This is a genomic window from Legionella sp. 227, from assembly GCF_043161935.1.
GTDB lineage: Bacteria > Pseudomonadota > Gammaproteobacteria > Legionellales > Legionellaceae > Legionella > Legionella sheltonii.
Genome location: NZ_CP171154.1, coordinates 2619042 through 2734384, shown reverse-complemented (window position 1 = coordinate 2734384; position 115343 = coordinate 2619042). Strand labels below are relative to the sequence as shown.

Here is a 115343-nt window from a genome sequence, read left to right as displayed (position 1 = left end):
GAGTCTCATAAAACGGCGCAGAATTATTCTTTTAACCGCGTTTATTCCGTGTCACGACAAGACCAAATGGATTTTAGCCATATCTTAAAAAACCATGAAGCAACACACCCGTGCCTTGTTTGGGACAGTGAACTCCATATAGGACATAACAGCAAGGATTTGGATGATGCTTTAAGGGTTATCTGTGACTATTACAAGCTACCTCATGCCGCAAATTTGAGCAATCTCCCTGCAAATCGATTCGCACAGCTTGCAGCTTTTTTTAGTAAATTATGGCGAGATGGCCATGATTGGATCAATTATTTGTCAATAAATGCTAAGCCTGAACATAAAACCGAAGTATTAAAGCGCCTGGATGGTCTTACAATAACCCAAATAACCCCCTACTACAGGCTGCAAGGTTTTCCACAAAAAGGTTATCCTGATTTAAAAATCTTAATTAACCAACTAATAGGTAGTTCTAGCGAACCAATATTTGTACATAACACAAAAAAAGCAAAAAAATTACTTAACCAGTTACCCCATGGGAGCTGGGCAATTATTGCTAATGAACAACTCGCCCTGATAAGACAAGAAAACAAATTGGTGCAATTACGTTATTTTATTCATGAGGGGCTTTTCTATCCATTACCCGATGGACAAGATTTATATACTTTAGGACAAGTCAGTAAGCGTCATCTCTATTTACCTGAACGTGTTGGTCTTAAACTTAATGCGTTTATTTCGCGAATACCTCGATTTTTCCATAAATTCTATAAAAGCATGCATCGTTTTATTATTCAAGACTTACATGACGATTTTTTCAATCATGTCCATGAAACACACCTCCCTCCTAAAGATTCCGTTGAACTGAAGAAACAACAAAAAAAACGCGCTAAAGCAAGAAGTTCTTTGATCTTGGCTTTAGAAAATAAAGGGCTTTTAACTACAGGGCAAACCTTAGAAGAGTTCATTAAAGAACGAATTAGCGACAGTCCCTACATCATTGCACGCTCAAATCATCCACCAAGCCCCCATGCTTATGACAATCCTTTTCATCGAGCATTAGAAGTAATACGCCATATCGCCAGTTTTTTTATCGACGTCAGCGAAAAGAATCCCTTGATTGGTACTTTAGCTATGGCTGCGTATGCTTACGGTGGTGGCGCAGTACTTGCTCCCGAACTCCTTAAATCGATTTTAACCAAATTACACTTACACGGTTTAATCTCAGGCATTGAACCAACACAAAAATTAGCTCATTGGATGAGTCATGGCACAATTTCTGAAGCGATTTCAGCATCGATAACCTACTGGCAAAGCGTTGTGGCAGGGGGCAACCTGGATAAATTTTTTGTTGAGGCGGTGAATGTACTCAAAGAAGATCCAGCAGAAATTGCCATTATCGCTTCATTGGCGCTTAGTTTAGGTTATGGTTTAACAAAAGTAATTCCCTCGCTAGGACGTGAAATGGGGGAATTTCCTTATACCAATTATGCTGCATTAGGTGGAAAAGGCGGGGCTGCTATTTATGATACAATTATGCACCCTGGTGATGATTGGTTTTTAGGGACTTGTAAATGGCTATGCAAATTTTTTGTAAACTTAGGGAAACTTGGTATTGCTCCTTTTTTTGAAGGCTACCATTATGGATTTTATGATGGATTTCTCAAAGGTTTGGGAAAAAGTTGGACGCTGTTTAAAAATCTAAGCAAGCAAATTCTTGCAGCCAGCACTGATTTTATTTTAGCGCTACTTACTATTCCGCTGCTTGAGGCAAGCGCCCTATTTATCCATGTACCCTTTCGTGGGATTACGAATCTATTCACTAAAACACTTGCAATTCTGGGTAACATCAGTGATACAGGCGAATTACTACTTTTCTTTTCTACACGACCACCCTCAGAGAATTTTGTAGTCAATTTCAGGTTTTCCCCGCTTTATGGTTTTACCTGGCCATTTGGACATTTTTCTGATAATCAATTCTTCAATCTCTGCATTAATAGTGTTCGTGCCCTATGCATACCGCTGTTACAATTAGTCAAAAATCTCCTTATCTTGCCTATTCTTGATTTCATTTCGCTTGCCACTCGTATAGGACTTACTCTTTTAAATCCTATAACGCGTATTCTTGCTTATGCTTTAGGTAGTATTATATGTACGCTGGGTAAAATATGGGATCAATCCTTGGGTGTCTTGTTTGCAACCAGTGCAAAAGGAACCGCTATAGCTTGCAACTGGATCGATAACCAAGCCTGTGCTGTGAAACAAACATTATTATCTTTTATAGAAAGTCAGCGTGGTCATTTATACCATTGGGCATTTGCACATGAAGATCTAAAATTGCACACGACTTTAAACGATGCAGAATATTACTCAAGTGATCCCCGGCGTTATGAATTAATCCCGCACTCAAGCAGTCATTGTTTGTTACGTACACTTTTGGATAACAGTAGTGACGCACACTTGTTAGAAGACCGCCATAGCCCAATACCTCATCATCCCTCTATATTTCCAGTAAAAAATTCGCAAAGTATCCCGAAAGCTTCTTCCCAAAAAGAGGCAATTAACTATAGTATGTAGCAGACCTATTTTAAAAGCAGCCAAACTTTGGTGTTTTATTGAGCAATATTATATAATTAAAATATGCTGTAAGAGGATACATATATGACGATAGCAAAATCCCTCTCAGAAGAGCTTACACCAGTTGAATATCAAGCCCTAGATCAGAAACTCGCTTCAGCTTATAAAGCGAAGATAGAAGATGATCCTAATTCTTCAATAAATCTAAGTCTCTTCGGCCTACAAGACTCTGATAGTCTAAGACGTTTCTTGTTGACCCCTGCCGGAGAAACAACAACCGAGAGACTTGTTACTGAAAAAGAACTACAGAGAGATATTGAAGAATGGCAGCAACAACAGCTCCAAGAAGAAATCCGGATGGCGGAACAAAGAAGAGCCTTTTTTCATTTTCTTATGGAAGAGGATGAAGCAGAAGCTAAAAAAGCTCAAAATGAGTTGATCGCAATGCAACAAGAAAAAATAATGAAAGATGAGCAAAAAGCGCAACAAAAAGCAGCTCCTCCTGAACCAAACAAAGCAACCCAAGAAGCAATAAAAGGTTATAATGAGACGATAAAGCAACTCGAAGAAGATCGAAAAAAACTTGAGAACCGTTCAAATCAGTTAAAGCAAGACCGCAAATTAATTGAAAGTAAATATGATGCGATGGAGAAAAGTCTAGACGATGCTCCTAAGTTCGAAGAAAAATCAGAAACAGAAATTCGAGCTGAGATTGAAAAACTCCAAAAAGAGGCCAATCAAATCGCAGATGACATGATGGATCCCAAATTAAAGCTAACCGACGAGCAAGTTTATGCAAAAGGACATCAGCTTAATGCCATAGAATCAAAAATTGCCAACTTAAATGATATAATAGCAACTAAAAAAGAAGGCGGAAAACAATTCGTTGATGCTCAGGGAAAACCCTCTAGCATGAAAGATGCTGCTTTTGTTATTCCTAGAAATAAAGAAATTGTCAAAGATAAAGACGGAAATTATTTTCTAATCAAAAAAGGGGAATCCTTTGATCAGATGACCCCAACCCAAAAAGAGGAAGCGAAAAAAGCGTTCCAACGTGAGAAAAAAGACATTCAAGTCGTAAGAGATGTTGTAAAAGACACCAAAAAAGAGGCATTAGAATTCAACGCGAAAAGTATTGCAGAGAATGAGAAAGCATTAGACCTCAATGCAGTGAGTCTTGCACAAAACAAAGTACAAAAAACCATGCTAGAAAACCAGACGAGGTTAATGCAATCCACCCGAGCAAATGTACAGCAAACTTTGCAACAACAACCAAATGACCCATTAGCTTTGAAATCACCGCGCCCCAGCATCACAAGTCCGAGTAACATTTCATTGCCACCAACACCGACAGCTACACAATCGTCTAAAGTCACTTCAACTCCAAAGATTACGCCACAACAAATTTTTAACGCTGCATTTGTCCAAACTCTCAGTAAAGGACAAAAGCCAGGTAGCCAAACAACTTGGGGTAAATTATTTAAATTTGTCGATGAAATTCAAGATCCCCGAGTGAAAGAGGAAGCCGATAAATTCTTAACAGATGAAGCCAAAAAAAACCAATCAAAAGATAAGCCATCTACCCTGGATAATATAAAGGAAATGTTAAAACAAACACCCGTGCCTGAAGTCACAATGAATACGTTCCTGAAGCATATGGCTGAATTTGAGGAAGCCTATAAGGAGAATGTCACTCCAGAAAAAGGGGTCTTGGAGCAACAATTTCAAGAGCCAGATACCATCTCACCCTCCGCCCCTGCTGCCTAATTGTTTTATACTTCGGAAAAATGTAACCTGAAAATATATTCGGGTTACACTTTCATTTCTTCCAACTCACTAATATCCTTAATTTCTTTAACCAAGAATCATTAATCTACTTGCCAATACAATCTAACTCTTCTAACATTAAACTTTATGCTCATCTGAAGCAAAGTTTACTAAAAAATAATATACATCACCGTAGGACTCACTATGATCTTAGATAAGTTACTAGGCAATCAATCTGTAATTATATCACTGGATGTAGACAATTTTTTGTTTGAACGATTACAACAAATTAAAGAAGCTGGTTTTGACTTAGTTGAAATTAATTCAACCGATCAAAAATTATTAGCTCAAGCAATTGCCCTCTACCCATCTCTTAAAATTGCTGCTGGCGGTGTGATTGATACCCAACAACTTGAAAATTGTTATCAGGCAGGTGTGCATTTTGCAACTAGCCCTGGTTATCTACCCGCAATTGCCCAAACCGCCAACATTTATTCATTCAATTACCTACCCGGTGTGGCTACCATTTCAGAAGCCATGGCGGTGATGAGTCTTGGATACACACATGTTCGCCCCTTTCCAGCGGATTTGGCTTTTTGTACCCTTTTAAATAAATGCCTTCCTCATCTAAAATTATTCCCCGCTGAAATTGAATGGGAAGAGGCAGAACATTTCCTGAATTTACCTGCAGTAGCCGCAGTGAGTATCCATGATCCAGATACAAAACAACTCAACGCGCTTACCACAAGCATTTTGGCATAGCCCTAAGCTTTTTACGGGACTCTACTATTTAATATTTTCTTAATATTACATAGCCTATAATAATTGTAACCACAGTAATCTTATAGGCTTGTTTCTATGCTTACTGATCTTATTTTAAATACAGCAGTCACTACTCTTTCTACTCATAATGGGAAATCTAAAGATGATCCCAACATTGGCAAATACAAACAAGGCATAAGAGTACTTACTCAATTTATTACCCAATGCAAAGAAGACAAGAAACTTAACCAACCATTAGCTCACATTGCCAAAGAAATGAAAGAAGGAACAGGGAGTCTGTCCGCAGAAATTGAGAAGCAAAGTAGTGGAAAGCGTACCTGGACTTTAATTTTTGCTTTAGCAGCATTGGCAATAGAGCGAAAACAAGATCTACCTAAGGAGCATGCTGAAGTTGAATCTATAGATAAATTATTATCTGGCCTAAGCAATGGATGGGTTAATAATTTTGGTTCTCTAGGATTAACAGGAGTAACATTTAATAAAGAGGCAATTAATAACCTTCTAGAGGGAATGACAGGTTGGATTAATAAATATGATGTCAAACAAGGTGATCAAACCAAGCATGAAGTTTTATTAGCACTTTATGCTGCGGCCTCTGCACTTGAGGAAAAGATATCCAGTTTAAAGCTGGTAACGGTACCAGACGAATATAAAAAAGCTATGCGAACAGTAAAAGAATTGATCGCTGATAAATTTAAAGAATTAAAAACACAATTGGAACTTGAGCGCAGGCAAGATGCTCAAGTAAATGGTGGCTTGCAAGAACTACTCCCAAAAGAAGAAGTTTTATATCGGCAGTTCAAAGAACAACTAACGCATTTAAAGGCACAACAAGCGCAAAAACAGCAAGAACTGGATACTTCAGAAGAAAAATTTACTCGAATAGATACATTGCAAAAACTATTAAAAAGTCCTTCAGTAAGCGAAGAAGAGAAAATAAAACTATTTTGGAAGGAATATTCGACTCAAAAGCAATTCAATCAACTTCTAGTCGATCTTGATGTACCAGAAAAAGAGAAAACCGGATGGATAGAATACTTTAAATACCAACATGGATCGTATAGAGAGCAAGCAGTCTCTGCATTCCGGACCGGGAGCTGGGGGCTTTTTCGTTTTTTGGGTGGAGTTCCAAGCAACACGATTTCTTTAGAAGTACTTACCAGTAAAAGTGATGCTGCCATAAAACCTCTACAAGCCATTCACGCTCAAGTTGAACAGCAAAAGCTAATTCCGGATGAAGAAAAGCCATCTCAACTCGTTAACAGTATAGAAAAAGATTTAAAAAACCTGGACGGATTAAAAAAGCTAAAAATGGAATCAATAGAAAAAGAATATCTCGATGTTATGGAACACAAAACAACAAATACATTAGAGAAGATAAATGGTGATATTGAAGAATTTAAAAAAAATTTGGATAAACAAAAAGAAATCCTTAACTCTCTGAAAACAATTCATGAAAAAATTGGAAAACTAAAAAATCACCTAGATTGTACTGATGTAGAAAAAGCTTTTGGATTATTTCTGAATGAAGCGGCTAATACCATTAGCTACATGGAACACCCATTACCTTCTGACATACCCGCTGCAGCAAAAATTACTGCCATAGGCAGGTCGATAGATAGAGCACTCGTAAACGTACAAGGACTCCAATTAAGTCTCAATCATATGGTAAAAGAATGTACTAGCCAAAAAGAAAATGTCATTCAATTAGTGACTGAATTTGTCAGCTCCAAAGAAAAGACATGGGGCCATACATTATTATCCATTTTTTCACCTTCTTACAAAATAATGTTTAATGAGTTAAAAAGTGCCTTAGATCTTAATGAAACTGAACAAAGTTTTAATCAAGTGAAAGCCGTGTTGGGCATAACAGATGAGCCTTCAGGAGAGAAAAGAATTACAAGTCAATTTAAAGAATTACAAGAAAAAGCAATGGAGGCTTTGGGTGAAGAACATATAGAAGATATACCAACTTACGGAAAAAGCTTATAAGAAAAATTGACGTAGGCTCTTCAAGAGTAATGAGGTGCGATTACGAATCCTGTTTGTTCACCACTAAATCCAAAAGAAAGAATCCAGCGCCGATACAAATCGCGCTATCCGCTACATTAAAAGTAGCGAAATGATGATGCTTATAATAGACATCTAGAAAATCAATCACATAACCATGAAAGGCTCTATCGAACAAATTACCAACTGCCCCCCCTAAAATCAGGCTGATTCCGGCTAAAAGCAATTTAGCCTGGCTTGCAGTACGATATAACCAGATGACAAGGATCATACTGACGATCAGACTAAAACCGGCAAAAAACCATCTGTGCCAATCTCCAGCACCGCTTAAAAAACTAAATGCGGCGCCAGAATTATAGGCCAGGGTAAGATTAAACATGGGAAAAACAGGCAATGGTTTATACGGAGTTAGAAGTACCCCTACCAAGTATTTGCTTGCTTGATCAAAAACAATTACTGCAAAACTAAGTAAAAACCATGGCCATTTTTTCATATAAATTGCCTCATTTCCTCTTGACCACTAATATTGCCAACACAACGTAAACACAATTCAGGATGCTGATTATCTTGGCCAACATCAGGTCTTCGGTGCCAACAACGAGCGCATTTCTCATGCGAACTCGCAGAAACTGCGATAGAGACACCATATGGTGTAGTGGGTAATCCAGCTGGAACTGAGCTCATCGGATGTACGATTGCCCCAGAGGTGATTAATAAAAAGCGCAATTCTTCGCCCAAACGAGTGAGCTTAGGCAATACTTTATCGTCCGCATATAAGGTTACTTCTGCAGCTAAGGCGGAACCAATTTCTCCTTTTTGGCGCGTTTCCTCTAAAGCCTTATTGACCTCGTCACGAATTAAATGCAGTTCGTCCCAGTCCGCCATATTCACCTCGTCTATTTTTGGCCATGCATCATACCATAGCTCGGTAAACACGGACTCTTGATTGTAACCAGGGATATAGCGCCCTATTTCTTCGGCGGTAAAAGACAATATCGGTGCAAGCCAAAGCGTGAATGCACGAACTATATGATACATCGCAGTTTGGCAGGAACGTCTCGCTTTACTTTCTTTTGCAGTGGTGTATTGTCTGTCCTTAATCAAATCAAGATAAAAACTTCCCATATCTACCGCACAGAAATTATGAATTTTTTGATAAATAATATGAAATTGATAGCTTTCATAGGCTTCTATAATTTCTTCTTGTAACAGTTGGCTGCGTTTTAATGCCCATTTATCTAATTCCAAAAGATTTTTGTCTTGTACACAATCCACTGCTGGATCAAAATCAAATAAATTTGCCAACAAAAAGCGAGCGGTATTGCGGATTCTTCGATAAGCATCTGCATTTCGTTTGATAATTTCATCCGAAATACTCACTTCATGCCGATAATCTGTCGACGCTACCCATAAGCGCAAGATATCAGCACCATGCTGATTGACGAGTTGATCTAAAGCGACATAATTTCCTTTGGATTTAGAAAGCTTTTTACCCTCAGCATCGACAGTATAACCATGGGTCAATACCGTTTTATAAGGAGCAACTCCATACATGGCTACTGAAGTAGTGAGTGACGAGTTAAACCAACCGCGATGCTGATCGGATCCTTCAAAATAAATGTCTGCGGGAAAAGCCAATGCATTATTTTGCTGCAAAACACAGAAGTGGGTTACACCGGAATCGAACCACACATCCATAGTGTCATTAATTTTGTCATAAAACTCAGCATCATCCCCTAGTAATTCTCTTTTATCCAATTCAAACCAGGCATCAATACCGGATTTCTCAATAAGTAAAGCAATCTTTTCAATGAACTCCAGTGTATTAGGATGCAATTCACGTGTCGTGTTATGAACAAATAAAGGCATGGGGGTTCCCCATGCTCTTTGTCTTGAGATACACCAGTCAGGCCTATTCTCAACCATATTGCTAATACGAGCCTTACCCCAATCAGGAACCCAGGTTACTTTATCAATTTCTCTGACAATATGTTCTCTTAACTTACTTTTATCCATGGAGATAAACCATTGAGGCGTAGCTAAGAAAATCATTGGTGATTTATGGCGCCAACAATGAGGATAACTGTGTCTAATATTTTCCTTGGCTAAAAGAACTCCTTTTTCAGCCAAAACTCCTAAAATCGTGTCATTCGCTTTTAATACAGAAAGTCCAGCAAATAAGGCTACATCATCAGCAAAACAACCATTTCCTTTAACTGGATTAATTAAGGGTAAATTATAGGCTTGTCCTACCAGATAATCATCTGGACCATGAGCAGGTGCAGTATGCACACTTCCAGTACCTGATTCAGTAGTAACATGCTCCCCTAATATCACGGGTACAACGCGATTATAAAAAGGATGTTTTAATTTCAAATGTTCAAAAACTTTTCCCTTTGCCGAGCCACGAATAGTATATTGACTGATCTCATAACGAGCCATCGCAGATTCGACTAAATCGGTGGCAAGAATCAAATAAGAATCGCCTGTATCGACTAGAGAATAATCAATTGTTGGATGCAAGCATACCGCTTCGTTAGCAGGTAAGGTCCACGGTGTAGTAGTCCAAATAGGCAGGCTTAGCGGTTTTGTTTCTGCGTTTACACGAAATAGGTCAATAAACTCTTCAGGTTTTTCTGCAAAAAAAGCGACATCTATTGATGGTGAAGTCTTCTCATCATAGTCGACCTCTGCTTCTGCCAAGGCAGAACCACAATCAATACACCAATGTACGGGTTTAAAGCCTTGTTGCAAATGGCCGTTTTTGATCATCAAACCGAGTGCGCGAACGATATTCGCCTCATAGCGAAAATCCATAGTAACATAGGGATTATACCAATCTCCAAAAACCCCCAGTCGTTGAAATTCATCACGTTGAATGTCGATTTGACTGGCAGCATACTCACGACATTTAGCACGAAATTCCTTGGCGGATACCTTATCGCCAACACGACCTATCTTTTTCTCTACATTCAGCTCTATAGGTAATCCATGACAATCCCATCCAGGGACAAATGGTGCATCATATCCGCTAAGTGATTTAGATTTAATGATAATGTCTTTAAGAATTTTATTTAACGCATGTCCGCAATGTAAATGACCATTTGCATAAGGAGGACCATCATGCAAAATAAAACGCTTACTTCCAGCACGTGCCCTACGAATTTGTTCATATACCTTTTTGGTCTGCCAATTGGCCAAAACTTCAGGCTCTCGAGTAGCCAAGCTTGCCTTCATTGGAAATGAAGTATTAGGAAGATTTAATGTATCTTTATATTCTGCCATAAGGTTCACTCTGCGAAATCGTTAAATTTTGGTGATTACTCACCCCAAATCAGGGTACAGCCGCATTGAGTGCTTCTCGAATGAAACGGATGGTGTACAGCACATCATCCATTACAATATTTTTCATTCAGCTTGCATTCAAATCGACACCCAGATTTTGATATTGAGATAGTTCATTATAATCCCTGAGGAATTCTTTTGCCGCCGCAATATCATCATAAATCTGCGCAATTAAAGCATCCACTGAAGTGAATTTAACCTCATCACGCAATTTGTGCAAGAAAAACACCTGCAATAATTCGCCATAAATTGACTGTTCAAAATCAAACAGATGCACTTCTAAAATATTCTTGCTTCCATCCACTGTCGGGCGACGTCCGACATTGGCTACGCCATACACTATTTTGGATGCGATTCGAACTTGAACTACAAATACACCCTGTAAAGGCAACGCAGTACGATGAAGTGCAAGATTTGCCGTAGGAATTCCCCACTGACGCCCCCGACCGTCCCCATGTAATACACGACCACAAATACTATACAGCCTACCTAAATATTTTGCTGCTGTATTCATATCGCCATGCTGTAAGGCCATTCTAATTCGTGTTGAGCTAATGCGGTCTTCATTAATGCAAAAATTTGAATAAATACTCACATCACAGGCTTGTTCTGCACCAAGCTTCATCAATAAACTCACATCCCCTTCCCTGTTTTTACCAAATCGGAAATCTTCACCTATTAGAAGATGTTTCACATTTAATATAGAAAATAAATAAGTGCGGACAAAATCAGTGGCTGTTGTTTGCGCTAATGCATTATCAAATTTAATACAGTACACATAATCGATCTGACATAAACGCAATACATCTAATTTCTCTCTTAAACTCGAGAGCCTTGCAGGCGCTTTCTCCTGTTGAAAGTACTCTCTGGGCTGAGGTTCAAATAATATAAGGACCAAAGGCAACTTTAAGTGATTTGCTTTAATTCTTAAAGTCTTAAGCAGATTTTGATGGCCCAAATGCACCCCATCAAAATTACCAATAGTAGCGACCACGCCTTTATCAAAAGCAGAAAAATGTTGAATGCCGCGCAACAATTTCATATATAGTTCAATCGTGTAACTCGGAATCCGATAGTATACTTGTTTTCTAGTCTATTGAGAAATAATAAGAGAAATTCAAAATTGGATATTAGTGGCTATTTGTTGCATGGATTATCTGTAGCCCGGATTAACGCAGCGTAACCCGGGCCCCAATGCATTCAGGCAACATTCTGTCAGCATTATTATTCTTATGCATGCTTCTCTTTCGTGTGTTGCTCTGGTTGAATAGAGCGGACAATCAAAACATCACATTGAGCACCATGCAAAATGGAATTTGCTGTGGAACCTAACAATAATGAAAGACCATGTTTTCCATGACTACCTGTGACAATCAAGTCGATTTGTCGCTCCTGAGCCACTCTTAAAATTTCGTTTTTAGTGGAACCAAATTCTATAAATCGGTGTTTTGCATCTACCCCCAATTTTTGACCCAACTCATTGAGCTCTTTCTCAGCTTGCTCACGAATGGATAATTCAACCTCAGCAAACCCGGCAAAACCAGGATAAGCATAAGCAGGAATGGGTTCTACGACATGAACTAATATCAAGTCAGCACCATTCTCATCAGCAATTTTTTTTGCCTTATGCGCTGCTATAATACCAACCTCATCAAAGTCAGTAGCAAACAATACCCTCTTATACATCATTTTCTCCTTAAAATTCTGATGCCTATCTATAGACTAGCAGATTTAAAATTAATTGCATTACAAATAGATCCGTTCACCTCATGACACTAACTGTTCTTAAAAAGTTTTATCCAACCTTTCCAAATTTTGATTCTTTTCTGCATTCACAATTAATTATTGATTGATTTTTACCCAGCGCTTAATAAAACCTTAATGTTTTTTTATTAAACTTATCAACCAAACTTCGTGCAGTTTTTTTTTCAACAATCGATTAGGAGTTTTTATGCCTAAAGCCTTCACCCATTTATGCAAAAAAGTTAATCTTAGTTTGTATAATGATACTTTGACTGTATATCCCAAACCCGATTTATCAAAAAGTCTTCCCCTTCCACCTGTAAAAGATGAACTAAGCTTACTTTTTCTTTTATTATTTTCTCAAATGGATTGTGTTAGCGCCGAAGTTGATCACTTCTTTATGGAGCGAAAAAATGAGTTAGGAGTCTATCGCTTTGTACATCGTGATGACCCCGATCATTATTTGTATCATCAAGACAGTTTTAAAATGGATGATAATCATTATCATGCTCAATTTTCTGTATCGATTGATGAAAAAAAATTAGACAGTATTTTAACTACATTTGAGAAATACTCTATTATTTCAAATGAGGAACATACTCGCTTCCTCCAAGCATATCATGATGCGAATACTGTTGCTCAAGTGACTCAACAAACTTTAGAGAGTACTCCAGTTGCCCTTGTTCTGAAACCAGTTGCCGTTGCTCCCAAACCCATTGCAATTGATTTGAAACCAGAGTTAGCTGTTCCGAAAAAAGAATATACCTTTGGAGGGTTTAAAAAAGGATTCTTTAATTCTAATTCAGAGCCAGAACAAAGTACTCCCGTTCATTCGATTACGAGAAACAACAGTCTGTTCCATTAAAAATCTTTGGCCTTTGGGTTGAGCTTTTAAAAATTCAACGTGTCATTTTTTTGGCGCGTTGAATTCATCCTTTATATCAATCTTATTTCCTTATTAATCGATCTTTTCAAGTATTAAGGCGCACTAAAATAAATCCTAATGTGAGACTAGGGTGTGAATGGAAAATAACTCTTGATAGTAGAATTTGTAGCCTTTGAGTAGTCTGACGAGGAGTGCTCCCATCATGACACCCGACACATCAGAGAGAGCCCTAGCTATGCTCGGGATAATATGATCTAGTCTTCCGGATTACACCGTGCGAAACAATAGCGCTGAGGTTAATCCAAATTTTTATCTCTCAACTGAATACGTTCTTCAGCTTTGGCAATTGCCTTGCGAATGGCTTGAGCTTCTTCTGATTGCTCTGGTGCCAATTTTAATAAACGCTGCCAATAACTTATTGCATCTTCATAAGCATGACTTACAAAAGCATCCATCGCAAGCATCGCGAGTGCATCCGCTTGGTTGGGATTATTTTTTAATAATCGTCTAAATATCTCAGTAATCTGCTCAGTAAATTGCTGATTATTCAAAACCCACAAACTGTGTGCATAATTCACTGCATATTGTTCATCATCCGGATTAAACTGATAGGCTTTCGCAAAAGCATTCACTGCATTTTGCTTGTCATTTTGACTACTGTACAAACGCCCTAAAAGATACCAACCCCTTGCACTCTTAGGACTATCATCCAATTTTGCTTTTAATTTATCGATTAACTCTTGAGGACTCTTAACCGATTCCAATATTTTTTTAGCTTGTTCCTGCGACTTCAGGTGGTGGAGATACTCCTGCCAACCGCTAAAACCGCCCCAATAAAAATATCCCGCAAATGCCATCAAAAAAACAGTAGGAAACAATAGCAAACTGGCAATAAAACGGCGTCTGAATGGGTAAACCATGAAAATACAAGCTAATCCAGTTAGAGCGGCTAAGGCTCCTAACAACCACCATTCATTCATAAAAAACTCACCAAATTCAAAAAATAATCTGGACTCAAGACCCAGATACACCATCCAGTGTCTTATCCGTTGGGCGTAGAATCAGCAAAAAGCACCATAAGACTAAATAACAATAAAACACGATATATCCCATTGTCTCATAATCAGTCAAATCGATTATGTGCTTTCATTCCCTCGCATTCTAAAACAAGTCCGCCAAAAAATAATAAACCCCAATACTAAAAATAAAATAGGTCCAAACCACAATAAATAAGTTACTGCCTTAACAGGGGGGTTAAACAAGATAAAATCGCCATAACGAGCAGTCAGATAATCACTGATTTCAGTATCACTCTTGCCCTCTTTAACCATTTGATAAACCTGAGCACGCAAGTCTTTGGCCAATTCTGCATTAGAGTCGGCTAAATCTTGATTTTGACAAACCAAGCAACGTAAATCTTTAAGTAGATGATTAAACTGAGCTTCCTTTTGCGGGGAATCCAAAGGATAAGTACTGTTTGCCCAAGCAGACGAACCTAAAACAATTAAAACCCCCAAAAATATGAAATATACTCGAGCCACTAGGCCTGCTCCAAACGTTTGATTAAGGGTGAAATTTCTTTTAGCCATACCTTTTGTGTCATAATTCCTACATGTCGATATCGGATTATTCCTTGCTTATCAATAACAAACGTTTCTGGCGCGCCATAAACACCTAAATCGATAGCCACTTTTCCATCCCGATCTTCAATGACGAGTTTGTAAGGATTTCCCCACTGTTCTAACCACCGAAGTGCATTAACCGATTGATCTTTATAATTTAGTCCGTAAATTGGTATGCCTTCACGTGCTAATTGCAACATTAAAACCTGTTCATCCACACAGGCCGCACACCAACTTGCCCAAACATTTAACAAAACAACCTGACCACGCAACTGCTTGGAATCAAAAAAAGAATTCGGATCATTCAATTGAGGTAGGCTAAATGGAGGTAATGACTTACCAAGCTGCACTGAAGGCAGCTCATGGGGATTTAAAGATAAACCACGCCAAAGAAAAACACAAAGCAACAAAAAAAGAGTGATTGGAACTAGTTTCCATCCTATTTTTTTCATGCCTTCAACTCCTGAGCGCTGACTACGATCGCTCTTTTTTGATAATATCGTCTATCTGTCAGCGCAAAAAAACCACCTGCCAGTATCATAAATCCACCAGCCCAAATCCAGCGTATCAAAGGTTTATAGTATAATCTGACCGACCAGGAATCATTGGTTAATGGTTCACCCAAAGCAACATAGATATCTCTAAATGGAGTTACATCAATTGCTGATTCAGTCATAGCCATTTGACCTATAGTATACAGTCTTTTTTCAGGATAAATTACTTTCGTTTTTCCTTTATAACTTATTTCAAATTGCGCTCTAGTCCCTTTATAGTTTGGTCCGGATAAAGGCTCTTGATTCATAAACTTTACAGAATAATCAAGCAAAGCAACTTTTTTCCCGGGTTCCATTTGCACATCATCTTGCACACCATAAGCAGTAGAAACTGCAATACCAATTACTGTAGTTGCAACGCCTAAATGCGCCAGAATCATTCCCCAATAAGCTTGTCCAACTTGAGTTAAACCTCGATCAAAAATTCGTCTGTAAGCCGCTTTAACAGTGCTTATAATCACCCAAAACGCGAGAGTTAACCCCATAAAGGCGGAAGCATTAAATTCTTTCGTAGTCGCAATAAGCAAAACCAGAGGAATTAAGAAACTAAGCAAAGCAAGCTTCCAAAGTTTTTTTAATACCCCACGCCAATCATCACTATTCCATTTTAGATGAATACCGATTCCCATCAATAACAACATGGGAACCATCAAAGGAACGAATACTGAATTAAAATATGGGGCGCCTACTGAGAGTTTGCCTAGTCCTAAACCTTCAATAAGTAAAGGGTATACGGTACCCATCAAGACGGTAAGCATGATTACTACTAAAAAAACATTATTTAATAATAAAGCGCTTTCCCTGGATAAAGGACTGGGATTACCATCAGAGTGTAACGTTTGTGCTCTAAAAAGAAATAACAATAAAGAACCACCAATAACCAACACTAAAAATCCTAAAATAAATAATCCTCGCTGCGGATCTACAGCAAAGGCATGAACTGAAGTCAAAACACCAGAGCGGACAAGAAAAGTACCAATGAGACTTAAAGAGAATGCAGCTATTGCAAGCAACATAGTCCACGCCTTAAACTGCTGGCGCTGTTCCGTCACTGCCAAAGAATGCAACAACGCAGTGCCTACCAGCCAAGGCATAAAAGAAGCATTTTCTACTGGATCCCAAAACCACCAGCCACCCCAGCCTAACTCACGATAAGCCCACCAGCTTCCCAAGGTAATTCCAGTCGTTAAACAACACCAAGCAGCTAAAGTCCAAGGTCTAGTCCATTTGGACCAACTGGCTTCAACCCTACCGGCCCAAAGTGCCGCAATGGCAAACGCAAAAGCAACAGAAAAGCCAACATACCCCATATACAACATAGGTGGATGGAATAAAAAGCCAGGATCTTGCAATAAAGGATTCAAATCACGTCCTTGAGTATCCAAAACTTGAAACTGACGCAAAAAAGGATTTGATGTAGTCAGCAAAAACAGGATAAATCCAATGCTTAACCAGCCAAGCACAACTAAAACTCTCGTACGCATTTCCTTATCCAATCTCGAACTGCAAAAAGCCACAAGCAATGTCCAAAAACTAAGGATAGAAACCCATAACAACATGGAGCCTTCATGCCCGCCCCAAACCGCACACAGCTTGTAAAACCAAGGTAAGGAAATACTGGAATTACTCATTACGTAATTTACTGAAAAATCATCTTTTAAAAAGCAAAGGGTCAGAAAAAGATAGGACAAAGCAATAAAGAAAAATTGGCAAACGACATAAGTCTTCGCAGCATCCATCCAATTTGAGCGTTTTAATTGCAATCCAGCCAATGGAATTAATGCAAGCAAAATGGAGGAAAGCAAAGCCAAAACCAAAGAAAAAAGTCCTAATTCTGCAATCATGTATGTACCTTTTTGGATAAAGCAGCTTTCACTTCCGGCGGCATATAATTCGCATCATGTTTCGCCAATACTTGTGAGGCGCGAAAATGTTGACTATCAATCAGTTGCCCTTCAGCAACCACACCTTGTCCATCTCTAAATAAATCGGGAAGAATGCCTGTGTAAGTCACAGTTATGGTTTGATCAAAATCAGTTATCTTAAATGATACATCCAAACCTTTTTGTGAACGGATAATGGACCCCTTCTCTACCATACCCCCTATCCGTATAGGGTGTTTTTGTGGTGCCTCACCCATTACCGCCTGGCTCGGAGTATAAAATAAGCTAATATTTTGTCTAAGTGCATATAAAACCAACGCGGCAGCTATAGATAAAATAGACATGGTAAATACTAAAAGGGTTATCTTACGTCTGCGTGCTGGAGTCATTTTTTATCGCTTAAACCATTGTTGTAATTGTCGGCGTGTCTGTTTCCCTTTCCATTTCATCCCTAACAGGTTAATGATCAAAACTATACCCACCAAACCATAGGCTGGCCAGACATACCTGGAGTATCCCCCCATTGCCAACCACTCTAAAAATTGATTCATTTAAATTCCCCTTCAAATTGAATCTTAACCCAAGATTGTCTTTTTTCCCTAAGCAATAATTCTTGGCGTGCTTTTTCTAAAATAATCCACAAGCAATATAAAAAAAATCCGGTTATGGTTAACAACAAAGGATACAACATACTGCCATCAATTTTGGGCTTAGCGAAGACTGATAAAGTAGAACCTTGATGTAATGTATTCCACCAATACACTGAATAATGAATAATCGGTAAATCAATGACTCCAACTAAGGTTAAGATAGCGATGATTTTATCGCCATCTTCTTTGTTTTTTACCGTATAGTGTGTTGCTAAAATAGCTGCATAAAGTAATAAAAGAATTAACTCAGAAGTCAAACGTGCATCCCAAACCCACCAGGCCCCCCACATGGGTTTACCCCAAATACTTCCGGTTACTAGGGCCAGAAAAGCCATACTCAGGCCAATTTGAGCAACAATGCTAATTAAAAGACCGGCGATTTTAATACGCCAGATCAAAAGCAATACCGCTAAAAACCCCATCCAGGCATAAAGCATCATTGACAAAAATGCACTGGGAACATGTACATAGATAATCCGAAATGCATCACCTTGTTGATAATCAGGCGGAGTAAAAGCCAACCCCCAAATGGTACCAACAACTAATGCCACTAGAGCACCCACAGCCAAACTTGGAGTAAGTCGCCCAGCAGCATTATAAAAAAACTTAGGTGATGCCAGTTGATATAATAATTTCCACATAGGAATAATTGAAATCAAAAAAAGCGGATTTTAACACGCATCCCTTTATTCGCAAAATCCGTTTCAAATAAATGCAGCCTCACCACATAATCCCGAGTGGGGAACTCTCCCAGCTACACCTCGTGCTTCATTCGTGGATATCCCTCGCCATGCCCAGGATGACAGCAAAAAAATCCTGGATTACGCTGCGCTAATTCAGGTTACAAAAAGGTTCGTTCACTTATTCAACATGGCTGATGCGTATGATTCCGGCAATTGCGTAAGGTAAAAATCCCATTGCAACTACCGACATAGCCAATAATAAGGCTAAATAAGCACTAATTGGCAGGTTTTGCATGGCAATATTTACAGTTCCACTTCCAAAAATGAGTACAGGCAAGGTTAACGGCAGCAAAATCAACGCCATCAAAAGACCCTTTTGGTTGATTCCTACTCCAAACGCAGCGGCCAGAGCACAAAGAAATAATAAAGAAGGAGTACCACAAATAATAGTTAGTGCAAGCACTTCAGTTTCCCAAACACTTAATGAAAAAAGTAAGGCGACCAAAGGACATAAAGCGAGTAAAGGAAGTAAATTAAATAACCAATGAGCAATTACTTTTGCAGCAATAAGTAAAGGAAGAGAGTGACCGGAAATAATCCATTGTTCCATTACGCCCTGTTCATAATCTTGTTGAAATAAACGTTCTGCTGAGAGCAGCAAAGATAAAAGTATTCCCATCCAGACTAAGCCGGGAGCAATAGTGCGAAGCAGCACAACCTCCGGCTTAATCGTCAACGGAAACATAAAAAGAAAAATTAAGAAAAACAAGCATGAGTTCACTAAAAAACGTATTTGCCGTATCTGAATAAGTAATTCCCGTTTGCACTGTTTGGCAAATATAGAAAAAGAGGAGCTCACAAACAATACTCCTCATAAGCAGATGCATTCAGTGGTAATTGCTGATGCGATGTTAATAAAACAGCCCCGCCCTGTTTTCGATGACTGGCTATTTTATCCATGACCATTACGATGGCGCGGTCATCTAAAGCAACTAAAGGCTCATCAAGAAGCCATAATTTGGCGCAAGAGAACCATAAACGCAACAATCCAGCTTGCCTTCGCTGTCCGGAAGACAACAAGCCGCACGCCATATCAAGGTGATGTTCGAGATTAAATATCGAAGCGAGTTCCTCAATTGTATTAGATTGATCTTTTTTTAAACTCGCCGTTGATGAGGAGCCGTAATGCAGGTCAAAATAACAATTCTCTCTTAATGTTAAATTAGGGTTAATACCGGCTTTGTGGCCCACAAAACACAACTGGCGTTGATAAGCGGAATAGTCTTTAGCTATATTCTGGCCAAAAAATTGCACTTCACCTTGATGTGGATGAAATAAACCTGCTATTAATTTCAATAAGGTTGTCTTGCCTGCACCATTTCTACCACGCAAATGAAGCAAACCTCCTACAGGCAAATGAAAAGCTACGTTATTTAATAAAGGCTGATCCTGATAATCAAAATCAAGGTTAATCACATCAAGCATAGGTCAATGATATACTGTAGGTTGAGTTTCTGGATATTCATGTAGCTAGGGAGGTGCAGGGAAAAAGTTATAATCCCCATGTTCCGCCGCGCTTCACCCAGGCCACACTGTATGAAGAAATAGTACTCGAACTAGAAAACAAAACAAGTTTTATTTTATATGTTCATTTTCAAAGACTTTCCAAGTTCCAGATCTCTTTTCCCCACAACCATTTCTCTAAACGCTTTCACTGAGGAGGTATCGAGCCTGAAAAACCAAGTGACCAATCCTTGGCATACAGCAAGTATTTCTTCTTATTCAGGTTTTGCTTTTAATTCATCGACTACTCGATCAAAATTTTCTGAAGTCGCTTTCTCAAGTCGCCCCTTCTTTACAACTTATTAAATCTACCTAATAGCCCCTTGCTAACTACCCTATTGATCGCCATAATTTGCTTTTATTTTTTTAAAGGTCAACAATGGAATTTTTAACTCAATACGGTCTATTCCTTTTAAAATCAGTCACTGTAGTTATTGCCTGCCTGATTGTATTTGCCGGTTTTTTTTCTATGAGTCGCAAGCCGAAGCCTAAACTGGAAGTAATCTCATTAAATGAGCATTATGATCATATCATATCCACAATGAATAAAAAAGTTTTGGGAGAAAAGCCTCCTAAGAAGAAAAAAAATAAAGACAAAAAGCCAACCCTTTATGTGATTGATTTTCATGGTGACATAAAAGCCTCCCAGGTAGAACAACTCAGAGAGGAAATCACTGCAGTTCTTTGTACTGCCAAACCTGAAGATGAAGTTTTGGTTCGCCTGGACAGCCCTGGTGGTATAGTCAACACCTATGGTTTAGCAGCGTCACAACTGCAACGCATTCGCGATAAAAAGATTCCTTTAACTGTGAGCATCGATAAAATGGCTGCCAGTGGCGGTTATTTGATGGCCTGTGTTGCCGATAAAATCATTGCAGCCCCTTTTGCAATCATTGGATCTATTGGTGTAGTAGCGCAAATACCTAACTTCCATCGTTGGCTTAAAAAACACGAGATTGATGTGGAGTTGTTAACTGCCGGCGAATACAAACGAACGCTAACCCTGTTTGGTGAGAATACTGAAAAGGGCAGGAAAAAAGCTCAGGATGACCTGGAGAAGATACATGCTGCTTTTAGAAATTATGTAGCAGCTAATCGCGAACAATTAAATATAGATGAAGTTTCTACAGGAGAACATTGGTTAGCCAAAGATGCCTTTGATCTCAAACTTGTAGATAAGTTATGCACCAGCGATGATTATCTCCTAGAAAGGATTAATAATTACAAAGCATTCAAACTCATTGTTCCTCCCAAAGCGTCCCTGGCTAACAAATTACTTAAGCCAGCAATGCGATTGATGCATCCCTGGGGCTAAGGAAACAGCAAATCACAATGAGCAGTTGAATCTCATAATGAGTACAAAGTTCTATAATTTCCTAGATTGAGCCCAAAAGACATGATTTTAGAGCAGCAAACGCAGCATACATAAAGTATGTGAGTATCTGATCGCATAAAATCACGTCTTTTGGGCCCAAGACAGTAGAATTGTAAATAGCCTCTAAAAAGCTTTAATATTCAATATGCTAAATAAACTACCGAATTCGAGATAATGGTATATAATTAATTTAGATTACATAATGGAGTGAGCTATGAGTGACTTTAAATCAAAACTACCTGATCTTAAAGAGTTAGCTTCAATGACAGGCAAATTATATACTGACATCAAAAAGAGCGTAGGTGAAATCGTTCAGAATTATAAAGAAAATAGAGCGCAAGAAGCAGAAAAGGCAGAACAATCACAAGCAGAGCCCGTTAAAGAAACAAAACCCCAAAAAGCTGATGCGCCTGTTGTAGAACCTACTCCTGTTGAAGAATCAAAACCTGATGACACCAAACAATAATGGTTTACACTGATTCGCATTGAAGTCTGAGTGCAGCGCAGCCCCCACCCAATTTATTGCCGTCATCCCAAGTATCATGAGGCCTCTCCCCATTAGGACATAGTCCTCAACAGGGAGATCCCTCACTTCCTTCGGTATGAGAGGCGTCTGTAAAGAATACTATTGTTTAAATTCATACCCGCTCAGGACGAGTAAGCCCATATTTACGCATTTTTTCAACTAAAGTAGTACGTCGCATATTCAAATAACTTGCAGCATGAGCGACTACCCAATCGGCCTCATTTAAAGCTTGACTAATCAGAGCTAACTCAGTTTTTACCAAGTGCTCTTTTAAATCGATACCCTCTGTAACGGCCGTCTGCTCTTGACTCATCCCCTCTAATAAAGCTTCTCGTTCAGAATTCGACGTGTCAGATTCCGTATAGGGAGCTTTATACTCACCTCGTACTTTTTGGGGTAAATCTTCTTTACTTAAGATTCCTTTGGGATACAAAATAGTTAAACGCTCGACTAAATTGGCCAATTCTCTAATATTACCCGGCCAACTGTACTCACTTAATGCAACCATAGCATCTGGCATTAAACGTACACTAGGCCGGTTTTCATTCTCAATACGTGAAATCAACTCATTAAATAACAGTGGGATATCCTCTGCGCGCTCTCTTAATGGAGGCATTTCTATAGGGAATACATTAAGTCTATAAAATAAATCCTCTCTGAATTTCCCCTCTTTAATGGCTTCCTCTAAGTTTCTATGAGTTGCTGCAATAATTCTAACATTTACATCGATACTTTTATTGGAACCTACTCGCTCGAAACAACGTTCCTGTAATATTCGCAATAATTTTACTTGCATAGGTAAGGGCATATCACCTATCTCATCCAGAAAAAGAGTACCTCCATTTGCTAATTCAAATCGACCTTGTCGCGAAGTAATTGCACCGGTAAATGCCCCTTTTTCATGACCAAATAATTCGCTTTCGAGTAATTCTGCAGGAATAGCCCCACAGTTAATAGGAATAAATGGCTTACTGGCTCTTGATGATAGACTGTGAATATTACGAGCAACTACTTCTTTACCTGTTCCAGATTCTCCAAGAATTAAAACACTGGCTTCAGTATCAGATACTTGCTCTATGAGTCTGCGAACAGTGCGAATCCCCGTACTATTTCCCACCAGACTACGTAATAAAGGATTTTTTTGATTGCTGATAATAATGGAATTGACTGCCTCTTTCGCGATTTGGCATTGGTGCAAAGATTCCATGATTTGCGCATAGGTAAAGGGGAAAGGCTGGCAAGCAACTACATTACGCAATAGGCATTGAGTATTATTTAATTTTTGCCCCACCACAATAACCGGTACTTTGACAAATTTATTTACCAATAAATCCAGTTCATTTAAAGTCTCCTGAATCGATTCACTTGCACCCAAAAGAATCACATCAGGATTTATATCGGCAATTTGCCACGCGCCATATTTACTGACTTCAGTCGATTCACCAATAAAATCAAGTATCGTACGTACCTTGTCACCACGACTTGCATTATTATCGATGATAAAAACCTTGTCATTAATACTCATAAACTTATCCTTAAGTTTTTTATACTTGCACCATCATTCTTTCTCCCATAAAGCGAGAAAAGATTTTCAATAGTTAACTATCGGTAGCACACAATCAATTTAAACGCATTACACTGGTTACCAAAACACAACTCTTGACTTCCAATTGTTTTAGTAGCGCTTACTTGGGTTTCTTTCACAAAATATTTGGCTTGTAGGAACCCCATACGACTGCAAAAAGAATCAGCCGCTCGTGAACCACAGCCTTGTTTTTGGTCATAACACCAATCCACACGATAATCATTAAAACGAGGAACGGCAAACTGTTTCTCTCGATAATTATAAGGTTTGGGAGGGGTATGCGATAAGTTGGTAACGCAAGCGATGGTCATAAACCCATTACACCGCCAACCTTTACAACTCTCGCCAGTTGATAGGTAATGTGTTAGCCCTATATTGTAGGCGATTTCATTATCACTGGAATAATCATAGCCCAGCATTTGGCAATAACGATCTGCTACAATTTTGCCGCACTCTTTGCCATCTACAGTACAATAATCCAGACGCTCTCCAAGAAAAGTTGGATGCCAAAAATTTCGAAAAGCTTTATTATGCTTTCCATTGGTATTTGAATGGCTCGAAAAGGAGCAAAATAAAAAAACTAAAAACATAACGTAACGAAAATTGATCATTAAAACAATCCTTTAGCGATTATTAAATCATGTTAGCTTATGAAGCCTACTGGTACAAGAGCTGCATGAGGGTAAATCACTATTGATTTATTAAATGTAGCACATTTCATTTCACTCGTTTTTCAATAATGCTTTTTTTTTGATAACTAGTTAAGCTGATAAAATTATGGGCATGAAGGCTGATTTCCTATTCTTTCCAATACTCATTATGAGATTGTCACACACAATAAGCAAGCATAGATCTCAATCGCAGTCCACCGAGCTTTCAGATCGGTGAGCATGTGCCCATGACATTGGGTGATTTAAAACCTCACTGGACTTTAATCTAGAAATTATTGGTAGGCTTTCCGCCACCAGACTATTTTTTCAGTATTATTAGTATTTAAACAGGATTATCACTATCAATGAATAGATGTTCTAACTCAAATTGTGAGGAGAGATGATTCCCTAAGGCCTGAATCCCGTAACGTTCTGTTGCATGATGTCCACAAGAATAATAATGAATGCCTAATTCTTTTGCTTGATAATACGTCCGCTCCGATATTTCTCCACTAATATACGCATCAACACCTAAACGATAGGCATCCTCAATAAAATCTTGTGCTCCCCCACTACACCAGGCAATGTGAGTAATTGGCTTTTCTCCACCACAGATCAACAAAGGATCGCGTTGTAATTTTTTTGCCAAATACTCAGTAAATTCTGTCGGTTTCATGGTTTGATTTAACTTTCCAGACCATAGTAGATTATCCGTATTTCCTGCACGATGCGTATGCACTAAATCCACTTCAAATAATTTAGCCAAACACGCATTATTTCCAAGCTCAGGATGACAATCTAAAGGAAGATGGTATGCAAATAAATTTAATTCATTGCACAATAATTTATAAATCCGTTGGCGTTTCATTCCAATAATCATTGACGCTTCACCACGCCAAAAGTAGCCATGGTGAACCAACAATGCATCCGCACTCCACGCAATTGCCTGAGAAATTGCATCCTCAGAAGCCGTCACCGCAGTACAAATTCGTTTAATATGTTCTTTGCCTTCAACCTGCATTCCGTTTGGAGCATAATCATTATATCGGTCACACTCTAACAATTGATGCAGGTATAGCGATAGTTCTTCTTTAGTAATCACCGGTCAGAAACTCGCTTGATGTCAGCACCTAATAAAGATAATTTTTCTTCGATACGCTCGTAACCTCTATCCACATGATAAATACGCTCAACCGAGGTTTCACCTTCCGCAACTAATCCAGCCAAAATCAAACTGGCTGATGCACGTAGATCCGTTGCCATCACAGGTGCGCCGGTTAATTTTTCAACCCCATTAATTATTGCGGTGTTTCCATTGAGTTGAATCTGTGCTCCCATGCGTTGTAGCTCTTGTACGTGCATAAAACGATTTTCAAATATCGTTTCTACAATCGTTGAAGTACCAGCCGCTACGGAATTCATCGCCATAAATTGAGCCTGCATGTCTGTTGCAAACGCAGGATAAGGTGCAGTAGAAATATTTACTGCCTGAGGACGTTGATTGTGCATATTAAGACTTACCCAATCCTCCCCTATGGTTAATTCAGCGCCTGCCTCTTCAAACTTACACAATTGCGATAATAAGGTGTCAGGACGTACGCGTTTTACAGTCACATGACCTCGGGTTAGAGCACCAGCTGCCAAATAAGTACCCGCTTCAATCCGATCAGACATTACTGAATAAGTGCCTCCTGAAAGAGATTCCACTCCTTCAACTTCAATGATTGAAGTTCCGGCCCCAGAAATTTTTGCACCCATTTGAATTAGAAAATTAGCAAGATCAACCACCTCAGGCTCACGTGCCGCATTCTTGATTATGGTGGTCCCTTCAGCCAAGGTAGCGGCCATGAGTACGTTTTCAGTACCAGTCACCGTAACGGTATCAAACATTAAACGCTTCCCTTGCAAACGACCACGTCTACAACGGGCATTAATATAACCATTTTTTACTGTGATATCAGCGCCCATAGTTTTTAAGGCTTTTAAATGCAAATCAACAGGTCTTGTCCCAATAGCGCATCCTCCCGGTAAAGAGACATCCGCTTTACCAAATCGAGCGAGCAAGGGGCCCAATACTAAAATTGAAGCGCGCATTGTTTTGACTAAATCATAGGGGGCAACAAATTCATTCACTTGGCTGGCATCAACCTGCACATTCATCTTTTCATCAACGATTAAATGAGCCCCTAGTTGACCTAATAACTCCATCATTGTCGTTATGTCTTTGAGATGAGGAACATTGGAAATGGTCACATGATCTCGAGCAAGCAAGCTTGCCGCCATAATAGGTAAAGCTGCATTCTTTGCTCCTGAAATGACAACTTCACCATTCAGTGCCTTACCACCGTTAATTAATAATTTATCCATGTTGCTTCCCCCATTCTTCTTTGGTCCACGTCTTCATGCTAATCGCGTGCAGCTTGCCAGAAGTAATTAACTCTTTCAGCTGGGCATAGACCCACTGCTGTCTTGCTACTTTGGATTTATTTAAAAAGACATCACTTACTACAGTTATCTGATATTGATAACCATCCCCCTCCACTTTGATGTAGGAAACATCATCAATGGCTTTAAATTTTTGTTCAATTTCTTCATTACTTATCATTAAAATTAGCCCACAAATAGAAATAAATACAACTTTTGGTAACAAATTTGTCGAGGACGGCATATGCTTTCTGCGATGCTTTATCGTCCGAAATAAAAAAAGAAAACCCGGGTTACGCTAAGCATCACCCAGGCTACAATTTATAATTCTCAAAAAGTAACCATTTTCCAAAAAATTCAGTATTACTACTGAATCATCAAAATTTATACGGCCTCCAAAATACCTTTCACACCACAAAACTCAGCTAAGGATTGAGTTTCAGCAGGAATTCCAATAATTTCAAATACCTTATTATTTTTTTTACATAATTTCCTGGCCTCGATAAGTAAAGCTAAACCAGCACTATCACAATGCTTCACATCACTTAAATCTAAGCCAAATTTGCCACTTTTATCTTCCATCAAAGCGTGATAGATCTTTGCTCGCACTGCAACAACAGACTTAAATGAAAGATCGACGCCGGGTTTAAAATACACTGTACTCACAATTATGACGCCCTTTTAAGTTGCTTTTTATCCATTAGCTTGATGACTTCATCAATACTGGAGTTTTGTAATGCTGCTGCAAACTGTGATCGGAAACTTTGCAGTAAGCTTACCCCTTCAACGCTAATATCATAAATCTTCCACTGACCATTTTTTGCAACAAGGCTATAAGACAAAGGGATATTTTGACCTTCAGCACGTACAATAATGCTATTAACCCGCAAAAAACGAGAGTTCAATGACCCTCTTAAAGGCAAAAATTGTACGCTTTCATCGCTATACTGTGCTAAAGGACTGGAATACGTACGAATTACGAGACGCGTGAACGCTTTTGAAAATTGCGTTCTTTGCGTATCTGTTGCCTTACTCCATGCTTGTCTTCCCAAAACCGAGCGTGACATCCCCGTTACATCAACAATAGGGAGCAAGTTCGTTTCTACCGCCTTATAAATGACATCAGGATTATTTTTCAAACTAGACTTATTTTCTTTGAGTGTAGCGATGATGTTATTCGCAGTTTGCTCCAGCATAGGTATAGGAGAGTTTTGCGACGCATGCATTACAGGGGATAAAATGACGCTGACAACTAATAAAATTGTTTTTATTATTCTCATGTCTCTGACCTTATTTTTTAATGTTAAAGAGTAGTTGACCAATTAAATTTTCAAGAATAATCGCTTCTTGTGTTTTTCCAATCACGTCTCCATTTTGCAAATAAGGATGATCTTTATTGTCCTCATCCTCAAAACCAGGAACGATACTAATATAATTGGAACCAAGCAAACCCTCGGTCAAAATTCGTGCCGAAGCATCGTCGTAAGGGATTTTTTTATCGCTACGTAAGCGCATAGTGACCTTGGCATTGAGTTCCCCGGGTTGTAACTCAATATGAGTTACCTCTCCAATTTTAACTCCTGCTACAGTTACAGGCGCACGTACTTTTAAACCACCAATATCGGTAAAATCAGCTGTTACATCATAACTGTCATGCGCCATAAAACTAGAAAGATTGCTCACCTTCATTGTCATGACCAATAAAGCCAATATACCAAGCAACATAAATAGCCCAACACTAAAATCTACATAACGTTGCTTACTCATTTACCAATCTCCAATCATCATTGCGGTCAACAAAAAATCAAGCCCTAATACAGCAAGCGATGAATAAACAACTGTTTTAGTCGTCGCCTGACTAATACCTTCTGCAGTAGGAACACATTCAAAACCCTGGAATACAGAAATCCAGGTTACAACAAAAGCAAAAACTAAACTTTTAATGATACCACTGAGTACATCAATACGGAAATCCACAGCTGCTTGCATGTTGGACCAAAAACTTCCTGCATCGACACCTAACCAGTGCACCCCAATAAAATAACCACCAAAAATCGCTACAGCTGAAAAAATTACGGCTAAAAGCGGCAAGGTAATAAAGCCTGCAATAAAACGAGGATAAATAACCCTACCCAAAGGGTCAACACCCATCATATCCATACTGGACAATTGTTCTGTTGCTTTCATCAAACCAATCTCAGCAGTTAAAGCGGAACCGGCACGCCCCGCAAACAACAAAGCACTAATTACCGGTCCAAGCTCTCTTGAGATACTTAAGGCCAATAACTGCCCTAATTGGCTTGAAGCACCAAATTTTTGCAACGTATTATAACCTTGTAAACCGACAACCATCCCAATAAATAATGCAGAAACAACAATAATCAAACACGACAAAACGCCCACGAAATAAATTTGATAGCGTAGCAAGGGCCAGAGCCTTGCAATGCCAGGTCGTCTGAACAACATTAAAAACAAAAATAAGCCGGAAGTTCCCAGGTCTTGCAAAATTCGTGAACTACGATTACCGATACGCGTGATGAACTCAAGCATCTAATAGCTCCTCTAAATAGGATCTGGCAGGATAGTGAAAAGGAACCACTCCATCCGCTTCACCATGCATGAATTGTTTAATTTGAGGCTCTGATGATTGTATAAGTTCCTCGGGAGTGCCTTGTCCTATAATTTTTCCACCAGAAATAAGATAAATATAATCTGCTATAGAACAGGTTTCTTCAACATCATGCGACACGATAATTGTTGTAGTATGCAGTAATTCATTTAACCGTTTGATCAAACGGACTAAAACACCAAGAGAAATTGGATCCTGGCCAGTAAACGGCTCATCATACATCATCAGTTCGGGATCCAGAGCAATTGTACGCGCTAAAGCAACTCGTCGGGCCATTCCTCCTGACAATTGATCAGGCATCAGATTTGAAGCACCCCGCAGTCCCACCGCTTCTAATTTCATCAATACGATGTCTCGTAACATGGATTCATTTAATAATGTATGCTCACGCAATGGGAAGGCTACATTATCAAATACAGAAAGATCAGTGAATAAAGCAGAACTTTGAAAAAGTAAGCCCATGTTTCGCCTTGCGTCATACAAAGCCTTACGAGACAATTGGTGCACATTTTGACCATTGACATGAATCAAACCACTATCAGGTTTTAGCTGGGCTCCAATTAACTGTAATAAAGTGGTTTTTCCAGAACCACTAGGCCCCATAATTGCAGTAATCTTACCTCGCTTGACCACCATATCAATTCCATTGAAAATGCAACGGCTCTCGCGTGTGAAGCTAAGATTTTTGATTTCGACCCAATTTTCAGGCATTCTCACTTTTCCGGTTATAGCCAAAAGTAGAAGTATACCCAAGATACATAAAAATGCTAAGCTAAAAATAGCATTTTAAAATATCTTGGATATACATACCCTATCGAAAAAAAATGAAGTATCTAATCCTATTTATTCAAATGTTTTTTTGTTAGAATGAAAAATAAACAAAAAACATCGAATGACCTATGAATTTTTGTACACTTGGACTTGCTGTTATTGAGACCGAAGCACAAGCTGTCTTTGAATTATCCCAAAGAATTGATAACCGATTTGAAAAAGCGTGCGAACTATTACTTGCTTGCAAGGGACGGATTGTAGTAACTGGTATGGGAAAATCAGGTCATATCGCGAATAAAATCGCTGCCACCTTATCCAGTACCGGAAGCCCTTCTTTTTTCATGCACCCTGGCGAAGCAAGCCATGGAGATCTCGGCATGATTACTCGACAAGATACCGTGATCGCCATTTCTCATTCAGGCAATACCTTAGAATTGGTCACCCTGCTTCCTTTATTAAAGCGCATGGAAGTTCCTTTAATTACTTTGACCGGGAATTCTGAGTCTACCTTAGCAAAAGCAGCGGATGTGAATCTAGATGTCAGTATTAAGCAGGAGGCATGCCCACTTGGCCTTGCGCCTACAACCAGCACTACTGTTGCTTTAGTTATGGGTGATGCATTGGCGATTGCTCTTCTACAGGCCAGAGGATTTAGTGAAGAAGATTTTGCATTATCACACCCCGGAGGTTCTCTGGGCAAACGACTTTTATTACGTATTGATGAACTCTGCCATCATGGAGACCAACTCCCACTTGTTCATGAAAATGCAACGGTGAGTGAAGCATTAATTGAAGTAACCGATAAAAAATTGGGTATGACGTGTATTATTGATAATAAAGGCTATCTCGTTGGAGTCTACACCGATGGAGACGTTCGGAGGACTTTAACTCGTCAATATGATATCAATACTACGCCAATTAAAGAGGTCATGACTCGTAATGCACGGACAATTCCTAAGGGAATGCTTGCCGCAGAAGCTTTGGCAATTATGCAAAAACACTGTATTACTTCACTAATTGTCATTGATGACGAAAAGCGACCAACAGCCGTTCTTCATCTCCATGATTTATTAAAAGCAGGTGTTTTTTAAATGAATAAATTAATTGAGCGAGCCAAAAACGTTAAATGCCTTATTTGTGATTTGGATGGCGTTCTTACTGATGGTCTCTTATATATCGATAACCACTTTAATGAACTAAAAACATTCCACATTCATGATGGAGTGGGCTTAAAATTACTCATGACTGCTGGAATCGAAGTAGCGGTTATTACGGGCTCGCGCAATGCAGTTGTAGATCATAGAATGCAGCAACTAGGTATTGTTCACTATTATAAAGATCAGTTCGATAAACAAGAGACATACAAGCAACTAAAAGAGAAATTAAATCTTCAAGATGAACATTTTGCTTATATTGGCGATGATCTTCCTGATGCACCAATTATGCAACAAGTCGGTTTTAGTGTCGCAGTTGCTAATGCAGTACATCAAATTAAAGAAATTGCCATGTGGCAGACAACGCTAACGGGAGGCCGTGGGGCAGTACGCGAATTATGCGACCTTATTCTCAAAGCACAGAATAAAATGGACTTGGCTATAGCAGGTTATCTAAAAAAATGAATGCAGCAAAACAACTCATGTGGCTTTTTTTTACTTTGATTCTCCTAGCCTGCTCAGGATGGTATTATGGCAGCCGCTCAACGACAATGATTCGTCTGGATAGAGATACTTTAGCGAATTCGGTAGATACGACTATTTCTAATGTTACAGTGCGTCAGTTTAATCAACAAGGGATGCTTGCCAACATACTCACAGCCCCCCTCATGCAGCATATTCAAAATGGCAATATTTATTTGTTTCAAACACCACATATTATAGTAAGTCAGGAAGAGCAAGCCCCTTGGGATATTAGTTCAAAAAAAGCTAAATCATTTGAAGGTTGCAAACGAATTACTTTTACAGGTAATGTTATAGTACGTCAGCAAAAAGGAAATAATTCACAAGAAAGTACTCTAAGAACAGAAGAAGTAACTTATTTCCCTAAAGAAAAGAAGGCCAGTTCCGATGTGCTCGTGACCTATGAACAACCAGGGAACATCATTCAATCGACTGGAATGAATGCTTACCTTGATGAAAAAAGAGTAGAATTACTTCACCAGGCAAGAGGCAGTTATGTTCCAGCGAATGGTTAACTACAGTCTAATCCTTCTTTTAATGCTTCTCTCTTCTATCGTCCATGCTCTGACAGAGGATAAAGAGAAAATAATGCATGTCATGGCTGATACAGCGGATCTCAGTCAACAAGAGCATAAAGGGATTTATACTGGCAATGTTGAATTAGTACAAGGAACAACAAATCTGCATGCAGCCAAAGCAGTGACTCTAGGAAATGAAAAAAATCAACTCGTTGTGGCTATAGCTAGCGGAATTAGCGGAAAACAAGCCCATTATTGGACGACAACAGATCCCAAGAAGCCACCGGTGCATGCCTATGCAGATACTATTCGATATTATCCCTTACGTCATTTAATTGAGTTAATAGGAAATGCTCGAGTAGAACAAGGAGAAAACTCTTTTTCTGCTGCAAAAATAAGTTATGATACTGAAAAACAGCACGTTTTGTCTCAGGGTAACAAAAACCAAAGAATAACTATTATTTATCATCCAGAAAAGAAACCATCATGAACATCCTTGAAGCGCGAAATCTAAAAAAATCTTTTAAATCGCGAACAGTGGTTAATGGCATCAGCATCCATATTAAACAAGGTGAGTGTGTTGGCTTACTCGGTCCTAATGGTGCCGGAAAAACAACCTGTTTTTATATGATCGTTGGCTTGCAATCATGCGATGAGGGACAAATTTTCTTATCTGACCAAGACATCACTGCAAGTGCCATGCATCAAAGAGCACGTTTAGGTATCAGTTATCTTCCTCAAGAAGCGTCTGTTTTCCGTAAACTTACCGTTGCGGAGAATATCATGGCTATTTTGGAGCTTAGAGCGGATTTAAACGAACAAGCTCGCGAAGAAAAGCTGGATTTATTACTTCAAGAATTTCACATTACGCATTTAGAAAAAAGCCTAGGTATGGCTTTATCTGGAGGAGAAAGACGACGTGTAGAAATTGCAAGAGCTCTTGCTATAGAACCTTCCTTCATCCTTCTTGATGAACCTTTTGCCGGAGTCGATCCTATTTCCGTTCTTGATATTAAAAAAATCATTCAACATTTGTGTAATAAAGGCATAGGCGTTTTAATCACTGATCACAATGTAAGAGAAACCCTAGATATATGCGAACGAGCCTATATTGTGAGCCAAGGAAAAATCTTGTGTGAAGGAAACCCGGAGATTATACTGGCCAATCAACAAGTCAGAGCTGTATATTTAGGCGAAGAATTTACATTGTAACTTGGAACCCGTCATCCCTTCGTATACCCGGGATGACCAAATAAAACCGAATTCCGCTGCCACTGCAGCGGTCTACATAATTGACTAACATTTTGATTTAATATGCTACTCATTATCGACAATTATGACTCATTTACCTACAACCTGGTACAATATTTTCAGTGTCTCGACCAGGAAGTGTTAGTTTATACGCATGATCAAATAAATATAAGCCAAATAAAGGACCTTGCTCCGGACCATTTGGTTATCTCACCAGGTCCCAAAGCGCCAAATGATGCAGGGATTTCAATGGAAGCTATTCGCACATTTTATCAAACTATCCCTGTATTAGGTATTTGCCTTGGACACCAAAGTATTGCTCAAGTTTTTGGGGGTCAAATAATACCTGCACCAGAAATAATGCATGGAAGAACATCAACCATAGAACATAACCAGAGTGGAATTTTTAAAAATATTCCAAATCACTTCAAAGCAACCCGCTATCATTCATTAGCAGTAGAAAAAGACAGTCTCCCAGAATGCCTCTCTATCGATGCCTGGGCTAATGATACAATTATGGCGATTTCACATCGTCAATACCCTGTTTTTGGTCTACAATTCCATCCAGAAGCAATATTAAGCCAGTATGGCCTGCAATTATTAGAGAATTTTTTACAATATGAAACCCAATCTCCTGTTTGAACACCTGATCGCTAAAAAAAACTTAAGCCCAGAACAAATGCATACAGTCATTCATGCGTGTATGTCAGGGGAATATAGTGATGCACAAATCGCAACTTTTTTAGCGCTCATGCGGATGAAGGGTGAAACTACAGAGGAATTAATCGCTGCAGCGGAGGTCATGCAGCAATTGGCTCATCCTATAAACCTCGGTTCGAATCTGATTGATATAGTTGGCACAGGTGGTGATGGGAAAAATACATTTAATGTATCTACGGCCTGCAGCTTTGTAGTGGCAGCAGCAGGTTTTCCCGTAGCAAAACATGGAAATCGCTCTGTTTCGAGTCGTAGTGGTAGTGCCGACCTACTAGAACAGGCAGGTTTCAGTTTGACTCTTACCGATAATCAAGTACAAACTTGTATCCAACAATGCGGTTTGGCATTTTTATTTGCACCCCACTACCACCCTGCCATGCAATACGCACGAACTGCACGACAACACTTGGGTATTCGAACTTTGTTCAATTTACTAGGCCCCTTAATTAACCCAGCTCGTGTAAAGAAACAAGTCGTAGGTGTATTTTCAACAGCATGGCAAAAACCTTTAGCTGCAGTTCTTGCTCATTTGGGAAGTGAACGCGCTTTAGTAGTCAGCTCTCAAGATGGATTAGATGAAATCAGTATCGCAGCACCTACAGATGTAATTGAATATCGGGAAGGAACTTTTAATCATTGGATAATTAGTCCAGAAAACTATGGCATAGAGCGCCATTCTTTAGATGAGGTGATTGTTGATTCACCACGTCAAAGTTTAGAATTTATTCAAGATGTATTTTCTGGAAAACAAGGAGCAGCACGTGATATGGTTTTATTAAATTCCGCTGCAGCGATTTACTGCGCTGACGAAAATACCTCTTTTGCAGAGGCATTAGAGCAAGCTAAGATCGCAATAGATAGCGGAAAAGCCAATCAATGTTTTACTCAACTTAGTCAACTCACTCAAACTTTAAATAAAGAATCGCATCATGAATAGTGTATTACAACGTATTGCTGAACGTAAGCAGGAAGAAGTTGCTCTGGCTCAAAAAAACAAGCCGTTAAATTCATTAGGACAACAACCCATTATGGATCGACGTGATTTCGTTGCTGCGCTAACCGAAGATCAAGCCCCGGCAATTATTGCAGAAATTAAACGCGCCTCCCCTAGCAAAGGGTTAATCAGAGAAGATTTTAATGTCGAAGAGATTGCAACAATCTATGCACAACATGGTGCACGTTGCCTTTCTGTTCTTACTGACGTTGATTTTTTTCAGGGTCACCCTGATTATTTAGCTCAAGCAAAAAATCATTGCAAATTACCGATACTCCGTAAAGACTTTATCATCGATCCCTATCAAATTTATGAAAGCCTTGCATTAGGCGCCGATTGTATCTTACTGATTGTTGCCTTACTTGATGATGCCCAACTCGCTGATTTTTGCCAATTAGCGCATGAACTGCAAATGGCAGTACTGGTAGAAAGTCATAGCAAAGAAGAACTGGAACGCGCACTGCGTTTGCCTACGCCTTTAATAGGCATTAATAATCGTAGCCTTCATACGTTTAAGACAGACATTCAACTCAGCATCCAGTTAAAACAATACATTCCTCAAGACAGAATAACCATTACTGAAAGTGGCATTAATACACATACAGATATCAATTTGATGCAGTCTCACGGAATTAATACATTTCTTATTGGAGAAAGTTTAATGAGGGCTAAAGACATAGGGAAAGCCTTAGATCAGCTTATAAAGGGGAACTAATAGAGTATAGGGCGCTATGTCTGGATAAAGACGAGGAAATATCCCCTCTCCCCTTTGTGGGAAAGGGGTCGGGCTGAGGGTCCATTAACCGAATCAATTACCCTCATCCGCCCTAATGGGCACCTTCTCCCCACGGGGAGAAGGGAGCTTCACTTAACTAAATGGTAATCGCTAAAGGCGTAAGCACCGTATCCTGGTTTTCGCTATCGCTGCACCCAGGCTACACAATGTTTTCGCTCGCTTAGGGAGTATATGCCCTGAATCTTGGTGAAAGGTTGGAATTGAGTCAAATACAGCCTTTCGGTAGATGGGGCAGGATACAAAAGCTACTCCCAATTTGGCTCAGAAGGCTGTGAAGGCTCGGGCTCAGGAGTTCCAGGAGTATCTGGCTCATAGGGCTCTGGTTCTGATGGATACTCATTAGGCTCATCAGGATACTCATAAGGTTCTGGTATTTCGTCACCGTTTTTCAAAATAGCATCCTTATGTTTGTATTATTTATAAAACATTATAGCAAAAGGAAACAAAATGAAAGTAGCTGTAATCACCGGAGCTGCAAATGGAATTGGCTTAGCGTTAAGCGAAGTCAATTTACAACGAGGCAACACTGTAGTTATGGTGGATAAAGACGGCATTAAACTCAAACAAGAGGCTGAGCGACTATTATCCCAATTCCCAGAAAAAATTCTGGAAATTCCTTGTGATGTGACTCAACCGAATGAAGTAGCGCAGTTGGTAAAGCAGATTGAGGAGCAGTTGGAACGTGTTGATTGGATCTATAATAACGCGGGTATTATAGGACAATTAGCACCTCTTTGGGACTTATGTCCTGAACATATCCAAAAGGTTATGGAGGTTAATCTATATGGGATGATTCATATCATTCAGGCATTTACTCCTTTCTTATTTCGTCAAACGGTTCATTCACATATCATTAACGTAGCGAGTTTATATGCTTTGTGTACTGGATCACAAACAGCTTCTTATGCGATGTCAAAACATGCGGTACTTGCTTTATCTGAGTCTTTGTATTTTGATTTAGTACGCCTGAACAAGCCAGTGGATGTCTCAGTGGTTTTTCCATCTTTTACAGATACAGCACTTTTATCTCATACAACCAATACAAACTCCTCTTTTCATGAAGCATTAAAGTCACTTTTATCGCATTCTCGATCTGCAGTTGATATAGCAGAACACATCGTTCATGAAGTGGAACAAAAAAAGTTCTATATTTTTCCAGATAAAGAAGTAAAAGGATATTGTGAAGAACGGACTCAGGCAATGATACTTCAAGAAAAGCCACATGTTACTAATATTGAAAAACTAATGTGCGCGCTCATTAAGCGGCAAGAGTCTCGGCATTAAAATGTAACCTGGGTCCTGCGCATGGGCCCCAATATCCATGGTGGTGTAAAAGTAACTTGGTTTTATTAGCCTCTATTGACAAATAGGTTTGAACAGTTGTGTTGGACCTTGGCCCAACACATCAAGTCGTATGATGGCTGTTTTGATGGACCAAAGCCCAACCTGCGTGCTGTGCTACAAACATGGACATGCCTCGCTATGCTCGGGAGAGCAGAGCGTGCACTACAGCCAGGCTACAAAAAAACCTCTTAAGCTTCCAGCATATCCAATAACTCTTGGCGGAATTTATGATAATCCACTTCTACGGCATGTCGTATATGCGATTTAAATCGATAATGGGGTTTATCCATTTCTTGAATAATTTTTTCGTGCAATTTATCAGGTCGATTTAAAGTACCCATAATAATACGTGCAACTATTTTTGATTGGTAATCCGCAAGAGGCCAAATACACCCTTGAGGCTGACACAAACCAATAAAATATAAATTATCATAGTCTGGATGCATCATTTTTCTATAAAGGGGTATTTTGGTTGAGTTACTAAAGTCTGCAATTTCTTTATCAAGAAATGGGAAACTGATTTTGTACCCTGTCGCAAAAATTACTGTATCAAACTCTTCATAATTGCCATGAGTAAAATAAACTCGATTTCCTTCAAAATGAGTAATTCCAGGGCGAGGAAAAATTTCTCCATGCCTAATGAAATAGAGCAATTCTGAATTAATGGTTGGGTGAATTTCTAAAGGACCACAATCAGGCTTCATTAATTTATACTTGGCATATCGACCTTGAAGAATACGAATAAAAAAGCTCAAAACTTTCTGCCTTAACCATGAAGGCATCCATCTGATTTTAGCCACAGCATCATCAGTCGGCTTACCAAATACAAATTTAGGAAAAATATTATAGCCTCTACGCATACTAATACAGGTTTTAGGTGAAATACGCGCTATCTCTACGGCGATATCACAAGCAGAATTTCCTCCTCCAACTACCAAAACACGTTGATCTTTAAATACTGAGGCTTTTTTATATTGATGTGAATGGAGTACTTGTCCAGAGAATGTACCTGGATATTCTGGCATGAAAGGGTCCCAATGATGGCCATTAGCAACCAACAAATAATCGAAACACTCTTCATGAGTACCTTGATCGTTTTCAAAAATAACGTTCCATTGATGATGATCGGTATGTTGTACCTTTACAACATTGGTATTAAAACGGATGTACTTAATCAAATCAAAATGTTCAGCATAACTTTTGAAATAATCTAAAACCAAGGCATGTGCTGGATAATCAGGAAAGTGCGCCGGCATAGGAAAATCCTCAAACTCCGACCACCGCTTAGAACTGATAATATGTGTGGTTTCATAAACACTGGAATGATTATTATCTTCATCATAGATCCAGTTACCACCGATCTGATTATTTTTTTCGAAGACGGTGATATCAGTTATTCCCTGTTCTTGCAAATTTTTAATTGCAGCAAGCCCACTTGGACCTGCTCCAATAACGCAGACACGAGGACAATCTTTTTTACCCTTTTGCTTTATTTGCATTACTCAACACCTTTTTCACTTCATCCATTATCATTGCTTGAACCACAGGATCTTTATCAATCGTGAAATGATTCACTTGAATTCCTTTTATCGTAGCGACATTGATATTGTCAATACGGGTTTTTTCTGGATTTACTGCCCTGAGTTTTAAACCACTAAACATGGGAACAAAACCAGGTTTGTAAAAATTCATCGCATGCTTCACATTTGGAGGTACAATTGTTTGAGACACTGCATCTACAGTAACGAGTAAATCCACTGGAATGCCTGCTTTATCAAGATTACGCGCTACTTTAATTTGCTCATTAGCACCCAAAGAATGCCCTACTAGAATAATAGGTCGATGCATCTTATGTTTTTGATAATAAGAAACAATAGAACGCGTTACATTACCAGCGTTGTACCACATATTACTGGGAGCTGGTATATTACATTCCTCAACAACAGTACCACTGAGTGTTCGCATACCCGTACTAAAAAGTCCAAGGCCACCTAACATCGTATGTACTTCACCCCGATAGGATTGGGTTTTACTCGCCTTTACTGTGTTCACTTGTTTCGTTGATTTCGGAGATGTAGGTTGATGGACCACAGATTGAGCGATCTTTGGTATTGGTTTTTTCTCAGAAGCCCTGCCACCTGATAAGTCAACACAACCCGTCATACTCATGGTGATGAGGAAAAACAAAAATGAGCAGAAAATACCTAATTTTCTATTTTTGAAGAAAGAGTTCATTTTATTTTTATTCTTATTTTTTAGAGAAAAGATCATAGCCTATTCTTAGAAGGTTTGCCAAGATGGCTTATGCATGAAGTTCACTCTTTCGTGCTGTAAGTCTACAATGAATTTTGTTACTCTGCATCTTAAAGATGGAATACTTTTGTTATGTTTAAAATTTAAACCAAAAGGATTGTTTTCTATTTCTTTGTCATTTTTATGGGATAATTTTAACTTATCATGGAAAAACAAAACAAAATTCTTACAGTAACTCAGCTCAACCGACAAGTTAAAAGCTATCTTGAAAATGAACTGGGAATAGTTGACGTTGAAGGAGAAGTTTCTAATTTGAGTAAACCCTCCTCAGGACATTTTTATTTTACCCTAAAAGACAGCAACGCCCAAATCCGTTGTGTTTACTTTAAAAACCGCCATGTCAGTGCGCATAAACTTACCGATGGCCAGCATATAGTTGCCAGTGGAAGATTGAGCCTTTATGAAGCACGTGGCGATTATCAATTGATCGTGGAACAAATTACCGAAGCAGGTCTTGGTGCACTCTATCAACGTTTTGAAGCGTTAAAAAATAAGCTCGCCTTAGAAGGTTTATTTGACACCACAAAAAAGAGACCCATTCCGGTCATGCCTCGTATCATCGGAGTAATCACTTCAACCACTGGGGCTGCAATTCGCGATATACTATCCACTCTTGCTCGCCGATTCCCCTTAGCTAAAGTCATAATCTATCCCAGTGAAGTACAAGGTGCTGGTGCGGCACAACAATTGATTAATGCATTAGAACTGGCGAATAAGGAACAGCGATGTGATGTACTTCTTCTTGCTCGTGGCGGAGGAAGTATTGAAGATCTTTGGGCGTTTAATGACGAGCAATTAGCGCGCCATATTGCAAGGAGCTCAATCCCTGTCGTATCTGGGATAGGGCATGAAACAGATTTTACAATTGCTGACTTTGTATCGGATTACAGGGCAGAAACACCTACCGCTGCCGCTACAGCGGTAACCCCTGATTGTAATGAATTGGTTAAATTATTAAATCACTCTATCTCACGAATGCATGAAGCAACGCATCGTTTTTTGCAAAAATACCAAATTAAACTCCAGCATTTAATCGACAAGATATCATCGCCACAAAAAGCGATTGCTAGTTACTGGCAAACTTCCGATTATCTGGAACGGCAATTAATTGCTCATATGGTGTATCTTATCAAACGAAAAACACATCAATTGCAACTGTGCATCAATCATCTGAATGCTAAAAACCCCAAAACACAAATCAAACAAACCCAGATGCTGTTACAAAAAATTACTTTGCAGTTAATCCAACACATGCAAAATAAAATAAATCAACTTAAATATCAATTAAGAACCCAACTGTCTACCTTGCATGCAGTCAGCCCCTTGGCTACACTGGATAGAGGATATGCAATTGCAACGAAAGAAAATAAGGTTTTGTTTTCCAGTCAGCAAGTAACTATTGGCGACTCAATCGAGATACTCTTGGCACAAGGTAATTTAACTTGCGAAATCACGCAAATCAACGAGTAAAAAGTATCTGCCCAGGAGGGATTCTTGAATTTTGGTGAAAGGTTGGATTTGAACCCTGGTTGCGCGTAAACGATACTGAGGAAACCTAACATACATCCATATGTGGGGCTTCTGATGCTTCTTTTCGCGCCAATGTGCCAAATACTGCCTTTCGGTACATGGGCGTAAACGGATACGTAAAAATGCTTGAAGAATTAAACAATAGTCTGGATTTCATTATAAGCCAAACAAAAAATAACATTCCTATATTGGAAATTATTTTGTTAATACCCTGGCTTTTCTTTTTGGTAAGCCTAGTCTATAGAAAAATATTATTTCTAGGTATCATCCCAAGACATATCCGCGGCCTGCCTGGTATCCTATTTGCCCCACTCCTGCATGCAAATTTCAATCACATTTTTTTTAATTCAATTCCTTTAGTGGTTTTAAGCAATTTCATTTTGATCAACGGACTTAACTATTTTCTAGTGGTTACGGTAATGATTACCATTTTAAGTGGGATTGCTATTTGGTGCTTTGCCAAACCTGGCTTACATGTAGGGGCCAGTGGCCTTATTACCGGTTATTGGGGTTTTTTAGTGAGTAATATCTATCAAAAGGGTACTTTAACTACCATAATCTTGGGAATCATCAGTATCTACTATTTTGCTGGTATTTTTTTTGGTATTTTCCCCAAAGAAAAAGGCATCTCTTGGGAATCCCATTTGTTTGGTCTTCTCGCCGGTTTAGCAGTCAGCTACCTATTTGGACTTTACCCCAATTATTTTCAAGTCATTTCAGACCCAGGTTGGCCAAGATAGTAGAAATGTAAACAGGCCCTATGTTATTCTAAAGAGATAAAAAGAAAAATAACTCGAGAAATCAAGATGCACTCACTTAAAGCTTTTTTCTATGCAAGTATATTATGTATTCTGATCTCACCCGCACATGCGGCCCAAGGAACTAAATTTTATATAGATGGCTGTTGCAGTAATATGGGCGGAATTAGTTATTGTGACTCTTCAGCTGGACGACTTGTTTGTAAAAATGGTTTTTACTCTACATGTTATTGCACACCACATGCTGTAATGGATTTACAACTCTTTCGGGGTTGCTGCTTATGGAAAGGCGGACCTGTAACTACTTATAGCATTACAGGGCTCGTTGTATGTAATGACGGTTCTATATCAGAAGAATGCTCATTGAGACCAGAAGAGAAAATTGCAGCTTGGTAAGCTTCCGATATATACTTCGCGGCTTCTGTTATTCCGTGAAGTATAGCCATCAGGAACTTACATGCTCGATCAGATACAATCTACTATCAATTTATTAAAGAAGCAAAAACCATTAATACTTTGCCTAACCAATTACGTCACCATGGATTTTATGGCGAATAGTCTTTTGGCTTTAGGCGCTGCTCCCCTCATGTCTGAGTCTGAAGCCGAAATTGAAGAATTAACCAATCTTAGTCAAGCTGTATATGTCAACATAGGTACTCTAGATGATGCCTTTATGGAGCGAGCCTTATTTGCAGCTCAAGTTGCACACGCTATAGGTAAACCATTAATTCTAGATCCTGTGGGTGCTGGTGCAAGTAAGCTCCGTACTTCTTCGGCAATGAGATTACTTCCTTATGCCCAAGTTGTTAGAGGGAATGCCAGTGAAATCATCTCATTAGCGGGTTCAAATGGGGCGACAAAGGGGGTTGAAAGCGCTGATCCTGTGACTGGCGCAATCCAAAGTGCTCAAGTGCTGGCGCAATCACAAAAAACAGTTGTGATTAGCGGCCCCGAAGACTTTATAACCAATGGAGTGGATCACAAAATACTGCCATTTGGTTCTAGCTTTATGCCACTGATTACTGGAATGGGTTGTACGATGACTGCCGTTCTTAGCGCATTCATTGCCTGTCATTCTGATTATTTTCAAGCAGCACTGCAAGCAACTGCATATTTTAGTTTATGCGGACAATTGGCTCATGAACAAGTAAAAGGGCCTGCCGCATTCAAACAGGTATTTATCGATAATTTATTTCATCCTGACTGGTCATTAATGTCACAAACAATTGAGAGAGTATCGCAAGATGCACTATAAAGCTTTATCTATAGCAGGATTTGATGGTTCTGGTGGCGCAGGAATTCAAGCAGATCTAAAAACCTTTTCGGCATTTGGATGTTATGGGATGACTGTTCTTACTGCCTTACCAGTACAAAACACCCATGGTGTCAGACGCTGCTACAGTATTCCATTACAAGCCATAGACGATCAGCTTCATGCTCTATTTGATGACATTAAACCCGACAGCATAAAAATTGGTATGCTCTTTAACAGCGAAATCATCGAGTTGGTCTCTTCATTCCTTAAAAAAAGAGCAATAGATATTCCTATTGTTATTGATCCTGTAACTGTTGCTAAAAGTGGTGATCCTTTATTATTACCTGAAGCCGTAAGTTCATTAATAAATCAACTGATGCCACTTGCTACGTTAATTACACCGAATCTTCCGGAAGCGGCTACATTTACAGGGCTGCACGCAAACAATGAAGAAGAAATGTTGGATGTTGGAAACAAATTACTCGATTTTGGTCCTAAATATGTTTTACTCAAAGGGGGACATCTGTCATCTCAGGAGTCGAATGATTTATTAATTGGAACAAATAGAGACGTTCATTGGTTTAGAAGCCCAAGGATTCATTCCAAAAACACTCATGGAACTGGCTGTACCCTTTCCGCTGCAATAACGGCCTGTCTTGCTCAAAACATAGATTTAATTGCATCATGTCGCATTGCAAAGAATTATTTATTCCATGCCATAAACGCAGCAAAAGAGAAAAGTGTTGGCCTTGGAAATGGTCCAGTACATCATTTTTATCATCTTTGGCCGGTACAGTTAGAAGATATTTAGGAACATAGCTTTGATGTGTAGCCGAGATTAGGACAACGAACCCACGTCATCCCCAGTACAAGGAGCGATCTCGAATGGTATCATGGTGTGAACTGCACCTTCTTCATTTTTTTCAATTAATTCGCCAAAACTCAAAGCGCTGAAAAGTATTAATAGGTAGCCTATTGTTGAATAGCAAAATACAGTATCTGAAAAAGATAAGATACAAAAAGAAACCAGCAGACCTAAAAGAAATGGTTTCATTTCATTTAACTGCAACATAGTCGTAAACAATGTGCCTATAAAAATCAGGAAAAGAACCATCCCTACCAAACCAAGTTCGGAAAGGGTCAGCCAATATTGACTATGGGGCTCATTTAGCTTATGCCCCCAAGAAGGAATCGGTTGGTCTTTAACAAAGTTATACTGAAATCCTCCAGTGCCCACTCCTAAAATTGGATGCTTTTCAAATAAAGATTGGGCATATTGATGAAACTGAATTCTAAAACCTAAGGAGGTGTTCGCCTGATTGTTTTGCAAGAGCTTGATTTCATTAATCATTGAAAGAGTTCTATCTTGCATTACGGGACTTAGAACATAAACCAAACAAATTGCCCCAAGAAATATCACCATCCCTAATAGTGCTTTTTTGGGTGTAAATTTTTGTAAGATAACCAGTGACATTAAAATTCCATATGTAACATAGCCTGTTCTTCCAGTATTAATAAATAATATTTGATAACTTCCCACTACAATCATAGGTAAGTAGAAAAACCGCATCCAACCGCTTTTATTATTCTGCAATACTAAAATTAGGGCAAAATAAACTCCTAAAGCAATCATAAAACCCGTAACGATATGATTATAAAAAATATATCCCGGATCTTCTGTGTTGATCGCAAAAAGTTGTATCTCCTTAAGGCATGAAAGAATGCTGGTGAGTAACATCACCAATATATATGAATTCAAAACCCATACCCTTGTCTTTGATTTAACAAACCCCACAGCAAGAATGGGTAAGAAAATGAGTTTAGAATATTTATCAATAACATTATATTGTAAGGAAAATGGAGCTTGAGACCAGAAACAAGCAATAAGGACAAACAAAAACAAAACAAGTGCGGAACGAGCCCATATTGTATTAAATGCGTAAGGTAAAAATTGTCTGTAATAAGGAGTTAATAGCAAAGCAAGCAAGCTTAATATCAATAAAATTGATTTAATGCTGGTGCTTATAGGAATAAAAAAGACCAAGAAAACAAGAAAGGTTGGTGCAATTAAATTAACTTTTCCTTCTAGGAAGCTTCGTATCAAATTAATTCCTCTGTACTTTTTGCCAAAGAGGGCAACTGTTCCATATCAATATCTTGATACAATTGCTTAATGCCACGATAAAATGTTCCTTGTGCATTAAATACTGCAAATAAAAAACCTATTCTGCCATCCAAAAAACCACATTGCAAGATATAACACCGGAGGAACATCCATGAAGTGCTGGCCATCGTTTTTATAAAACTGGGGGTTCTTTTCTTTTGAATATATGTTTTTGCACTATAGGATGAATATTTATTCATTTTATATAAAACATGACTGACGTCTTTAAAGGAGTGGTGCTTAATGGGGCTTTTAATTTTACCTATTCGTGTACCCTCTGGAAGTACTATTTTTTCATGGACAATATCATCACTAAAATGTGCATTCGCTCGTTTAAAAAGACGAATATGACGCTTAGGGCTAGAAGAATACTTTAGGGGTTTATTATAAAAATGCATTTGAATTGCTATTCTAAAAGCATCTGCTGAATTAGACGCCATAGATTCCATGATTTCTCGTTGCAATTCCTCGCTGACTGATTCATCAGCATCAAGATTCAATACCCAGTCACTCCGAGCTTTTGATAAGGCTCTCTGTTTTTGAGCACCATAACCAGGCCAATCAGTAGAGAAAACATGTTCCGTATATTCTTTGGCAATGGCTACTGTTTTATCGGTGCTTCCCGAATCCAGGACAATTATTTCATCAGCAAATCGAACGGATTCGAGACACCTTCTGATATTCCTCTCTTCATTTTTGGTTATTATTGTTACAGTCAACGTCATTTAAAAAACGCCCTCTCTATGATCATGACTATCAAAATGTAATTTACCATCTTTAACTTTTAAGGTTACATGACCACCGTGCATCAACTTACCGAATAAAAGCTCATCAGCCAGAGGTTTTTTAACATTTTCTTGAATCAATCTGGCCATTGGACGAGCGCCCATGACTTTGTCATAGCCATGTTCAATAAGCCATTCACGAGCCATTTTATCGACGTTAAAGGTAACCCCTTTATGACTTAACTGTTCATCCAACTCCATAATAAACTTATCAACTACAAGACCAATCGTGATTGCATCCAATGGAGCAAAATTAATGATGGCATCGAGTCTGTTTCTGAATTCAGGACTAAATTGTTTTTTAATCACCTCTAGGCCATCATTGCTGTTGTCTTGTTGTGAAAAACCGATAGAGTTTCGTACTAATTCTCCGGCGCCAGCATTTGAGGTCATTACCAAAATGATATGCCTAAAATCGGCTTGACGACCATTAGTATCGGTTAAAGTGCCATGGTCCATAATTTGTAACAGCAAGTTAAATACATCTGGATGGGCCTTTTCGATTTCATCAAGCAACAGTACCGCATGAGGATTTTTAGTCACGGCTTCTGTCAACAACCCCCCTTGATCATAACCAACGTATCCTGGAGGTGCACCAATTAAACGTGAAACAGTATGCTTTTCCATGTATTCAGACATATCAAAACGAAGTAATTCGATGCCTAAAACATTAGCCAATTGTCGCGTTACCTCTGTTTTCCCAACACCTGTTGGTCCAGCGAATAAGAAACAACCTACTGGTTTTTGTGGATCTCTCAGACCTGAACGACCTAATTTAATCGCAGAGGCTAATGCAGTAATTGCTTGATCTTGTCCATATACGAGAAGCTTCAAATCACGTTCCAAATTACGTAAAGTATCTTTATCACGAGCAGAAACTTTCTTAATAGGAATACGTGCAATTTTTGCAACAACACTTTCAATTTCGGTAACACTAATTATTTTTTTACGTTTGCTTGCTGTTAATAAATTTTGATAAGCACCAGCCTCATCAACAACATCGATCGCTTTATCAGGCAAAAATCGGTCATTAATGTATTTTGCAGACAGTTCAGCAGCAGCTTTTAAGGCAGGAATAGTGAATTTCACACCATGATGCTCTTCCAAGCGCCCTTTTAATCCTTTCAATATTTCAAAAGTTTCGTCTACTGTAGGCTCAGGAATATCTATTTTTTGGAAACGTCTTGCTAAGGCCCTGTCTTTTTCAAAGATACCTCGGTATTCCTGATAGGTTGTTGAACCTATGCATTTTAACTCGCCATTTGCAAGTAATGGTTTAATAAGGTTTGATGCATCCATGACACCACCTGATGCGGCACCAGCACCAATTATAGTATGAATTTCATCAATAAATAGAACAGCCCCTTCCTGTTGTCCTAATTGCTTTAACACTGCTTTTAATCGCTTTTCAAAATCCCCACGATACTTAGTACCTGCAAGTAACGCACCCAAATCAAGTGAATAGACAATACAATCACGGATCGCATCAGGTATTTCACCATCCACGATACGACGTGCCAATCCCTCCGCAATTGCGGTTTTACCCACCCCTGCTTCACCAACGAGCAAAGGATTATTTTTTCTGCGACGACACAATACCTGAATGGTACGTTGTATTTCTTCATGACGTCCGATTAAAGGGTCAATTTTTCCTTGTTTCGCACGTCTATTGAGGTTTGTACAATAACTTTCTAAAGGTGATTCATTGCCTTCTGATGAACTCATATCATCTTCCATAGAGTTCATGTTCTCATGCATATCATTGTTTTGATACTTAGAAACACCATGAGAAATATAGTTAATCACATCGAGTCGTGTGATATTCTCACGGCGTAAAAAATAAACTGCCTGACTTTCTTGTTCACTAAAAATTGCTGCTAGAACGTTAGCCCCTGTTACCTCAGTTTTTCCTGCAGATTGAACATGAAATACTGCGCGTTGCAATACACGTTGAAAACCTAAGGTAGGCTGAGTTTCCCTATCTAATTCATCCTCAGGGATCCTAGGAGTAGTTTCATCAATGAATTCAATTAAATCACGGCGTAGGGCTTCAATATTTGCATCACATGCTTGCAATACACTTCCTGCCGCTGGGTTATCAAGCAATGACAACAACAAATGCTCAACGGTCATAAATTCATGACGTTTCTCTTTTGCTTCCTTGAAAGCTAAATTCAAGGTGAATTCAAGTTCTTTATTTAACATTGTCGTTGCTCCTCTTCAGCCCACAGCAATTTACTCGGGTTCCATGCTCGATAGCAATGGGTGCTGATTCATTCTGGCGTACTCATTTACCAGAGCTACTTTTGTTTCTGCTATATCTCGTGTAAATACCCCACACACGCCTTTTCCTTGGATATGAACCTGTAACATCACCTGAACTGCAATTTCTTCATTAAGATGAAAAAAATGCTTCAGTACATCAACTACAAAATCCATAGGTGTATAATCATCATTGAGCAACACCACCTTGTACTTTCTAGGCACTCTATTCTCTGTGCTCTGTTCCGGCTCAGCGACTTTATGCCTTACAATTTCCTCTAGATTTTGCCCAGTCATAATATACAACCTCTATATTATTTTTATAGACTCACTATGCACTTTTGGCCAGTAAAATCAGTTATTTTTAACGAAAAAATTAGTCTTTGAAATAATCAAAAACATATTGGTTAGATAGCATTCATTAATGCTATAAACTGAAAAAGATATACATTGTAGCCTAGGTAAAGCAAAGTGAATCTTAGGAGCCCCTCTTCGTCCTCCCTTAAATTACTCTGCAATTCACCTCGGCTATTGGATATCCATTCAATTTACATATGCTTAATTATCTCATCTCCAAAACCAGAACTACTAACTAAAGTAGCACCGATCATACCACGCTCAAAGTCATAAGTTACAGTTTTGGCTGCTATAGCACCTTGCATGCCTTTGATAATTAAATCAGCAGCTTCATTCCATCCCATATGACGGAGCATCATTTCAGCAGAAAGAATAATTGAACCTGGATTTACCTTATTCTTTCCTGCATATTTGGGTGCTGTTCCATGAGTTGCTTCAAATACAGCAACTTCATCACTGATATTTGCTCCAGGAGCAATACCGATACCCCCTACTTGAGCAGCCAAAGCGTCAGAAATGTAATCACCGTTCAAATTAAGTGTCGCTATTACGCTGTAATCTTCTGGTCTTAAAAGAATTTGTTGCAGGAACGCATCAGCAATTACATCATTAATGATGATTTGCTTACCTGTTTTAGGATTCTTGATTTCCAACCAGGGACCGCCTTCATATTCTTTAGCACCAAAAACATCACGTGCCACTTGATAACCCCAATCTTTAAATGCACCTTCGGTAAATTTCATAATATTGCCTTTATGAACTAAAGTTACCGTATGGCGATCATTATCAATCGCATATTGGATTGCGGCTCTTACTAATCGTGTAGTCCCAGCCTTAGAAACGGGTTTAATACCTATTCCGCAGTGCTCAGGAAAACGGATTTTTTTAACTCCCATATCCTTCATCAAGAATTCAATCACTTTTTTCGCTTCAGGAGTATCCGCTTGCCATTCAATACCGGCATAAATGTCTTCTGAATTTTCCCTAAAAATAACCATATCTGTTTTTTCTGGTTCTTTTAGTGGACTTGGAACACCTGTGAAATAACGAATTGGTCGTAAACACGTATAGAGATCCATTTCTTGGCGAATTGCCACGTTGAGTGAACGAATTCCACCACCAACTGGAGTCGTCAATGGGCCTTTAATTGAAACAACATATTTTTTCATCGCATCTAAGGTTTCTTTAGGCAACCATTGATCAGAACCATACACTTGAGTTGCTTTTTCACCGGCATAAACTTCCATCCAAGCAATTTTTCTCTTATCGCCGTATGCTTTAGCGACTGCAGCATCAACGACTCGAATCATGGGGGGTGTTACATCAACACCAATACCATCACCCTCAATAAAAGGGATAATAGGATTATTAGGGACACGAAGTGACAGATCCTCAGCAACAGTAATAGCTTCACCTTGTGAAGGCACTTTGATTTTATCGTATGTCATTGACAACTCCGTAAAATTAGAGAAAAGGCAATGATAGCATGTGATAACTTGGAATCCCAAGTATCATTTCTATTAAATTACTTCACTTGGATGCTTACTAAGCAGACTGAATTAAATACCTAGCATTTTACGCGCCAATCTGATGTCGGATTTAAAATTTATGATGAAAAATGTAAACGTAGCTTAGCTACCTATAGCTTTTCTGACTGAGCGACATTGAAAGATGAAAAAGAAATGCTAGCTATTTAATTCTGCCAGCTTATGCATGTTGCAACATTTTAATTTGCTCGATCAGCTGATCATATCCTGCTTCAACGTTGATATAATCATTTTTTGATAAATATATAGACAAAGATCCATCATCTGTTGCGGCAGGTTTTTGTAAAACTCCATTATACCCTTTGCTTTTTAAACGAAGAAAATCATTGATTTTGGTGACTAAATAAAAATTACGAAAGTAATTTTCAGGAGTCATATGAATTGCCTGCGCATCATTTTCTAATGTCTTCCCTGGCAGATAATCCTTAAGTGAATAAGTTGAATTGTTATGAACAGCAACTACTTTGCCTTTTGGCAACAATTGTTTGATTTTAGTTGCCAGTTTATTTACTTCCTGATGCGCCTGGGGATTATATTGGCCAAACTGCGATAAGGTTTTCTTAATCCCGTTATCTGTAAAAATACGATTGGGATCAAACTCATAACGTTGGTTATTTAAATGAAATACGATATTACGACCTCCAGAATGGACCAAAGCAATAAGGCTCCCCCCTTCCTTTTGAATTACTGTTTGGGCTGCTTTTAAAGCCGTTTGTTCGTTATGATGCAAATGGATATAAGTTTTTCCTTTGCCTACTAAATGCTTAATTTCTACTTTCTCATCCCCAACCATAACAATATGATTCATCGCATAGGCAAATTGACAAAAGAAAAGCGAAACAAGTATCGAGTATTTCATCTACGATATACACCCAGACATAATTTTTACAATGCTGGATATTGTACAAGAATTAACCTATAAAAACAATGAATTGGGTAAAGGAATTGCTCAGCATATTGAAAACACCTACTATAAGGCCACTTTACCTTTTTGATAATATCGAATGCCTGAAATAATATTGTTCAACAAGCCCTATGGTATCGTCAGCCAATTTTCTGGAGATAATCCAGAACATACACTAGCTGCTTTTATTCATAAGCCCCATTTTTACGCAGCAGGCCGATTAGATAAAAATAGTGAAGGATTGTTATTATTAACAAACGATGGCTCATTGCAACACCAATTAACTCATCCTAAATTTGAAAAAAGAAAATACTATTGGGTTCAAGTAGAAGGCATACCCTCTAAAGCAGATTTGGAACCACTTAAAAAAGGCTTGGTCCTTAAAGAGATTACATTTTTACCTGCTGAAGTAAAATTTATAGACGAACCGCGGTTATGGCCTCGTAATCCGCCAATTCGCTTCAGACAGAATATTCCTACCTGCTGGCTAGAAATCATTTTAAAAGAAGGTAAAAATCATCAGGTTCGCAAAATGACCGCAGCAATTGGGTTTCCCACTTTAAGATTAGTACGACATCAAATTGGTAATTGGAAATTAGAGGATTTACAACCTGGTGAATACCGAACAATACAGCACCATTTCAAATAACCCAACCCCCATCACGAGTGCGGCGGTGAGCGCCATCGGCATACGGTGCTACAGCATCGAAATCCCTCACTAAGCCCGGGAATGAGGATTCAGCGATAAACCAATCGTTTCAGCAAAGTATCTTCTCCAAGTAAGCGAATCCACGGCCAGAGAAACATACCCACCAAAGCACTCGCTACGGGTGTAAATAAGCTGTAATTGAAACCAAGTAGCGCGGTGATTAAAGAAATAATAGATTGATATAAAAGACAAAAGAATCCAATTAAAAAAATTTGTTGCATCATTGAAAAAAACTGAAACCGCCGCGATTTGCTGGAAGCAATCCAGGTGACCAAAAGTAAAGCAAATGAATGTTCCCCAATTACTGTGGCGAGTAACACGTCTAATAACAATCCAACAAACAATAATGTAGTCAGTCTAAAATTACCTGGCAAAAAATATTCTATATAAAGTACAAGCAACAAAACCCAAGGAGGTCGAAAAGCAGAAATTAATTCCGGCATAGGTAATATGGATAAAAGAAGAGCTATAATAAATGCCAAGCACAACCGTATGCGAAGATTTCTCATCACATGGTCTCCTTGGCATTTAATCGCTCATTAATTTGTTCATTCAATAGCTCTTGTTCCGCATCAGGCCAGATCAGTAATACAAGTCGGTTACGATTGAGCAGCGCGACGGATTTGACTTTCACTTTCACAAAATCTTCGCCAGGAATACTGTTCACTTCTTCCACGAATCCTACAGGATAACCTTCTGGATAATGTCTGTCTAAACCGGAGGTGACTAATACATCGCCAGGATGAATTGACGACGTTTTTGGTAAATTAATTAGGGATAATTTCTCTATATCATTTGTTCCAACAAGAATGGCCCGCTCCCCAGTACGATTGTTTCGCACAGGCACTGCACTTTTAGAGTCAGAAATAAGCAAGACTGTACTGGTTATAGGACCAACATCAACAATTTGCCCCATAACACCTTTTGCATCCAAAACAGGTTGCCCTACATATGCTCCATCACGCTTTCCTTTATTTAAAACAACTACTTGACGTGAATTGCTGGTATCCACAGCAAGAATTTGTGCCGCCATTGCACGCATATCCGCCTGTGACGAGGTAAGGAGTAATTCTTTTAGTTGCGAATTTTCCTTTTGGATTACCGTTAATTTTTGTAACTCTGCTTCCAACATAGTTTGTTGGTATCGCAATTGCATATTTTCGGCAATTAATGCTTTTTTCGCACTGACAAGTGACTGTACCCAACCAATTACGCGTACAGGATAATCTACTGCATATTGTAAGGGGGCAACAATAAAGGAAAAACCGCTTCGCACACTATCTAAATAACGATAATGATAATCAGAGAACATTAAGAAAACAGAAAAGACAAGAGCGAGTACAAATCCTATAGAACTGTACCCGCCCCTGCTAAATAATCTGTTATATGTATTATTCTGTTGAGAGGAAATCACCGCCACGCAAGTCCATGGTTTCTAAAGCTTTACCACCACCACGTGCTACACAGGTTAGCGGATCTTCAGCAATTAATACAGGTAAGCCAGTTTCTTCCATCAGCAGAGTATCTATGTTTTTCAACAGAGCTCCGCCTCCAGTTAGAACCATACCACGTTCAGCAATATCAGCTGCTAATTCAGGTGGAGCCAATTCTAACGCTGCCCTCACAGCACCAACAATGCCAGATAAAGGCTCTTGCAGTGCTTCTAAAATTTCTGCACTGGTTAGAATGAAACTACGAGGAACGCCTTCAGCGAGATTTCTTCCACGAACCTCTATCTCAAATAAATCACGACTTGGGAACGCTGAGCCAATTTCATGTTTAATACGTTCTGCGGTAGTTTCACCAATAAGTGTTCCGTAGTTACGACGAACATAAGATACAATAGCATCATCAAACTTATCGCCGCCTATGCGAACAGACTGGTGATAGACAATTCCACTTAAAGAAATAATAGCGACTTCAGTGGTACCACCACCTATATCCACAACCATAGAACCACTGGCCTCTTCTACGGGCATTCCAGATCCTAAAGCAGCCGCCATAGGTTCTTCAATAAGAAATACTTCACGAGCTCCAGCACCCATTGCGGATTCACGAATTGCACGACGTTCAACTTGCGTAGATCCACAAGGAACACAAACCAGAACACGTGGGCTTGGTCTTAAGAATTTATTTTCATGTACTTTATGTATAAAGTGCTGCAACATTTTCTCAGTAACAAAAAAGTCAGCAATCACACCATCTTTCATTGGTCTAATCGCATTAATGTTGCCTGGAGTCCTTCCCAGCATTCGCTTCGCTTCAAGACCAACAGCTGCAACTCGTTTTTGTCCTGATTCATTACGCAAAGCAACTACGGAGGGTTCATTTAAAACAATCCCTTTATCTCTTACATAAATCAATGTATTGGCTGTTCCCAAATCGATTGATAAATCATTGGAAAACACACCCCTTAATTTTCTGAACATAAGCCGCAATATCCTGTTCTTTTTTTTGTGCGCTACTTTATCCTAAATTTGGATAAAAATCGACAGTTCTTATACAACAATTTTAAATTAAAGAGTGAATTTTTATACATGCAGATAATTTTGTGTTTTCGAACTGAAAACGCGAATGCAAAAAAAAGCTTTTAATACTGTTTATGAATCATAGAGTACTCTACTTTGCTCGATGCATACTTATTTTTTAGCCGTACCCGCTTGAATGTTTAACCCGATCCCCGAGTTACGGCTGCCCTCACCCAAGCTGATTGAAGTGTGATAACCTCATTAGTCTAAGTGCAACGCCGCGAAACCCGGGATATAGTTTGATTTTTTATAGGTCGGACATAACACTTACAACAGCGACCTAAAATAACTTGTTTATGATTTATTCTATTTTATTAATAACAAATACTTGATTTAATTTATCTCGATTTGTAGTCATAAATCGCTGCCCCAAGCCCTTCACATCGGCAAGTTCTTCCAATGATTTAAATCCATGATGACTTTTCCGATAGGCGATAATTGCTTCAGCGCGTTTTTTGCCTATACCCTTTACAGAACCAGTAAGTGTTGATAAATCTGCGGTGTTAAGATCAATCTTATGAATGACTATAGGGGGCTTTTTTTTCACGGAAGACTCTTTAGTGATGACTGCATGAGCAGAAAGAGTGATTACAGATAATGACAATGCAGTAGCAATAAATTTTGCTCTCATAATTTTCTCCTAATTGTTGGACTAAGTGGCTCGTTCCAGAGCCGGCAGAAGTATCCCAAGATTTTGGCGCACTGTCGAGTGTTTTTTTTAATTTTTTGCTTAAAGTTCAATGAGTAACAAAAAATTTGTCCTGATTCTTAACGGATGCATCCGTCCCCTTCTGCCATCTCGAAGCCTCACCATATCGAGCGTAGCGATGGATGACATCGTGGCTCGAAATGACGAGAAGGGAGGAGCGAAATGAAGTCAAACGGCTGTGGTCTTATATAGTACGTAAGCAACACATGCAGTTAATTTTTTCACCATGTCCAAGTGCAAAAATTCATTAGGACCATGCGCATTAGATTGAGGCCCTAACACTCCGGTAATCATAAATTGTGCCTCCGGAAATTTCTTTCCTAACATTCCCATAAAAGGTATGGTTCCTCCCTCTCCAAAGTAAGCAGCTGGTTTACCATAATAAGCCATTGATGCTTCATCAGCAGCTTTTTCCAACCATGAGGCAAGTTTGGGTGCATTCCATCCTTGTGATCCATCACCTATCTTAAAACGTACTTTGGCACGATAAGGAGGATTTGTAGTTAAGGCATCATGCATTACGGTTGCAGCAACTGTAGGATCAACTAGAGGTGGCAAACGCATAGACAGTTTGAATGACGTTTGAGGGCGTAAGACATTTCCTGCGTCCGCTATGGCAGGAAATCCGTTAGCTCCAGTCACTGTTAATGCCGGTTTCCAGGTTCGATTTAAAATTAATTGTTTTCTGTCCTTTGTGACTGGTTCAACCCCAGCATATAATGGAAATTCAGCATAAACCGAATCTCCTAGAACCTGAGCACATTTCTCGGCTTGTTGCGTTCTTTCTTCAGGAATATCACAATATAATTCAGATAATTTCACTTCTCCTGAAACTTCATCTTCTATTCGACTAATCAATTGTCGAGCTACCCGAAAACTGTCTGCAACAATACCGCTTGCCGCACCGGAATGAACTCCTTCACGAATTAGTTCAATGGATAGTTCACCTACCAAATTACCGCGCAATGAAGTAGTCATCCATAATTGTTCGTAATTACCTGCTCCAGAATCAAGACAAATAACCAAGTTGGGTTTGCCAATCCGTGCATTGAGCAATTCAATGTAATAAGGCAGATCGTAACTACCACTCTCTTCACACGCTTCAATAATTAAAACGCAACGTGGAATAGCTAAACCTTGTTGTTGTAAAGCAGAAATTGCAGTCAACGAAGCATATGCAGAATAGCCATCATCTGCAGCTCCCCGGCCATATAAGCGCCCATCTTTTAATACCGGTTTCCATGGATGCAAATCCTCGTTCCATCCTGACATTTCAGGTTGTTTATCGAGGTGGCCGTACAACAAAACCGTTTCGTCAATCTGACCAGGAACTTCGATAAAAATTAAAGGTGTACGCCCTTCCAATCTCATAATTTCCAGCATCATTCCTTTAGGTGCATGGGCTTTACACCAATTAGCAATATGACTAACCGCCTGCTCCATTAATCCATGTTCCTGCCATTTTGGATCAAAATGAGGTGATTTATTCGGAATTTTTATGTATTCGCATAAGCTGGGAATAATTTCCTTTTCCCATTGACCACATACAAAATCATACAGTGCTTGCGGATTGAACATGAACTTGCTCCTCAATTATAGCTACAATTTGGTCCGTAGCCGACTTAATATTTAGTGCATTGATTTTATTATGAATATCCTTTTTATTTTTCTCCAGTTCATGCAAACTTTGCAGCAAAGTGCCTGTATTTAAAGCGCGATCTTCAATGACGAGGCTAATTCCCAATCCTTGGAAATATCGTGCATTTTGGATTTGATCTCCTCGACTGACCTCAGCCGGTAAAGGAATTAGAATATGGGGCTTACCTAGAGCCAAAATTTCATAAAGGGAATTAGCCCCAGCTCGAGAAATAATGATTGACGCTGCAGCTAACAAATCCGCTAATTCGTCATGAACGTATTCAAATTGTTTGTACCCTGCATGATCAATTAAAGAAGGTTCTAATTTCCCTTTCCCACAAATATGAATAATTTGATATTCCTTGGTTAATTGCTCTAATGCATCACGAATACTGCGATTGATAGAGCCTGCTCCCAAACTACCCCCAATCACTAAAAGACAAGGTTTTTTAGAATTAAATCCACAGAGCTCAAGACCGCGGTCACTATTACCTTCAAACAACTGCTCACGGATAGGCGTACCCGTGACTTCTATTTTATTTTGCTTTTTAAAGTGCTTTTTCCCCGCTTCAAAAGTCAGGCAAATTTTATTAACAAAAGGAAAACAAAGTCGATTAGCAAGTCCAGGACTCATATCCGATTCATGAGCAACAACAGGAATCCGATTTAACCAAGCCCCAACTACTACTGGAAAAGCGACAAACCCTCCCTTGGAAAAAACCACATCGGGTTTCATCTTATTAAGCAAGAAAAATGATTGCACTATACCCAGTATAATTTTAAAAGGATCCAATAAGTTTTTTACACTCAAATACCGACGTAATTTACCGCTGCTGATCCCATAAAATGGGATTTTAAGCGGTTCTATCATCTGCTTTTCAATACCATTCGCTGAACCAATATAGGCAATTTCCCAACCTTTATGACTTAATTCACGTATCAATGCCATATTAGGCGCAACATGTCCTGCGGTACCTCCTCCCGTAAAAACAATCATTGGCATCATAAAATCTTCCTAATAAGTAAACTTAAGTCTATAGCTTGAATCGACTTGGTAATCGCACCAACGGAAATGAAATCAACACCTAACCGCCCTATTGCAGCAATATTTTCCAGAGTAACCCCTCCGGACACCTCTAATGTGCAATGTTTTGGTTGATTCATTTTCACTGCTTTTTCAAGCATACCCTGACTAAAATTATCCAACATAATTCGATCTGGATGAGCACAAATGGCTTCGCGCAACTCATCTAGAGTTTCCACTTCTACCTCAACTAACATTTCTTTATGACTTTGTCTTGCCAAAGCAACCGCTTTAGCTACGGAGCCACATGCTGCAATATGATTCTCTTTAATTAAAACAGCATCGTAAAGCCCCATACGGTGATTAAAACCACCCCCACAAGTTACCGCATATTTTTGGGCTGCTCTTAACCCTGGAATCGTTTTACGCGTGTCCAGTAATCGAGTCGGTGTGCCCTGAAGCTTTTGGGCATATCGATAGGTTTGCGTCGCTGTGGCTGAAAGAGTTTGTAAAAAATTTAATGCAGTACGTTCGCCTGTTAAAATACTTCTTCCTGAGCCATATAGAGTACATAGAGTAGATGGTGCTGCTAACCATTCTCCTTCAACAACATGCCACTCCAGTTTAACTTGGTCATCAAGTTGATTAAATACCTCGTTGACCCAAGCTTGACCACATACGACCATAGGCTCCCGCGAAATAATTTCAGCCTCAACCTGAAGCTGAGCAGACAACAAAATCGCAGTAACATCACCATCACCTACATCCTCATGTAATGCACGGGATACATCGGCTTTTATATCTAAAGAGGGGTTATTCATGTGCTACTTTCCTATCTTTCGCCGCATAACGTGCTTTTAGTAACAGAGGAGCAATAAACGTGGTAATCATAACCATCAAAACGATTGCAGAAAACAAATCATCGGAAATAACACCTAGAGTTCGACCAATCGAAGCAAACACTAAACCTACTTCACCGCGCGGTAACATACCCATACCAATGAGCAAACGATCATCTGAAGGGCGCGCCCCATAGCCACTGATTAATTTACCTGCTACCGCTGCGACGATTAAACCAGTTGCCAAAATGATAACATTCCAATGGTAAAAACTTTCCAATTTAACCTGGATACCAATTACGATAAAAAACATAGGCGCCAATATGGATTCCAAAGGAGATAATAAATGATAAATACTGCGATTTTCTTGTTGGCTCAGAGGGATACCATCGAAATAGTCATCATGAAGAATTATTCCCGCCGTAAACGCACCAATAATTGTGGCAAGTTGGAGCACTGAGGCTAACCAAGAGAGAATCATAATAAACAGAAAGGAAATAAATAATTTTGCTTCCCAAGGTTCAAGAAAACGAAAAAAATGAATAGCCTTACGTAAAACAATTGGACCTAAGAACAAAGTTCCTGCAAAAAATAATGCGGCACTCACCATAATGCGCAATACCACCATTATATCTACTACACCACTAATTACTAAGGAACTAACCACCGCTAAAATTATCAGGCCCAATACATCATCTAACATCGCTGCACCCAAAATGATTTTTGCTTCCCTAGTACGTAATTTTTTCATTTCAGTCAGTACTCGGGCTGTAATACCTATACTGGTCGCACTCAGAGTAGCAGCGATAAATAAATCAGATTGATAGGAACCATCAGGCATTAATAGGTAAGCGACACCAAACCCTAGGAGCATAGGTGCGATCACCCCAATCAAAGCAACAAAAAAAGAATCACGGCCTGTTTGTTTCATTTCTGCTATTGAGCCTTCCAAACCCACCATAAAGAGAAGAAAAATAACCCCATATCGTGAAAAAATATCCACAATATAAGCTATTTTCAGAAAATCAGATCCGTGCGGTCCGCTTAAAGCGCCAACAATTTGTTGTGCATAATTGGTGTTAGGGATAATTGATGTAACTGCTTGATTTAACGGAACTCCTTTGAGTATTTCTCTGACTATATCAAAAATTGAAGAACCTTCTCTTAATAAAATAGCCAATGGAAATCCATAATAATAAAATAAATTACCGACAAGAATTCCGATGACTAACTCACCAAGAACACTAGGCTGATTTAAGCGTCTTGCTGTATAACGGCCAATAATTGCAAAGAAAAAAATCGTAGTTACACCAAGCAATACAAACGCAACCGGATCAACATGATCGGGCTCAGCCGAGGCAAAAGCCATCGCAGGGCATATTCCTGCAATAAAAAGCCACCATTTTAAACGCTGCATTACAGTTCCATACTTTGCTAAAATACTCTCTTCGTAAATGTACTCTCATAACCTAGTGACATGGAGTGAACCCAAGGTTTCGGCCCCTCCTAGTCTTCACCCAGACTACACTGACAATATTGCCTGCACAGTTACATCAGTCTCATATAAATTATTGTTTTGCCAAAAATAAACAGGTTTCCAAAACAGAGTCCGGGTTAAGTGACACACTCTCGATACCCTCTTTCATTAACCATTGTGCAAAATCCTGGTGGTCTGAAGGTCCTTGGCCACAAATACCTATATATTTATTCGCCTTTTTACATGCAGAAATGGCCATATGTAACAAAGCTTTTACTGCATCATTACGCTCATCAAATTGAGCAGCAATCAATCCTGAATCTCTATCTAAACCTAAGGTTAACTGAGTTAAGTCATTAGAACCTATAGAAAAACCATCAAAATATTCTAAAAACTTTTCTGCTAACAATGCATTGGAGGGTACTTCACACATCATGATTACACGCAGTCCATGTTTGCCGCGCTCAAGCCCATGTTGTTTTAAAACCTGAATCACATTACTGGCTTCAGAAACAGTCCTTACGAAGGGGATCATCACTTCTACATTGGTTAACCCCATTTCTTCTCGAACTCGTCGTACTGCTTTACACTCCAAGGCAAAGCATTCGGCAAAAGATTCAGAAACATAACGTGATGCGCCTCTAAAACCCAACATCGGATTTTCTTCATGTGGCTCATATAAATTACCGCCAATAAGATTAGCATATTCATTGGATTTGAAATCTGATAATCGTACAATGACAGGCTTAGGATAAAACGCAGCAGCAATTGTCGCAATTCCCTCTTTTAATCGTTCAATATAATATTCAACTGGAGAAGCATAAGCCGCTGTTTTTTCAATAATAAATTGTTTTAATTCTTTATCTTTTAGGTTATCAAAATCCAGCAACGCACGTGGATGAATACCAATTGTATTGGAAATTAAAAACTCTAAACGAGCTAAGCCCACTCCTGCGTTGGGAATGGACTGGAATGTAAAGGCTCTTTCAGGATTACCAACATTCAACATGACTTTCATCGGTAACTCAGGCATGGTTTCTACATCAAGGCGCTCTTGCTCATAAGGCAATATACCTGCGTAAACATAACCGTTATCGCCTTCAGCGCAGCTAACAGTCACTTCATTACCATCACGTATAGTTTTTGTCGCATCCCCACATCCGACCACAGCAGGAATACCCAACTCACGAGCAATAATAGCCGCATGACATGTTCGACCACCACGGTTAGTCACAATAGCAGAGGCACGCTTCATAACGGGTTCCCAATCAGGGTCAGTCATATCTGAAATCAATACATCACCGGGTTGGACTCGGTCCATTTCACTGACGTCTTTAATAATTCGTGCTTTACCTTGGCCTATACGTTGTCCGATACTGCGACCTTCGGCCAGTACTTCACCCTTCTTTTTAAGAGTATATCGTTCCAATATTTGTTTATTGTCACGGCTTTTTACTGTTTCAGGACGAGCTTGTAATATGTACAGTTGACCATTCAAGCCATCTTTCGCCCACTCTATATCCATCGGCCGGCCATAATGCTCCTCAATAATCATGGCTTGATGAGCTAAACGCTCCACTTCATCTGGGGTTAAAGAAAATAATAATCGCTCTTTCGCATCAACATCCACCGTTTTAACGCGTTCTTTCTTGCTGGGATCATCACAATAAACCATTTTTAACGCTTTACTTCCTAGATTTCTGCGAATTACTGCAGGTTTACCTGCTTTTATTCCAGGTTTATGTACGTAATATTCATCAGGGTTTACGGCTCCCTGAACAACCATCTCACCCAAACCATAGGATGAAGTAATAAATACTACCTGATCAAAACCTGACTCAGTATCCATAGTAAACATCACACCACTTACAGCCAAATCACTACGAATCATCTGTTGAATACCTGCAGATAAAGCGACTTCATGATGTTCAAACTGATGATGTGTACGATAAGTAATGGCTCTGTCATTGAATAATGATGCAAAAACATGCTTTATTGAGAGTAGAACTTCATCAATCCCTTTTACATTTAAAAAAGTTTCTTGCTGACCGGCAAAGGAGGCATCAGGTAAGTCTTCTGCTGTTGCTGATGAACGAACTGCCACACTAAAATTATCATGACCAATCGTTTTCGCCAGCTGTTCGTAAGCAACTCGTACTGAACGTTCAAACTCAGGGGTAAATGGCGTGTTGACAATCATTTGTCTAATCTCTTTCCCTACCACAGCTAATTGCTGCACATTATCTGCATCCAGGTTTGCTAATTTTGCGTAGATTTTTTTATCTAAATTATCCTGAGACAAAAACTCCCGAAATGAGTCTGCGGTCGTCGCAAAACCACCAGGAACAGCAACTCCTACTGAGGATAAATGACTGATCATCTCTCCAAGAGAGGCATTTTTTCCACCAACCTGCTCCAGGTCGTGCATGCCAAGATGTGCTAAATCAATAATATGTGTTTTGACCGTCATAGTTACCCCGAGCCCATAAAATGATAAGTTGTCATTTTACTGAAAATGTACGGCTATGGGAATTGAAACTTTATTGTCAGACAATATTCGTACTCATATCTTAAATTCATTAGATAGTTTTCTTGATTCAGGATATGAGTACTTATACTTGGGTCTGTTTAGGATTGGCTAGATTATGCGTTACTTGCAGCCAAAGCCTGAGAAAAATCCTTATGGAAATTCGCGGCGCCCAGAAGTTCAATGATCCCCCCTTTGCGTAGTTTTTCCTCTACCCGTGAATTCGCTCCACTTAAAATCACTCTCACTTTTCGTTTGTGTAAATCTTCAATCACTTCTTCCAAAGTTTGCAAACCGGTTACATCCATAAAGGGAACCCAACGCATTCTAAGGATTAAAGTCTTGGGATCAGAATGAGTTACTGCTAAAGCATGTTGAAATGCTTCAGCGGCTGCGAAGAAAAAAGGGCCTTCGACAGCATAAACCAACACACCATCAGGCAAAGTGTCCATATTTTGTCGTGCCAATTCATGCGCCAATTCTTCCTGAGACATTTGCTGTACTTCAACACTAGAAGCCATACGCCGTATAAAATGCAACACAGCAATAATTACCCCTATATTTACTGCAACCACCAAATCAACAAACACCGTAAGGAAAAAAGTGACTAATAAAATCACCACATCAGCTTTGGGGGCACGTTGTATTAATTTAACAAAATGTTTTACTTCACTCATATTCCAAGCGACGACAAATAAAATTGCGGCCAATACGGTAAGAGGTATATTTACTGCCAATGGAGCCAAGAAAAGAATAATGAGTACCAATGTGAGTGCATGAATTATCCCTGCTAACGGGCTATTTCCCCCATTGCGAATGTTTGTTGCAGTACGTGCAATCGCCCCTGTTGCTGCAAACCCTCCAAATAAGGGTGCAAAAATATTCGCGATTCCTTGACCAATGAGCTCTTGATTGGAATTATGTTTTGTCCCCGCCATTCCATCAGCGACTACTGCAGATAAAAGAGACTCTATGGCACCCAGCATGGCAATAGTAAACGCGGGTCCTATCAATTCGAGCACTCTATCTATTGTCAGATCAGGGAGTTTAAATTCGGGTAAACCTTGAGGTATTCCTCCAAATAAGGAACCTATGGTAGCCACCCCAGAAAAATGATAGACAGACTGTAATATGGAAACGGTTAATAAAGCAACAAGTGGGCCTGGGACACGTTTTAATCCAGGAATTCTGTTTGAAAAAATGACTAAGAATAACGAGAAAAAGCCCAAAATAGTTGTAGGTACATTGAGTTGGGGAAGGGCATGCAATAAGTACCATAATTTTTCGTGAAAATGGCCGCTACCACCGGAGGGAAGACCAAAAAAGTAATGCCATTGTCCAACCCAAATCACTACACCGATTCCTGCTGTAAAACCAATAATTACAGGGGCAGGTATAAATTTAATAATGCCGCCTAAACGAGCCAGGCCAAAAATTAATAACATGAACCCCGCGATCAAGGTGGAAATTTGCAAACCAGAAACCCCGTATTTTGCAGTAATACCTGAAAGGACTACAATAAATGCGCCTGTAGGACCTGCGATTTGTAAACGACTTCCACCCATCACTGAAACAATTATCCCAGCGATAATTGCTGTATAGATCCCTTGTTCCGGCCTCACACCCGAAGCAATAGCAAATGCCATCGCAAGAGGTAAAGCGACAACTCCTACAATAATTCCTGAGATAATATTTTGTAACCAATATTTTTTGTGAAACAGACCTGCTTGATAAGATTCGATTATGGTTTTCATAAAATGATGTGACTTATTTTTAAATATGAGATCATTATACACAAACATATTAAAAAGATATCAAATTTGAGATAAAATTCCTTACTTTAATTCACATCTGGTCGCGCATCTAATATTATATGTGCTTTATCATTAGGGCTAGCTACTTATGACTCTTACTGCTTTAAATGCGATCTCTCCAATCGATGGACGTTATATCAATAAAACACGGGCTTTGAGTCCTTATTTTAGTGAATTCGCCTTAATTTATTATCGCCTCACTGTAGAAATTCGCTGGCTTGAATCGTTAGCTGCGAATAGTTCTATTACGGAGGTCCCTCAATTAAATCAAAAGGCTAAAGATTTCCTCAATGATCTGATTGCCAATTTTGATGAAACTGAGGCGATCAAAATTAAAGAATTTGAAAAGCAAACAAATCATGATGTTAAAGCAATAGAATATTATCTAAAAGATAAATTCCAGCAAAATGACAGCTTGAAAGCAATTACTCCTTTTATACATTTTGCTTGTACGTCAGAGGACATCAACAATTTAGCTTATGCGTTAATGGTAAAACAAGCCATTGCACAGGTCATTCAACCTACGCTTGCTGAAATCATGGGCAGCATTACTCTCCTAGGAAAACAACATGCCGATGTATCTATGTTATCCAGAACCCATGGACAGCCCGCAACGCCTACAACCATGGGTAAAGAGCTAGTCAATTTTGTTGCTCGGCTCAAAAGACCACAGCAACAACTCTGTGAAGTCTTGATCCCAGGTAAATTTAACGGTGCAGTTGGCAATTATAATGCCCATGTTGTGGCCTATCCAGAGGTAGACTGGCGTAAACACTGTGCTAACTTTGTCACCTCTCTAGGACTGTCTTTTAATGCCTACACCACACAAATTGAGCCGCATGATGGTTTGGCAGAAGTATCACAAATTATGATCCGTATTAATAACATTCTACTGGATTATACTCAGGACATCTGGAGTTATATTTCTCTGGGCTACTTTAAACAAAAAACTGTAGCTGAAGAAGTGGGTTCATCCACCATGCCTCATAAGGTAAATCCTATTGATTTTGAAAATGCAGAAGGAAATCTGGGGGTAGCCAACGCTCTGTTCATTCATTTTGCTAATAAACTCACACAATCAAGACTGCAACGCGATTTATCTGACTCTACTGTTTTACGCAATATAGGGATGGGATTTTCTTACAGCTTAATCGCCTACCTCTCTTTGACAAAAGGTAATGATAAATTACAAATCAATAAACGTGCTTTACAAGAAGATTTAAAAGCAAACTGGGAAGTACTTGCAGAAGCGGTGCAAACGGTGATGCGCCGATATAATGTCCCCAATGCATATGAACAGTTAAAAGCATTAACCCGAGGACATGGAATAGATGAGCAAAGCCTCAAGTCATTTATTAAGGAGCTCTCTATACCCGAAGAAGCGAAAGCACAACTGCTTAAACTGACACCAGAAAACTACACCGGGCTGGCAACTCAGTTAGTAAAGGCCTTTTTATGAGTGATACACTCACACAACAAGGACAAACTTTTGAGTTTGATGTGCTTGTTATTGGTACAGGACTAGCGGGTTTGCAATATTGTTTGCAGCTCATTAGTCTGCAGCCACGTCTAAAGATTGCATTAATTAGCAAGGCAGAGGCTATTGAATGCAATAGTCGGTACGCTCAAGGCGGAATCGCTGCTGTTTTTTCAGCAGAAGATTCGCTGGAATCACATATTTCAGATACTCTGGTTGCAGGTGATGGTCTGTGCTATCCGCCAGCTGTTGAATTCATTATTCGGCAAGGCCCAGACGCAATAAAACAACTGAGCGAATATAACGTTCATTTTAAACAAGACAGCAAAGGCAATTTTAATTTAGCACAAGAAGGTGGACACTCTCACCGGCGTATTTTTAATTGTGGCGATCAAACCGGTTTATCCATCACACAAATAATGAATCAACTTGCTTTGCAAAGTGAACAAATTTGTCTTTTTGAACATCATGTTGCTGTAAACCTCATTACTCATTACCATCCCCATCGCACGGATATTCAAGGGGAAGTTTTAGGGGCTTATGTTTTAGATTGTTCCGCAAACCGGATTCATACTTTTTTGGCAAATTGCGTGATACTGGCCACAGGAGGCGCAGGTAAAACATACAGATACACCACTAACCCTATGGTTGCCACAGGAGATGGAGTGGCCATGGCTTATCGTGCTGGAGCTCGTGTGGGTAACATGGAATTTTACCAGTTTCACCCTACCCTATTGCATCATCATTCTTTGAATAATTTTCTCATTTCGGAAGCGGTGCGTGGCGAAGGGGCATTACTTAAAAATGCTGAGACTGGGGAACGGTTCATGAAACAATATGCCCCAGAACAAATGGAGTTAGCAACACGTGATGTGGTTGCACGTGCCATTTTTAGTGAAATTGAGCGTAGTCAAATGGGATATGTTTATCTCGATATTACCCATCAATCCAAAGAATTTTTGAAAAAACGCTTCCCTCAAATTTATACAACTCTTTTATCCATTGGCATTGATATGAGCCAAGATATGATTCCTGTTGTGCCCGCAGCACATTATCAGTGTGGAGGAATACTTACCGATATTGATGGCCGCACTGATTTAAAACGTCTCTATGCCATAGGTGAAGTTGCTTTTACTGGTTTACATGGTGCCAATCGTCTGGCGAGTAACTCTTTACTTGAAGCTTTAGTTATGGGTTCCAATGCCGCCCGATGTACTTTAAAAGATATTTCTGCCCCTTGGAAATATACCGAACATATTCCGAACTGGAGTGCTCCTAGTGAAGTCAATGCACGACGTGCTAGCCAGATTAATGCACAGTGGCGGGGATTAAGAGGAGAAATGACCTCTTATGCTGGGATAGTCCGGACTGAGGCAGGGCTTGAAGATCTACTACAATTAATAATGAAACGAAAAAAAATAATTGAAGAGTATTATTGGAGGCATTGCATCACCCGAGATTTTATTGAGCTGAGAAACATTATTCTTAATGCCGAATTAATTGTAAGAGCTGCTCTAGCAAGGCGAGAATCACGTGGTGGTCACTTCCGTGAAGATTACCCTAATAAAAAAGCTGAGGCACAAGAAAGTATTGCCAAACTCGGGTTAATGGATACTTCACCTGAATAATAGATTTAATGTAGGTTGGGTACAGCTACCTTCATCCCGGGCGTAGCGAGGGATGAAGAGGTTCTATTGCACCCAGGCTAAATATTCCAAACGACACATTAAAATGATTTGAGGCAAAAATAGATGTTTAAGAATCCCACCCTTTACACACCTGAAACAACATTAATGCATATCCGGAACGATATGAGCATTTGTCAAAGTGACTACCCCATAGACTGGTATCAGGAAGACTTTATCCCATATGCCCAAGAATACCAAGCATTGCCAGATCGTAAGCTGACCACCGTTTTAGCATGGATGACTCCTTATCTCAGAAAAGCACAGGATCATTTTGGAGAACGACTATTACTCTTGGCCCATTATTATATGGGCGGTGATATTGTCCGCTTAGTCGAGCAATTTGGTGGGCTTATTGGTGATTCCTATCAATTAGCCTTAATGGCAGCCGAGCATCCTGAAAAATCCGTTATTATTGAATCTGCGGTGCATTTCATGGCTGAATCAATTAGTATTTTAGCGAATAAGGACCAACAAGTTTACATTACTAATCCTAAATCCGGTTGTACTATGGAGATGCTGGCTAAAGACTTCATGGTTGAACCTGCTTTTCTTGATTTAAATGAACGTTATGGTGCCGAGAATATTTTACCTGTTTGCTATATGAATACTTCAGGCCGAGTCAAAGCACTTACTGGAGCCCAAGGTGGGGCAGTATGTACTAGCTCCAACGTAAAAAAAATATTTCAATGGGCATTAAAGCAAAATAAAAAAATTCTCTTTATTCCCGATCAACATATGGGCGAGAATGTCGCCTATTGGTTAGGCATAAAAAATCGTGCTTATTGGCCAGGCGGATCTGCAGGAGCTCAATATTCACTTGCTGAGCAAGATGCAAAAACACTGAAGCAATTTGATGACGCTCAACTTGTTCTATTTGCCAGCCAATGTGCCGTACATACGCATTATCAACCGGAAATGTGTGATTATTGGCATCATCAAGGCTTTGCTACGATTGTTCATCCTGAATGCCGCAATTCAGTGATCAAAGTAGCACAACACTCTGGTTCTACCGCCTTCATCTGGGATTATGTGGTTCATGATCGCGCCAAGACAAAGCGGTATGCTATTGGTACTGAGAATCATATGGTAGAAAACCTCAAACAACATTGTAAAAGCTTAAATATAGAAGTAGTCAATTTGGCTGAAGCACCTAAAAAAGAAAATGAAAAAGGTATAGGCTGTGGCTGCGCTACCATGTCACGCAATGATCCTCCGCATCTAGTCGCGCTTGTCGATTTACTAAGACAGGGAAAAAACATGTCTTACAATGAAGTTAAAGCTGGAGATGTGGTCAATGAGTTCACTGGAAGCAGATATAGATTACCGGAACATGATCAGCAATGGGTTATTGATAATGCCAAAAAATCATTACAAATGATGATAGATATAACAGAAGATCGTATTTAACTCTTTCACTAAACCTGTACAGTGCAGCCAAGCGTAACCGCTTGGCTATATTTGAGTAGAAATTATCAGTAAGTTCATGGTGACCTTAATGACAAGCACAGCTAGGTGATTGGGAGCCATCTTTACAAGTTAGATAACCAGTAGATTTATTGCATTGACCTACCCCACCATGTTTCGAACAACAACCTTTATTACTTGTACCGTTGGTTGTAGTACTTGTTGTACTGGTTGTAGGTTTAGTAGTAGTCGATTTTCCACTCCACCAGTGAGTTTTAGGTTTGGTTGTAGTTGTCGTAGTATTTGTAGTAGTTGGAGGAGTAGCAGTTGTTGTTTTGGTTGTTTTGGTAGTTTTTTGCTTAGTCGTTGTTGTAGTCTTTTCTTTCTTACACTTACACGTTGGTGACGCCGTACCATCCTTACACATTTGAAAGCCAGTCGTTTTATTACAGGAGGCTACCCCGCCATGCCCTGAACAACATGCTGCATATACCGCTAACGGACTACTTACTAAAAAAAGAACAGCAATAAGCTGGTTTATCCATCTGGATGCCCTATTAGTATTTTTCATTTGAAAACTCCATTTTCGTCTATGACATTAATAATATAGACCATATTTATTAAAACGACACAAAGGTTTATACCCCTGAGTATGGACATACAAAATTAATATCCACAAATAAGTTACACGCACAATTTGCTTTAAACTTAATTGCCTTCTTTAAACCCAAAAAGTCCTTTAATCTTGGCAAAAAAGCCTTCAGCCTCTGCTTCGAGCTCTCGTAAGTCACCCAATTTTTGAACGATACCCATTTCCTCTTCATTGAGTTCTACACCAATTTTACTTAATGCTTGTTGTGGATCATCTTTTAATTCACTAAAAAAGTTAGGATCGTTTTTAATCGCTTCCATCACTGCCATCACTTTGGGGCTTTGGCTTGTAAGTGTACTGAAATCCATAATCATGACTCCTTAGATGACTAAACATAACATATAGTTATTTTAGTACATAAATCAACCAATTCTATGGATAATCCTCTCACCATACCCATAATTTAAATCATGCTGTATAGAATTGACATTGCTCCAATCCCTGAGTACAAACAAAACCATTTAATGTCTCAATCCAACTGTAATCCTGACGCGATGGGATTTTAGTTAGGGCCTGCCACCAAATGGAGTATTCACCCAAAGAATTCCTATAAGTACAAACCACTCCTTGTCCATAACCAGCAACTAAAATATTCGCCCGAACAAAATAGGTATTCACATCCCCTTGTGGAGGATTAGGTGAATAAGGATTGACAGTCCACGGAGCTGGGGGCACGCCCCATTTTAATGAAGTCGTTTGCGGATCAGGACAATTCGTCGCGTAACCAACCCCAACAAATTGCGCAAGAAAAAAACTAAAAAGAATAAAATGATATTGCCTCATAAAACCCACTTTTATAATTAGCTATTTTTTAAATAATAATATACTAAAACCCATTGTGAGAATTTATTTCTTTGTTATAATGGCCGCTCAAATGCCTGGGTGGCGGAATTGGTAGACGCGCCGGATTCAAAATCCGGTGGTGGTGACACCGTGTGGGTTCGAGTCCCACCCTAGGTACCATTTTAAGTTATTTATTTTCTAGACCTCACCTCCCTTCTTAAAATCCATAAGCAACTTGATTTTTAAAAATAATTAAAAACTTCTAAATTCCAAATTAACCTTCCAAACTACATATTACTATCTTTTTAAACTAAAAAATAAAACCAGCCTATACTATAAAGAAGAATGACATGTGCTTTACGCAACTTAAGGAATTAAGATGTCGACTAAGTGGATTAAGAGTCATCTGACTTTGATAGCAGGACTTTCATTACCCATTCTACTTATGCTTGTATTTGTTATTTCAAATCTTTCTTTTTTAAAAACTGATCCACCACATTATGGTCTGCTATTTTCTGTCTTGGACTCCTCATCGGGTTCCTTTCCGGTGCAAGTGAATCTAATCGTTAAAAATGATAAATTGGTGGCTCAATACTCAAAAACTCAAAATAATTATTGGGGAATAAAAAAACTCTACTTCTTTGATGCAAAAACACAAAAAGTACGTGAACTCCCTTTAGATTTCCCTAATTTTAAAGATAACTCAAGTTTCAAAGAAGAAGCGGTGCAATCAGCCCAACAATTTACACTGGATACATCACTGGAGTCTCCTGACGGCTATATTTTGTATACTGACAATAATAATTTAAATACTGGATTGTTGTCTGATCTGCTAATTGGAAATAACTATAAAAACAATTATATATGTCTTAAAAAAGACGCTACGTGCTTTAAATTATCCAACCCTAGTTTAGGACGGTATTTTACTTGGAGTAATGTCCAATTTATTGGCTGGATTAAACCATGAATAAAGAGCAAGCGTTACAACAAATCGTTGATCTTGCCAAACAATATCAAATTGAAATTAAAGAAATAGCTATCGCATTGAAACCGAATCAATCTACAAGCCCAACAGATCAATCCAGCTGGCTAAATAAGCTATACAGTTATCTAGGTGGCATCTTAATCTTTGCAGGGATTTGCGCACTGATTGTGATGAAATGGGAAGAATTCAATATCTACGAACGTGTGACCTTAACTTTAGGTTTCGGCTTCTCGTCCTATATTTTGGCATTTTTATGCTTCAAACACCCCAATTATCAAAAAGCTGCGACGCCATTCTTGCTGATCGCCTTATTCCTTGAACCAACGGGACTTGTCATCTTATTGCAAGAGTATCCTACGCTTCTGCCAATAGGGTGGTTATTCATCATAGTAATTATCTACTTCACCCATCAACACCTTGCAATTATATGGGATAAGACATTCATTCTTGCAATCACTACGGTTGTATTTGGAAGTATCCTTTTTTCCTGTACAACAGAGAGCAATCGAATTTTTTTAAATCTAGGTTTTGGATTTTTAACTTTTATTCTGGGTCTTTACCATCAAGACAAATCATCCAAAATGAGCGCTCCTTTGTTTCTTGTTGCCGCAGTTCTTGAAGCTGGTGGCTTGCTCACTCTTGTATCACAATATACTTCGATGCTGATGCCGACATGGGGGGTACTTTTTGTAAGCTTTATACTCTTTTTACAATATGGCATTACATTTATCAGCACAAGACTGACCGTACTTGCTTTTATTACGTTGGTTTTCCTCTATTCTTTTTTCCTCGCAACATTTGAATTACTGGGGATAGCAGAACGTTTACAATGGTTTGTACTCAGTAGTTCATTACTAGCAGTCAGTTCATTTATAAATCATTCAAAATACCAAAGTATTGCTGGATTACTCTTTTTCATATCCTCGGTCGTACTACTCTCTGTAACATTCGATGTCGTTAAAGATAAACCTTATGAAATCCTCTATTTAGGTTTAGCTTGTGGATTAATTTATATGGCAATTATAGAAAGCAGCCGTGTTTTACTCTTCATCGCAAGTTTGGCCACCCTGTGCTTTATTTTGTATTTTTCAAGCCAACACTTCCCCCACGCTATAGGGTGGCCGATTACCTTGATTATCATTGGAATACTCTTAGTGGGAGTCAGTGGCATTGTTATCAAACTAAATAAAAAATATATGTGACATGTCTATCAAAATCTTGAAGAAGGGTCGAATTTCAGTACAGGTTGAACGAAATTTTTTTAAAAAAGGGAGCATAGATGAACTATGTGAGTATTTTTCGAAAGGATTTCATTTAAGATGTACCACCATTCTTTGATGCAGAGTGACCATTTACCTAATAGGATTCAATTCACCCTCTTTCTCTACGGCATTTACGTTTTGTCGATTTTCTTTTGTTTGCTCTTTAATCATAATTAAAAAAGGAATGAAGAGTAGAGCAAATAAAATGGAGAGTTGATACAAACCTACCCAGCCTATGGCTATTTGAATCGTTGCTGCAACAGGTCCTGAGAGAATACGAGGTAATGTAGAGAGAGCAACAAGCATCGAAAATTGAGTTCCAGTATACTGTTTGTCAACTAAACGCATGAATAAAGCAACAAGCGCTGTAGACCCCATTCCCGCTGCAAAATTATCAAAAAATACTGCAATTGCCAATAATGTAATATTTTTTCCTGTCATGGCTAAAGCAACAAATAGGACATTGGTTAATGCTTGCAATAATCCAAAGATCAGTAACGAGCGATACAGCGAATAGCGCATCAATAAAAATCCTGCACACAAGCCGCCAAGTAAAATGGAACCAACTCCTAGCATTTTATTGATGTAGCCAATGGTCTCTAAAGAAAAACCAAGCCCTTGAATTAAAAAAGGCATAACAATACCACTGGTAGTCGTTGTAAACGCTTCACCTAACTTATAACAAAAAATAAACAGTAATAGTGGGATAACGCCTGGACGAAATATCAATTCCTTAACAGGAGCGAGAAAAGATAAGGCAAAATTACTCTTCTCTTTGATGTCAACACTGGGTTCCTCACTAAAGAAAACCGCAAGCATGCCCGCAATCATTATGAGCCCCATAAAACGGTAGGTATAAGCCCAACCGAATTTTTGTGCCATAACTAAAGCCAAACCACCTGACAACAATAACGCGATCCGATAGCCTAATACTGCTAGAGAAGCTCCCAAAGCATGTTCGCTGACTGGTAAATATTCTGCTCTATGCGCATCAATAGCTACATCTTGGGTGGCAGAAAAGCACGCTAAAATCAAAGCCAAAAAAGCCATTAATTTAGGATATTGCTCTGGAGTAAACCACGCCATTAAGTTAAATCCAAGGAGCAATAAAAATTGCATACTTAAAATCCAACTTCGTCTTTTACCCATACTAAAGAGAGAGTATCGGTCTAAAATAGGTCCCCAGAAAATACGGTAAGCATAGGGCAAACTAATTAAACTTAAAGTTCCGGTAGCAAAAACGGACATCCCGCTGTATGCAAACCATGCCTGTAAGGTACTGCTGATTAACGCCATAGGCAAGCCAGAAGAAAAACCTAAAATGAAAACAATAAATAGTCGTTTATTCATTTTGCGGAGCTCTCAAAGGCGGAAAAATTGATCTTGAAAGAAAACCTCACTCCGACTTTCGGGAGTGAGGTACGATAGGGAGGGAAATTCCCTTCTCATTGATTAGGCAGCTTTTTTAACGGAGATCAAATGAATTTTGAAAATTAAAGTTTCATTTGGACCGATAGGACCACCAACACTACGTGGGCCATAAGCTAACTCTGAAGGTACGAAAATTTCCCAAGTAGAACCAGCAGGCATTAATTGTAATGCTTCGGTCCAACCAGGTATTACTTGTGATACTTGGAATGTCGCTGGTTTACCTGCTTTTTCAGTGCTGTCAAATACAGTACCATCAATTAAAGTACCAGTATATTCAACTGTTACTGTATCAGATTTGCCTGGCTTAGCTCCTGTACCGGCTTCAATAATTTTATATTGCAAACCACTTGGCAATACAACGACACCGGATTTTGATTTGTTTGTTGATAAGAACGCTTCACCTTTAGCTTTGTTCTCTTCAGCTTTTTTATTGAACTCGGCGCTGCGCTTTGCCATCAAATCTTTCTGAAATTTATTCAGAACATCTTTCATTTGTTGTTCGGTCAAAATCAATTGGGCACCAGACATTCCATCTTGCATTCCTTTAGCTAATGCGTCCGGATTAATATCAATACCTTGATTTTTGAAGTTTTTTCCTAAATCAGCACCAATACTATAAGATAATTTATCTTTATCCGTAACAAGCGATGTAGCATCAGTAGCAGCCATTGCAGTAGACATTGCCAGCCCCATAATGGCCGCAGTGACCAATTTCATCTTCATAAAGAATCCCCTTGTAGTCTTTCTGTTGTGCATATCTTCTCCATTTCTTATGGAAGATATTGCATTCTAAAATGCATCATAATTCTGCCTAAATTCACGTGAAATTACCAGTATTTAAATGCGATTAATTGTAATTATATTACAAAGTTCATTGGATTCATGACTATCCTTAAATGCATATCCCTAGCAGCACTATGTAACAGCGAAGACGGGACGCACCGAAAGTCAATAGGTTCACTATAATTAAAATAGACAAATAACTCAGATCCCTCTACACTTTGCACTAATTGTAACTAGAGATTAACCCCCATGAACATCAGTGTATTTGATTTATTTTCCATTGGAATTGGTCCTTCAAGCTCCCATACTGTTGGTCCTATGCTTGCTGCTAATGCTTTTTTAAAATTACTGGAAGAGATGCAGCTCATGAATCAGGTACAACGTGTTAAGACCGAACTTTATGGTTCACTTGCGTTAACAGGCAAAGGTCATGGAACAGATAAAGCCATTTTAAATGGATTAGAAAACAAGGCACCTGAGACTGTGGCTCCTGAATCGATGGTTCCGCGTATGCATGAGATTCTTAGCTCCCATACACTCAATTTAGCAGGCCAAAAAAATATTAACTTTAATGAATCTACGGATTTTCTTTTTTTACAAAAAGAACTCTTGCCAAAACATTCTAATGGGATGCGTTTTTCCGCTTTTGATAACCAAGATAATTTATTAATTGCTCAAGTTTATTACTCAATTGGCGGTGGTTTTATTACTACTGAAGAAGATTTTTCCAAAACCACCGAAGATACGAACCCACCTCCCTATCCATTTTCAACTGCAGCCCAACTTTTGGAATTATGTCAGAATAATAATTTAAGTATTGCGGAATTAATGCTTATTAATGAAAAAACATGGCGCAGTACAGAAGAAATTCATAATGGAATTTTGGCAATTGCCAAGGTTATGGATGATTGTATTGGTAATGGTTGCAAGCATGATGGCATTTTACCTGGCGGACTTAACTTAAAAAGACGTGCCCCTGATTTATATAAAAAGCTCATGAATGAAAAAGGGGTAAAAAGCATTTTCGAGCAATCAGATATCATGAACTGGCTCAATCTTTATGCTATGGCAGTCAATGAAGAGAATGCAGCGGGTGGACGTATCGTTACAGCACCCACTAATGGAGCTGCAGGTATTATTCCTGCTGTGCTCAAATATTGCCAACACGCACATGATAGAATGAGTAATGAGGACATATACACTTATTTTCTCACTGCGGCTGCGATAGGCATACTCTACAAAAAAGGTGCTTCTATTTCTGGGGCTGAAGTAGGATGCCAAGGTGAAGTAGGCGTTGCCTCGTCTATGGCTGCAGCTGGCCTTACAGCAGTTCTTGGTGGCACTGTAGCTCAAGTTGAAAACGCAGCAGAAATCGCAATGGAACACCATTTAGGAATGACCTGTGATCCTGTTTTGGGTTTAGTACAAATACCATGCATAGAACGTAACGCCATGGGTGCAGTAAAGGCAGTTAATGCAACACGAATGGCACTAATTGGTGATGGTCAGCATCAAATTTCTTTAGATAAAGTGATTAAAACAATGAAGCAAACGGGAATGGACATGCAAAGTATTTATAAAGAAACATCTATGGGTGGCTTAGCAGTTAATTTACCGGAGTGTTAAGAACGGTTTATCGGCTGTTTTGATATTTTGTATAATAAATTGCTTTAGACCGAATAGCCTATGTTCATGCATCGCCTTATAAAATGACTGAATTTCCTCTTCTAAACATGAAGAGGATAGTTCACTTACAATCCCCTTGAGTTTTTCCATCTTTTTATTGATTCTCATATTCCTATACTCCTCCTCTCCACCTCTATCTTTAACAAAAAATAAATTCTTACTTATTGAATGCCATGCGGTTTCGCCCTTGTAGTTCACAATCTCATCTTTAAGGTTTTCCGAATCACGAACTTCTTTTTCTAGTTCAGGTACAGAGTGTTTTGTTCGTAAGAGCCTGACAGGTAGAGCACTCGCAACGAGTTTAAAATCATAGATCTCATTGAGCTCCTCCTCCGTATAACAATTCGTGAGAGATTCACGAAATTGCGCCAAGATTCTCATTGCCTCATCTATTTTGCTTTCGTGTTGATGAGACCTCATATAATCATAAACTGGGTTGTACTTATCTTGATTTGCTAACATTGAAACATTATCGGTCACAAAATAGGCGCACGTACGCCCTTTAACTTGTAATGTGTCTATGGGAATATAAATCATCAATGTGCACAATTTACTTAAACTACCAAACTTCATCTTACTGCTTAATAAATTTGTTAAAACCAGTGATTGTTTGAAACCAAGCGGATCACAAATCAAAATATCTAAACCAGGAGGGGTTTCCGTTCCTTTAAAATTGAATTCTAAAAAAGACCAATGATTTAATTGTGCGCTTCCGTCCCATTTTGAAAAAGCAATTTCAAACCGTAGATCTTTGACACAACACTCAATCATTTGTTCAATAATCCCTGCTAAACAATCCATTTCATCATAGCTCATTGCGAAAGCGTTAAATTTATCTCTACTTTTTTTCAACCTTTTTTTTAAATATAAAAAGAATGCCATAAGGTCTTCAGGAATACTGTCAGGCTTTCCACTGAGTGCGAGTAATGATTTAATGTCCGAAATATTTTGCATGGTGAAATGATTTGATATTTAATTATTTTTCTTATTAATCTAAATTAGTTTAATTAAAATTTAAAATAATTTTTATTGAATTAATCAAAATACATTTTTTATTTTCAATTTGAATAAAACTTGAATTTTATGGTTTCTCGTGTACTATGGCGCTTCTTTTTAAACCAGAGGTAATAATAATAATGAAAATGAAACCCAATGAGTGGATGAATGAAGATGGTGAACTTAATCTCATTACAAGAACTCAAAAGAAATTAGCACAAGCCCCTCAATCACAAGTAATATTCTCACAATATCTTTTCTTTAAACAACATGACATAACTGGTGCACAACAGATTAGAAAAAATGTGAATAATGCGTTGGAAATTGCATATGAACGAGATGTTGGATTCGGTCTGACTGAGCACGTCGATCTTCCACACAACAATTTTGGTTACTAAGATATAAAATCCCTTCCCCCTGTCTGCCTCATCACGAGACAACGAGGGATCTCCTCATTGTGACACAATGCTATAGCATGAAAGTCCCTTGCTGTGCTCGGGATGACTGGAGCAGGGAAAAAGGGAAATTCAGCAACCATTAACGAATATCCATGCGTCAGCACTTTCTTTAGAAAAAAATAGATCACTCATTGCATAACCCACTACTGCTGCAAGCGTGTCATTAAAATAAACTAAAGGAATTCGTTCCCTTAACCATGGTGGAACGCCCCACTCTTGGAATAATTTTTTTAAACGCTTGGTTTGCCCATGCCAGACAAACTCTTCCCCACCTTGTCTAAATCGGACAGATATTTTTGCATTCGGAGGAGCTACTAGTCCTTGAGTGCTTTTTTTTGCCAATAAATTAATTTCCAGATCAGCGATTATTAAAGGTAAAGGAAATACCGACCATTCAATGCAAGAAGGTAATTTATTTATACTTTTCCTATCTATATATAAATGCCTTTGGTAGCGACGCACAATCACCTCTGTCCAACTCACCTCAGGAATTGCATCAGAACTTGCAAAGATCACTTCATCAATCAAACGCTCGAAAGTGGCTGTCGAAGGCAATTGGACTCGATTATTTTTCAACCAAACCCTGAGCAGATTCACGAGACGATCGCGACTGAGTTCTTTTAATGGTGTTATTAACAAAAAATTGTTTAAAAGGACGTCTGAATTTTCTTCTGATGCATTCCCCTTATTTCCAACCTCATCTGGGGTGGAAAATTGCTTCGTCGATAAAGTGCTCAAATTCTCTTTAACTGGAGTGTACGTGGCGGTTCTACCTTCCATATCCTCTTGTACTTCTCTCTCCTTAGCGTGTTTGGAAATAAGTCGACTATCTCCTTCTGCCAAGCTATCTAAATTTCTTTTAGCTTGCTGGCAATGAATGGCTGTTCTTGCGATATTACCCACCACTCCAGGCCATTTTTTTTTCAACAAAGGTATAATTTGTTGACGTAGGTAATTGCGTGAATAATTGATGTCCTGATTGCTCTCATCTTCAATCCATCTTAATTGATGTAAAACCGCATAATTCTCAAGTTGCGTACGGGAATGATTTAAAAAAGGACGAGCCATTCCCCCCAATCCCAATTTGCCCCAATCACTCATCGCAGCCAAACCATCTACTCCAGCGCCTCGGAATAGTTGCAAAAGAACTGTTTCCGCTTGATCATCCAAATGATGTCCTAAAATCAAGCAATTTTGTTCGGTCATCAAAGAAGAAAAAACTGCATATCGAGCAATACGCGCCCTCTCTTCAATATTGGCTGAGCGATCAAATTGTACGGATTGGGTAATTAATGGAATATCTAAATGATGACAAAACTGCTCGCAATGTGCTTGCCAATGAGGTGCACGCGCACTAATACCATGATTCACATGCACTGCGACTAATTTAGCAAACAAGGTGGGATAGGAAGCGAGTACATGCAAAAGCACCGTTGAATCAAGCCCCCCACTAAAGCCTACAATTAGCTTATTAAAATGGCTTAGGCGAGAAAGCCACTCGGTATTCAATAGATCACTTTCCAAACTCACTGAGGGAGGCGAGGCTTGATAAGATGCGGAGCTTAGAACCGAAGTGTACAAGCAAGTACTTGAGGATTCGAGCACCGCATCGGCCGTGCAATTCGCCTCCTCAGTTGAATTTGGAAGAAGATCTAATAAAGCTTTAATCACATGCACCCATAGCCATAAATTTTTGGTACCTGTTCTCGACCAGCTGGTCCAATGGTAATTTCTTTAAAGCACGTAACTCACTAACCAAAACATCTTTTAAACGCGCAGCCATTTCATCAACATTACGGTGTGCCCCCCCTAATGGTTCTGGCACTACCATATCAATTAACTTATTTTCCAGAATCTTATCTGCCGTGATTCTCATCGCTCGAGCAGCTTCGCTTGCTTTAGACGCATCTTTCCATAGAATCGATGCACAACCTTCTGGAGAAATTACTGAATAAATACCAAATTGCAACATGAGCACACGGTCACCGACGCCAATTGCCAATGCCCCCCCAGATCCTGCCTCTCCTGTTACCACACAGATAATTGGGGTTTTAAGATTTGACATCACAAAAAGATTTCGCGCAATAGCTTCAGATTGATTGCGTTCTTCGGCACCAATCCCTGGATACGCTCCAGCGGTATCAATAAAAGTGAAAATGGGTAATTTGAATTTTTCAGCCATATTCATCAAACGCAAAGCTTTTCGATACTCTTCAGGACGAGCCATCCCAAAGTTTCGATATACTTTTTCTTTAGTACGTTTACCTTTCTGATGGCCAAGCACCATAACTGGCTCACCATTTAAGCGAGCCAAACCGCCAATAATTGCAGGAGCTGAAGAACAACTTCTGTCACCATGTAACTCCTGAAAATCAGTAAAAATACGTTCAATATAATCTGTGGTCTGTGGCCTTAGTGGATGTCTCGCCATTTGCGCCACTTGCCAAGGCTCCAAATTTGAAAAAACTTGGGCTGTTAAATCAGAACATTTTGCTTGAAGTCGTGCGATTTCATCACTTAAATTCACTTCGTTATCATGTCCTAACATACGAAGTGCTTCAATTTTTTGATTCAACTCTTCGATGGGTTGCTCAAAATCCAAAAATTGTCTGCTCATTGAATACTCTTTGGTGAATTAAATATCATGGTATATGATAACCTTAACCGACAATTGATGCCAGATTCAAACAAAGTATATGATCATTACAGGATTTAACCCTTTAAATACACAAAACTGCATCTTAAATGAAGCTCGAATTGATCTTTGGCAATTTTCTTTAGTGCATGAATTGAATCATGCATATGAATTGTTAAATCATGAAGAGCGAGCACGTGCGGAGCGATTCTACTTCAGTAGGCATAAACGCCGTTTTTCTACTGCTAGAGCCACGTTGAGAATCATCTTAGCAAATTACCTCAATATTCCTCCTGAGCAGCTGGAATTTACTTATAACGAGCATGGAAAACCAGAGGTCATCAATACAGCAAAATTGCAATTTAATATAAGCCACACGGGCGACCTAGCGCTACTGGCAGTTGGAAAAGGCTTTCCTTTAGGTGTTGATATCGAGAAATATTCCGCCAGGCCGTATGAGGGAATTGCCAAAAACTTATTTTCCGATCTTGAGTACGAAGAGTTCATTAAAGTACCTCTCGCTTTGAAACCGGCTGTTTTCTTTCATGTTTGGGCGCAAAAGGAAGCATTTATTAAAGCCTGTGGTTTAGGTCTTTCTTACCCAACCAAACATTTTAGCGTCCCTATATCGATACCAACGAAACAGTTAGTGAACGATCCATTACATAACATGACTTGGCAATTACGCTCCTTTATGCCTGAAGTAGCTTGTAGTGGCGCTTTATGTCATCACCCCACAGTAAGGGAAATTCGACATGGATTTATTCATCTACAACAAAATACTCGCTTGATTTTTTAGGTTTCTGCCAATGCATCTTACTCATTCACAACTTACATTATTACAGTTACTTGGCGATGGCGAATGTCACAGTGGTTCCGAATTAGGAGCAGCCCTAGGTATTACCCGTTCAGCGATTTGGAAACAAATTAATCATTTAATAGAATCAGGAATTCCTATAAAACGCATGAGACACCAGGGGTACCAACTTCCTAATCAGTTGATTTTATTAAATAAACAGAAAATTACAGAATATCTTATCGCAGAAAAACACATATCACCTTTTGAGTTACATCTATTGACAACCATTGATTCAACCAATCGCTATCTTAAGGATTTACCCCTTTCAAACTCCGTTGATATTTGTTGTGCCGAAATACAAACTCAGGGTAGAGGACGGTTTGGAAGACACTGGCACTCACCTTTTGGAGAAAATATATACTGTTCGAGTCGTTGGAACCTCAACTATGATCTCGCCAAGCTTTCCGGATTAAGTTTAGTGACTAGTCTAGCTATTGTGGCCACTTTAAATGAATTAGATCTATCCTCAAATATCAAGATTAAATGGCCTAATGATATTTTATGGGATAACAAAAAATTATGCGGCAGTTTGATTGAAATATTGGCTGAATCAAACGGTAATGTCCAAGTCATCATAGGTGTTGGCTTAAACGTCAATACGGATACTCAAAACACCCCTCTTCCAGATAAGCCATGGTGCTCCTTATATGAGATGACGCAAAAGCATTTTGATCGAAATGTTCTTATTGCCAAACTGATTACTCACTTGGAGTATTATTTAATCAAATTCATTCATCATGATCTTAACTTCTTTATGGATGAATGGAGTAAGTCGGATTATTTATTTGGAAAAAAAATTAAAGTGAATCAATCTTCCAATAGCTTATCTGGGCTTGCATGCGGAATTAATGAGTCAGGACAATTAATCGTAGAGGATGATGACGGTATTAAGCATTTTCTCTCATCAGGAGATACTTCGCTTCATGACGCATAAAAATTCATCATAGAGAGAACAAGAAATAAATTAGGTTTGTCCCGAGCATGTTTAAGTGCTCGGAACTGGATGACTGCGAGGAAATCGATTTATACTGCTTCTTCAGATTCGTCTGATTGCTTTTCTTGTTGTATGCGCAAATAAATTTCTTCACGATGGACAGATACATCTTTAGGTGCATTAATACCGAGACGAACTTGGTTACCTTTTACACCTAGCACGGTAATATTAACATCATCACCTATGATTAAAGTTTCACCAATACGCCGAGTTAAAATTAACATAAAAATCTCCCTAACAAAGCAGCTACCCATTCCTCCACAGAACGCAATCCATGGTGTTCTTGATAGCCAAAAAACGACTAAAAACAAATTTATATTTATATTTGCTATTCGAATTTAATTTTACACTGTGATTATTAACGGAGTATTAAGAAAACAATTAATTTTATTTATTTGTAAGAAAAATCTTATTATAACGAGTTAATAGGCAAGTGTTGTAGGTTACATTAGAAAAATTTTTTCAATCAAATAATAAATAAAAACATAAAACTATTCGAAGTATTAAAAACTAGAATAGATACATTAGCAATAAATTTTTCCTTTGTCACCAGTCGCAAATTTCCTCCATTTAAGGATATACTTACCAAACCCTCTTAAACCGGAATTTTTGCATGTCCTTGAAGGCCATGTACAACGACATCGCGGAACACTATGCTATGGCAAATCGTTTTGGAGCAATTAGCCAGAGTCATGAAGTAGCCATTGAACAAATGAAGCGCTTTTATTTGGGCATGAAACCCCATTATAAAGTTCTTGATTTGGGTGTTGGTGATGGTGCTTTTCTAAAAAAACTACAACAGATAATGCCGCAAGCAGAGTTTACAGGCATTGATGTTTCCTCTGAAATGTTAAAACGAGCTCGTGAAACATTGCCAGTGATTACTATAGAAGGTAGTGCCGCACAAGCCAATAAGTTCTTACCTCCTCATAGTCAAGATTTAATCCTAGCACATTTTATTAATGCTTATATTCCGATTAAAGTTTTATTTCATGAGGCTAAATTACTGACCCGAGCGAATGGTCACTTTTCAATGATTACCACAACTTATGATTCATTTCCGGTAGCACAACAGCGCCTTGCAGAATTTATTACGGAAGACTCCATCTTAAGCAGTGTTGTTGGTCATTATTATAAATCCATTGTAAAAAATACTACGGTTGCGGCGAACAACAATGAATTGATGCAGGCATTCCAACAACATCAATTCGAAGTAATTGCCCATCAACGTTTGGAAATCCCTATAACTCTGAATAATATTGATGAATTAGCGCTTTTTGGTATTGAAGGCACCTGGTTTCTCAACACATTATCCATCAGGATGCTTCCCAAAATATTTTTAATTCAAAGACTTAAACGACTTTTTAGCAAAATATTCACCTTCCCCTATCATGATACTCATATAATTGATGTCGTTCTTGCCAGAAAATGATAATCTGATAATTATCTTAAGATGATGAGGTAGGAAAAATGATTTCTCAAGAAGTGAAAAATTATTTGCCTGAATTGGCCCTGCGACAAAAACAAGCCAATAACATCATATATATTACCTTTTGGAGCCAATTTTCGGTATATGCACTTAATACCATATTGGTTTTATTTTTAACTCGTCCCGTATGGTCTCAAGGTTTAGGGTACAGTCAAGCCAAAGCATATGCTTTTATTGGGGTGGCTCATGCCATGGGTTATCTAATGCCTATGCTTGGTGGCTATATGGCGGATACTGTGGTCGGAATTAGGCGATCCATTCTTCTTGGCAGCATCATGCTAGCCACTGCTTATTTGCTCATCATGATAAGCGGATATACTGTAAGTACTCTGGGAGATACTTTTTTTATCGCGGCTTATGCTTTTGTTCCTGCGACCAATTCTCTTTTAATGGGTACCTCTTCAAGCATGGTCTCCCATATTTATTCCGATAATGCGGTTAAAGCAAAATCTGCGATGACTTATTATTACATCGCAATTAATGTTGGTGCATTATTAGCAACTTTAATAGCGCCATTACTATTTGAAAGCCGTTATGGTCCGCTGTCTATCCTTACCTTAGCGTTTGTTGGTAAATCCATTGCTGCATTGAATTTTGCCAAACGCTACCCTATTTATGAGAATGTTATTTGGGGAAAAGATCAATCCAAACTCTCTACGTCAGGTATTTTTCGTTTAATTGCCTACATCGCTACCATTTATGTACTGACTTTATTTGCCTATTCCCATGTTTATGTCGCGAGCACAATCATAGCTTCCGGTTGTGGGATAGGAATTGCCTGGTTTTTAAAAAAAACATTAACCCTTAAAGGAAGGATACGAGAAAAACAAATGATAGCTCTTCTACTCATCATCGAAGCAGTTGTATTTTTTGTTATCTATAACCAAATGAACAGTACCCTAATTTTATTTGCCGAAAATAATTCAGATCATAATTTATTTGGCCTCACTGTTTCCCCCGCTCATTATCAAATACTGAATCCATTACTTATCTTAGCTATAGGCAGTCAGCTACCTCGTTTTTATAAACTGTTTCCTCATTTCACTATTCCCTACCAATTTGCGGCAGGTACAGCACTTGCGGGAATTGCTCTATTGGTTATGGCATTTGCTGCCTCGACTACTACAGATGGAATAATTAACGGCAATTACATTGCATTAACCTATATTCTGATTTCAATTGCGGAATTATGGGTGAGTGCCATTGGCTTAAGTATGGTAGGCTTGTATTGCGACAAAAATTCAATCGCATTCGCCATGGGTGTATGGTATCTGGCAAGTTCTTTGGCACATGCCATCTCAGGAAGAATTGCTGGCTGGGTCGCAATTCCAAACACAGTCCACTCGGCCATAGAAAGCCTTCCTTACTATAAAAATTATTATTTGGCTCTAGGGATAACCGCCATAGTGCTTGGCACCCTGATGTATCTTTTCGCGTATATTTTACAAAAATTAATGGGAAAAAGAGGGTTAATTTTAGGTTAAATAGCCCTGGCTTTTTACTGTATTAATTTTGGCACCAAGGACTTTATTGCGCACAAACAGCTCTATTTTCTATCGGAAATTAAACATGGCACTTGCTTGCACATGACATAATTCGTACTATGCTTTTTTTGATCAGAGTGCCACGATTATATGAAAATTTATTTTCAAAATATTACCTTCCAAGGTAGCCCCTTAGTTTGGGAATTGAATGAGAGTACCCATCAAGCTACTTGCTTATTGTATTGTATTAAAAAAGGGACTCATTCGCGATTTGAACCTAAACTAAGTCTCGACTTGTTCAATGAATATCCTGGCGTCATTATTGACGATGGGGCAATTATTATAAGAGACGTCAGAACTTTTCCCGACGCTTATCAAACTTTAGACCACCTTAATGAGTTAAAAGAAAAAATTGTTCAATCCAAGAACCCCATATCTAAACAACCGACAATTTTTTTTCAATATAGAAAGGATAAAGCGCTTGAAAGTAGTACGTCCTCTTCTAATACTCAAGCTGATAGACGCAGACGCAGCTCATCAATGGCCGACCTTCCCTTGTATGGTCGCATCAGTTTAGATGAGTTAATTAAAAAAGATGATCATGCCAGCTCATCCTTATGGGGAGATACTGTTGCCTATGAGGCCTATTTCGAGGAAAAAACGAGGAATGACTCCAGAGCACGCGGTGCCATTTTTCTAAAATCAGTGGCCTCTTTTTATACCATGGTGCAGTATGAAAAGAATCATCACCTCTATCCTTTAAAATCACAACTGATTAAAGAAATTCGAAAACTATTGGATAGTCTTGATCCAATTTATATGAATTGGTGTGCTCAAGAAATTACATCCAATAGAAAATCAATTTTTCTTTATTTTCAAAATGCAGTATTAGAAGCCATGCTTAATGGAACATTTAATGATAAGCCAACAGAATTTGACACACCTGAACTAGAGAAATCAAATCCTAAATTAAAGCAATATGCAAGCGAAAAAGCCCGTGCTTTACGTACTGAGTTGATGTTAATGAAATTCAATATATTAATTAACCCAGAATTATTCCCTGAGCTCGCACTTAACGAAAGAGAAGCAAAAAAAGTTCTGCCTGAAATTACTTCCTTTCGTCAATTTGTACTCAAACAGCCTATGGAAGTCATTGAAGATATAAAACAAAAGCTAAAGAAGATGGCTGATTTAATTATTCAATCCGGGATTGTTGAAGAATCGAATCTAAAATTAAGCATGCAACTCAATCATGAGTTAAGCAGTAATGCACCTGTCATCATGGATTTTCATTCATTTCAAGCATTATTACACCTTCAATTAGACAAGCAACTAAGCAGTAATAAAAAAGAGTTAATCCCTGATATTGCTACTAAGGTGGCTAAAGAAACGATCATTCAAATAAATAAAACATTGGGGAACTCACATGGCCAATACATCGCTCCATTATCTAATGTAGTGGATAGCGATTTTTACTTGTGCAAGGAATGGGCTGAACAATTAACTGTTGAATTGGAAGAAATTATACTCAAACATCCTAAAGAGGAGAAAAAAGTACTTGCTTATAGCCATGCGATAGCAGATAAAGTGGTTCGTTTCTTACAGACCCAATTGCATCAATATGCTCCTACTCCTAATGAGGGAGCAACGGCGTTTAGGCCTATATAAATTTGAAGAATGATACTATCTGCTGAATTTGATGTAGGTTGGGCCAAGGCTCAACCTACATCAAATTCAGAACCTAAAACAAAAATATAAAATTAATTATCTAAACCCAAATTATCTTGCTTAAAGATCCTATCAGCACGATAGCTTGAACGAACCAAAGGACCAGAAGCTACCTCGAAAAATCCTTTCTTCAATCCGATCTGTCTTAACTCAGCAAAAGCCTCAGGAGTCACATATCGCGCAATAGGTAAATGGTTTTTTGTCGGTTGTAAGTATTGCCCTAGAGTAAGAATATCTACATTATGTGCTCGTAAGTCATCCATTGTTTGCACAATTTCTTCATCCGTTTCACCTAAACCTAACATCAAGCTCGTTTTTGTCAATACATCAGGTCGATAACGTTTAGCGTAAGCGAGCACATTTAACGTCTGTGCGTAACCAGCTCTATTATCACGAACAGGATGAGTCAACCGCTCTACCGTTTCTACATTTTGTGCAAATACATCAACACCACTATCCAGTAACAAGGCAATATCTCTTTCTACACCTTGGAAATCAGGAGTTAATGCTTCTACTTTAGTTTTTGGAGATCTTTGCTTAATTGCTCGTATCGTACGCGCATAATGATTTGCGCCACCATCAGGCAGGTCATCTCTATTCACTGAGGTTAAAACCACATAATCTAGATTCATTAATGCTACAGTATTTGCTGTATTTTCTGGCTCTTGTGCATCCAACCAACCATGAGGATTACCCGTGTCTACTGCACAAAAACGACATGCACGAGTGCAAACAGAACCCATTAACATGATTGTGGCGGTACCATGAGACCAACACTCAGAGATATTAGGGCATTTTGCTTCTTCACAAACAGTAGACAGACGATGTTTTTGCACTTGCTCTTTTACCTGGTGATATGCGGGAGTAGTATGATTTACCACGCGTAACCATTTAGGCTTTGGTAAGCGCTCATAAGCATCTCCAGTTGCTTTTACACCATCTTTAATTGCTGTTACGCCATGAGATGTTTTATATTTTTGTCCGCTCTCTACAACAACGGGAATATCAATGAGCTTACTCATGTTATCACCTGAAAAAACAAAGGTAAGTGCTCAGCCCCTATCAGAGAACAGTCGAATTTGGCAGCGGTTGCAAGAATATTTTCCTAATCATGCTCGCATACTGATGTATGCTGAGCTTACTTAGAAAAATTTTCTCGCAACCTGTATTCAAATCCGTCCATTCGAATAAACATTAGGATAAGGACCTGAGCTATTACAAACAAAGAGAGATGATAATCCCAAATCATCAAAATAAGATCAAGTCAATTTTAAAAAGTAACCGCAAATCACCAAGATCAGTAACGTCGCTAGGGATATTCCAAAGCAAGACAACACATAGGGATATGCGATTAAACTGACAGCAATCGCGATCATAAACAATAAGCCAATGTTGGTTAATTTTGTTCGTAATGCAGCAAAACGCTCTATTTTAAGTAAGAGCAAGTAAACCAATAAAATCACAATTAAAGGAAGTATATACACCCCTTGATAAAGCAATTGGTACATATTTGATTGCCAATTCATCAACTGCTGATCATTTAACCATTGTTCAAAGATAGTCGACCAGTTCATGACACAAGTTTGTTGATAAATTGTAGTAATCAATCCTAATAAAAAAGCCAATGAAAAATATAAAATTCCTGAAGCCTGTTTTTTTAGAAATTGCATTGCAAAATAAAGAGTTATTATTCCTAATAATGCAGCAGGAATACGCAACCATGGCAACAATTCAAAAAACGCATTAGTATAAACCTGTTGAAAGTAATGGACTATTGCTACTGAAAAAATAAACAGGAGACTCGCGATAAGCTGTTTTTTCTTCTGGGCTTCTATTAAAAGAAAAGCAAGAAAACCTGCGAAGCAAAAAAATGCACAAGGGCTAAAGGAGTCCATAAATGCCAGGGTAATCGTAAACCGCAACCTTGACGGTTTTTCTACTAATCCAGTAATAAATCGATTAGCATTGGCCAAATGTCGCAATGCACTCACAGTGGCTGGGGTTAACGTCCCTTTTTTTTCAATTTGTTGCTTGCAATAATTAATCGCATGCAATAAATCTTTACCGGTGGTTTCTGCTGATGTAAAGCCCACCCATCGTGAATTGCAAAAATAGATTGATGGAACAGAAAAATCATCCATTTGCTGTTCGCTCAATAATTGATAAAAACGACTTAAAGCATTTTTATCCTGATTGATATAATACCGCTGAATATGGAAATCAGGATGTTTTGATTCGATATCGCGAAAAAATGCATCAGCCTTTTGGCAATGGGGACAGGTGGTGGACAAAAATAATTCTATGTTGATAACAACCTTGTTATCAGGGCTTTTGGAATACCAATTGGTCGATAATTCAGTAGCCCACAAAGGCGCATTGAATATCAACATAATTAGCAGCAATTTGAAGACTGTTTTCATATGAGTCATAAGTGCATTAAAAAAGATACTATATCATCCCCAAAAAAATTATGTTAATAGGTATGAATGTAATTTTCTAATTGCTCAATCACTCTAGCCTTATCCTCCAATAGATGATAAAGCACATCACCTATGGATAAAATAGCTATAAGTTCATCGCTTTCATCACGAACGAGTACATGTCTTCTCTTTGTTGCAGTCATTGCCTGCATGGCTTTTTCCACAACATCATTAGTACTAAGAATAGTGATGTCCTTATTGACTACATCAGAAACTTTTCCTTTCTCCAGGTTAATGCACTTGTGCAAACAGGACCGTACTATATCACGCTCACTCACGATACCAATTAATTGGTTGTCATTATCGACTACAACCAATGCCCCTATATCATATTCCGTCATCATATCAATACTTTTTTTAACTGAGTCTTCCGGATGGATATAGATAATTTTTCGTCTCGGCATTGGCAATGCATTATGAATTAGGTCAGCCATTTTATTCTCCATTTGAATACACTTAACCTATTTTATAAATATAGTACAAATGGAGAACATTTAAGCTAGGGACGAATAATTATATTATTTTCAACTGCACGTACGCCTGGAACCTGGCGCGCTATTTGTTCAGCAATATCACTTTGACGAATTTTCTTTACATATCCAGTAAGAATCACAACATCTTGTCTTGTTTGAACCTGCACATGGGCTATTGCTAGCTCATCATTACGCATTAAGGCTTCTTGCACTGTTTGCGCTAAATTTGCGCCTTGAGCAATTGAAGGAGTAAACGGTCTAAATATATTGGAAGTTGCCTGATTGGACTGACAACCCGCCACAGAAAAAAAGAAAAAAACAACCAGCGTATTAAATAAATACTTTTGCATAAATGTCTCCAATATCGATTCAAACAATCTAGGGCTGTTTTCAATTCAACTATCTTGGCCAAAATGGCGAATTGTAAACAACCCTTTCATACTTAGCGTAACGCTTTATTTTAGTTCTACAGCCTTAGGAAGAGTGAAGCCGTAGTATGGCAAAAACACACAAGTAAAGTGAATAGTATGTACTTTAACTGATTAATATACAAATAAATATCTAAGAGGCTATACTATTTTATTATAATAATGGTGATAAGACTAAGCCCATGAAGAAATCGATGATATCGATCAAAGGAAACGAATCATCACAAAAAAAGAGGAACCATGTATTTCCTCAAACATTAAATAATGCCGAACATAGAAAAGGGGTCATGGTGGATTGCCTGGCTCAAGGTTGGTCAGGTAAGATGGTATCACCCCCTAAGCTTAATAACACTTCTGCTGATACCCCTGGTAAATGCGTGTTGCTAAAATAAAAAATGATTTTTAAATTGAGTATAAAAACATGGATAAAGACTATTACAAAATAATGGGAGTAAGTGAAGATGCCACTGAAAAAGACATTAAGATGGCCTATCGAAAACTGGCTCGCAAATACCATCCTGATATAAGTAAGGAACCCAATGCTGAAGAGCAATTTAAAGAAATGGGAGAAGCTTATGAGGTTTTAAGGGACCCCGCTAAAAGAGCAGAATATGACGCGTTTCGAAAAAATAAAGCGTTCCATCAACAAGGAGCACGTAGTGATTGGGGTCCAGAAGATTTGGAACATGTGTATCGTGGTCCATTAAATGAAGACTTATTCGAGACATTATTTGGACACTCCCGTTATCGGCAGCACCCAATGGCCGGTCAGGACTATCATGGAAAAATTAATATCAGCCTCGAAGAAGCATTTGCAGGAACGGTTAAAAACATTCAGATTCCAACTGCCCACGATTCTCAAGTCTCCATGCAAACATTGAAAGTGAAAATACCCGCAGGAGTAAAATCAGGTCAACAAATTCGTTTGGCTGGACAAGGTGCACCTGGCATACATGGAGGCCCTCGTGGCGATATTTATTTAACGATAGATGTTGATAAACATCCCCTTTTTGACGTAATGGATGGTGATATCTACCTCACCCTACCGGTAACTCCTTGGGAAGCTGCTTTAGGCGCAACAATAGTGGTTCCCACTTTAGGAGGAAAAATCGATTTGAAAATTCCACCGGCATCTCAAGGAGGACAAAAATTAAGATTGAAAAATCGTGGCTTACCGGGTACAACCACTGGACATCAATATGTACTTTTAAAAATTATTACTCCGCCACCAACAACTGAAGAAGCAAAAGAACTCTATAAAAAGATGGCACAGGTAATGCCCTTTAATCCACGCGACACGATGGGAGTATAAGCATGAAGCAAGACACTACAATTATTGGCGTGCTTATTGAAGAGACAACAACTATTTCATTCAATGAGGTATGCCAAAAATATCATATACCTAAAGAATTATTGAGCGAAATGGTCGAATATGGCATCTTTTCAAGCAAAACAACAAAAACAGAACATCTAAAATTAAACCAAAAAGATCTACGTAAAATTGAGTCTGCCTTTCGCCTGCATCAGGATTTAGGAATCAATCTTCCAGGGGTAGCACTCGCATTAGAACTCTTAGAAAAAATTGATCTATTAAATGAAGAGCTCAATATTTTACGAAAACATTTTTGATTCGCAAAGTAAGTCGCATAGGCACAACACAACGAAATGGAATAACCTCTACCACTTATGGGAGACGGGAGATTAGCCTCATCCGCCCTGCGGGCATTTTCTCCCCACTTTTCTTCATCCCGAGCTAGCGAGGTTTCTGCCATCGTAAATACAATGCTTACATCGTAGGAATACCTCATATGCTCGTGATGAGTATGGATTGCGCTGCGCTTCATCCAAACGACAAATCACAAGCTAAATTCTTATAAAAATTACGCAAGCAGATATTGCTACACATTACGAAATGGTAATAGAATGGTTAAAGGATAACCTTTTAATTAAACAAACCTATGCGCCCTTTGTTTATCATTTTGATTGTTTCTCTAGTTGTTTTACAACATAAGTTGTGGCTGGGCGATGGAAATTTGATTCAATGGCATAACCTTGAAAAAAAACTCGCCGCTCACGAACAGGAAAATAATAAATTAACAACCCGTAATCGGGTACTTGAAGCGGATATCAGAGAGTTAAAAAGTGGCGATCAAGCCCTAGAAGAGCAAGCACGATATGAGCTTGGAATGGTCAAAGTAAATGAAGTCTATTACCAATTCGTAGATTAGAAGTAATAGCTCAAGCCTCATTCTAACATTTATTCAAACGTTTGGACTTGCTCACCTCACCTACGCTGAAATCTAACCATTCTCTTTAAATACTGAGCGCAAATAAAGCCTTTCGGAGCATGAGGCCCTGTATTTACATCAAGCAGTCAATAATTCGAGATGGTCAGGTGGTTGCTTATTCCAGAGACTTAATACAAATCCCCCACCCCCAGATCCTGTTGGTTTTACGGCGAGTGCCCCTTCTGCGCTCAACCAATTCATATGTTGTTGCAAACTTTCACTAACTAAATTCCATTGATAAAAGCAATCAGCGGCTTTATTAATTGCTTGGGCTAAAGAGGTTATTGCATCGGCACCACCCTGTTCTAAAGCAGCTCTTGCTTCTTCAACCGCATCAACCATTTGTTCATCAATTTTTTGAGCCAAAATAGGATTATTAGTCCATAAGTTCTGAACTTGATGAATACAATGCGATGTAATTCCAATTTGTTTGCATGAAGATAAAAAAAACTGTGGGTAAATTTTTTGCTGTAGCGGCATAGTAGATCCCGCTTTAAAATACACCCCTTTCTCAGTAGCAACTCCAGCAACATCAAGTCCGCTGCTTTTTCCATGGAATAAATGTTCTAGTTCTTTTGCAAAATCATTACATTGATCGGGCTCTATCATTTTTTGCGCACAAAACCAACGACTCATTGCCACACAAAGAGCGGCTGAAGCGCCCATACCAGCTCCCACAGGGATCGTGCTGTCTAAATGAAAATAGCCCCCTATTTGGTTTAAAGAGCGCCCTAATAAGTGCATTCCATGTTCTAGCACGCTCCAAAACAACAGTTGCATATCAGCACCGCTGCTCCCTGCATAATCAGCTCCTAAAGAAGACCCAGCCGCAGAATAATTTAGTGTTAATTTCTTTTCCTTAATTGGAAATACTAAGGCTGGATGTCCTCGTACTACAGCATGTTCACCTGCTAAAATCCACTTTCCAAAAGTTGTAGTTTCAAAATCAAAGAACGTCATAATTCCCTACTAAATAATCACGTTTAAATTCACGTGCTAGTTCTGCCTGGTTGGAACGATATAATAAATGAATGTTTGGTCCAGCATCCATAGTTACTATGGGGCCATCCCCTTTTTTATTCCAAAAATTTTCTAAGTGATGCAAAAGGTCGGTACAACTTTCAGTCATGTAAGTAAAAGGTTGTTCACAAGTAGTAAACAAACGATGCATATCTTGAAATTCTCTCCAGCAGATTTGATATGCCGCAGTCCAATCTTCAGTCATTAAAGCGTCTAATAAAAGCTTTAGGTTCTCTCTTGCTCTTTGGCTTCGTGTTTCATAAAAAGGACTACTCTTTACTCGTTGATGGGCTTCACTAGAAGGGACTTCTTTCTTTTTATTACTAATCACAACACCTTGGTAAATTAATTCTTGATAAGGCAAATTTACTTCTTTAACTTCATTATCATCCCATAAAGCCCAAGGAGAATAAAAAGATCGACATGATGAACCCGATCCCAAACGGCTTAGCTGGGCTTGTTCATCAATAGTAGGCATGGGCTTATTTGTTAGCTCACTCAAAGCTGTAACTGCACAGCGCGTTAATGCCGCAAAACTTGACGCAGAACTTGCCATACCACTACTGTGAGGAAAGTTATTGCACGATTGCACTAAAAAACCACCCTCATAGCCAAAGTATGTTTTTATGCGAGCTAAATGATCAAGAAATCTTTTTTGACCCTCTGGGGACAGTACAAAATTTTCAATTCCACCAGGTATTATTAGCGGTTCCCAAATATCTTTTTTTGAGCTTATTTTTTCAAGCCTTACCGTACTTTTGAGATCATTTAAGGTATAGGATAGAGACGGGTTATCAGGAGTATTTGTATTATCCTTTTTTCCCATATATTTGATCAAAGCGATATTAGCTGGGGCATGAGCTAGCCAATACATATTTTTCTCCTTGGAATCCATAAATTAGTTCAATGTAGCCTGGGTGAAGGCAAAGCCGTAACCCAGAATTTCAGAGTTACGCATAAAAAATTTATTAGTTATATCGTACGTAATCTTGAATTAGCCAATTGAGCAGTAGGTGTACCAGGATAAGCTCTTACTACTTGTTGCAGGAATTTCTGAGCCTCTTGCTTATTACCTTGTGCAGCATAGGCATAACCAGTCTTTAGCATGCTTGCTGCAGACTTACTTGAGGTGGGGAATTGTTGTAAAACCACATTAAAATGTTCTATAGCCTTAGAATAATCCTTTTTAGCTAAATAAAGCTCTCCAAGCCAATATTGAGCATTAGCAGTATAACCACCCTTAGGATATTTTTGCACAAATCCATTCATAGAAATTATAGCGTCATCATATCGCTTGTTTTTCACTAATTCATAGGCTGCTAAATAGCTAATTTGTTCGTCAGCAGGATTAGCTCTCGAAGTAGAAACAGCAGCAGGGGATGGTATAGAAACTGATTTACTTGCTTGTATATCAGACGCGGGTGTAACTGTTTTGGGAGCTGGTTCTTTAGAACCAACGGAAAGATCCAGTGCCGGCTTATTAGCCGATGCTTTATTTGTCGATACTTTCGCAGAACTGGTTCCACTTAAACGAGCATCTAAATCTTTATAAAAAGCAACTTGCTGTTGCTGCAACAATTTTAAATCGTGAGCTTGTACTTCTAATTGGCCACGGAGTTCTTGTACTTCTTGTTGTAAGCTTTGGATTTTATCAATCAGCTTCGCATTATCTGTAATATTATTATTCGAATCATTGGCTTGATCATCTTTAGCAAGCGCAGGTTCATCATCCGTTTGCGAGTTATCGATGGTGTAATTCTCATTCCGAGCTACATCATACTGTCTACTTTCAGCACCATACTTTGAGCCAACAGGCGCTTCATACGCCTGTTGTTCCTCACTAATTGCAAAATTTTCACTATCATCGACCACAGGCGCCTCTGACCAACAGGTCAAAGGAAGTATTAGCATAAAGCCAGCAGCGATAATGTGTTTTTTGCAATTAATCATCTTGTTGCCTCATAAGTAAATTCAACACGTCGGTTTTGTGCGTGTGATGCTTCATCATGTCCTAAATTAATTGGACGCTCTTTGCCATAGCTTACGACACGAACTTGTTGTCTGTTCACACCAGCCATACGTAAAATATCAGCTACGGTATTTGCTCGACGCTCACCAAGAGCTACGTTATATTCACGGCTACCACGCTCATCAGTATGTCCAGCGACTAACACTCGAGCACCAGGATGCGTCTTTAAGTATTCTGCCTGAGCATTAACTGATGGTAAATATTTGGGAGCCAAATTACTGTCATCATAGGAGAACAAATACAATTGATTATGGGGTGCCTGAGTTGTATACGATTCGCCTGGTTCTTGACCAGCAAAATGAGTAAATTGTCCTAGACCTTGAGCAGAGGCCTCAGCTTCGGTCACACCTACACCTTCAGCACTACCTGGTGCTTTAGAACAAGCAGCAACTAAAACAGCACTCGCTACAAGCAGACCTAATTTACAAAATGATCCGGCTTTCATCCTCAATCTCCTTCGTTCTTTTTATTATTGATAAATTTCAAAATCCCATATAGGGCTCATGGGGGCACATTGTACAATTCTTTTTATTTTTTGGCTACAGGACAATGTGATCATAATTAACCAGATTGTAGCCTTGATGCAAGTGGCTTGGGGATTGGATCTTTTGGGTCATCTCGAACCTAGCGAGGGACCTCCATGCTGTAGCACTGTGTTTCGATAAAAGCCCCTTGCTAGACTCGCAATCACACTACTCTAATGTTGTATATGAGATACGACAAACTGTGCGAGAATTGCAGTAAATTGTTGGGTTGCCTTATTCGCTGCGATTACACCGCCATAGGGGGTATCACTAGGACAAGGGATCTGTAAGTTGATAATCCGCGAGGCAAGCACCTTATTATCACTAACATGAGTCAAAACCATTTTGCCTGAAAATTCGAGGACACTAGGTTTTTTAAGGAAATTTTGTTCTAATGCAAGCAGTTGGGTATCCAATCGATAATCTACTCCTAAGGTATACGCATTGGATGTAACTGCTTTAAAAAGATTTGTTCTTTGTAAACTTTGTAGAATTAAAGGATATAACATATCAGCCGGTGGATTTACCCATGCGTTATTTGCAAAAGGCTCAAGCGCATAAGGTTTTTTAATATAAAGCATTTGTTCGGTTTGATACCCTGCAGCAGCTTCAGTTGCGGTAACCAACAAAGTAATGGGCATAGGTTTTTGGGCCAACTGTTTCGTGCTGTATGCACTCAATTGATATTGATTTTTTACAGAGACTTTTACTGGTGAGCATGCACTAAGCAACACCACGCTAAAACTCACAAGAAAAACAGTCAACTTTTTCATCATTTATTCTCCAGGCCCAGGTTGTGGCGGTTTACTTCCACGAATAACCACAGCAGGGTTCTGACGCATTTCACTGCTCACTTTTTCCAAATTTGCAGAAATGGCATTCAATCGGCGTAATAAAATTACGGCTGGTGGAAGAGCTTCTTGGGAAATTTTATCTAACGTGTTTCTTCCTGAGCCCATCGTTTTTGATACACTATTCCCGGCTTTACTCAAACTTTCGGCCATAGTATCAAACTTAGAGATTCCTACTTTTAACTCATTGAGTATATGGGGAAGATCGCGACTCGCTTTAGCCAGATTATCCATAAAAACATTAAGATTTTTGCCATTACGCTCAAGATCTTTAGAAAAATGCTCAACATTAGATAATATATGATTTATGTGTTTTGCATTTTCTTCGTTAAAGATACGTTGTGCTTCGGAACTTACTATACCTATATCTTCAGAAACCTTTTTCAAAATGCTATCTAATTGATTGAAAACAGAAGGTTTTGAAGGGATAACAGGAAAAGGTTCGCCAGGCATTTTTTGAATTGGTGTCAAATCCGAAGTGCTTGCGCTCAAACCAATATAAGTAACACCAGTAATTCCTTGAGAATTTAATGTTGCATAAGTACTTGTAGTAATTGGTGTATCTTCTTCAATATCCAATAAAATTTCCACTTGTCTTGGATCGCTTTGATTTAATCTTATCTCCTTTACATATCCAACTTGCACTCCATTGAATTTTACAGGGGCATCTTTAGTTAGACCGGAAGCTGCTTCATGCATGAAAACAGTGTAAGTTGTATACTTTTTTTGATTAAAACCAACAGACAACCACAACATGGAAGCCACAAGCCCCACGAGCAATATGAGTACAAATATACCTACAATGGTGTAATTGGTTTTCGATTCCAAGTATTCTGTCTCCAGTTATGCTTACATTTTACTAAAATAACCAGCAATGATTTTATTCTTATTTTTCATTAAATCATCAATTGGCTCTACACTTAAAATTTTTCCATCCCCAATAAAGGCTACGCGATCTGTAGTTCGTTTTAAAGATTCTATATCATGGCTCACCATGACTATAGTCAGTTTTAAAGAGTCTCTTAAAAAAACAATCAACTCATCGAAAAGTCTTGCACTTAATGGATCCAAACCTGTAGTTGGCTCATCCAAAAATAATAATTCCGGATCCATAGCAATGGCTCGTGCCGCTGCTGCTCTTCGTTGCATCCCTCCACTTAACTCCGAAGGCAACTTGCCCGCCGCCTCTTTGGGTAACCCTACTAAAGCGATTTTTAGCAAGGCTAATTCATACATGAACTCATAATCCAAATTAGTAAATTCTTGCATGGGAAACATGACATTTTCCAGCACATTCATTGATGAAAAGAGTGCGCTGTGCTGGAAAAGCATTCCCCAACGACGTCGAAGCGAGAATGATTGTTGCATATCAAGATGACGAATGTCTTGGCCAAAAACTTTAATGACGCCTGCTGTAGGCTTCATTAACATTAACAAGCTACGTAATATTGTTGTTTTTCCGCTTCCAGAACCACCAATAATTGCTAGAATTTCCCCTCTTTCTACGGTCAAATTCACATCCGAGTGTACCCATTGCCCCCCGAGGTAATTTTTTAAACCTTTAATTTCGATAATGGGTTCGCTCATCTATAAATGCATCCGGCTATAAATAACTGAATAAATTGCATCCGCAATAATAATCAGAAATAATGCCTGCACTACACTTTTAGTAGTTTGGCTCCCGATATTTTTTTCCGTGCCCGCCTCCACTCTAAACCCTTGGAAGCAACCAACCAAAGCGATTAACAATGCAAATGCTGGCGCTTTATAAAGACCTAAATTCAACTGTGAGAGCCCAACAGAGTCTCTTAGACGTTGTAAAAAATCAACGAAACTTATACCCAGTTGATTCTTGGACATAATCATTGCACCTAAAATACTAAAAATATCAGACCAAAAAATCAATAAAGGAAATGCAATCAATAATCCGATTACTTTCGGAAGCACTAATAACTCAGTAGGAGAAAGTCCCATGGTGAGCAGCGCATCGACCTCCTCATTGAGTTTCATACTGCCAATTTGGGCTGTAAATGCAGAACTGGTTCGACCAGCAACAATAATTGCGGTAATGAGTGGGGCAAATTCACGAAAAATGGCCATGCCCGATAAATAGGCAATGAAGATGTTGGCGCCATATGTTTGCAATTGCAATCCCATTTGGTAAGCCAAGACCACCCCGATTAAAAAAGAAAGTAAGGCGAGAATAGGTAAAGCAGTGACACCGGTAGCATGTATATTCGACATAATGCTTGGTAATTGAAATCGACGCAAATTGCCAAATGCTTCGATAATTTTAGTTGTTAAATCTCCAACTAAATTAAGAAGTCCATCTACTTGACGTAGTTTATTTTCTGATTCTTTGCCTAATTGATAAAATAAATTTTCTTTGGGTTCGGAGGGAATTTGATAACCTAAAAGATCTTTTTTTGATTTAATTAAATCGATAAGTTGCTGTTGGGCTTCGGTAAAATCAGTCAGTTCCACCAGGTTTTCTTGTTGCTCGAGTGCATCAATGCATTTAATTAGAGCCAAGCCCCCTGCACTATCAAAATGACTCATTCCTTTTCCACTAATGATTATTTTTTCTTTTTGGGGCAATTCACCTTCACTAAATTTTTTTAATAAATTCCCAATTTGCAAAACAGACCATGCACCCGTACAGTGAAATCTGGCAAGTTCCTTATCAAAAGTGATTTGCGCGTTGCTTTGTACCATAGTCATTTTTTTGAAAAATAACCCCAAGAATAATATTAATGATCTAGAAGAGCAAAAACAATTGAAGATGGTACCACAAGAACGAGTTATTCGGATAGGGTAAAAATGCAGCCGGGGTGAGCTTGCAAAACCCAGACTTCTCTACTTTTTTGCTGAATAGATAATTTGGAAGAATCCTAGATTTTCAAACTGCATTTTGTCATTCCCGCGTTGGGAATTTATTTCTCAATAAAGTCACGAGAATGACAATCGATTTGTTTAACAAGGTTAAGAAATTAAGGGCTTGGTGAGCGAAACAGCATCAATTGCATTACTGAGCTCATCAATTTTCTTGCCTCCATCAGCTGCGGGTTTAAATATTGAAAAGTTCCCTACACGAATTGAAGAACCGGCACTGGCAAATCCTTTATTAATCAGCTTGACCAGATCGTCCAGGAACTCTTCCCACCAGCCACGATGTGACTTTAGCGTTTTCACATGTTCGTTGTCTTTACTCAGCAATGCTTGGCTATTTGCTTTAAAAGATTCTAAATCTCCATCAACAATGAATTGATTAGCGAATGCCGATATTTGCTCATAAATGCTTTTAGCAGCAGCCGCTGCTTGTTTGTATTGCGTTACCTTATCTGGATTTTTCTTATGTTGTTTCACTTTCTCTTCATATTTTTTGTACTTCGTTTGAAGTGTTTTTAATTTTACAGTCACTTCATAAAGCTGTATGCTTCGACGTCTCCTGTCTCTCAGTTCACCATTGTTTTCCTGAAGCGGTTTGTCATGCTTAGCAACCTGTCCCGTTTTTTGTTGCGCATCCGATGGAAGTTTAAATTGTACCTCTTTGCTTATTCTTTTCCGCGCTATGTCAGCCTCATCTTTCTTTTTTCTAGGGTCTGCAGCTTTAGTCTGGGTTTGGAAAGAAGCACTTTTTTCACTTCCGACCTCCTTGACTTCAGTATCTTCATCCTGCTTTTCAGCGCTTTTTGGAGTCCAATCTATCGATAATATTTCAGGAGTAACTTGAGTTGTGATTTCTTCGGCTTTTTCACGTTGCTCATGAGAGCTCGACAAGTGTTCATTTTGAATTTGTGGAATATATTGTTTCTTTAGATTTTGAGTTAATTCATTAATCTGAACATCCAAATCACTGATAATCTTTCGATGATTTTCGGTTAAACTAATTGTTAGAGGATTTTTTCTTTTTTTTTTCTCATATCTTCTTAAAAAACCATTTAACTCTTCTAAAGATTTACACCTTTTCAATTGTCCAATGAGTATATTTCTCATGTTTTGAGCTGTATTAAAAGCATTTTCTTCTTTTCTACTCTTTCCCATAACATCTCCCAGCAATTTAATCAAATTGAATGCGTGCAATTTACTCTTAATGACAAATAATTACCAGGAAAAATAAATTAAAAAACAATGATTTGATACAAAAAGGAATTAAAAGATCTTTTTTTAATCATAAACTAAAAATATTATCCAAACAGTGAAATGATATCATTCTACAATGCCAGGATTATTCGGTAATTTGATTGAATGTGGGTCAGGAGAGAACGATTCTCTATTATCTGCACTTCAGACTTCAGAAACAGGTACGCTTCATAAAACAAATTCCTACAACTTACGTGATTTTCAAGTAGTTTGCTGTTCCCTTTTATGATAAAATTGGCTTTATTTTTTTCAAGACAGTAAAATCGGGTATGCAAGACAACTACAGCCTATTTGAACAACGCAAACGAGGCATTATAAAAACTTGCGTTAATGCCGGCTATTCAAAGGAGAAAGCATGCCTTTAACTTCTAATACTGATGAGCTTTTTCGCGGATTTTCCAAACTAACACGAGAAGAACGTTTTAAACGCTTGTTAGCCTTAGGGGCAATAACATCTGAAGACATCGCATTTCTTAAAAATGGCGGCATCAAAGATTTGAATTTGGCAGATAAACTGATTGAAAACGTTATCGGTTATTTTCAACTTCCTCTAGGTGTAGCCACTAATTTCAATATCAATGGTCAAGACTATGTCATTCCTATGGCTGTTGAAGAAACATCAATCATCGCGGCTTTATCCAAATCCGCCAAATGGATTAGGCAATGTGGCGAAATAAAAACCTGGGTTCATGGTGAATGCATTTTAGGCCAAATTCAATTGGCAAAAGTGAACGATTTTTCTAAATTCTCGCAGATTTTTCATGAAAATCGCACGTACTTAATCAATAAAGCCAATAAAGATGTAGCAGAAAACATGGTGAAACGTGGCGGCGGTGTTATCGATCTTCAATTACGTCAGCTCAAAAGAGAAGATAATCAAGATATGGCGGTAATTCATTTAACTATGAATAGCTGTGACGCTATGGGAGCTAACATTATTAATCAAGTACTTGAGTACTTGAAAACACCTATAGAGCAGTTAACTGGTGAAGAAGTCACCATGTGTATTTTATCCAATTTGAATGATCAAAAGCTAACAACGGCTCAAGTAACTATCCACACCATCGAACCCATACTCGGTCAAAAACTGCAAGAAGCATCGCTTTTTGCTGAAATGGATCCTTATAGAGCAGCTACTCATAACAAAGGGGTAATGAATGGTATTGATCCCGTCTTAATTGCGACTGGTAATGACTGGCGCGCGGTTGAAGCCGGTGTTCACGCCTACGCAGCACGCGACGGACAATACCGAGCAATTACGCGTTGGCGCTATCACGATGGGATACTGACAGGTCAACTAACTGCACCAATTATTGTAGGGACTATTGGTGGTGTTACTTCGTTACATCCGACTGCAAAAATGTGTTTACGAATGATGAATATTTCTTCAGCAAATCAATTATCCCAAATCATTGCTGCAGTAGGTCTCGTACAAAATTTAGGGGCAATTAAAGCCTTATGCACCGAAGGGATTATTCAAGGCCACATGAAATTACATATTGATAACCTGCTCTTGGCTGCAGGAGCCAATGAAAATGAAATGCCCGTACTTAAAGAGCATTTGCAAAAATGGTTGGATTTACATAAAAGAATTAGCCTTAACAATGCTCATGATTTACTGGCTAAAATCAGACAAACACCAATTGCTGTATGAAATGGCTCATTCCTGCAAAAACCTTTTTATTAGGTGAATATGCTGCTTTAGCGGAAGCCTCTGCATTTCTTATAACGACTTCCCCTTGTTTTGAACTGATGCTTATATCGCAAAAAGAGCTATCAGGAATCCACCCCGCTTCTCCAGCTGGGCTTTGGTGGCAAAAACAAAATTTCAAGCCAGGTCTTTTATGGAATGATCCTTATGCAGGTCGAGGCGGTTTAGGTGCCTCCAGCGCCCAATTTTTGGCAAGCTATTTGGCGGGTTGTTTCTTGAATGAGTCAAAAGCTGATTTAAATCAGATGCTTCAAGCCTATTATGAATCCTCTTGGGCCGGAAAAGGTTTAAAACCGAGTGGATATGATGTAATAGCACAATCACAACAAGGATGTGTTTACATTAATAAACAACGAAAAATATTGAAATCCTATGGTTGGCCCTTTCATGATCTGTCTTTTTTTCTCATTCACACCGGAGTGAAGCTGGCTACCCATCATCATTTGCAAGATACTACCCTGCCCGATCAGATTGATTATTTATCCTGTCTAGTAGATACAGCCCAGCAAGCATTCGAGCAAAAAAACTCCGCACAATTGATTAAGACTATAAATGATTACCATCAAAAATTAAGCGAATTAAATTTGGTAGCGGAACACAGCTTAAAATTTATTAATGAATTTAAAAAATATCCTGAGATTCAAGCAATCAAAGGCTGCGGCGCTTTAGGTGCTGATGTTTTATTACTTGTAACCTCCATGGATAAGGCTTCGATTCTTGCTGAGAAGCTAAAATTACAGAACTGGACCATCCTGGCCACAGAAAAAAACATTTGTTTTCAAGCCCCACAAATTAAAGATCCCTTTTTTTATTAAGCTATTTTTGCTTAAAAAATGTATTTGTGCCTCATAAAAACAACAAAATTATGAGAAACATCATAAAAAGACTTGAAATTCTGTGCTAATCCGGTATTATTCCAGCCTCTTTAGGGCCGTTAGCTCAGGTGGTAGAGCAGGAGGCTTTTAACCTCTGTGTCATAGGTTCGAATCCTATACGGCCCACCAGTTTTAGAGTACAGTTTTAAAAAATATTTTGTCCTGCGGGCCGTTAGCTCAGGTGGTAGAGCAGGAGGCTTTTAACCTCTGTGTCATAGGTTCGAATCCTATACGGCCCACCAATACTGGTTACTAACCTTAATGATTAACCAGAAAGTGATATGACAAAATACATTAAATCCATGTCCCATTGCGCTCGTAGCTCAGCTGGATAGAGTACTTGGCTTCGAACCAAGGTGTCGGGGGTTCGAGTCCCTCCGAGCGCGCCATTTAATCCCAGTAAAATCAATAAGTTAGCCAGGATTCAGTTCGAAACATGCCGTAAAAACCAAGTTACAGTGACGAAAACGTGCCAGAAATTTTTGAAATTCTTTCTGCTGCCGTTTTTAAATGGTCACTTGAAAGATGTGCATAACGTAACACCATTTCATATTCTGACCATCCTCCCAATTGCTGTAATTCTTGCAATGAGGTACCATTTTGCACGTGCCAACTTGCCCAAGTGTGACGTAAGTCATGCCAGCGAAAATCTTTGATTCCTGCCCGAATCAACGCTTTTTGCCAAGCATGATTATTACATCGTGTAACAGGCTTACCAAAATAGGTAAAAACAAATATGGGATGTAAACCCTTTTGTTTTTCTATAATGGCAATTGCCTGAGAGTTTAAAGGAACAGGGATAGCCTTCTTTGTTTTAGATTGATCAGGATGAATGAGTGCATGTTTTCTAATTAAATCCACTTCACTCCACTGCAATTTAGTAACATTAGATTGGCGTAAACCAGTTGCCAAAGTAAAAGCTGCCATATCTTTCAAATGATTTGGCAGCTCCTGAAGCAATTTATCAGCCTGTCCCCTAGTCAACCAACGTATACGCTTATTTTCAACTTTTCTCATTCTGAATAATGGCATAGTGTTTATCCACTGCCATTCTTTATGAGCTTTGTTTAAAATAGCACGTATAATTTCCAACATTCGGTTGACCGTTGTTGGAGTAACATTAGTCCGCTCTTTTTCTTGCGCAATAAATTCAATTAATTCAGAGTTAATTTCATCTAGCATTTTCTGACCAAGATAGGAATCCAGAAAGGCCAAATGAAATTTATCCGTAACTAAACTTCGTTTATGCGCTGATTCCTCTAACCATCGTACAACAGCATCTACCCACGATTTCTGTTGGGGTAATTTGGTATGCTTGTTACTCCATAGATCTTGTAGAAAATTATCATGGAATTGTTGCGCCTGTTGTTTTACTTTAGTCCTAGTGCTTCTGCGTATACGCTTGTCACCGAAGGTGATGTCGATCCACCAGAACCCATTTTTTTTCGTGAGTGCCATTTATTATCTCCTATATCGACACCCCACGATGCATCGCTAGTAGAGTACTTGTTTCGCATATACATCGCAAGATCTTGTTCTATAAAACGCCAACCTCGTCCTATCTTTACTCCAGGTAGTTCACCTGATGCAGCCATTCGCCGGATAGTTTCCTTGTGGGCGCCTAGAAACTTTGAGGCCTCTTCAATGTTTAAAGTGTTCATATGCAACCCCATTTAAAACCCTGATGCACATATTGTTTATTGGTATTGAGTTCAAGAATTAAATGATAAAGCCTCACAAGATCCCGCTCGCAATATAGATTTGTTGGCATTAACTCATCGAAATAAATAGAATGTAATTGTCTTATTGAGCAGTTTAATAAAGCAGCAATATCTTTTAGAGTATAGTTAGTTGACTCTAATAAATAATTAATAATGCTCTTACAGATTTGTAGCCTAAAGTTATTTTCCACAACGTATGCTCCTTTTCAACTTATTCTGTAGATAGCTACAGAAAATGCCTTAAACATATTTTTTATCTCAATCGGTTTGTTTATTTGTTACTGTTCATTCAACTTATGTGTATAATAAACGCTAGGTAAACAATACACATAAATATAAACGATTTCGTTTATAATAAACAATTATGTTTATTTTTCAAGGTTTTTATGGATATAAAATTAAAAATAGGGTCAAGAATTAAAGAGTTGCGAAAAAACAAAAAACTCACTGCGGTGCAGTTGGCTGAGACCACTGGTTTTTCAACGCAACGAATTAGTAATTGGGAAAGAGGAACAAGATCACCCAGGTTTAAAGATGCAGAGATACTCGGTAGTGCATTGGGTGTTTCTCCAACATGGTTATTATTTTTAGATGTTGACCACAAACCTATGAAGGATCATCCATTCCTAACGATCCCTATAATGAATGCCTCATTTAAAATCGAAGGTTATCTTCCAATACCTTCATCAATTCAAGACAACATAACTCATGAGGATTTTGCATTTATCGTGCATGATAAAAGCATGTTCCCTACTTATAATACGGGCGACCTAGTTACTTTTTGTAAAGAAAAACAAAACCATTGCGATTTGGTGCTGATTCATATTAAGGCTACAGAAGAAAACTTATTTAGAAAAATAAGCTCAGAAGACAATACATTTATATGCTCACCTCTCAACCCAGACTGGCCACAAATACGATTTGAATCAGCATCAATGTTTCAAATAATAGGTTGGGTCAAGAATGGAGCTAAAGTATTTTATTAATTAATGAATAAAGAACTTCCTAGATTTACAATCATTAAGACTTCATCATTTGAAAACCCCTTTTTCAGAACAAGCTTTTTTAAAGATATCCCTAATATCTCGGATAATGTAACAGGATTATGTTCTGTACAACTTAAGATTTTCTCAATAACCTGAGCCGCAATACACTCTCCATTAATACCCTGTTCACTTACAATCTTCATGATTAAAATCCTTATTACGATACAACAACGTACTTTACTTATTTGACAAGTATGATCTGATTAGAGCATACTACGCCTGTCATTTACATCACTAAAATATTTGGCAAATATGCATTTTAGTTTAAAATAAAAATAACTTAATCAATAATAGTACGAATATGGAATTTTGTAGGAATTTTACTAGAGTATGTTGGGATGAAATTGGAGAAGAAGTAAAACGTTCTAATCCCGATTTTTTTTTCTTAGTTGATGAAATCGCACCTGGAAAAGAGTTCCCACTTTATATTTTTAACTTTGGATATGGTGATTTAATTGGTGATTCTGAAACCTTTTATATTCCACACCAAGGAAAACTTCAAACCCTCAATAATTTTTCATCTCAAGAACCAATTACCAAAGATCTCTTTTATGGATTTCATAGTTGTCCATTAGGTCTTGTATTAGATAAAGGCTTTGAATGGTTCTTAAGAGGTAATGCAGAAAATGAAACACATCCCGTTTACATAGATAAAAAAGGAGATTTTTTTAACATTGGACATGTAACCCAGATAAAACCACTTAAACGATACTTGCCTAATGGCATACTGTCTGTAAAAGCTGGAGCGCAAACCACTCTTGTAATACAAAATATTGGATGCAAAAGAAGCCATAATCGTCTTATTCGATCTGGAATTGATTGCACCATCCCTAATTCATACCATGATCACAGTGAGTTCTTTAAACGAATTTACCAATCTTGCCCTTCTGAAAGTAAATGGCGGGCCTCCATCGTTTACTTTTCTGAAAAATGGATAGAAAACATTGTTAATAATCCTGAGTGGATCAATATTAATAAATATTTCTTTAAATATTATCTAAATTATTATGCTTACACCTACTACGGAGACTATTATCAACATATTTTTAGGGTTGCTTTTGATAAGTCAAATTTAGAGCGAGATTTTTTTATTCAAGATACTGCTAAATATATCTTTGAAATTCTCATAGGTGAAAAATATGGGTTTTCGTTTACCAATACCGATGAGCTCTTGCCTGCATCATGGATAACCTACATTTTAAAAGACATTTATAAGCTAAAAACAGAACCCTCTATATTAATACCTAAAAAGCACGTTGAAAAAAATCCAGTATATTTTTCGCTTCAACATCCTATTTTTAGACCATACCAAGGATTATCCAGGAAAAAAGCAACCTTAATTTCTGAGCTTGAAAATATAAAAATCGTTACCAATAAATATAAAGACTTATTTTCCTCTAATCATGAAGAATGGGCTGGTACAATTCTTGAAGAAAAAGCCAAAAAAGCTCAATTTGTTTATTACCATGGGTTTGAGAATAAACAAAATTGGCTTTCGGATATTCATCATTTATTCAAAAATGATTCTGGAGTACAGAATTTAAGCAATGACACATTTTGTCAAGATGCGCCATTTTTTAAAGGATGCATCTCAATAAACAGCTTCTAACCGCTGTGCTCTTTTGGAATTAAATACTAAGAAGGCACTCATGAAACACAGCAAAGAAGATATTGTCCAAGCACTTTGGGCATTAAAATAATACATTGCTACTCCTGATATAAGAGGGCCAATCATCATGCCTAATGCATATGCACTGCGCCACGCCCCTATTCCTAAGCCGCTGTGATTAGAGCTTCCATATTGATGACATAATGCAACGGAGTACGCCATAAACAACATTTCACCAAGAGTAAAAACTAAAAGCGAACAAAACATTTCTAGTATTGTAGAAGACAGGCCCATAGCAAACGTTGACGCCCCTAATAGAATACAACCAATACAAGCAACTATATGTTTATTGAATCGCTCAATCCTTTTTGATAATTTTACTTGAAATAATGCGATTAGAATGGGATCGGTTGCGAAAAAAAATCCAATTATTAAAGAATTTCCTATTGTTTCGTTTAAGTGAATCCCTAGTACGGTTTTTTGTATCCCATAAGTTAAACCGATGCAAAATACTGAAAATAACATTGGGATAAGCGAGCTATAGACTGTCTCAATTTCTTCTTTATTACTGGGTTTTGCAGCCACATCATGATTGCTGATTTCTAATTTTAGAAAAATAACTATTGAAAACAATATCAAAGTAACACCGACCAAAGTCATTGCTAATTTAAAATGATTTTGTGCTAAAAGCATTATCAACACCATTGCCACAATACCACCAGTATTTTCCAGTGCATTTTTATAGGATTGGGCAATCGTTAAACTGTGATTGGTATTTCTTGAAATCTGCAACAAAGATGAGTTACTGCAAGTGATAAATAAATTGATTCCAAATCCCATTAAAAATACAAAGACAACCGATAAATGAAAAGAACTTACTTTTGCTAAAATAACAAACGCTATTCCTATAAGTAAGAAACTTGTCCCAATTATACCCTTTGCTTGTGCCTTTCCTGTAACGTATCCACCACATATGCTGCCCAAAATAGCTCCAATCCCCATTGAAAAGCCTAAGAAACCTATGTTTAATTTATTAAAATTGGTGCTTACACTAAAAAAATACGCAATATGGTAAGATAGGCCGCCTCCAATAGCTTCTATAAAAGAAAGAACCAATAATAGTTTACAAGTGACTGGTAAATCACTAAAGGAAAATCCTACTTTAGAAGAGCTGGCTGCTGAGCTCATTGTAATCCCTCACATTAAATAAAAATTAGATACATCCACTTAAACTATGCCACTTGATTTAATAACCTTAATGCATCAGAACTCGGCACTCGTTGTATTTCATCGGGAGGAATATACAAAGTAGATAGTGTTGTTAACTCTTGCTTATCAAGTTGTTCTAAATCAAATTCAGATATCTTTGGATGAGTACCAGGATAAAGAGCAGCTTCGTAAACAATTGCCTTTTTTTCTTTTTTATAGAGCTTAATTAACTTTTTTTTAATAAAATTGATGGCTTCCAAATTGACTGTATTCGTTGGTAAACCCAAATTTCCAACCATACCAATCTGGTAAATCACTACATGCGAAGAAGTATCTACTGATTTATCATACAAAAGATATTCCGTAGCATCAAAAGACTGGATCCCTCCAGATGCGGGATCAAATCTAAGATCAGCATATAAACAATCTTGAGCTGAAATACCGGGACACACCACTGTTTTAATGGTATCACTAAGCCCAGATAAAGCAAGCAAGCCAGGAGTGGCAAACAAACATGGATGGCCATATATAACGACGCATAGAGAGTCTACATCTTCTATCGCTCTATGAATATATTGTGCCATATTATTATAAGCATTTTCTCTTGATTTAGCGTTAAAGTAGATTGTATCCAGTGACTCTGATGATTTCGCTAATTTATGAATATAACGCTCTAGCAAGGGTTCATTAATTAAGTACAATACCTTGTCACAAGTACAAATATATCCTTTTGCTTCCTCTGTAATATGAGCTATTGTTTTAATTCCAGTGCCAACTAATGCTAAAACTTTCACTTAAATCCCTATTGGGTCACTGGAAACACATGGCTCATATCCGAATACGGGATCACATGACTCATATCCGAAAAATTCTTTTTATCAGTGATTAACTCCCTGATTTTATGGGTATCTGAGTTTTTATATGATTCAACTAAGCTTTTACTTAAAATCCAATCCTCTAAAATCACTGTATCAAGGAGAGGATTTTTCACCAATGCCTCAACTGCATCTAATAATTCCATAGTCCCTCCAAAATTTGATAATCAAAATTTTGTACTATTTAATTTTATAAAAATTTAGACCACTATCCTATCAAAAATCAACTATTACCAAGAAATCTTTCATTTCAAATAACAGGTCAGTTCATACATATCATGATGGACTGACTCGCATTATTCCACAAATGTATGTTTTTTTGAACACAAATTATTTTGCGCTTGCCCAATGTCTACGGTTTTTTTACTTCCTACATTGCTTAATGGAGTTATGCTCGAATCTGGTGTATGGGAAAAATAAATTAGGTGGCGTATTCTGTTGATTGTTCCGCAAGAACATAATCAACAAAAGGAACTACGCCATGAAGAATTGTAAACTGAAAGAAGTCTCAACACCAGTTGAAAAAATTGCTGATCCCTTAACTGAATTATTGAGAAATGGAGCCCGTGATTTGATTAGGCAAGCAGTAGAAGCGGAGCTCAGTGCTATGTTGTCTGAATATGAGGATTATAAATTACTCGACGGTAGACAGGCTATCGTTCGCAACGGTTATTTGCCAGAAAGAACCATTCAGACAGGCGTTGGTGATGTCAGCATCAAAGTACCCAAAGTGCGGGACCGGGGAGGCTCTGGTATTCATTTTCAAAGCCATTTGTTACCTCCCTATTTAAGACGTACAAAGAGTATTGAGGAATTGATTCCCTGGCTTTATTTAAAAGGATTATCAACGGGTGATTACTCCGAGGCTTTAGGTTCTCTGTTGGGTGAGCATGCAAAAGGCTTATCTGCAAATACGGTGTGTCGATTAAAAAGCCAATGGCTTGATGAGCATCAAAGCTGGCAGCGTCAGGATTTAAGTCACAAGCGTTATGTTTATTGGTGGGCAGATGGTATTTACAGTCAAGTGCGAATGGATGACCGCTTGTGTTTGCTGGTTATTATTGGCGTTACTGAGCACGGTCATAAAGAGCTAGTCGCTGTGAGTGATGGGTTCCGTGAGTCCTCAGCAAGCTGGGAGGAGCTGTTGACAAGCTTACGACAAAGGGGGCTTGCTCACACTCCAAAACTGGCTGCAGGGGATGGTGCATTGGGCTTTTGGAATGCTATTAGCAAAGTGTATCCCGATACCCGTCATCAACGATGTTGGGTGCATAAAACAGCCAATGTCCTGAATAAATTACCGAAATCGGTGCAGCCCAAGGTGAAAGCAGCATTGCATGAAATCTGGATGGCATCAACACGCAAAGAGGCTTATAAAGCGTTTGACAACACAGTGGAGTTATTCGCGCCTAAGTATCCAAAAGCAATGGAGTGCTTAAGTAAAGACCGTGAGGAATTACTCGCATTTTATGATTTTCCTGCGGAGCATTGGATTCATATCCGAACAACAAATCCAATTGAATCCGCTTTCGCTACAGTGCGCCTACGTACAAAAAAATCACGTAACTGTGGCTCAAGAGACAGCACGTTGGCAATGGTATTTAAATTGATGGAGTCAGCTCAGAAACGATGGATTAAAATTAGAGGGTTTAACCTATTAACTCTTGTTGTTAATAACGTGAAGTTTGAAGACGGAGTACAGGTTGGTGAACAATCAGACAGAAACGCCGCCTAATGCTGTACACCACTTTTGACAATAACTCTGCTTAATGTTATTCTCCTCAATCATATGATAATAATCGAGAAGGACTCTATTTGACGAGTTTACAGATAATATCCCATTTTTTTCCATTTTTTTGGCCGAAAAATAACTTTAAAAAAAAGTTTCGGGTCATATTTTCATTATTTTTGGTTTTCACAACACTCGCCTTAAATTTAATTGTACCCATATTTTTTAAAGATATAGTAACTGCATTATCCGGTACGCTAATGACATCAAGTATGTTAATTATCTCGCTGATCTGCTGTTATGGATTACTCTGGATGCTGGCAAGATGCACTGAAAAAATTCGCGAGATGCTTACTTATGTAAACATAAGTACAACTATTGCGGATTATAGTACTCATGTTTTTGCCCATCTTCATGCTTTAAATTACAAATTTCATCTGGATAAGGAAACCGGTAAAATAACCAGCGCGATTAGTCGCGCACAGCTTGCAATCGCGATGCTTATCTCGAACATATTGTTTCGAATTGTCCCTGTTCTTTTAGAAATTCTATTCGCTTTTTTAATTATTTGGCACTTCTATGGCTTAAGCTATGGCCTCTATCTAATTATTATTTTGGCAATCTATCTTGTTTTTAATGGACTCACTCAAAAAAAATCCACAGTCCTGCAAAAAAATTGTAGCATTGCTGAATTAAATGTAAGTGCAGCAATTGCCGACAGCCTACTCAACACAGAAACCGTAAAATACTACAACAGTCAAACTGCGGAACATCAAAAAATCGACCAGTTTTTACAAGAAAGCGTGCAAGCAAATACAGCATTATTTAGTGGAATGGGCATGTTTTTGGTGATACAAACACTCATTATTGCGGGTGGCCTTGCCTTTTTGTCCTATAAAGTAGGGTATCAAATTTTAATTGGACAGTTAAAAGTGGGTGACTTTGTCCTGATTAACGGCTATTTATTACAGTTATTTGAACCTTTAAGTGAAGCGAGTGTGCGTTGGCGAGATACCAAAAATGATTTATCCAAAATAGAATACTCAGCCTATCTATCAGAGCAAAGCGATGAAGTTGAGCGAGATCATCCTGATGCAAAACCTTTATCCATTACTGGGCCGCATGTTCACTTTAAAAACGTCACTTTCGGTTATCAACCAGCACACCCCATTTTAAAAAATGTAAGCTTCGAAGTTCCACCCGCAAAGATGACAGCTATTGTGGGACCCAGCGGCTCGGGTAAATCAACGATCGCACGATTATTACTGGGATTATTTGAAGTCACTCAGGGACAAATACTCATAGATGACCAGGATATTACTGCTGTGAGCAAGCATTCATTACGCCAACAAATCGGAATTGTTCCACAAGAAGTTCTACTCTTCAACAATACGTTGAAGTTCAATCTCTGCTACGGTGCTCTAGATATCTCCGAGCATAAAATCAATACCGTAATCCAACTGGCGCACTTGGAAGAGATGATAAAAAAACTCCCCAATGGCATTGCAACCAATATCGGTGAAGGGGGTTTTAAGTTATCAGGAGGAGAACGCCAAAGGATTGGCATAGCGAGATGTTTATTGCGCAACCCCAGTATTTTGTTATTTGATGAAGCAACCGCATCGCTCGACACGCAAACTGAAAAAAATATCCAGGAAAATATTGAAGAGATTGCAAAAAATACAACAAGCATAATCATCGCACATCGTTTGAGTACGATTATTCATGCAGACAACATCCTTGTTTTACAAGACGGAGAAGTCGTAGAAACTGGAACGCATCAAGAATTAATCGAGAAGAAGGGATTATATTACTCTATGTGGAATAGCCAGCAGCAAAAGAGTGCGTCATGATGAATGAAAATTTCCCCAGCATCAAAGAAACCATCCACTATCTTTGGCCTTGCATTTGGACAAAGAACAGCCTCAAAGGAAAAATTCACGTTGTCTTGGCCTTCGTATTTATATTGATTTCGATTGCACTAAATTTGTGTGTCCCCATTTTTTTAAAAGAGGCCATTAATGCACTCTCTGGACATGCCTTATTTTTAAACAGCACCCCTTTAGTCATCATTTTGACTTATGCATCGGTTTGGGGCGCATCCAAAGCGTGTATCACCCTCAGTCAAGTAATAGCTTTTCCTGTAGAATTAGAAGGGGCGAGAAAATTTTGTTTACAACTTTTTGATCACGTACAAGCACTTTCCACAAAATTTCATAGAGAACGTAAATCAGGCGAAATTCTTACAATCATAGAGCGTTCTCACTCGTCCGCTGTTGATCTTATTGGTCGACCTATTGTGATGATATTGCCGGTTCTTATAGAAATCCTTTTTGCTATGATTTTTTTGAGCTATTTTTATGATCCTTTCTTTGGGTTGGTTCTGTTGTTGATGCTAGTTTCTTATATCTTGCTAAGCTATTACACCGCTCAATGGATTGTAAAATGCAGAATGAAGCAAAACAATGAAGATGCATCTGCAAACGCTTATCTTGTGGAAAGCCTGTTGCATGCAGATACTGTGAAATATTTTAATACCCAACAGGATGAAATCAATACAGCTGCTCAAAAATTACAAGAAAAGGCTCATGCAGATACTCGAGCATTAAATGCCGATGCAAAAATTCATCTTATCCAAAATGTCATTGTCGGTATGTGTGTTATTATTATGCTCTTACTTGCTGGCAGTCGAGTCATTGCAGGGACCATGAATGTCGGAGATTTTGTAATGGTCCATGGCTATTTATTCATGTTCATGCTGCCATTATCCATGCTAGGCTATCGAATTCGTGTTACCCGAGATGATTTAGCCCGTTTTCAAGCCGCGATTCAGTTGCTGAAAATTCCTATCGATATTCAAGACCAACCCAATGCCAAAACATTTAATTATAAAGAAGGAAAAATACAATTTGATCAGGTCCATTTTGCTTATAATGAACATCGAAAAATTCTTGATGACGTGAGCTTTATAGTTGAACCCGGGACCACTACTGCAATCGTTGGATCCTCAGGATCTGGCAAATCCACTCTCGCACGATTAATCTTTCGGCTTTACGATTTGAATTCTGGGAGTATTCAGATTGATGGGCAA

116 protein-coding genes and 4 tRNA genes (2 of these 120 cut by a window edge) are annotated in these 115343 nt (G+C 38.6%); 49 read left to right on the top strand and 71 right to left on the bottom strand.

What is annotated here, in order from left to right; translation table 11 throughout:
- The 4 genes from ACF8MK_RS11900 to ACF8MK_RS11885 form a co-directional block, all read left to right on the top strand.
- Window positions 1–2562, top strand: the 3' portion of a protein-coding gene (locus ACF8MK_RS11900; protein WP_392536840.1) for a hypothetical protein. 564 nt of this gene lie to the left of the window's left edge; 2562 of the gene's 3126 nt are visible here — the last part of the coding sequence; its start codon lies off the left edge, out of view; the stop codon is at window positions 2560–2562.
- Between the two features lie 84 nt (window positions 2563–2646).
- Window positions 2647–4329 (top strand): coiled coil protein, encoded by a 1683-nt coding sequence (locus ACF8MK_RS11895; RefSeq protein WP_392536839.1) that lies wholly within the window; start codon window positions 2647–2649, stop codon window positions 4327–4329.
- 204 nt (window positions 4330–4533) lie between these two features.
- Complete coding sequence (locus ACF8MK_RS11890) at window positions 4534–5091, top strand: bifunctional 4-hydroxy-2-oxoglutarate aldolase/2-dehydro-3-deoxy-phosphogluconate aldolase (RefSeq protein WP_392536838.1); 558 nt, start codon at window positions 4534–4536, stop codon at window positions 5089–5091.
- 96 nt (window positions 5092–5187) lie between these two features.
- Window positions 5188–7104 carry a hypothetical protein gene (locus tag ACF8MK_RS11885; protein ID WP_392536837.1) on the top strand — a complete coding sequence of 639 codons (1917 nt, stop codon included), beginning with the start codon at window positions 5188–5190 and terminating at the stop codon, window positions 7102–7104.
- Between the two features lie 40 nt (window positions 7105–7144).
- Here ACF8MK_RS11885 and lspA read toward each other — a convergent pair whose 3' ends face one another.
- From lspA to ACF8MK_RS11865, 4 genes are all read right to left on the bottom strand, one after another.
- Entirely contained in the window at window positions 7145–7615 is a 471-nt protein-coding gene (lspA, locus tag ACF8MK_RS11880) for a signal peptidase II (RefSeq protein WP_265704642.1), read from the bottom strand.
- The gene (gene ileS, locus ACF8MK_RS11875) at window positions 7612–10407 is read right to left on the bottom strand and encodes an isoleucine--tRNA ligase (RefSeq protein WP_392536836.1); all 2796 of its coding nucleotides are present in this window, start codon (window positions 10405–10407) and stop codon (window positions 7612–7614) included. The genes lspA and ileS overlap by 4 nt, the downstream gene beginning before the upstream one ends.
- Window positions 10408–10534: 127 nt before the next feature.
- Entirely contained in the window at window positions 10535–11509 is a 975-nt protein-coding gene (ribF, locus tag ACF8MK_RS11870) for a bifunctional riboflavin kinase/FAD synthetase (protein ID WP_392536835.1), read from the bottom strand.
- A gap of 188 nt (window positions 11510–11697) precedes the next feature.
- The gene (locus tag ACF8MK_RS11865; RefSeq protein ID WP_392538957.1) at window positions 11698–12153 is read right to left on the bottom strand and encodes a universal stress protein; all 456 of its coding nucleotides are present in this window, start codon (window positions 12151–12153) and stop codon (window positions 11698–11700) included.
- Between the two features lie 265 nt (window positions 12154–12418).
- On the opposite strand from ACF8MK_RS11865, the gene ACF8MK_RS11860 reads away from it, so the two are divergent.
- Entirely contained in the window at window positions 12419–13075 is a 657-nt protein-coding gene (locus ACF8MK_RS11860) for a hypothetical protein (RefSeq protein WP_392536834.1), read from the top strand.
- A 317-nt stretch (window positions 13076–13392) separates the two neighbouring features.
- On the opposite strand, the gene ACF8MK_RS11855 is transcribed toward ACF8MK_RS11860, so the two are convergent.
- The 9 genes from ACF8MK_RS11855 to ccmA all read right to left on the bottom strand — a co-directional run bounded on the left by ACF8MK_RS11855 (window position 13393) and on the right by ccmA (window position 19973).
- Complete coding sequence (locus ACF8MK_RS11855; protein WP_392536833.1) at window positions 13393–14076, bottom strand: tetratricopeptide repeat protein; 684 nt, start codon at window positions 14074–14076, stop codon at window positions 13393–13395.
- 156 nt (window positions 14077–14232) lie between these two features.
- The gene (locus tag ACF8MK_RS11850; RefSeq protein WP_392536832.1) at window positions 14233–14685 is read right to left on the bottom strand and encodes a cytochrome c-type biogenesis protein; all 453 of its coding nucleotides are present in this window, start codon (window positions 14683–14685) and stop codon (window positions 14233–14235) included.
- Window positions 14637–15170, bottom strand: coding sequence for a DsbE family thiol:disulfide interchange protein (locus ACF8MK_RS11845; protein ID WP_392536831.1), 534 nt, complete (start codon window positions 15168–15170; stop codon window positions 14637–14639). The genes ACF8MK_RS11850 and ACF8MK_RS11845 overlap by 49 nt, the downstream gene beginning before the upstream one ends.
- Complete coding sequence (locus tag ACF8MK_RS11840) at window positions 15167–17116, bottom strand: heme lyase CcmF/NrfE family subunit (RefSeq protein WP_392536830.1); 1950 nt, start codon at window positions 17114–17116, stop codon at window positions 15167–15169. The genes ACF8MK_RS11845 and ACF8MK_RS11840 overlap by 4 nt, the downstream gene beginning before the upstream one ends.
- Window positions 17113–17544, bottom strand: a complete 432-nt coding sequence (gene ccmE / locus ACF8MK_RS11835) for a cytochrome c maturation protein CcmE (RefSeq protein ID WP_265704634.1) — start codon at window positions 17542–17544, stop codon at window positions 17113–17115. Before ccmE ends, ACF8MK_RS11840 begins: the two co-directional genes overlap by 4 nt.
- A 3-nt stretch (window positions 17545–17547) precedes the next feature.
- Window positions 17548–17706 (bottom strand): heme exporter protein CcmD, encoded by a 159-nt coding sequence (gene ccmD / locus ACF8MK_RS11830; protein WP_392536829.1) that lies wholly within the window; start codon window positions 17704–17706, stop codon window positions 17548–17550.
- Entirely contained in the window at window positions 17703–18446 is a 744-nt protein-coding gene (ccmC, locus tag ACF8MK_RS11825) for a heme ABC transporter permease CcmC (protein WP_265704632.1), read from the bottom strand. Before ccmC ends, ccmD begins: the two co-directional genes overlap by 4 nt.
- Window positions 18447–18666: 220 nt before the next feature.
- Window positions 18667–19347, bottom strand: a complete 681-nt coding sequence (gene ccmB, locus ACF8MK_RS11820; RefSeq protein ID WP_265704631.1) for a heme exporter protein CcmB — start codon at window positions 19345–19347, stop codon at window positions 18667–18669.
- Entirely contained in the window at window positions 19344–19973 is a 630-nt protein-coding gene (ccmA, locus tag ACF8MK_RS11815) for a heme ABC exporter ATP-binding protein CcmA (RefSeq protein ID WP_392536828.1), read from the bottom strand. The genes ccmB and ccmA overlap by 4 nt, the downstream gene beginning before the upstream one ends.
- A 457-nt stretch (window positions 19974–20430) precedes the next feature.
- Between ccmA and sohB the strand changes: the two genes are divergently transcribed.
- Complete coding sequence (sohB, locus tag ACF8MK_RS11810) at window positions 20431–21366, top strand: protease SohB (protein WP_392536827.1); 936 nt, start codon at window positions 20431–20433, stop codon at window positions 21364–21366.
- A 274-nt stretch (window positions 21367–21640) separates the two neighbouring features.
- Window positions 21641–21892, top strand: a complete 252-nt coding sequence (locus tag ACF8MK_RS11805) for a hypothetical protein (protein WP_265704628.1) — start codon at window positions 21641–21643, stop codon at window positions 21890–21892.
- Window positions 21893–22064: 172 nt separating this feature from the next.
- Here the strand turns inward: ACF8MK_RS11805 and ACF8MK_RS11800 are convergent, their stop codons facing one another.
- From ACF8MK_RS11800 to ACF8MK_RS11755, 10 genes are all read right to left on the bottom strand, one after another.
- Window positions 22065–23477, bottom strand: coding sequence for a sigma-54 dependent transcriptional regulator (locus tag ACF8MK_RS11800; protein WP_392536826.1), 1413 nt, complete (start codon window positions 23475–23477; stop codon window positions 22065–22067).
- Between the two features lie 77 nt (window positions 23478–23554).
- Window positions 23555–24148, bottom strand: coding sequence for a hypothetical protein (locus ACF8MK_RS11795; RefSeq protein ID WP_392536825.1), 594 nt, complete (start codon window positions 24146–24148; stop codon window positions 23555–23557).
- 382 nt (window positions 24149–24530) lie between these two features.
- On the bottom strand, window positions 24531–25289 hold the full coding sequence (locus ACF8MK_RS11790; RefSeq protein ID WP_392536824.1) for a Nif3-like dinuclear metal center hexameric protein: 759 nt from the start codon (window positions 25287–25289) through the stop codon (window positions 24531–24533).
- On the bottom strand, window positions 25286–26554 hold the full coding sequence (gene murA / locus ACF8MK_RS11785) for a UDP-N-acetylglucosamine 1-carboxyvinyltransferase (protein WP_265704624.1): 1269 nt from the start codon (window positions 26552–26554) through the stop codon (window positions 25286–25288). Before murA ends, ACF8MK_RS11790 begins: the two co-directional genes overlap by 4 nt.
- Complete coding sequence (locus tag ACF8MK_RS11780; protein WP_028380130.1) at window positions 26547–26792, bottom strand: BolA family protein; 246 nt, start codon at window positions 26790–26792, stop codon at window positions 26547–26549. Before ACF8MK_RS11780 ends, murA begins: the two co-directional genes overlap by 8 nt.
- 203 nt (window positions 26793–26995) lie before the next feature.
- Window positions 26996–27277, bottom strand: a complete 282-nt coding sequence (locus ACF8MK_RS11775; RefSeq protein WP_265704623.1) for a lipid asymmetry maintenance protein MlaB — start codon at window positions 27275–27277, stop codon at window positions 26996–26998.
- A 2-nt stretch (window positions 27278–27279) separates the two neighbouring features.
- A complete protein-coding gene (locus ACF8MK_RS11770; RefSeq protein ID WP_392536823.1) occupies window positions 27280–27891 on the bottom strand; it encodes a phospholipid-binding protein MlaC in 612 nt (203 codons plus the stop codon).
- 10 nt (window positions 27892–27901) lie between these two features.
- On the bottom strand, window positions 27902–28378 hold the full coding sequence (gene mlaD, locus ACF8MK_RS11765; RefSeq protein ID WP_265704621.1) for an outer membrane lipid asymmetry maintenance protein MlaD: 477 nt from the start codon (window positions 28376–28378) through the stop codon (window positions 27902–27904).
- Window positions 28379–29161 (bottom strand): lipid asymmetry maintenance ABC transporter permease subunit MlaE, encoded by a 783-nt coding sequence (mlaE, locus tag ACF8MK_RS11760; protein ID WP_392536822.1) that lies wholly within the window; start codon window positions 29159–29161, stop codon window positions 28379–28381.
- Complete coding sequence (locus ACF8MK_RS11755; protein WP_265704619.1) at window positions 29154–29951, bottom strand: ATP-binding cassette domain-containing protein; 798 nt, start codon at window positions 29949–29951, stop codon at window positions 29154–29156. Before ACF8MK_RS11755 ends, mlaE begins: the two co-directional genes overlap by 8 nt.
- A 188-nt stretch (window positions 29952–30139) precedes the next feature.
- Here ACF8MK_RS11755 and ACF8MK_RS11750 point away from each other — a divergent pair, with 188 nt between their 5' ends.
- From ACF8MK_RS11750 to trpC, 8 genes are all read left to right on the top strand, one after another.
- The gene (locus tag ACF8MK_RS11750; RefSeq protein WP_265704618.1) at window positions 30140–31102 is read left to right on the top strand and encodes a KpsF/GutQ family sugar-phosphate isomerase; all 963 of its coding nucleotides are present in this window, start codon (window positions 30140–30142) and stop codon (window positions 31100–31102) included.
- Window positions 31103–31630 carry a 3-deoxy-manno-octulosonate-8-phosphatase KdsC gene (gene kdsC / locus ACF8MK_RS11745; protein ID WP_392536821.1) on the top strand — a complete coding sequence of 176 codons (528 nt, stop codon included), beginning with the start codon at window positions 31103–31105 and terminating at the stop codon, window positions 31628–31630.
- Entirely contained in the window at window positions 31627–32202 is a 576-nt protein-coding gene (gene lptC / locus ACF8MK_RS11740; RefSeq protein ID WP_392536820.1) for an LPS export ABC transporter periplasmic protein LptC, read from the top strand. The genes kdsC and lptC overlap by 4 nt, the downstream gene beginning before the upstream one ends.
- On the top strand, window positions 32183–32695 hold the full coding sequence (lptA, locus tag ACF8MK_RS11735; RefSeq protein WP_392536819.1) for a lipopolysaccharide transport periplasmic protein LptA: 513 nt from the start codon (window positions 32183–32185) through the stop codon (window positions 32693–32695). Before lptC ends, lptA begins: the two co-directional genes overlap by 20 nt.
- Window positions 32692–33417, top strand: coding sequence for an LPS export ABC transporter ATP-binding protein (lptB, locus tag ACF8MK_RS11730; RefSeq protein WP_392536818.1), 726 nt, complete (start codon window positions 32692–32694; stop codon window positions 33415–33417). The genes lptA and lptB overlap by 4 nt, the downstream gene beginning before the upstream one ends.
- Before the next feature lie 102 nt (window positions 33418–33519).
- Entirely contained in the window at window positions 33520–34098 is a 579-nt protein-coding gene (locus tag ACF8MK_RS11725) for an anthranilate synthase component II (protein ID WP_392536817.1), read from the top strand.
- Window positions 34076–35110 carry an anthranilate phosphoribosyltransferase gene (gene trpD, locus ACF8MK_RS11720; RefSeq protein WP_392536816.1) on the top strand — a complete coding sequence of 345 codons (1035 nt, stop codon included), beginning with the start codon at window positions 34076–34078 and terminating at the stop codon, window positions 35108–35110. The genes ACF8MK_RS11725 and trpD overlap by 23 nt, the downstream gene beginning before the upstream one ends.
- Window positions 35103–35882, top strand: coding sequence for an indole-3-glycerol phosphate synthase TrpC (gene trpC, locus ACF8MK_RS11715; protein ID WP_392536815.1), 780 nt, complete (start codon window positions 35103–35105; stop codon window positions 35880–35882). Before trpD ends, trpC begins: the two co-directional genes overlap by 8 nt.
- Before the next feature lie 326 nt (window positions 35883–36208).
- Here the strand turns inward: trpC and ACF8MK_RS11710 are convergent, their stop codons facing one another.
- The gene (locus ACF8MK_RS11710) at window positions 36209–36355 is read right to left on the bottom strand and encodes a hypothetical protein (RefSeq protein ID WP_265704610.1); all 147 of its coding nucleotides are present in this window, start codon (window positions 36353–36355) and stop codon (window positions 36209–36211) included.
- Between the two features lie 55 nt (window positions 36356–36410).
- Here ACF8MK_RS11710 and ACF8MK_RS11705 point away from each other — a divergent pair, with 55 nt between their 5' ends.
- The gene (locus ACF8MK_RS11705) at window positions 36411–37247 is read left to right on the top strand and encodes an SDR family NAD(P)-dependent oxidoreductase (RefSeq protein WP_392536814.1); all 837 of its coding nucleotides are present in this window, start codon (window positions 36411–36413) and stop codon (window positions 37245–37247) included.
- Between the two features lie 248 nt (window positions 37248–37495).
- Here the strand turns inward: ACF8MK_RS11705 and ACF8MK_RS11700 are convergent, their stop codons facing one another.
- The gene (locus ACF8MK_RS11700; protein WP_392536813.1) at window positions 37496–38806 is read right to left on the bottom strand and encodes a flavin-containing monooxygenase; all 1311 of its coding nucleotides are present in this window, start codon (window positions 38804–38806) and stop codon (window positions 37496–37498) included.
- Window positions 38784–39542 carry a hypothetical protein gene (locus ACF8MK_RS11695; RefSeq protein WP_392536812.1) on the bottom strand — a complete coding sequence of 253 codons (759 nt, stop codon included), beginning with the start codon at window positions 39540–39542 and terminating at the stop codon, window positions 38784–38786. The genes ACF8MK_RS11700 and ACF8MK_RS11695 overlap by 23 nt, the downstream gene beginning before the upstream one ends.
- Window positions 39543–39764: 222 nt before the next feature.
- On the opposite strand from ACF8MK_RS11695, the gene xseA reads away from it, so the two are divergent.
- The 5 genes from xseA (at window position 39765) to thiD (ending at window position 43974) form a co-directional block, all read left to right on the top strand.
- Window positions 39765–41090, top strand: coding sequence for an exodeoxyribonuclease VII large subunit (gene xseA / locus ACF8MK_RS11690; protein ID WP_392536811.1), 1326 nt, complete (start codon window positions 39765–39767; stop codon window positions 41088–41090).
- Between the two features lie 182 nt (window positions 41091–41272).
- Complete coding sequence (locus ACF8MK_RS11685; RefSeq protein ID WP_392536810.1) at window positions 41273–41890, top strand: rhomboid family intramembrane serine protease; 618 nt, start codon at window positions 41273–41275, stop codon at window positions 41888–41890.
- A 66-nt stretch (window positions 41891–41956) separates the two neighbouring features.
- The gene (locus ACF8MK_RS11680) at window positions 41957–42304 is read left to right on the top strand and encodes a neurogenic locus notch (protein ID WP_392536809.1); all 348 of its coding nucleotides are present in this window, start codon (window positions 41957–41959) and stop codon (window positions 42302–42304) included.
- Between the two features lie 61 nt (window positions 42305–42365).
- Window positions 42366–43163: a hydroxyethylthiazole kinase gene (gene thiM, locus ACF8MK_RS11675; protein WP_392536808.1), complete on the top strand. Its 798-nt coding sequence runs from the start codon at window positions 42366–42368 to the stop codon at window positions 43161–43163.
- Window positions 43153–43974 (top strand): bifunctional hydroxymethylpyrimidine kinase/phosphomethylpyrimidine kinase, encoded by an 822-nt coding sequence (gene thiD, locus ACF8MK_RS11670; RefSeq protein ID WP_392536807.1) that lies wholly within the window; start codon window positions 43153–43155, stop codon window positions 43972–43974. The genes thiM and thiD overlap by 11 nt, the downstream gene beginning before the upstream one ends.
- Window positions 43975–44001: 27 nt before the next feature.
- Here thiD and ACF8MK_RS11665 read toward each other — a convergent pair whose 3' ends face one another.
- The 6 genes from ACF8MK_RS11665 to ACF8MK_RS11640 form a co-directional block, all read right to left on the bottom strand.
- Window positions 44002–45267 (bottom strand): O-antigen ligase family protein, encoded by a 1266-nt coding sequence (locus tag ACF8MK_RS11665; RefSeq protein ID WP_392536806.1) that lies wholly within the window; start codon window positions 45265–45267, stop codon window positions 44002–44004.
- A complete protein-coding gene (locus tag ACF8MK_RS11660; RefSeq protein WP_392536805.1) occupies window positions 45264–46052 on the bottom strand; it encodes a glycosyltransferase family 2 protein in 789 nt (262 codons plus the stop codon). Before ACF8MK_RS11660 ends, ACF8MK_RS11665 begins: the two co-directional genes overlap by 4 nt.
- Entirely contained in the window at window positions 46053–48317 is a 2265-nt protein-coding gene (gene clpA, locus ACF8MK_RS11655) for an ATP-dependent Clp protease ATP-binding subunit ClpA (protein WP_265704600.1), read from the bottom strand.
- Between the two features lie 30 nt (window positions 48318–48347).
- A complete protein-coding gene (gene clpS, locus ACF8MK_RS11650) occupies window positions 48348–48671 on the bottom strand; it encodes an ATP-dependent Clp protease adapter ClpS (protein ID WP_392536804.1) in 324 nt (107 codons plus the stop codon).
- A 251-nt stretch (window positions 48672–48922) separates the two neighbouring features.
- Window positions 48923–50179, bottom strand: coding sequence for an NADP-dependent isocitrate dehydrogenase (gene icd / locus ACF8MK_RS11645; protein WP_392536803.1), 1257 nt, complete (start codon window positions 50177–50179; stop codon window positions 48923–48925).
- Between the two features lie 259 nt (window positions 50180–50438).
- A complete protein-coding gene (locus ACF8MK_RS11640) occupies window positions 50439–51137 on the bottom strand; it encodes a protein tyrosine phosphatase (RefSeq protein ID WP_392536802.1) in 699 nt (232 codons plus the stop codon).
- Between the two features lie 145 nt (window positions 51138–51282).
- Here ACF8MK_RS11640 and ACF8MK_RS11635 point away from each other — a divergent pair, with 145 nt between their 5' ends.
- Window positions 51283–51831 carry a pseudouridine synthase gene (locus ACF8MK_RS11635; protein ID WP_265704596.1) on the top strand — a complete coding sequence of 183 codons (549 nt, stop codon included), beginning with the start codon at window positions 51283–51285 and terminating at the stop codon, window positions 51829–51831.
- Between the two features lie 89 nt (window positions 51832–51920).
- Here ACF8MK_RS11635 and mreD read toward each other — a convergent pair whose 3' ends face one another.
- The 10 genes from mreD to ACF8MK_RS11585 form a co-directional block, all read right to left on the bottom strand.
- Window positions 51921–52400 (bottom strand): rod shape-determining protein MreD, encoded by a 480-nt coding sequence (gene mreD, locus ACF8MK_RS11630; protein WP_265704691.1) that lies wholly within the window; start codon window positions 52398–52400, stop codon window positions 51921–51923.
- On the bottom strand, window positions 52400–53305 hold the full coding sequence (gene mreC, locus ACF8MK_RS11625; protein WP_265704690.1) for a rod shape-determining protein MreC: 906 nt from the start codon (window positions 53303–53305) through the stop codon (window positions 52400–52402). Before mreC ends, mreD begins: the two co-directional genes overlap by 1 nt.
- Entirely contained in the window at window positions 53283–54320 is a 1038-nt protein-coding gene (locus ACF8MK_RS11620) for a rod shape-determining protein (RefSeq protein ID WP_003636696.1), read from the bottom strand. Before ACF8MK_RS11620 ends, mreC begins: the two co-directional genes overlap by 23 nt.
- A 400-nt stretch (window positions 54321–54720) precedes the next feature.
- A complete protein-coding gene (locus ACF8MK_RS11615) occupies window positions 54721–55050 on the bottom strand; it encodes a ComEA family DNA-binding protein (protein ID WP_392536801.1) in 330 nt (109 codons plus the stop codon).
- Between the two features lie 246 nt (window positions 55051–55296).
- Window positions 55297–56706, bottom strand: a complete 1410-nt coding sequence (locus tag ACF8MK_RS11610) for a M20 family metallopeptidase (RefSeq protein ID WP_392536800.1) — start codon at window positions 56704–56706, stop codon at window positions 55297–55299.
- Entirely contained in the window at window positions 56681–57772 is a 1092-nt protein-coding gene (locus ACF8MK_RS11605; protein WP_392536799.1) for an undecaprenyldiphospho-muramoylpentapeptide beta-N-acetylglucosaminyltransferase, read from the bottom strand. Before ACF8MK_RS11605 ends, ACF8MK_RS11610 begins: the two co-directional genes overlap by 26 nt.
- Window positions 57769–58611 carry a carboxylating nicotinate-nucleotide diphosphorylase gene (gene nadC, locus ACF8MK_RS11600; RefSeq protein WP_392536798.1) on the bottom strand — a complete coding sequence of 281 codons (843 nt, stop codon included), beginning with the start codon at window positions 58609–58611 and terminating at the stop codon, window positions 57769–57771. Before nadC ends, ACF8MK_RS11605 begins: the two co-directional genes overlap by 4 nt.
- Complete coding sequence (locus tag ACF8MK_RS11595; RefSeq protein ID WP_392536797.1) at window positions 58604–60046, bottom strand: cation:proton antiporter; 1443 nt, start codon at window positions 60044–60046, stop codon at window positions 58604–58606. Before ACF8MK_RS11595 ends, nadC begins: the two co-directional genes overlap by 8 nt.
- Before the next feature lie 151 nt (window positions 60047–60197).
- Window positions 60198–62576, bottom strand: a complete 2379-nt coding sequence (gene ppsA / locus ACF8MK_RS11590) for a phosphoenolpyruvate synthase (protein WP_392536796.1) — start codon at window positions 62574–62576, stop codon at window positions 60198–60200.
- A 173-nt stretch (window positions 62577–62749) separates the two neighbouring features.
- Window positions 62750–64387: a SulP family inorganic anion transporter gene (locus ACF8MK_RS11585; protein ID WP_392536795.1), complete on the bottom strand. Its 1638-nt coding sequence runs from the start codon at window positions 64385–64387 to the stop codon at window positions 62750–62752.
- A 148-nt stretch (window positions 64388–64535) separates the two neighbouring features.
- On the opposite strand from ACF8MK_RS11585, the gene purB reads away from it, so the two are divergent.
- From purB to nadA, 3 genes are all read left to right on the top strand, one after another.
- Complete coding sequence (gene purB / locus ACF8MK_RS11580) at window positions 64536–65906, top strand: adenylosuccinate lyase (RefSeq protein ID WP_392536794.1); 1371 nt, start codon at window positions 64536–64538, stop codon at window positions 65904–65906.
- Window positions 65903–67552 carry an L-aspartate oxidase gene (nadB, locus tag ACF8MK_RS11575; RefSeq protein WP_392536793.1) on the top strand — a complete coding sequence of 550 codons (1650 nt, stop codon included), beginning with the start codon at window positions 65903–65905 and terminating at the stop codon, window positions 67550–67552. Before purB ends, nadB begins: the two co-directional genes overlap by 4 nt.
- Window positions 67553–67675: 123 nt before the next feature.
- Window positions 67676–69019 carry a quinolinate synthase NadA gene (nadA, locus tag ACF8MK_RS11570; RefSeq protein ID WP_392536792.1) on the top strand — a complete coding sequence of 448 codons (1344 nt, stop codon included), beginning with the start codon at window positions 67676–67678 and terminating at the stop codon, window positions 69017–69019.
- A gap of 85 nt (window positions 69020–69104) precedes the next feature.
- On the opposite strand, the gene ACF8MK_RS11565 is transcribed toward nadA, so the two are convergent.
- The 3 genes from ACF8MK_RS11565 to ACF8MK_RS11555 all read right to left on the bottom strand — a co-directional run bounded on the left by ACF8MK_RS11565 (window position 69105) and on the right by ACF8MK_RS11555 (window position 70451).
- Window positions 69105–69587: a hypothetical protein gene (locus tag ACF8MK_RS11565; protein ID WP_392536791.1), complete on the bottom strand. Its 483-nt coding sequence runs from the start codon at window positions 69585–69587 to the stop codon at window positions 69105–69107.
- 137 nt (window positions 69588–69724) lie between these two features.
- A complete protein-coding gene (locus ACF8MK_RS11560) occupies window positions 69725–69976 on the bottom strand; it encodes a hypothetical protein (protein WP_058387854.1) in 252 nt (83 codons plus the stop codon).
- Between the two features lie 100 nt (window positions 69977–70076).
- A complete protein-coding gene (locus ACF8MK_RS11555) occupies window positions 70077–70451 on the bottom strand; it encodes a DUF3757 domain-containing protein (protein WP_392536790.1) in 375 nt (124 codons plus the stop codon).
- A 93-nt stretch (window positions 70452–70544) separates the two neighbouring features.
- On the opposite strand from ACF8MK_RS11555, the gene ACF8MK_RS11550 reads away from it, so the two are divergent.
- The 3 genes from ACF8MK_RS11550 (at window position 70545) to ACF8MK_RS11540 (ending at window position 72638) form a co-directional block, all read left to right on the top strand.
- Window positions 70545–70631: transfer RNA gene (locus ACF8MK_RS11550), tRNA-Leu, on the top strand.
- Window positions 70632–70830: 199 nt separating this feature from the next.
- Window positions 70831–71418, top strand: coding sequence for a hypothetical protein (locus ACF8MK_RS11545; protein WP_392536789.1), 588 nt, complete (start codon window positions 70831–70833; stop codon window positions 71416–71418).
- The gene (locus tag ACF8MK_RS11540; protein ID WP_392536788.1) at window positions 71415–72638 is read left to right on the top strand and encodes a hypothetical protein; all 1224 of its coding nucleotides are present in this window, start codon (window positions 71415–71417) and stop codon (window positions 72636–72638) included. The genes ACF8MK_RS11545 and ACF8MK_RS11540 overlap by 4 nt, the downstream gene beginning before the upstream one ends.
- Before the next feature lie 150 nt (window positions 72639–72788).
- On the opposite strand, the gene ACF8MK_RS11535 is transcribed toward ACF8MK_RS11540, so the two are convergent.
- Window positions 72789–74048: an AmpG family muropeptide MFS transporter gene (locus tag ACF8MK_RS11535; RefSeq protein WP_392536787.1), complete on the bottom strand. Its 1260-nt coding sequence runs from the start codon at window positions 74046–74048 to the stop codon at window positions 72789–72791.
- 102 nt (window positions 74049–74150) lie between these two features.
- On the bottom strand, window positions 74151–74852 hold the full coding sequence (locus ACF8MK_RS11530) for an FKBP-type peptidyl-prolyl cis-trans isomerase (protein ID WP_265704580.1): 702 nt from the start codon (window positions 74850–74852) through the stop codon (window positions 74151–74153).
- A gap of 309 nt (window positions 74853–75161) precedes the next feature.
- Here ACF8MK_RS11530 and ACF8MK_RS11525 point away from each other — a divergent pair, with 309 nt between their 5' ends.
- On the top strand, window positions 75162–76538 hold the full coding sequence (locus ACF8MK_RS11525) for an L-serine ammonia-lyase (RefSeq protein WP_392536786.1): 1377 nt from the start codon (window positions 75162–75164) through the stop codon (window positions 76536–76538).
- On the opposite strand, the gene ACF8MK_RS11520 is transcribed toward ACF8MK_RS11525, so the two are convergent.
- Complete coding sequence (locus ACF8MK_RS11520; RefSeq protein ID WP_392536785.1) at window positions 76524–77552, bottom strand: hypothetical protein; 1029 nt, start codon at window positions 77550–77552, stop codon at window positions 76524–76526. The two genes, ACF8MK_RS11525 and ACF8MK_RS11520, sit on opposite strands and share 15 nt — an antisense overlap.
- Before the next feature lie 182 nt (window positions 77553–77734).
- On the opposite strand from ACF8MK_RS11520, the gene ACF8MK_RS11515 reads away from it, so the two are divergent.
- On the top strand, window positions 77735–77992 hold the full coding sequence (locus ACF8MK_RS11515) for a hypothetical protein (protein ID WP_392536784.1): 258 nt from the start codon (window positions 77735–77737) through the stop codon (window positions 77990–77992).
- Between the two features lie 129 nt (window positions 77993–78121).
- Here the strand turns inward: ACF8MK_RS11515 and tilS are convergent, their stop codons facing one another.
- Both tilS and ACF8MK_RS11505 read right to left on the bottom strand, forming a co-directional pair.
- Window positions 78122–79576 carry a tRNA lysidine(34) synthetase TilS gene (gene tilS, locus ACF8MK_RS11510; RefSeq protein WP_392538956.1) on the bottom strand — a complete coding sequence of 485 codons (1455 nt, stop codon included), beginning with the start codon at window positions 79574–79576 and terminating at the stop codon, window positions 78122–78124.
- 139 nt (window positions 79577–79715) lie between these two features.
- Complete coding sequence (locus ACF8MK_RS11505) at window positions 79716–80669, bottom strand: acetyl-CoA carboxylase carboxyltransferase subunit alpha (protein WP_265705272.1); 954 nt, start codon at window positions 80667–80669, stop codon at window positions 79716–79718.
- Window positions 80670–80748: 79 nt separating this feature from the next.
- Here ACF8MK_RS11505 and ACF8MK_RS11500 point away from each other — a divergent pair, with 79 nt between their 5' ends.
- Together ACF8MK_RS11500 and birA are read left to right on the top strand one after the other, a co-directional pair.
- The gene (locus ACF8MK_RS11500; protein ID WP_392536783.1) at window positions 80749–81486 is read left to right on the top strand and encodes a 4'-phosphopantetheinyl transferase family protein; all 738 of its coding nucleotides are present in this window, start codon (window positions 80749–80751) and stop codon (window positions 81484–81486) included.
- Window positions 81487–81496: 10 nt separating this feature from the next.
- Window positions 81497–82480, top strand: coding sequence for a bifunctional biotin--[acetyl-CoA-carboxylase] ligase/biotin operon repressor BirA (gene birA / locus ACF8MK_RS11495; protein ID WP_392536782.1), 984 nt, complete (start codon window positions 81497–81499; stop codon window positions 82478–82480).
- 89 nt (window positions 82481–82569) lie between these two features.
- On the opposite strand, the gene csrA is transcribed toward birA, so the two are convergent.
- Window positions 82570–82764 (bottom strand): carbon storage regulator CsrA, encoded by a 195-nt coding sequence (gene csrA, locus ACF8MK_RS11490; RefSeq protein WP_010654169.1) that lies wholly within the window; start codon window positions 82762–82764, stop codon window positions 82570–82572.
- Window positions 82765–83153: 389 nt separating this feature from the next.
- Here csrA and ACF8MK_RS11485 point away from each other — a divergent pair, with 389 nt between their 5' ends.
- The 3 genes from ACF8MK_RS11485 to ACF8MK_RS11475 all read left to right on the top strand — a co-directional run bounded on the left by ACF8MK_RS11485 (window position 83154) and on the right by ACF8MK_RS11475 (window position 87181).
- A complete protein-coding gene (locus tag ACF8MK_RS11485; RefSeq protein WP_392536781.1) occupies window positions 83154–83972 on the top strand; it encodes a class I SAM-dependent methyltransferase in 819 nt (272 codons plus the stop codon).
- A 38-nt stretch (window positions 83973–84010) separates the two neighbouring features.
- Window positions 84011–85513: a peptide MFS transporter gene (locus ACF8MK_RS11480; protein WP_392536780.1), complete on the top strand. Its 1503-nt coding sequence runs from the start codon at window positions 84011–84013 to the stop codon at window positions 85511–85513.
- A gap of 150 nt (window positions 85514–85663) precedes the next feature.
- The gene (locus ACF8MK_RS11475) at window positions 85664–87181 is read left to right on the top strand and encodes a hypothetical protein (RefSeq protein WP_392536779.1); all 1518 of its coding nucleotides are present in this window, start codon (window positions 85664–85666) and stop codon (window positions 87179–87181) included.
- A gap of 92 nt (window positions 87182–87273) precedes the next feature.
- On the opposite strand, the gene lipA is transcribed toward ACF8MK_RS11475, so the two are convergent.
- Window positions 87274–88263, bottom strand: a complete 990-nt coding sequence (lipA, locus tag ACF8MK_RS11470; protein WP_265702835.1) for a lipoyl synthase — start codon at window positions 88261–88263, stop codon at window positions 87274–87276.
- Here lipA and ACF8MK_RS11465 point away from each other — a divergent pair.
- Window positions 88262–88387 (top strand): hypothetical protein, encoded by a 126-nt coding sequence (locus ACF8MK_RS11465; protein WP_392536778.1) that lies wholly within the window; start codon window positions 88262–88264, stop codon window positions 88385–88387. The genes lipA and ACF8MK_RS11465 overlap by 2 nt on opposite strands.
- A 113-nt stretch (window positions 88388–88500) precedes the next feature.
- On the opposite strand, the gene ACF8MK_RS11460 is transcribed toward ACF8MK_RS11465, so the two are convergent.
- The 3 genes from ACF8MK_RS11460 to ACF8MK_RS11450 form a co-directional block, all read right to left on the bottom strand.
- Entirely contained in the window at window positions 88501–89631 is a 1131-nt protein-coding gene (locus ACF8MK_RS11460; RefSeq protein WP_392536777.1) for a hypothetical protein, read from the bottom strand.
- An 83-nt stretch (window positions 89632–89714) separates the two neighbouring features.
- Window positions 89715–90155, bottom strand: a complete 441-nt coding sequence (locus tag ACF8MK_RS11455) for a CBS domain-containing protein (protein WP_392536776.1) — start codon at window positions 90153–90155, stop codon at window positions 89715–89717.
- A gap of 65 nt (window positions 90156–90220) precedes the next feature.
- On the bottom strand, window positions 90221–90544 hold the full coding sequence (locus tag ACF8MK_RS11450; protein WP_265702832.1) for a BON domain-containing protein: 324 nt from the start codon (window positions 90542–90544) through the stop codon (window positions 90221–90223).
- Between the two features lie 499 nt (window positions 90545–91043).
- Here ACF8MK_RS11450 and ACF8MK_RS11445 point away from each other — a divergent pair, with 499 nt between their 5' ends.
- The 3 genes from ACF8MK_RS11445 (at window position 91044) to ftsB (ending at window position 92850) form a co-directional block, all read left to right on the top strand.
- On the top strand, window positions 91044–91934 hold the full coding sequence (locus ACF8MK_RS11445) for a DnaJ C-terminal domain-containing protein (RefSeq protein WP_392536775.1): 891 nt from the start codon (window positions 91044–91046) through the stop codon (window positions 91932–91934).
- Between the two features lie 2 nt (window positions 91935–91936).
- Complete coding sequence (locus tag ACF8MK_RS11440; protein WP_392536774.1) at window positions 91937–92251, top strand: chaperone modulator CbpM; 315 nt, start codon at window positions 91937–91939, stop codon at window positions 92249–92251.
- Window positions 92252–92580: 329 nt separating this feature from the next.
- Window positions 92581–92850 (top strand): cell division protein FtsB, encoded by a 270-nt coding sequence (gene ftsB / locus ACF8MK_RS11435; protein ID WP_028380069.1) that lies wholly within the window; start codon window positions 92581–92583, stop codon window positions 92848–92850.
- 138 nt (window positions 92851–92988) lie between these two features.
- On the opposite strand, the gene ACF8MK_RS11430 is transcribed toward ftsB, so the two are convergent.
- The 9 genes from ACF8MK_RS11430 to ACF8MK_RS11390 all read right to left on the bottom strand — a co-directional run bounded on the left by ACF8MK_RS11430 (window position 92989) and on the right by ACF8MK_RS11390 (window position 101378).
- The gene (locus ACF8MK_RS11430; protein WP_392536773.1) at window positions 92989–93870 is read right to left on the bottom strand and encodes a mevalonate kinase; all 882 of its coding nucleotides are present in this window, start codon (window positions 93868–93870) and stop codon (window positions 92989–92991) included.
- The gene (locus ACF8MK_RS11425) at window positions 93857–94804 is read right to left on the bottom strand and encodes a diphosphomevalonate/mevalonate 3,5-bisphosphate decarboxylase family protein (RefSeq protein ID WP_392536772.1); all 948 of its coding nucleotides are present in this window, start codon (window positions 94802–94804) and stop codon (window positions 93857–93859) included. Before ACF8MK_RS11425 ends, ACF8MK_RS11430 begins: the two co-directional genes overlap by 14 nt.
- A 98-nt stretch (window positions 94805–94902) precedes the next feature.
- Window positions 94903–95880: a tol-pal system protein YbgF gene (gene ybgF / locus ACF8MK_RS11420; protein WP_392536771.1), complete on the bottom strand. Its 978-nt coding sequence runs from the start codon at window positions 95878–95880 to the stop codon at window positions 94903–94905.
- Window positions 95877–96404, bottom strand: a complete 528-nt coding sequence (gene pal / locus ACF8MK_RS11415) for a peptidoglycan-associated lipoprotein Pal (protein ID WP_265702826.1) — start codon at window positions 96402–96404, stop codon at window positions 95877–95879. The genes ybgF and pal overlap by 4 nt, the downstream gene beginning before the upstream one ends.
- 252 nt (window positions 96405–96656) lie before the next feature.
- Entirely contained in the window at window positions 96657–97256 is a 600-nt protein-coding gene (locus ACF8MK_RS11410; RefSeq protein WP_392538955.1) for an ABC-type transport auxiliary lipoprotein family protein, read from the bottom strand.
- Window positions 97257–97259: 3 nt separating this feature from the next.
- Window positions 97260–98162: an MlaD family protein gene (locus tag ACF8MK_RS11405; RefSeq protein ID WP_392536770.1), complete on the bottom strand. Its 903-nt coding sequence runs from the start codon at window positions 98160–98162 to the stop codon at window positions 97260–97262.
- Between the two features lie 21 nt (window positions 98163–98183).
- Entirely contained in the window at window positions 98184–98921 is a 738-nt protein-coding gene (locus ACF8MK_RS11400) for an ABC transporter ATP-binding protein (protein WP_392536769.1), read from the bottom strand.
- The gene (locus ACF8MK_RS11395) at window positions 98922–100049 is read right to left on the bottom strand and encodes an MlaE family ABC transporter permease (RefSeq protein ID WP_392536768.1); all 1128 of its coding nucleotides are present in this window, start codon (window positions 100047–100049) and stop codon (window positions 98922–98924) included.
- Between the two features lie 267 nt (window positions 100050–100316).
- Window positions 100317–101378 (bottom strand): hypothetical protein, encoded by a 1062-nt coding sequence (locus ACF8MK_RS11390; protein ID WP_392536767.1) that lies wholly within the window; start codon window positions 101376–101378, stop codon window positions 100317–100319.
- A 454-nt stretch (window positions 101379–101832) separates the two neighbouring features.
- On the opposite strand from ACF8MK_RS11390, the gene ACF8MK_RS11385 reads away from it, so the two are divergent.
- The 5 genes from ACF8MK_RS11385 to ACF8MK_RS11365 all read left to right on the top strand — a co-directional run bounded on the left by ACF8MK_RS11385 (window position 101833) and on the right by ACF8MK_RS11365 (window position 104452).
- On the top strand, window positions 101833–103131 hold the full coding sequence (locus ACF8MK_RS11385) for a hydroxymethylglutaryl-CoA reductase, degradative (protein ID WP_392536766.1): 1299 nt from the start codon (window positions 101833–101835) through the stop codon (window positions 103129–103131).
- A complete protein-coding gene (locus tag ACF8MK_RS11380) occupies window positions 103128–104003 on the top strand; it encodes a hypothetical protein (RefSeq protein WP_392536765.1) in 876 nt (291 codons plus the stop codon). The genes ACF8MK_RS11385 and ACF8MK_RS11380 overlap by 4 nt, the downstream gene beginning before the upstream one ends.
- Window positions 104004–104116: 113 nt before the next feature.
- A tRNA-Lys gene (locus ACF8MK_RS11375) sits at window positions 104117–104192 on the top strand.
- Window positions 104193–104229: 37 nt separating this feature from the next.
- Window positions 104230–104305, top strand: a tRNA-Lys gene (locus ACF8MK_RS11370).
- A gap of 70 nt (window positions 104306–104375) precedes the next feature.
- A tRNA-Arg gene (locus ACF8MK_RS11365) sits at window positions 104376–104452 on the top strand.
- A gap of 64 nt (window positions 104453–104516) precedes the next feature.
- Here the strand turns inward: ACF8MK_RS11365 and ACF8MK_RS11360 are convergent.
- From ACF8MK_RS11360 to ACF8MK_RS11350, 3 genes are read right to left on the bottom strand one after another with little or no spacing between them, the layout of a single operon-like run.
- Entirely contained in the window at window positions 104517–105521 is a 1005-nt protein-coding gene (locus ACF8MK_RS11360; RefSeq protein WP_392536764.1) for a tyrosine-type recombinase/integrase, read from the bottom strand.
- Window positions 105434–105724, bottom strand: coding sequence for a helix-turn-helix domain-containing protein (locus ACF8MK_RS11355; RefSeq protein WP_392536763.1), 291 nt, complete (start codon window positions 105722–105724; stop codon window positions 105434–105436). Before ACF8MK_RS11355 ends, ACF8MK_RS11360 begins: the two co-directional genes overlap by 88 nt.
- Window positions 105721–105975, bottom strand: coding sequence for a hypothetical protein (locus tag ACF8MK_RS11350; protein WP_392536762.1), 255 nt, complete (start codon window positions 105973–105975; stop codon window positions 105721–105723). The genes ACF8MK_RS11355 and ACF8MK_RS11350 overlap by 4 nt, the downstream gene beginning before the upstream one ends.
- 195 nt (window positions 105976–106170) lie before the next feature.
- On the opposite strand from ACF8MK_RS11350, the gene ACF8MK_RS11345 reads away from it, so the two are divergent.
- Window positions 106171–106770, top strand: a complete 600-nt coding sequence (locus ACF8MK_RS11345) for a helix-turn-helix domain-containing protein (protein ID WP_392536761.1) — start codon at window positions 106171–106173, stop codon at window positions 106768–106770.
- On the opposite strand, the gene ACF8MK_RS11340 is transcribed toward ACF8MK_RS11345, so the two are convergent.
- The gene (locus ACF8MK_RS11340; protein WP_392536760.1) at window positions 106767–106973 is read right to left on the bottom strand and encodes a hypothetical protein; all 207 of its coding nucleotides are present in this window, start codon (window positions 106971–106973) and stop codon (window positions 106767–106769) included. The two genes, ACF8MK_RS11345 and ACF8MK_RS11340, sit on opposite strands and share 4 nt — an antisense overlap.
- A 158-nt stretch (window positions 106974–107131) precedes the next feature.
- Here ACF8MK_RS11340 and ACF8MK_RS11335 point away from each other — a divergent pair, with 158 nt between their 5' ends.
- Entirely contained in the window at window positions 107132–108439 is a 1308-nt protein-coding gene (locus ACF8MK_RS11335; RefSeq protein ID WP_392536759.1) for a hypothetical protein, read from the top strand.
- Here ACF8MK_RS11335 and ACF8MK_RS11330 read toward each other — a convergent pair.
- The 3 genes from ACF8MK_RS11330 to ACF8MK_RS11320 are packed head-to-tail and all read right to left on the bottom strand — an operon-like array spanning window position 108422 to window position 110669.
- Window positions 108422–109627, bottom strand: a complete 1206-nt coding sequence (locus ACF8MK_RS11330; RefSeq protein ID WP_392536758.1) for an MFS transporter — start codon at window positions 109625–109627, stop codon at window positions 108422–108424. The two genes, ACF8MK_RS11335 and ACF8MK_RS11330, sit on opposite strands and share 18 nt — an antisense overlap.
- A 44-nt stretch (window positions 109628–109671) precedes the next feature.
- Complete coding sequence (locus ACF8MK_RS11325) at window positions 109672–110442, bottom strand: SAM-dependent methyltransferase (protein ID WP_392536757.1); 771 nt, start codon at window positions 110440–110442, stop codon at window positions 109672–109674.
- 8 nt (window positions 110443–110450) lie between these two features.
- Window positions 110451–110669, bottom strand: coding sequence for a hypothetical protein (locus tag ACF8MK_RS11320; protein ID WP_392536756.1), 219 nt, complete (start codon window positions 110667–110669; stop codon window positions 110451–110453).
- A 335-nt stretch (window positions 110670–111004) separates the two neighbouring features.
- On the opposite strand from ACF8MK_RS11320, the gene ACF8MK_RS11315 reads away from it, so the two are divergent.
- The 3 genes from ACF8MK_RS11315 to ACF8MK_RS11305 form a co-directional block, all read left to right on the top strand.
- A complete protein-coding gene (locus ACF8MK_RS11315) occupies window positions 111005–112258 on the top strand; it encodes an IS256 family transposase (protein WP_392536665.1) in 1254 nt (417 codons plus the stop codon).
- 80 nt (window positions 112259–112338) lie between these two features.
- A complete protein-coding gene (locus tag ACF8MK_RS11310) occupies window positions 112339–114105 on the top strand; it encodes an ABCB family ABC transporter ATP-binding protein/permease (protein ID WP_392536755.1) in 1767 nt (588 codons plus the stop codon).
- A protein-coding gene (locus tag ACF8MK_RS11305) for an ABCB family ABC transporter ATP-binding protein/permease (protein ID WP_392536754.1) crosses the window boundary here: on the top strand, window positions 114102–115343 show its 5' portion. 552 nt of this gene lie beyond the right edge of the window; only the first 1242 of its 1794 coding nucleotides appear in the window; its start codon is at window positions 114102–114104; the stop codon falls past the right edge of the window. Before ACF8MK_RS11310 ends, ACF8MK_RS11305 begins: the two co-directional genes overlap by 4 nt.

Coding starts and splice junctions, on each gene's coding strand:
- ACF8MK_RS11680 (WP_392536809.1), top strand. CDS start 41,957: ATGCACTCACTTAAAGCTTTTTTCTATGCAAGTATATTATGTATTCTG.
- lptB (WP_392536818.1), top strand. CDS start 32,692: ATGAACATCCTTGAAGCGCGAAATCTAAAAAAATCTTTTAAATCGCGA.
- ACF8MK_RS11560 (WP_058387854.1), bottom strand. CDS start 69,976: ATGGATTTCAGTACACTTACAAGCCAAAGCCCCAAAGTGATGGCAGTG.
- lipA (WP_265702835.1), bottom strand. CDS start 88,263: ATGAGTAAGCTCATTGATATTCCCGTTGTTGTAGAGAGCGGACAAAAA.
- mlaD (WP_265704621.1), bottom strand. CDS start 28,378: ATGAGTAAGCAACGTTATGTAGATTTTAGTGTTGGGCTATTTATGTTG.
- ACF8MK_RS11430 (WP_392536773.1), bottom strand. CDS start 93,870: ATGACGTTCTTTGATTTTGAAACTACAACTTTTGGAAAGTGGATTTTA.
- ACF8MK_RS11865 (WP_392538957.1), bottom strand. CDS start 12,153: ATGTATAAGAGGGTATTGTTTGCTACTGACTTTGATGAGGTTGGTATT.
- ACF8MK_RS11380 (WP_392536765.1), top strand. CDS start 103,128: ATGAAATGGCTCATTCCTGCAAAAACCTTTTTATTAGGTGAATATGCT.
- ACF8MK_RS11705 (WP_392536814.1), top strand. CDS start 36,411: ATGAAAGTAGCTGTAATCACCGGAGCTGCAAATGGAATTGGCTTAGCG.
- ACF8MK_RS11385 (WP_392536766.1), top strand. CDS start 101,833: ATGCCTTTAACTTCTAATACTGATGAGCTTTTTCGCGGATTTTCCAAA.
- csrA (WP_010654169.1), bottom strand. CDS start 82,764: ATGTTAATTTTAACTCGGCGTATTGGTGAAACTTTAATCATAGGTGAT.
- ACF8MK_RS11480 (WP_392536780.1), top strand. CDS start 84,011: ATGATTTCTCAAGAAGTGAAAAATTATTTGCCTGAATTGGCCCTGCGA.
- ACF8MK_RS11840 (WP_392536830.1), bottom strand. CDS start 17,116: ATGATTGCAGAATTAGGACTTTTTTCTTTGGTTTTGGCTTTGCTTTCC.
- ACF8MK_RS11460 (WP_392536777.1), bottom strand. CDS start 89,631: ATGTTGATATTCAATGCGCCTTTGTGGGCTACTGAATTATCGACCAAT.
- ACF8MK_RS11800 (WP_392536826.1), bottom strand. CDS start 23,477: ATGAGTATTAATGACAAGGTTTTTATCATCGATAATAATGCAAGTCGT.
- ACF8MK_RS11780 (WP_028380130.1), bottom strand. CDS start 26,792: ATGATAAGTAATGAAGAAATTGAACAAAAATTTAAAGCCATTGATGAT.
- ACF8MK_RS11805 (WP_265704628.1), top strand. CDS start 21,641: ATGAGTGACTTTAAATCAAAACTACCTGATCTTAAAGAGTTAGCTTCA.
- ACF8MK_RS11390 (WP_392536767.1), bottom strand. CDS start 101,378: ATGGGAAAGAGTAGAAAAGAAGAAAATGCTTTTAATACAGCTCAAAAC.
- ACF8MK_RS11315 (WP_392536665.1), top strand. CDS start 111,005: ATGAAGAATTGTAAACTGAAAGAAGTCTCAACACCAGTTGAAAAAATT.
- kdsC (WP_392536821.1), top strand. CDS start 31,103: ATGAATAAATTAATTGAGCGAGCCAAAAACGTTAAATGCCTTATTTGT.
- ybgF (WP_392536771.1), bottom strand. CDS start 95,880: ATGATTAATTGCAAAAAACACATTATCGCTGCTGGCTTTATGCTAATA.
- ACF8MK_RS11565 (WP_392536791.1), bottom strand. CDS start 69,587: ATGAAAAATACTAATAGGGCATCCAGATGGATAAACCAGCTTATTGCT.
- ileS (WP_392536836.1), bottom strand. CDS start 10,407: ATGGCAGAATATAAAGATACATTAAATCTTCCTAATACTTCATTTCCA.
- ACF8MK_RS11620 (WP_003636696.1), bottom strand. CDS start 54,320: ATGTTCAGAAAATTAAGGGGTGTGTTTTCCAATGATTTATCAATCGAT.
- ACF8MK_RS11345 (WP_392536761.1), top strand. CDS start 106,171: ATGGATATAAAATTAAAAATAGGGTCAAGAATTAAAGAGTTGCGAAAA.
- murA (WP_265704624.1), bottom strand. CDS start 26,554: ATGGATAAATTATTAATTAACGGTGGTAAGGCACTGAATGGTGAAGTT.
- ACF8MK_RS11400 (WP_392536769.1), bottom strand. CDS start 98,921: ATGAGCGAACCCATTATCGAAATTAAAGGTTTAAAAAATTACCTCGGG.
- thiM (WP_392536808.1), top strand. CDS start 42,366: ATGCTCGATCAGATACAATCTACTATCAATTTATTAAAGAAGCAAAAA.
- ACF8MK_RS11500 (WP_392536783.1), top strand. CDS start 80,749: ATGATCATTACAGGATTTAACCCTTTAAATACACAAAACTGCATCTTA.
- ACF8MK_RS11395 (WP_392536768.1), bottom strand. CDS start 100,049: ATGGTACAAAGCAACGCGCAAATCACTTTTGATAAGGAACTTGCCAGA.
- ACF8MK_RS11410 (WP_392538955.1), bottom strand. CDS start 97,256: ATGAAAAAGTTGACTGTTTTTCTTGTGAGTTTTAGCGTGGTGTTGCTT.
- sohB (WP_392536827.1), top strand. CDS start 20,431: ATGGAATTTTTAACTCAATACGGTCTATTCCTTTTAAAATCAGTCACT.
- lptC (WP_392536820.1), top strand. CDS start 31,627: ATGAATGCAGCAAAACAACTCATGTGGCTTTTTTTTACTTTGATTCTC.
- ccmA (WP_392536828.1), bottom strand. CDS start 19,973: ATGCTTGATGTGATTAACCTTGATTTTGATTATCAGGATCAGCCTTTA.
- ACF8MK_RS11505 (WP_265705272.1), bottom strand. CDS start 80,669: ATGAGCAGACAATTTTTGGATTTTGAGCAACCCATCGAAGAGTTGAAT.
- ACF8MK_RS11615 (WP_392536801.1), bottom strand. CDS start 55,050: ATGAGAGCAAAATTTATTGCTACTGCATTGTCATTATCTGTAATCACT.
- ACF8MK_RS11555 (WP_392536790.1), bottom strand. CDS start 70,451: ATGAGGCAATATCATTTTATTCTTTTTAGTTTTTTTCTTGCGCAATTT.
- ACF8MK_RS11520 (WP_392536785.1), bottom strand. CDS start 77,552: ATGCAAAATATTTCGGACATTAAATCATTACTCGCACTCAGTGGAAAG.
- ACF8MK_RS11475 (WP_392536779.1), top strand. CDS start 85,664: ATGAAAATTTATTTTCAAAATATTACCTTCCAAGGTAGCCCCTTAGTT.
- ACF8MK_RS11320 (WP_392536756.1), bottom strand. CDS start 110,669: ATGGAATTATTAGATGCAGTTGAGGCATTGGTGAAAAATCCTCTCCTT.
- ACF8MK_RS11585 (WP_392536795.1), bottom strand. CDS start 64,387: ATGAAAACCATAATCGAATCTTATCAAGCAGGTCTGTTTCACAAAAAA.
- ACF8MK_RS11360 (WP_392536764.1), bottom strand. CDS start 105,521: ATGGCACTCACGAAAAAAAATGGGTTCTGGTGGATCGACATCACCTTC.
- ACF8MK_RS11450 (WP_265702832.1), bottom strand. CDS start 90,544: ATGCAAAAGTATTTATTTAATACGCTGGTTGTTTTTTTCTTTTTTTCT.
- ACF8MK_RS11845 (WP_392536831.1), bottom strand. CDS start 15,170: ATGAAAAAAATAGGATGGAAACTAGTTCCAATCACTCTTTTTTTGTTG.
- ACF8MK_RS11695 (WP_392536812.1), bottom strand. CDS start 39,542: ATGAACTCTTTCTTCAAAAATAGAAAATTAGGTATTTTCTGCTCATTT.
- ACF8MK_RS11750 (WP_265704618.1), top strand. CDS start 30,140: ATGAATTTTTGTACACTTGGACTTGCTGTTATTGAGACCGAAGCACAA.
- ACF8MK_RS11855 (WP_392536833.1), bottom strand. CDS start 14,076: ATGAATGAATGGTGGTTGTTAGGAGCCTTAGCCGCTCTAACTGGATTA.
- ACF8MK_RS11465 (WP_392536778.1), top strand. CDS start 88,262: ATGTTATCACCTGAAAAAACAAAGGTAAGTGCTCAGCCCCTATCAGAG.
- clpS (WP_392536804.1), bottom strand. CDS start 48,671: ATGACTGGGCAAAATCTAGAGGAAATTGTAAGGCATAAAGTCGCTGAG.
- ACF8MK_RS11640 (WP_392536802.1), bottom strand. CDS start 51,137: ATGAAATACTCGATACTTGTTTCGCTTTTCTTTTGTCAATTTGCCTAT.
- ACF8MK_RS11795 (WP_392536825.1), bottom strand. CDS start 24,148: ATGATCAATTTTCGTTACGTTATGTTTTTAGTTTTTTTATTTTGCTCC.
- icd (WP_392536803.1), bottom strand. CDS start 50,179: ATGACATACGATAAAATCAAAGTGCCTTCACAAGGTGAAGCTATTACT.
- trpD (WP_392536816.1), top strand. CDS start 34,076: ATGAAACCCAATCTCCTGTTTGAACACCTGATCGCTAAAAAAAACTTA.
- ACF8MK_RS11635 (WP_265704596.1), top strand. CDS start 51,283: ATGCCTGAAATAATATTGTTCAACAAGCCCTATGGTATCGTCAGCCAA.
- ACF8MK_RS11440 (WP_392536774.1), top strand. CDS start 91,937: ATGAAGCAAGACACTACAATTATTGGCGTGCTTATTGAAGAGACAACA.
- ACF8MK_RS11860 (WP_392536834.1), top strand. CDS start 12,419: ATGCCTAAAGCCTTCACCCATTTATGCAAAAAAGTTAATCTTAGTTTG.
- ACF8MK_RS11755 (WP_265704619.1), bottom strand. CDS start 29,951: ATGCCTGAAAATTGGGTCGAAATCAAAAATCTTAGCTTCACACGCGAG.
- lspA (WP_265704642.1), bottom strand. CDS start 7,615: ATGAAAAAATGGCCATGGTTTTTACTTAGTTTTGCAGTAATTGTTTTT.
- ACF8MK_RS11525 (WP_392536786.1), top strand. CDS start 75,162: ATGAACATCAGTGTATTTGATTTATTTTCCATTGGAATTGGTCCTTCA.
- ACF8MK_RS11515 (WP_392536784.1), top strand. CDS start 77,735: ATGAAAATGAAACCCAATGAGTGGATGAATGAAGATGGTGAACTTAAT.
- ACF8MK_RS11455 (WP_392536776.1), bottom strand. CDS start 90,155: ATGGCTGACCTAATTCATAATGCATTGCCAATGCCGAGACGAAAAATT.
- ACF8MK_RS11770 (WP_392536823.1), bottom strand. CDS start 27,891: ATGAGAATAATAAAAACAATTTTATTAGTTGTCAGCGTCATTTTATCC.
- pal (WP_265702826.1), bottom strand. CDS start 96,404: ATGAAAGCCGGATCATTTTGTAAATTAGGTCTGCTTGTAGCGAGTGCT.
- trpC (WP_392536815.1), top strand. CDS start 35,103: ATGAATAGTGTATTACAACGTATTGCTGAACGTAAGCAGGAAGAAGTT.
- ACF8MK_RS11355 (WP_392536763.1), bottom strand. CDS start 105,724: ATGAACACTTTAAACATTGAAGAGGCCTCAAAGTTTCTAGGCGCCCAC.
- purB (WP_392536794.1), top strand. CDS start 64,536: ATGACTCTTACTGCTTTAAATGCGATCTCTCCAATCGATGGACGTTAT.
- lptA (WP_392536819.1), top strand. CDS start 32,183: ATGTTCCAGCGAATGGTTAACTACAGTCTAATCCTTCTTTTAATGCTT.
- ACF8MK_RS11545 (WP_392536789.1), top strand. CDS start 70,831: ATGTCGACTAAGTGGATTAAGAGTCATCTGACTTTGATAGCAGGACTT.
- ACF8MK_RS11485 (WP_392536781.1), top strand. CDS start 83,154: ATGTCCTTGAAGGCCATGTACAACGACATCGCGGAACACTATGCTATG.
- ACF8MK_RS11660 (WP_392536805.1), bottom strand. CDS start 46,052: ATGACGTTGACTGTAACAATAATAACCAAAAATGAAGAGAGGAATATC.
- ACF8MK_RS11885 (WP_392536837.1), top strand. CDS start 5,188: ATGCTTACTGATCTTATTTTAAATACAGCAGTCACTACTCTTTCTACT.
- ACF8MK_RS11535 (WP_392536787.1), bottom strand. CDS start 74,048: ATGAATAAACGACTATTTATTGTTTTCATTTTAGGTTTTTCTTCTGGC.
- mreD (WP_265704691.1), bottom strand. CDS start 52,400: ATGAGAAATCTTCGCATACGGTTGTGCTTGGCATTTATTATAGCTCTT.
- ribF (WP_392536835.1), bottom strand. CDS start 11,509: ATGAAATTGTTGCGCGGCATTCAACATTTTTCTGCTTTTGATAAAGGC.
- ACF8MK_RS11610 (WP_392536800.1), bottom strand. CDS start 56,706: ATGTTCAATCCGCAAGCACTGTATGATTTTGTATGTGGTCAATGGGAA.
- ftsB (WP_028380069.1), top strand. CDS start 92,581: ATGCGCCCTTTGTTTATCATTTTGATTGTTTCTCTAGTTGTTTTACAA.
- nadB (WP_392536793.1), top strand. CDS start 65,903: ATGAGTGATACACTCACACAACAAGGACAAACTTTTGAGTTTGATGTG.
- ACF8MK_RS11330 (WP_392536758.1), bottom strand. CDS start 109,627: ATGAGCTCAGCAGCCAGCTCTTCTAAAGTAGGATTTTCCTTTAGTGAT.
- ACF8MK_RS11595 (WP_392536797.1), bottom strand. CDS start 60,046: ATGCAGCGTTTAAAATGGTGGCTTTTTATTGCAGGAATATGCCCTGCG.
- ccmC (WP_265704632.1), bottom strand. CDS start 18,446: ATGTGGAAATTATTATATCAACTGGCATCACCTAAGTTTTTTTATAAT.
- ACF8MK_RS11725 (WP_392536817.1), top strand. CDS start 33,520: ATGCTACTCATTATCGACAATTATGACTCATTTACCTACAACCTGGTA.
- ACF8MK_RS11425 (WP_392536772.1), bottom strand. CDS start 94,804: ATGTATTGGCTAGCTCATGCCCCAGCTAATATCGCTTTGATCAAATAT.
- birA (WP_392536782.1), top strand. CDS start 81,497: ATGCATCTTACTCATTCACAACTTACATTATTACAGTTACTTGGCGAT.
- ccmD (WP_392536829.1), bottom strand. CDS start 17,706: ATGAATCAATTTTTAGAGTGGTTGGCAATGGGGGGATACTCCAGGTAT.
- ACF8MK_RS11685 (WP_392536810.1), top strand. CDS start 41,273: ATGCTTGAAGAATTAAACAATAGTCTGGATTTCATTATAAGCCAAACA.
- thiD (WP_392536807.1), top strand. CDS start 43,153: ATGCACTATAAAGCTTTATCTATAGCAGGATTTGATGGTTCTGGTGGC.
- ACF8MK_RS11340 (WP_392536760.1), bottom strand. CDS start 106,973: ATGAAGATTGTAAGTGAACAGGGTATTAATGGAGAGTGTATTGCGGCT.
- ACF8MK_RS11890 (WP_392536838.1), top strand. CDS start 4,534: ATGATCTTAGATAAGTTACTAGGCAATCAATCTGTAATTATATCACTG.
- xseA (WP_392536811.1), top strand. CDS start 39,765: ATGGAAAAACAAAACAAAATTCTTACAGTAACTCAGCTCAACCGACAA.
- ACF8MK_RS11895 (WP_392536839.1), top strand. CDS start 2,647: ATGACGATAGCAAAATCCCTCTCAGAAGAGCTTACACCAGTTGAATAT.
- ACF8MK_RS11700 (WP_392536813.1), bottom strand. CDS start 38,806: ATGCAAATAAAGCAAAAGGGTAAAAAAGATTGTCCTCGTGTCTGCGTT.
- clpA (WP_265704600.1), bottom strand. CDS start 48,317: ATGTTAAATAAAGAACTTGAATTCACCTTGAATTTAGCTTTCAAGGAA.
- ACF8MK_RS11530 (WP_265704580.1), bottom strand. CDS start 74,852: ATGAAGATGAAATTGGTCACTGCGGCCATTATGGGGCTGGCAATGTCT.
- ACF8MK_RS11850 (WP_392536832.1), bottom strand. CDS start 14,685: ATGGCTAAAAGAAATTTCACCCTTAATCAAACGTTTGGAGCAGGCCTA.
- ccmE (WP_265704634.1), bottom strand. CDS start 17,544: ATGACTCCAGCACGCAGACGTAAGATAACCCTTTTAGTATTTACCATG.
- ACF8MK_RS11445 (WP_392536775.1), top strand. CDS start 91,044: ATGGATAAAGACTATTACAAAATAATGGGAGTAAGTGAAGATGCCACT.
- ACF8MK_RS11335 (WP_392536759.1), top strand. CDS start 107,132: ATGGAATTTTGTAGGAATTTTACTAGAGTATGTTGGGATGAAATTGGA.
- ppsA (WP_392536796.1), bottom strand. CDS start 62,576: ATGACGGTCAAAACACATATTATTGATTTAGCACATCTTGGCATGCAC.
- ACF8MK_RS11540 (WP_392536788.1), top strand. CDS start 71,415: ATGAATAAAGAGCAAGCGTTACAACAAATCGTTGATCTTGCCAAACAA.
- mlaE (WP_392536822.1), bottom strand. CDS start 29,161: ATGCTTGAGTTCATCACGCGTATCGGTAATCGTAGTTCACGAATTTTG.
- ACF8MK_RS11605 (WP_392536799.1), bottom strand. CDS start 57,772: ATGATGCCAATGATTGTTTTTACGGGAGGAGGTACCGCAGGACATGTT.
- nadA (WP_392536792.1), top strand. CDS start 67,676: ATGTTTAAGAATCCCACCCTTTACACACCTGAAACAACATTAATGCAT.
- nadC (WP_392536798.1), bottom strand. CDS start 58,611: ATGAATAACCCCTCTTTAGATATAAAAGCCGATGTATCCCGTGCATTA.